The 109,667-nt window shown below is 63.9% G+C and carries 116 protein-coding genes, 2 tRNA genes and 1 other RNA gene (2 of these 119 cut by a window edge); 64 read left to right on the forward strand and 55 right to left on the reverse strand.

Annotation, left to right across the window (positions count from 1 at the left end; translation table 11 throughout):
• The 3 genes in view from pyrF to pmtA are tightly spaced (at most 7 nt apart) and all read right to left on the reverse strand, a layout consistent with a single transcriptional unit that may run on beyond the window.
• Window positions 1–596 carry the 5' portion of an orotidine-5'-phosphate decarboxylase gene (pyrF, locus tag C8J33_RS10935; protein WP_132664185.1) on the reverse strand. It extends 118 nt beyond the left edge of the window, so the window shows 596 of its 714 coding nt (coding positions 1–596); it begins with the start codon at window positions 594–596; its stop codon lies off the left edge, out of view.
• The gene (locus tag C8J33_RS10940; RefSeq protein ID WP_132664187.1) at window positions 589–1,227 is read right to left on the reverse strand and encodes a histidine phosphatase family protein; all 639 of its coding nucleotides are present in this window, start codon (window positions 1,225–1,227) and stop codon (window positions 589–591) included. The genes pyrF and C8J33_RS10940 overlap by 8 nt, the downstream gene beginning before the upstream one ends.
• A gap of 7 nt (window positions 1,228–1,234) precedes the next feature.
• A complete protein-coding gene (pmtA, locus tag C8J33_RS10945; RefSeq protein WP_132664189.1) occupies window positions 1,235–1,831 on the reverse strand; it encodes a phospholipid N-methyltransferase PmtA in 597 nt (198 codons plus the stop codon).
• A 201-nt stretch (window positions 1,832–2,032) separates the two neighbouring features.
• Between pmtA and C8J33_RS10950 the strand changes: the two genes are divergently transcribed.
• On the forward strand, window positions 2,033–2,944 hold the full coding sequence (locus C8J33_RS10950; RefSeq protein ID WP_132664191.1) for an arginase family protein: 912 nt from the start codon (window positions 2,033–2,035) through the stop codon (window positions 2,942–2,944).
• Between the two features lie 47 nt (window positions 2,945–2,991).
• Here the strand turns inward: C8J33_RS10950 and dnaN are convergent, their stop codons facing one another.
• Window positions 2,992–4,110 (reverse strand): DNA polymerase III subunit beta, encoded by a 1,119-nt coding sequence (gene dnaN, locus C8J33_RS10955; RefSeq protein ID WP_092931645.1) that lies wholly within the window; start codon window positions 4,108–4,110, stop codon window positions 2,992–2,994.
• A gap of 231 nt (window positions 4,111–4,341) precedes the next feature.
• On the opposite strand from dnaN, the gene rsmI reads away from it, so the two are divergent.
• Window positions 4,342–5,274, forward strand: a complete 933-nt coding sequence (gene rsmI, locus C8J33_RS10960) for a 16S rRNA (cytidine(1402)-2'-O)-methyltransferase (RefSeq protein ID WP_132664193.1) — start codon at window positions 4,342–4,344, stop codon at window positions 5,272–5,274.
• Entirely contained in the window at window positions 5,271–5,636 is a 366-nt protein-coding gene (locus C8J33_RS10965; RefSeq protein WP_132664195.1) for a YraN family protein, read from the forward strand. The genes rsmI and C8J33_RS10965 overlap by 4 nt, the downstream gene beginning before the upstream one ends.
• 26 nt (window positions 5,637–5,662) lie before the next feature.
• Here the strand turns inward: C8J33_RS10965 and C8J33_RS10970 are convergent, their stop codons facing one another.
• A complete protein-coding gene (locus C8J33_RS10970) occupies window positions 5,663–5,926 on the reverse strand; it encodes a BON domain-containing protein (protein ID WP_245507108.1) in 264 nt (87 codons plus the stop codon).
• A 164-nt stretch (window positions 5,927–6,090) separates the two neighbouring features.
• Complete coding sequence (locus C8J33_RS10975) at window positions 6,091–6,363, reverse strand: DUF982 domain-containing protein (RefSeq protein ID WP_110727393.1); 273 nt, start codon at window positions 6,361–6,363, stop codon at window positions 6,091–6,093.
• Between the two features lie 130 nt (window positions 6,364–6,493).
• Here C8J33_RS10975 and C8J33_RS10980 point away from each other — a divergent pair, with 130 nt between their 5' ends.
• Window positions 6,494–7,438: an AEC family transporter gene (locus C8J33_RS10980; RefSeq protein WP_110733103.1), complete on the forward strand. Its 945-nt coding sequence runs from the start codon at window positions 6,494–6,496 to the stop codon at window positions 7,436–7,438.
• Window positions 7,439–7,524: 86 nt separating this feature from the next.
• Here C8J33_RS10980 and C8J33_RS10985 read toward each other — a convergent pair whose 3' ends face one another.
• Window positions 7,525–8,187: a c-type cytochrome gene (locus C8J33_RS10985; RefSeq protein WP_132664197.1), complete on the reverse strand. Its 663-nt coding sequence runs from the start codon at window positions 8,185–8,187 to the stop codon at window positions 7,525–7,527.
• 180 nt (window positions 8,188–8,367) lie between these two features.
• On the opposite strand from C8J33_RS10985, the gene C8J33_RS10990 reads away from it, so the two are divergent.
• From C8J33_RS10990 to C8J33_RS11000, 3 genes are all read left to right on the forward strand, one after another.
• Window positions 8,368–9,132, forward strand: a complete 765-nt coding sequence (locus tag C8J33_RS10990; protein ID WP_132664199.1) for a 3-deoxy-manno-octulosonate cytidylyltransferase — start codon at window positions 8,368–8,370, stop codon at window positions 9,130–9,132.
• On the forward strand, window positions 9,129–9,983 hold the full coding sequence (locus C8J33_RS10995; RefSeq protein WP_132664201.1) for a prephenate dehydratase: 855 nt from the start codon (window positions 9,129–9,131) through the stop codon (window positions 9,981–9,983). Before C8J33_RS10990 ends, C8J33_RS10995 begins: the two co-directional genes overlap by 4 nt.
• A 174-nt stretch (window positions 9,984–10,157) precedes the next feature.
• Window positions 10,158–11,219: a porin gene (locus tag C8J33_RS11000; protein WP_132664203.1), complete on the forward strand. Its 1,062-nt coding sequence runs from the start codon at window positions 10,158–10,160 to the stop codon at window positions 11,217–11,219.
• A gap of 82 nt (window positions 11,220–11,301) precedes the next feature.
• Here C8J33_RS11000 and nudC read toward each other — a convergent pair whose 3' ends face one another.
• Window positions 11,302–12,270, reverse strand: coding sequence for an NAD(+) diphosphatase (gene nudC / locus C8J33_RS11005; RefSeq protein WP_132664205.1), 969 nt, complete (start codon window positions 12,268–12,270; stop codon window positions 11,302–11,304).
• Entirely contained in the window at window positions 12,267–12,674 is a 408-nt protein-coding gene (locus tag C8J33_RS11010; protein ID WP_207904016.1) for an HIT family protein, read from the reverse strand. The genes nudC and C8J33_RS11010 overlap by 4 nt, the downstream gene beginning before the upstream one ends.
• Window positions 12,675–12,797: 123 nt before the next feature.
• Here C8J33_RS11010 and ffs point away from each other — a divergent pair.
• The 3 genes from ffs (at window position 12,798) to C8J33_RS11025 (ending at window position 15,266) form a co-directional block, all read left to right on the forward strand.
• Window positions 12,798–12,894: signal recognition particle sRNA small type (gene ffs / locus C8J33_RS11015), an RNA gene on the forward strand.
• Window positions 12,895–13,020: 126 nt separating this feature from the next.
• On the forward strand, window positions 13,021–14,919 hold the full coding sequence (locus C8J33_RS11020; protein ID WP_422038108.1) for a DNA polymerase III subunit gamma/tau: 1,899 nt from the start codon (window positions 13,021–13,023) through the stop codon (window positions 14,917–14,919).
• A 23-nt stretch (window positions 14,920–14,942) separates the two neighbouring features.
• The gene (locus tag C8J33_RS11025; RefSeq protein WP_132664211.1) at window positions 14,943–15,266 is read left to right on the forward strand and encodes a YbaB/EbfC family nucleoid-associated protein; all 324 of its coding nucleotides are present in this window, start codon (window positions 14,943–14,945) and stop codon (window positions 15,264–15,266) included.
• An 11-nt stretch (window positions 15,267–15,277) separates the two neighbouring features.
• Here the strand turns inward: C8J33_RS11025 and C8J33_RS11030 are convergent, their stop codons facing one another.
• Window positions 15,278–15,826: a hypothetical protein gene (locus tag C8J33_RS11030; RefSeq protein WP_132664213.1), complete on the reverse strand. Its 549-nt coding sequence runs from the start codon at window positions 15,824–15,826 to the stop codon at window positions 15,278–15,280.
• An 85-nt stretch (window positions 15,827–15,911) separates the two neighbouring features.
• Entirely contained in the window at window positions 15,912–16,532 is a 621-nt protein-coding gene (locus C8J33_RS11035) for an MOSC domain-containing protein (protein WP_207904017.1), read from the reverse strand.
• A gap of 90 nt (window positions 16,533–16,622) precedes the next feature.
• Between C8J33_RS11035 and recR the strand changes: the two genes are divergently transcribed.
• A complete protein-coding gene (recR, locus tag C8J33_RS11040; protein ID WP_110727410.1) occupies window positions 16,623–17,228 on the forward strand; it encodes a recombination mediator RecR in 606 nt (201 codons plus the stop codon).
• A gap of 1 nt (window position 17,229) precedes the next feature.
• Complete coding sequence (locus tag C8J33_RS11045; RefSeq protein WP_132664215.1) at window positions 17,230–18,483, forward strand: lytic murein transglycosylase; 1,254 nt, start codon at window positions 17,230–17,232, stop codon at window positions 18,481–18,483.
• Between the two features lie 9 nt (window positions 18,484–18,492).
• On the opposite strand, the gene C8J33_RS11050 is transcribed toward C8J33_RS11045, so the two are convergent.
• Complete coding sequence (locus tag C8J33_RS11050) at window positions 18,493–20,124, reverse strand: MFS transporter (RefSeq protein WP_245507109.1); 1,632 nt, start codon at window positions 20,122–20,124, stop codon at window positions 18,493–18,495.
• A gap of 304 nt (window positions 20,125–20,428) precedes the next feature.
• Here C8J33_RS11050 and rimP point away from each other — a divergent pair, with 304 nt between their 5' ends.
• From rimP to infB, 4 genes are all read left to right on the forward strand, one after another.
• Window positions 20,429–21,064 carry a ribosome maturation factor RimP gene (gene rimP, locus C8J33_RS11055; protein WP_132664219.1) on the forward strand — a complete coding sequence of 212 codons (636 nt, stop codon included), beginning with the start codon at window positions 20,429–20,431 and terminating at the stop codon, window positions 21,062–21,064.
• 82 nt (window positions 21,065–21,146) lie between these two features.
• Complete coding sequence (nusA, locus tag C8J33_RS11060; RefSeq protein WP_132664220.1) at window positions 21,147–22,769, forward strand: transcription termination factor NusA; 1,623 nt, start codon at window positions 21,147–21,149, stop codon at window positions 22,767–22,769.
• Between the two features lie 6 nt (window positions 22,770–22,775).
• Window positions 22,776–23,489 (forward strand): RNA-binding protein, encoded by a 714-nt coding sequence (locus tag C8J33_RS11065; RefSeq protein ID WP_132445751.1) that lies wholly within the window; start codon window positions 22,776–22,778, stop codon window positions 23,487–23,489.
• 106 nt (window positions 23,490–23,595) lie between these two features.
• The gene (infB, locus tag C8J33_RS11070) at window positions 23,596–26,262 is read left to right on the forward strand and encodes a translation initiation factor IF-2 (protein ID WP_132664221.1); all 2,667 of its coding nucleotides are present in this window, start codon (window positions 23,596–23,598) and stop codon (window positions 26,260–26,262) included.
• Window positions 26,263–26,325: 63 nt separating this feature from the next.
• On the opposite strand, the gene C8J33_RS11075 is transcribed toward infB, so the two are convergent.
• Window positions 26,326–26,775, reverse strand: coding sequence for a DoxX family protein (locus tag C8J33_RS11075; protein ID WP_132664222.1), 450 nt, complete (start codon window positions 26,773–26,775; stop codon window positions 26,326–26,328).
• Between the two features lie 219 nt (window positions 26,776–26,994).
• Between C8J33_RS11075 and C8J33_RS11080 the strand changes: the two genes are divergently transcribed.
• The 6 genes from C8J33_RS11080 (at window position 26,995) to C8J33_RS11105 (ending at window position 30,447) form a co-directional block, all read left to right on the forward strand.
• The gene (locus C8J33_RS11080) at window positions 26,995–27,285 is read left to right on the forward strand and encodes a SelT/SelW/SelH family protein (RefSeq protein ID WP_110727426.1); all 291 of its coding nucleotides are present in this window, start codon (window positions 26,995–26,997) and stop codon (window positions 27,283–27,285) included.
• Window positions 27,286–27,347: 62 nt separating this feature from the next.
• Window positions 27,348–27,707, forward strand: coding sequence for a YqaA family protein (locus tag C8J33_RS11085; protein WP_422038110.1), 360 nt, complete (start codon window positions 27,348–27,350; stop codon window positions 27,705–27,707).
• Window positions 27,708–27,836: 129 nt separating this feature from the next.
• Window positions 27,837–29,306, forward strand: coding sequence for a phosphomannomutase (locus C8J33_RS11090; RefSeq protein ID WP_132664224.1), 1,470 nt, complete (start codon window positions 27,837–27,839; stop codon window positions 29,304–29,306).
• A 95-nt stretch (window positions 29,307–29,401) separates the two neighbouring features.
• Window positions 29,402–29,488, forward strand: a tRNA-Leu gene (locus tag C8J33_RS11095).
• A gap of 356 nt (window positions 29,489–29,844) precedes the next feature.
• The gene (locus C8J33_RS11100) at window positions 29,845–30,048 is read left to right on the forward strand and encodes a hypothetical protein (protein ID WP_110800359.1); all 204 of its coding nucleotides are present in this window, start codon (window positions 29,845–29,847) and stop codon (window positions 30,046–30,048) included.
• Window positions 30,049–30,219: 171 nt separating this feature from the next.
• Window positions 30,220–30,447, forward strand: coding sequence for a hypothetical protein (locus C8J33_RS11105; RefSeq protein ID WP_132664225.1), 228 nt, complete (start codon window positions 30,220–30,222; stop codon window positions 30,445–30,447).
• Between the two features lie 47 nt (window positions 30,448–30,494).
• On the opposite strand, the gene C8J33_RS11110 is transcribed toward C8J33_RS11105, so the two are convergent.
• Together C8J33_RS11110 and C8J33_RS11115 are read right to left on the reverse strand one after the other, a co-directional pair.
• Complete coding sequence (locus C8J33_RS11110; protein WP_132664226.1) at window positions 30,495–31,526, reverse strand: hydroxyacid dehydrogenase; 1,032 nt, start codon at window positions 31,524–31,526, stop codon at window positions 30,495–30,497.
• Window positions 31,527–31,654: 128 nt separating this feature from the next.
• Window positions 31,655–31,972 carry a hypothetical protein gene (locus C8J33_RS11115; protein WP_207904018.1) on the reverse strand — a complete coding sequence of 106 codons (318 nt, stop codon included), beginning with the start codon at window positions 31,970–31,972 and terminating at the stop codon, window positions 31,655–31,657.
• Between the two features lie 196 nt (window positions 31,973–32,168).
• On the opposite strand from C8J33_RS11115, the gene C8J33_RS11120 reads away from it, so the two are divergent.
• Window positions 32,169–32,795 (forward strand): ribonuclease D, encoded by a 627-nt coding sequence (locus tag C8J33_RS11120; protein ID WP_132664538.1) that lies wholly within the window; start codon window positions 32,169–32,171, stop codon window positions 32,793–32,795.
• Window positions 32,796–32,850: 55 nt separating this feature from the next.
• Here the strand turns inward: C8J33_RS11120 and C8J33_RS11125 are convergent, their stop codons facing one another.
• The gene (locus C8J33_RS11125; protein WP_132664228.1) at window positions 32,851–34,233 is read right to left on the reverse strand and encodes a nicotinate phosphoribosyltransferase; all 1,383 of its coding nucleotides are present in this window, start codon (window positions 34,231–34,233) and stop codon (window positions 32,851–32,853) included.
• Between the two features lie 286 nt (window positions 34,234–34,519).
• Here C8J33_RS11125 and C8J33_RS11130 point away from each other — a divergent pair, with 286 nt between their 5' ends.
• Window positions 34,520–36,871, forward strand: coding sequence for a hypothetical protein (locus tag C8J33_RS11130; RefSeq protein ID WP_132664229.1), 2,352 nt, complete (start codon window positions 34,520–34,522; stop codon window positions 36,869–36,871).
• Window positions 36,872–37,007: 136 nt separating this feature from the next.
• Here the strand turns inward: C8J33_RS11130 and rpsA are convergent, their stop codons facing one another.
• From rpsA to C8J33_RS11145, 3 genes are all read right to left on the reverse strand, one after another.
• Window positions 37,008–38,714, reverse strand: a complete 1,707-nt coding sequence (gene rpsA, locus C8J33_RS11135; RefSeq protein WP_092931583.1) for a 30S ribosomal protein S1 — start codon at window positions 38,712–38,714, stop codon at window positions 37,008–37,010.
• Window positions 38,715–38,851: 137 nt separating this feature from the next.
• Window positions 38,852–39,484, reverse strand: a complete 633-nt coding sequence (gene cmk / locus C8J33_RS11140; RefSeq protein ID WP_110733120.1) for a (d)CMP kinase — start codon at window positions 39,482–39,484, stop codon at window positions 38,852–38,854.
• On the reverse strand, window positions 39,481–40,305 hold the full coding sequence (locus C8J33_RS11145) for a hypothetical protein (RefSeq protein ID WP_132664230.1): 825 nt from the start codon (window positions 40,303–40,305) through the stop codon (window positions 39,481–39,483). Before C8J33_RS11145 ends, cmk begins: the two co-directional genes overlap by 4 nt.
• Before the next feature lie 219 nt (window positions 40,306–40,524).
• Here C8J33_RS11145 and C8J33_RS11150 point away from each other — a divergent pair, with 219 nt between their 5' ends.
• Together C8J33_RS11150 and C8J33_RS11155 are read left to right on the forward strand one after the other, a co-directional pair.
• The gene (locus tag C8J33_RS11150; RefSeq protein ID WP_092931577.1) at window positions 40,525–40,917 is read left to right on the forward strand and encodes a TIGR02300 family protein; all 393 of its coding nucleotides are present in this window, start codon (window positions 40,525–40,527) and stop codon (window positions 40,915–40,917) included.
• Window positions 40,918–41,133: 216 nt separating this feature from the next.
• Window positions 41,134–41,209: transfer RNA gene (locus tag C8J33_RS11155), tRNA-Ala, on the forward strand.
• A gap of 50 nt (window positions 41,210–41,259) precedes the next feature.
• On the opposite strand, the gene xth is transcribed toward C8J33_RS11155, so the two are convergent.
• The gene (gene xth, locus C8J33_RS11160) at window positions 41,260–42,033 is read right to left on the reverse strand and encodes an exodeoxyribonuclease III (RefSeq protein WP_132664231.1); all 774 of its coding nucleotides are present in this window, start codon (window positions 42,031–42,033) and stop codon (window positions 41,260–41,262) included.
• A gap of 65 nt (window positions 42,034–42,098) precedes the next feature.
• Complete coding sequence (locus tag C8J33_RS11165) at window positions 42,099–42,278, reverse strand: hypothetical protein (protein ID WP_132664232.1); 180 nt, start codon at window positions 42,276–42,278, stop codon at window positions 42,099–42,101.
• A gap of 789 nt (window positions 42,279–43,067) precedes the next feature.
• Between C8J33_RS11165 and C8J33_RS11170 the strand changes: the two genes are divergently transcribed.
• The 6 genes from C8J33_RS11170 to C8J33_RS11195 all read left to right on the forward strand — a co-directional run bounded on the left by C8J33_RS11170 (window position 43,068) and on the right by C8J33_RS11195 (window position 47,981).
• Window positions 43,068–43,517, forward strand: a complete 450-nt coding sequence (locus C8J33_RS11170) for a helix-turn-helix domain-containing protein (RefSeq protein WP_110727447.1) — start codon at window positions 43,068–43,070, stop codon at window positions 43,515–43,517.
• A complete protein-coding gene (locus C8J33_RS11175; RefSeq protein WP_132664233.1) occupies window positions 43,517–45,403 on the forward strand; it encodes a hypothetical protein in 1,887 nt (628 codons plus the stop codon). The genes C8J33_RS11170 and C8J33_RS11175 overlap by 1 nt, the downstream gene beginning before the upstream one ends.
• A 99-nt stretch (window positions 45,404–45,502) precedes the next feature.
• On the forward strand, window positions 45,503–45,706 hold the full coding sequence (locus C8J33_RS11180) for a hypothetical protein (protein ID WP_092931565.1): 204 nt from the start codon (window positions 45,503–45,505) through the stop codon (window positions 45,704–45,706).
• A 5-nt stretch (window positions 45,707–45,711) separates the two neighbouring features.
• Window positions 45,712–46,881, forward strand: coding sequence for a YcaO-like family protein (locus C8J33_RS11185; protein WP_132664234.1), 1,170 nt, complete (start codon window positions 45,712–45,714; stop codon window positions 46,879–46,881).
• Window positions 46,882–46,894: 13 nt separating this feature from the next.
• Complete coding sequence (locus C8J33_RS11190) at window positions 46,895–47,626, forward strand: TfuA-like protein (RefSeq protein ID WP_132664235.1); 732 nt, start codon at window positions 46,895–46,897, stop codon at window positions 47,624–47,626.
• Window positions 47,627–47,738: 112 nt separating this feature from the next.
• Window positions 47,739–47,981: a hypothetical protein gene (locus tag C8J33_RS11195; RefSeq protein ID WP_110727455.1), complete on the forward strand. Its 243-nt coding sequence runs from the start codon at window positions 47,739–47,741 to the stop codon at window positions 47,979–47,981.
• An 84-nt stretch (window positions 47,982–48,065) separates the two neighbouring features.
• Here C8J33_RS11195 and C8J33_RS11200 read toward each other — a convergent pair whose 3' ends face one another.
• The 11 genes from C8J33_RS11200 to C8J33_RS11250 all read right to left on the reverse strand — a co-directional run bounded on the left by C8J33_RS11200 (window position 48,066) and on the right by C8J33_RS11250 (window position 61,798).
• On the reverse strand, window positions 48,066–48,854 hold the full coding sequence (locus C8J33_RS11200) for an ABC transporter permease (protein ID WP_132664236.1): 789 nt from the start codon (window positions 48,852–48,854) through the stop codon (window positions 48,066–48,068).
• Complete coding sequence (locus C8J33_RS11205; RefSeq protein WP_132664237.1) at window positions 48,851–49,789, reverse strand: ABC transporter ATP-binding protein; 939 nt, start codon at window positions 49,787–49,789, stop codon at window positions 48,851–48,853. Before C8J33_RS11205 ends, C8J33_RS11200 begins: the two co-directional genes overlap by 4 nt.
• Window positions 49,786–50,952, reverse strand: a complete 1,167-nt coding sequence (locus C8J33_RS11210; RefSeq protein WP_132664238.1) for an ABC transporter permease — start codon at window positions 50,950–50,952, stop codon at window positions 49,786–49,788. Before C8J33_RS11210 ends, C8J33_RS11205 begins: the two co-directional genes overlap by 4 nt.
• A 186-nt stretch (window positions 50,953–51,138) precedes the next feature.
• Window positions 51,139–52,008 (reverse strand): glycine betaine ABC transporter substrate-binding protein OsmF, encoded by an 870-nt coding sequence (gene osmF, locus C8J33_RS11215; RefSeq protein WP_132664539.1) that lies wholly within the window; start codon window positions 52,006–52,008, stop codon window positions 51,139–51,141.
• 180 nt (window positions 52,009–52,188) lie between these two features.
• Window positions 52,189–53,811: a ribosomal protection-like ABC-F family protein gene (abc-f, locus tag C8J33_RS11220; protein WP_132664239.1), complete on the reverse strand. Its 1,623-nt coding sequence runs from the start codon at window positions 53,809–53,811 to the stop codon at window positions 52,189–52,191.
• Window positions 53,812–53,897: 86 nt separating this feature from the next.
• Window positions 53,898–55,175, reverse strand: coding sequence for an arsenic transporter (locus C8J33_RS11225; protein ID WP_132664240.1), 1,278 nt, complete (start codon window positions 55,173–55,175; stop codon window positions 53,898–53,900).
• Between the two features lie 63 nt (window positions 55,176–55,238).
• Window positions 55,239–56,456 carry a CHASE3 domain-containing protein gene (locus C8J33_RS11230; protein WP_132664241.1) on the reverse strand — a complete coding sequence of 406 codons (1,218 nt, stop codon included), beginning with the start codon at window positions 56,454–56,456 and terminating at the stop codon, window positions 55,239–55,241.
• Between the two features lie 144 nt (window positions 56,457–56,600).
• Window positions 56,601–57,560, reverse strand: coding sequence for a sugar-binding transcriptional regulator (locus C8J33_RS11235; RefSeq protein WP_132664242.1), 960 nt, complete (start codon window positions 57,558–57,560; stop codon window positions 56,601–56,603).
• A gap of 144 nt (window positions 57,561–57,704) precedes the next feature.
• On the reverse strand, window positions 57,705–58,637 hold the full coding sequence (locus C8J33_RS11240) for a sugar phosphate isomerase/epimerase family protein (protein WP_132664243.1): 933 nt from the start codon (window positions 58,635–58,637) through the stop codon (window positions 57,705–57,707).
• A gap of 10 nt (window positions 58,638–58,647) precedes the next feature.
• Window positions 58,648–60,159: a glycerol-3-phosphate dehydrogenase gene (locus tag C8J33_RS11245; protein ID WP_132664244.1), complete on the reverse strand. Its 1,512-nt coding sequence runs from the start codon at window positions 60,157–60,159 to the stop codon at window positions 58,648–58,650.
• Between the two features lies 1 nt (window position 60,160).
• On the reverse strand, window positions 60,161–61,798 hold the full coding sequence (locus tag C8J33_RS11250; protein WP_132664245.1) for an FGGY-family carbohydrate kinase: 1,638 nt from the start codon (window positions 61,796–61,798) through the stop codon (window positions 60,161–60,163).
• Between the two features lie 880 nt (window positions 61,799–62,678).
• Between C8J33_RS11250 and C8J33_RS11255 the strand changes: the two genes are divergently transcribed.
• The 5 genes from C8J33_RS11255 (at window position 62,679) to C8J33_RS11275 (ending at window position 68,067) form a co-directional block, all read left to right on the forward strand.
• Window positions 62,679–63,335 carry a DUF2291 family protein gene (locus C8J33_RS11255; protein ID WP_132664246.1) on the forward strand — a complete coding sequence of 219 codons (657 nt, stop codon included), beginning with the start codon at window positions 62,679–62,681 and terminating at the stop codon, window positions 63,333–63,335.
• Complete coding sequence (locus C8J33_RS11260; protein ID WP_132664247.1) at window positions 63,332–64,927, forward strand: sugar ABC transporter ATP-binding protein; 1,596 nt, start codon at window positions 63,332–63,334, stop codon at window positions 64,925–64,927. Before C8J33_RS11255 ends, C8J33_RS11260 begins: the two co-directional genes overlap by 4 nt.
• Before the next feature lie 2 nt (window positions 64,928–64,929).
• The gene (locus tag C8J33_RS11265; RefSeq protein WP_110733138.1) at window positions 64,930–65,967 is read left to right on the forward strand and encodes an ABC transporter permease; all 1,038 of its coding nucleotides are present in this window, start codon (window positions 64,930–64,932) and stop codon (window positions 65,965–65,967) included.
• 133 nt (window positions 65,968–66,100) lie between these two features.
• Window positions 66,101–67,048 (forward strand): D-ribose ABC transporter substrate-binding protein, encoded by a 948-nt coding sequence (locus C8J33_RS11270; protein WP_110800384.1) that lies wholly within the window; start codon window positions 66,101–66,103, stop codon window positions 67,046–67,048.
• Between the two features lie 173 nt (window positions 67,049–67,221).
• Window positions 67,222–68,067: a DeoR/GlpR family DNA-binding transcription regulator gene (locus tag C8J33_RS11275; protein WP_132664248.1), complete on the forward strand. Its 846-nt coding sequence runs from the start codon at window positions 67,222–67,224 to the stop codon at window positions 68,065–68,067.
• Window positions 68,068–68,091: 24 nt separating this feature from the next.
• Here C8J33_RS11275 and phnF read toward each other — a convergent pair whose 3' ends face one another.
• Complete coding sequence (gene phnF, locus C8J33_RS11280; protein WP_245507110.1) at window positions 68,092–68,823, reverse strand: phosphonate metabolism transcriptional regulator PhnF; 732 nt, start codon at window positions 68,821–68,823, stop codon at window positions 68,092–68,094.
• A 113-nt stretch (window positions 68,824–68,936) separates the two neighbouring features.
• On the opposite strand from phnF, the gene phnG reads away from it, so the two are divergent.
• From phnG to C8J33_RS11335, 11 genes are all read left to right on the forward strand, one after another.
• Window positions 68,937–69,398 carry a phosphonate C-P lyase system protein PhnG gene (gene phnG / locus C8J33_RS11285; protein WP_132664249.1) on the forward strand — a complete coding sequence of 154 codons (462 nt, stop codon included), beginning with the start codon at window positions 68,937–68,939 and terminating at the stop codon, window positions 69,396–69,398.
• Window positions 69,395–69,985, forward strand: coding sequence for a phosphonate C-P lyase system protein PhnH (gene phnH, locus C8J33_RS11290; RefSeq protein ID WP_132664250.1), 591 nt, complete (start codon window positions 69,395–69,397; stop codon window positions 69,983–69,985). The genes phnG and phnH overlap by 4 nt, the downstream gene beginning before the upstream one ends.
• Before the next feature lie 3 nt (window positions 69,986–69,988).
• Complete coding sequence (locus tag C8J33_RS11295) at window positions 69,989–71,092, forward strand: carbon-phosphorus lyase complex subunit PhnI (RefSeq protein ID WP_132664251.1); 1,104 nt, start codon at window positions 69,989–69,991, stop codon at window positions 71,090–71,092.
• Window positions 71,089–71,988, forward strand: a complete 900-nt coding sequence (locus C8J33_RS11300) for an alpha-D-ribose 1-methylphosphonate 5-phosphate C-P-lyase PhnJ (RefSeq protein ID WP_132664252.1) — start codon at window positions 71,089–71,091, stop codon at window positions 71,986–71,988. Before C8J33_RS11295 ends, C8J33_RS11300 begins: the two co-directional genes overlap by 4 nt.
• A complete protein-coding gene (phnK, locus tag C8J33_RS11305) occupies window positions 71,985–72,758 on the forward strand; it encodes a phosphonate C-P lyase system protein PhnK (protein ID WP_132664253.1) in 774 nt (257 codons plus the stop codon). The genes C8J33_RS11300 and phnK overlap by 4 nt, the downstream gene beginning before the upstream one ends.
• 29 nt (window positions 72,759–72,787) lie before the next feature.
• Window positions 72,788–73,540 carry a phosphonate C-P lyase system protein PhnL gene (gene phnL / locus C8J33_RS11310; RefSeq protein WP_245507111.1) on the forward strand — a complete coding sequence of 251 codons (753 nt, stop codon included), beginning with the start codon at window positions 72,788–72,790 and terminating at the stop codon, window positions 73,538–73,540.
• The gene (locus tag C8J33_RS11315) at window positions 73,540–74,157 is read left to right on the forward strand and encodes a DapH/DapD/GlmU-related protein (RefSeq protein ID WP_132664254.1); all 618 of its coding nucleotides are present in this window, start codon (window positions 73,540–73,542) and stop codon (window positions 74,155–74,157) included. The genes phnL and C8J33_RS11315 overlap by 1 nt, the downstream gene beginning before the upstream one ends.
• 123 nt (window positions 74,158–74,280) lie before the next feature.
• Window positions 74,281–75,147 carry a phosphonate ABC transporter ATP-binding protein gene (phnC, locus tag C8J33_RS11320; RefSeq protein ID WP_110800393.1) on the forward strand — a complete coding sequence of 289 codons (867 nt, stop codon included), beginning with the start codon at window positions 74,281–74,283 and terminating at the stop codon, window positions 75,145–75,147.
• A 30-nt stretch (window positions 75,148–75,177) separates the two neighbouring features.
• Window positions 75,178–76,173, forward strand: coding sequence for a phosphonate ABC transporter substrate-binding protein (gene phnD / locus C8J33_RS11325; RefSeq protein WP_132664255.1), 996 nt, complete (start codon window positions 75,178–75,180; stop codon window positions 76,171–76,173).
• 95 nt (window positions 76,174–76,268) lie between these two features.
• Window positions 76,269–77,099 (forward strand): phosphonate ABC transporter, permease protein PhnE, encoded by an 831-nt coding sequence (gene phnE, locus C8J33_RS11330; RefSeq protein WP_245507112.1) that lies wholly within the window; start codon window positions 76,269–76,271, stop codon window positions 77,097–77,099.
• A 69-nt stretch (window positions 77,100–77,168) separates the two neighbouring features.
• On the forward strand, window positions 77,169–78,308 hold the full coding sequence (locus C8J33_RS11335; protein WP_132664256.1) for an alpha-D-ribose 1-methylphosphonate 5-triphosphate diphosphatase: 1,140 nt from the start codon (window positions 77,169–77,171) through the stop codon (window positions 78,306–78,308).
• A 19-nt stretch (window positions 78,309–78,327) separates the two neighbouring features.
• On the opposite strand, the gene C8J33_RS11340 is transcribed toward C8J33_RS11335, so the two are convergent.
• The 6 genes from C8J33_RS11340 to C8J33_RS11355 all read right to left on the reverse strand — a co-directional run bounded on the left by C8J33_RS11340 (window position 78,328) and on the right by C8J33_RS11355 (window position 82,289).
• The gene (locus C8J33_RS11340; protein ID WP_132445638.1) at window positions 78,328–78,987 is read right to left on the reverse strand and encodes a peroxiredoxin; all 660 of its coding nucleotides are present in this window, start codon (window positions 78,985–78,987) and stop codon (window positions 78,328–78,330) included.
• Between the two features lie 173 nt (window positions 78,988–79,160).
• Entirely contained in the window at window positions 79,161–79,763 is a 603-nt protein-coding gene (locus tag C8J33_RS11345; protein ID WP_245507113.1) for a DUF922 domain-containing Zn-dependent protease, read from the reverse strand.
• Window positions 79,764–79,832: 69 nt separating this feature from the next.
• Window positions 79,833–80,009, reverse strand: a complete 177-nt coding sequence (locus C8J33_RS27035) for a hypothetical protein (protein ID WP_165929776.1) — start codon at window positions 80,007–80,009, stop codon at window positions 79,833–79,835.
• Window positions 80,006–80,173, reverse strand: coding sequence for a hypothetical protein (locus C8J33_RS27040; RefSeq protein ID WP_165910615.1), 168 nt, complete (start codon window positions 80,171–80,173; stop codon window positions 80,006–80,008). Before C8J33_RS27040 ends, C8J33_RS27035 begins: the two co-directional genes overlap by 4 nt.
• 237 nt (window positions 80,174–80,410) lie before the next feature.
• The gene (locus C8J33_RS11350) at window positions 80,411–81,721 is read right to left on the reverse strand and encodes an NAD(P)/FAD-dependent oxidoreductase (protein WP_132664258.1); all 1,311 of its coding nucleotides are present in this window, start codon (window positions 81,719–81,721) and stop codon (window positions 80,411–80,413) included.
• A 385-nt stretch (window positions 81,722–82,106) separates the two neighbouring features.
• Window positions 82,107–82,289: a hypothetical protein gene (locus tag C8J33_RS11355; RefSeq protein WP_132664259.1), complete on the reverse strand. Its 183-nt coding sequence runs from the start codon at window positions 82,287–82,289 to the stop codon at window positions 82,107–82,109.
• A gap of 218 nt (window positions 82,290–82,507) precedes the next feature.
• Between C8J33_RS11355 and C8J33_RS11360 the strand changes: the two genes are divergently transcribed.
• From C8J33_RS11360 to C8J33_RS11370, 3 genes are all read left to right on the forward strand, one after another.
• A complete protein-coding gene (locus tag C8J33_RS11360; protein ID WP_110800399.1) occupies window positions 82,508–82,681 on the forward strand; it encodes a DUF1328 domain-containing protein in 174 nt (57 codons plus the stop codon).
• A gap of 89 nt (window positions 82,682–82,770) precedes the next feature.
• Window positions 82,771–82,929: a YqaE/Pmp3 family membrane protein gene (locus tag C8J33_RS11365; protein ID WP_132664260.1), complete on the forward strand. Its 159-nt coding sequence runs from the start codon at window positions 82,771–82,773 to the stop codon at window positions 82,927–82,929.
• 104 nt (window positions 82,930–83,033) lie between these two features.
• On the forward strand, window positions 83,034–83,222 hold the full coding sequence (locus C8J33_RS11370; protein WP_110727498.1) for a hypothetical protein: 189 nt from the start codon (window positions 83,034–83,036) through the stop codon (window positions 83,220–83,222).
• On the opposite strand, the gene C8J33_RS11375 is transcribed toward C8J33_RS11370, so the two are convergent.
• On the reverse strand, window positions 83,219–84,466 hold the full coding sequence (locus tag C8J33_RS11375) for a TIGR03862 family flavoprotein (RefSeq protein ID WP_132664261.1): 1,248 nt from the start codon (window positions 84,464–84,466) through the stop codon (window positions 83,219–83,221). The genes C8J33_RS11370 and C8J33_RS11375 overlap by 4 nt on opposite strands.
• Window positions 84,467–84,631: 165 nt before the next feature.
• Here C8J33_RS11375 and C8J33_RS11380 point away from each other — a divergent pair, with 165 nt between their 5' ends.
• Together C8J33_RS11380 and C8J33_RS11385 are read left to right on the forward strand one after the other, a co-directional pair.
• A complete protein-coding gene (locus tag C8J33_RS11380; RefSeq protein WP_110800401.1) occupies window positions 84,632–85,432 on the forward strand; it encodes a YdcF family protein in 801 nt (266 codons plus the stop codon).
• Window positions 85,429–86,064 (forward strand): trimeric intracellular cation channel family protein, encoded by a 636-nt coding sequence (locus tag C8J33_RS11385; protein WP_110800402.1) that lies wholly within the window; start codon window positions 85,429–85,431, stop codon window positions 86,062–86,064. Before C8J33_RS11380 ends, C8J33_RS11385 begins: the two co-directional genes overlap by 4 nt.
• Window positions 86,065–86,079: 15 nt before the next feature.
• On the opposite strand, the gene irrA is transcribed toward C8J33_RS11385, so the two are convergent.
• Window positions 86,080–86,499: an iron response transcriptional regulator IrrA gene (irrA, locus tag C8J33_RS11390; RefSeq protein ID WP_092931486.1), complete on the reverse strand. Its 420-nt coding sequence runs from the start codon at window positions 86,497–86,499 to the stop codon at window positions 86,080–86,082.
• Between the two features lie 303 nt (window positions 86,500–86,802).
• On the opposite strand from irrA, the gene fabA reads away from it, so the two are divergent.
• The 4 genes from fabA (at window position 86,803) to C8J33_RS11410 (ending at window position 90,748) form a co-directional block, all read left to right on the forward strand.
• Entirely contained in the window at window positions 86,803–87,318 is a 516-nt protein-coding gene (gene fabA / locus C8J33_RS11395; protein ID WP_132664262.1) for a 3-hydroxyacyl-[acyl-carrier-protein] dehydratase FabA, read from the forward strand.
• 56 nt (window positions 87,319–87,374) lie between these two features.
• On the forward strand, window positions 87,375–88,598 hold the full coding sequence (fabB, locus tag C8J33_RS11400) for a beta-ketoacyl-ACP synthase I (RefSeq protein ID WP_110727503.1): 1,224 nt from the start codon (window positions 87,375–87,377) through the stop codon (window positions 88,596–88,598).
• Window positions 88,599–88,604: 6 nt separating this feature from the next.
• Complete coding sequence (fabI, locus tag C8J33_RS11405) at window positions 88,605–89,411, forward strand: enoyl-ACP reductase FabI (protein WP_132664263.1); 807 nt, start codon at window positions 88,605–88,607, stop codon at window positions 89,409–89,411.
• Window positions 89,412–89,521: 110 nt separating this feature from the next.
• Window positions 89,522–90,748, forward strand: coding sequence for a S8 family peptidase (locus tag C8J33_RS11410; RefSeq protein WP_245507114.1), 1,227 nt, complete (start codon window positions 89,522–89,524; stop codon window positions 90,746–90,748).
• 411 nt (window positions 90,749–91,159) lie between these two features.
• Here the strand turns inward: C8J33_RS11410 and C8J33_RS11415 are convergent, their stop codons facing one another.
• The 6 genes from C8J33_RS11415 to rbfA form a co-directional block, all read right to left on the reverse strand.
• Complete coding sequence (locus tag C8J33_RS11415) at window positions 91,160–92,176, reverse strand: class I SAM-dependent methyltransferase (protein WP_132664264.1); 1,017 nt, start codon at window positions 92,174–92,176, stop codon at window positions 91,160–91,162.
• A 170-nt stretch (window positions 92,177–92,346) separates the two neighbouring features.
• Window positions 92,347–94,479, reverse strand: coding sequence for a polyribonucleotide nucleotidyltransferase (gene pnp / locus C8J33_RS11420; protein WP_132664265.1), 2,133 nt, complete (start codon window positions 94,477–94,479; stop codon window positions 92,347–92,349).
• A gap of 294 nt (window positions 94,480–94,773) precedes the next feature.
• Complete coding sequence (gene rpsO, locus C8J33_RS11425) at window positions 94,774–95,043, reverse strand: 30S ribosomal protein S15 (protein ID WP_062595401.1); 270 nt, start codon at window positions 95,041–95,043, stop codon at window positions 94,774–94,776.
• A 205-nt stretch (window positions 95,044–95,248) separates the two neighbouring features.
• Window positions 95,249–96,958, reverse strand: a complete 1,710-nt coding sequence (locus C8J33_RS11430) for a sensor histidine kinase (protein ID WP_132664266.1) — start codon at window positions 96,956–96,958, stop codon at window positions 95,249–95,251.
• Window positions 96,959–97,240: 282 nt separating this feature from the next.
• Window positions 97,241–98,176 (reverse strand): tRNA pseudouridine(55) synthase TruB, encoded by a 936-nt coding sequence (truB, locus tag C8J33_RS11435; RefSeq protein WP_110727517.1) that lies wholly within the window; start codon window positions 98,174–98,176, stop codon window positions 97,241–97,243.
• Between the two features lie 79 nt (window positions 98,177–98,255).
• Window positions 98,256–98,669 (reverse strand): 30S ribosome-binding factor RbfA, encoded by a 414-nt coding sequence (rbfA, locus tag C8J33_RS11440; RefSeq protein WP_132445614.1) that lies wholly within the window; start codon window positions 98,667–98,669, stop codon window positions 98,256–98,258.
• A gap of 178 nt (window positions 98,670–98,847) precedes the next feature.
• On the opposite strand from rbfA, the gene C8J33_RS11445 reads away from it, so the two are divergent.
• From C8J33_RS11445 to C8J33_RS11455, 3 genes are all read left to right on the forward strand, one after another.
• Window positions 98,848–99,588 carry a type 1 glutamine amidotransferase gene (locus C8J33_RS11445; RefSeq protein WP_132664267.1) on the forward strand — a complete coding sequence of 247 codons (741 nt, stop codon included), beginning with the start codon at window positions 98,848–98,850 and terminating at the stop codon, window positions 99,586–99,588.
• Between the two features lie 243 nt (window positions 99,589–99,831).
• Entirely contained in the window at window positions 99,832–100,497 is a 666-nt protein-coding gene (locus tag C8J33_RS11450) for a pentapeptide repeat-containing protein (protein ID WP_132664543.1), read from the forward strand.
• 10 nt (window positions 100,498–100,507) lie between these two features.
• A complete protein-coding gene (locus C8J33_RS11455) occupies window positions 100,508–100,966 on the forward strand; it encodes a GFA family protein (RefSeq protein ID WP_132664268.1) in 459 nt (152 codons plus the stop codon).
• A 3-nt stretch (window positions 100,967–100,969) separates the two neighbouring features.
• Here the strand turns inward: C8J33_RS11455 and C8J33_RS11460 are convergent, their stop codons facing one another.
• The 4 genes from C8J33_RS11460 to lepA form a co-directional block, all read right to left on the reverse strand.
• Window positions 100,970–101,269 (reverse strand): CcdB family protein, encoded by a 300-nt coding sequence (locus tag C8J33_RS11460; protein ID WP_132664269.1) that lies wholly within the window; start codon window positions 101,267–101,269, stop codon window positions 100,970–100,972.
• Entirely contained in the window at window positions 101,269–101,499 is a 231-nt protein-coding gene (locus C8J33_RS11465; protein WP_132664270.1) for a type II toxin-antitoxin system CcdA family antitoxin, read from the reverse strand. The genes C8J33_RS11460 and C8J33_RS11465 overlap by 1 nt, the downstream gene beginning before the upstream one ends.
• A gap of 249 nt (window positions 101,500–101,748) precedes the next feature.
• Window positions 101,749–102,123 (reverse strand): YegP family protein, encoded by a 375-nt coding sequence (locus C8J33_RS27900; protein ID WP_110800414.1) that lies wholly within the window; start codon window positions 102,121–102,123, stop codon window positions 101,749–101,751.
• Window positions 102,124–102,274: 151 nt separating this feature from the next.
• On the reverse strand, window positions 102,275–104,101 hold the full coding sequence (lepA, locus tag C8J33_RS11475; protein WP_132664271.1) for a translation elongation factor 4: 1,827 nt from the start codon (window positions 104,099–104,101) through the stop codon (window positions 102,275–102,277).
• A 131-nt stretch (window positions 104,102–104,232) separates the two neighbouring features.
• Between lepA and C8J33_RS11480 the strand changes: the two genes are divergently transcribed.
• The 3 genes from C8J33_RS11480 (at window position 104,233) to C8J33_RS11490 (ending at window position 106,136) form a co-directional block, all read left to right on the forward strand.
• Window positions 104,233–104,832, forward strand: coding sequence for a helix-turn-helix domain-containing protein (locus tag C8J33_RS11480; protein ID WP_132664272.1), 600 nt, complete (start codon window positions 104,233–104,235; stop codon window positions 104,830–104,832).
• 20 nt (window positions 104,833–104,852) lie between these two features.
• Window positions 104,853–105,383 (forward strand): GNAT family N-acetyltransferase, encoded by a 531-nt coding sequence (locus tag C8J33_RS11485; protein ID WP_132664544.1) that lies wholly within the window; start codon window positions 104,853–104,855, stop codon window positions 105,381–105,383.
• 87 nt (window positions 105,384–105,470) lie between these two features.
• Window positions 105,471–106,136 (forward strand): OmpA family protein, encoded by a 666-nt coding sequence (locus C8J33_RS11490; RefSeq protein WP_110733162.1) that lies wholly within the window; start codon window positions 105,471–105,473, stop codon window positions 106,134–106,136.
• Between the two features lie 59 nt (window positions 106,137–106,195).
• Here C8J33_RS11490 and C8J33_RS11495 read toward each other — a convergent pair whose 3' ends face one another.
• Together C8J33_RS11495 and epmA are read right to left on the reverse strand one after the other, a co-directional pair.
• A complete protein-coding gene (locus C8J33_RS11495; RefSeq protein ID WP_132664273.1) occupies window positions 106,196–107,260 on the reverse strand; it encodes a lysine-2,3-aminomutase-like protein in 1,065 nt (354 codons plus the stop codon).
• Window positions 107,257–108,321, reverse strand: a complete 1,065-nt coding sequence (gene epmA / locus C8J33_RS11500) for an EF-P lysine aminoacylase EpmA (protein ID WP_132664274.1) — start codon at window positions 108,319–108,321, stop codon at window positions 107,257–107,259. The genes C8J33_RS11495 and epmA overlap by 4 nt, the downstream gene beginning before the upstream one ends.
• Window positions 108,322–108,546: 225 nt before the next feature.
• Between epmA and efp the strand changes: the two genes are divergently transcribed.
• A complete protein-coding gene (efp, locus tag C8J33_RS11505; RefSeq protein ID WP_110800419.1) occupies window positions 108,547–109,116 on the forward strand; it encodes an elongation factor P in 570 nt (189 codons plus the stop codon).
• A gap of 78 nt (window positions 109,117–109,194) precedes the next feature.
• Here the strand turns inward: efp and C8J33_RS11510 are convergent, their stop codons facing one another.
• Window positions 109,195–109,524 (reverse strand): hypothetical protein, encoded by a 330-nt coding sequence (locus tag C8J33_RS11510; RefSeq protein ID WP_132664275.1) that lies wholly within the window; start codon window positions 109,522–109,524, stop codon window positions 109,195–109,197.
• Between the two features lie 55 nt (window positions 109,525–109,579).
• Window positions 109,580–109,667, reverse strand: the end of a protein-coding gene (locus C8J33_RS11515; protein ID WP_062471330.1) for a GlsB/YeaQ/YmgE family stress response membrane protein. 167 nt of this gene lie beyond the right edge of the window; only the last 88 of its 255 coding nucleotides appear in the window; the start codon falls outside the window, past its right edge; the stop codon is at window positions 109,580–109,582.

Genomic DNA, 109,667 nt, shown 5'->3' on the forward strand with positions numbered 1-109,667 from the left:
GAGATCGCATCGAACGGGGTCATCACCCGCTTCTGGTCGCCCTTGTCTGCCCCCGCGGGCCGGATGCCGGGCGTGACCACGGCGAGATCCGGACCCACGACCTCGCGGACGATCGCGGCCTCCTCGGCGGAACAGACGATGCCGCCCATCCCGGCTTCGCGGGCCTGCGCTGCCCGGCGCAGCACGAGCGCGCGGGGATCGTCGGCATAGCCGGCGGCCGTCAGATCGTCCGCATCCATCGAGGTCAGCACGGTCACGCCGAGCAGGCAGAGGCCGGAGCCCTTCGCCGCTTCGACCGCAGCGGCCATGGCTTTCGGATAGGCGTGCAGCGTCAGCATGGTCATGCCCATGCGCGCGATGTTTTCCACGCCCTTGGCGACCGTGTTGTCGATGTCGAGAAGCTTCATGTCGAGGAAGATCTTCTTGCCCGATGCGGCGAGGTCTCGTGCAAAGTCGAGACCGCCGGCAAAGACCAGCTGGTAGCCGATCTTGTAGAACTGGCCGTCGTCGCCGATGGCATCGACGATGCCTTGCGCCTCGGCGACCGTGGGAACGTCGAGGCCGATGATCAACCTGTCGCGCGCTGCCTCAGCCATCCGTCCACCCCTGCCAGTCCTCGATGCGGGTCCACTTGCACACCGGACGCCTGCGGGCAAGGGAAAAAGCCGTGTCGCCGGCATCGCCAAGTCCGGTGCCGAGAGGAAACGCGAAGAGATTGCCGCCGCCACCCGGACCCTGGTCGTGCACCCGCGAAATGGGAGTGCCGGAGAGATGACAGTAGATCAACGTGCCGACGCCGCCATGGCCGATAAAGGCGATCGGGATCGAGGGATCATGCGCGTCGAGCACGGCCGTGACCGTGCGAACGATGCGGGCCTGCGCGTCATCCGCCGTTTCCCAGCCGCGGAAGCTCACGGCCGGCTCGGCAAAGAAGCTGTCCGCTGCCGCCTCGAACTCTGCCGGCGGCAGGAAGCCTGTCGCCGAGCGGTCGTTCTCGCCGGCGTTCGCCAGCACCTCGACCGACACGCCCGACGCTTCGGCAAAAATGGCCGCCGTCTCCAGCGCCTTCGTCTCGTCCGAGGAGACGATGCGACCGATACGGCGTGCCCAGCCGGAGGCGGCGGCAGTCCGAGCACGCTGGCGACCCTTTTCGGAGAGCCCCCAGCGCGGGATCGGCACGTCCGGATCGATCGCGACCTCGGGGTGGCTGATATAGAGACCGAACATGAGGGCCTCAGTGGGTCTTGCGGTAGATCCAGAGCCGTGCCGGCGGGATGTTGCGCATGATGAAGTCGAGCTGTTCGGTGCGGAACCGGTCCGGCATATTGGCGACCGGCGAGCGCGGGCCATAGGAAATCTGCACCACCGGGCGACCGACGGGCACCCGCGTCAGAAGATCCTCGATCAGCGCGACGCGACGATGCATCGGGATGGTGAGGAGCGGCACGGCGCAGATGACGCAATCGAACTGGTCGCTGGCACGGCGGCCGAGCGTCGTTCCGAGATTGAAGGCATCGCCGTTGATGAACTCGACCGTGGGAAAGCGCTTCAGGAGCTGATTGTAGAAATCGCTCGAATATTCGACCGAAACGAGCTGCTCGGGCGCCACGCCATGATCGAGGATCGCCTTGGTGATCACGCCCGTGCCGGGCCCGAGTTCGAGGACCGGAAGACCGGAGCCCGTATCGATGACGCTCGCCATCCGCCGTGCCGCAATCGACGAGGTCGGCGTGATCGCACCGACGGCCTTCATGTTGCTGCGCCAGCCCTTGAAGAACCGGATTTCCTCATCGAATTTCTTGCCGAAACGCTCTTTCAAACGCAAATTCATACTCGTCTCCACTCCGACTCGCTGCTTGAGCGTTCGCTGTCATACCGCATTCAAAAACCCTAGGCGACAAAAACCGTTCTCTTTGCGTCATTTCGTTGTTAACTTTAAGCCTAGCCGACATGCCTGACGCGATCCGAACATTGGCTGCGAGAAGGGTGGCCAGCGTGTAGACTGCTGCTCGAAACAGCACGGAGCTCCAGAATGAACGGTGCATCTTCCTTCCTCAGCTTTCCGGATCGCCTTCCTCAGGACACCAAGCCCATCGCCGCCGTCTTCGGTGCAGGGCACGGAAGCACCTATGCGGGCAAAGACAGCAGCGGATATGCGCTCGCCGCGGACGCCATTCGGGCCGCAAGCCAGGAGGATGCTGGCCTGATCGAACATTGGGATTTCGATCTTGGTAGCCCGCTCTTCGAGGAAGGCGCGCATTGCTGCGTCGATCTCGGGAACGTGCCGACCCGGATGGAGGATAATGCGGGCAACCGGGCACGTATCGAAGCGACGACACGGGAGGTTCTCGCAACGGGTGCCGTTCCGATTCTTCTCGGCGGCGACGATTCCGTGGTGATTCCGTTCCTCTCGGGCTTTGCGGACGCAGGGCCGATATGGATCGTCCAGATCGATGCTCATATTGACTGGCGAGACACCCTGCACGGTGAGCGATACGGCTATTCAAGCCCCATGCGGCGGGCGAGCGAGATGCCTCATGTCGCAGGCATCGTTCAGGTCGGCATGCGGGGTATCGGCAGTGCGCGCCGTGTCGAGGTCGAAGATGCGCTGCGCTTCGGCAGCAACCTCGTTACCGCACGGCAGGTTCACGCCGACGGTGTCGCGGCAGCCCTTCGGCATATCCCGGAGGGAGCAAGGGTCGTCATGACGGTGGATTGCGACGGTCTCGACCCGAGCATGATGCCGGGCGTTGCTGCGCCGTCGCCGGGCGGGCTGACCTATACGCAGGTGATCGACATCATCGCCGGCGTCGGCACGCGTGGCCGGCTCGTCGGGTTCGATCTAGTCGAGCTTTTTCCGCCGGCCGACATTGGGGGCATCTCGGCGTTGACGGCGTCACGCCTGGTCGTCAACGCCATCGGCACGATCATCCGCCAGAGGTAAACGGCCCGGCTTTCGATGGAGATATGGCCTGACGCAGCAGGTGTAGACTACACCCGCATCGGCATCAGCACATACAGCGCATCTTCACCGGCAAGGTCGCGCACGAGGGTGGGCGAACCCGCATCCGCGAGCATGAAGACGGCTTCCGTTCCGGAGAGTTGGGCCGTGATGTCGAGGAGGTATTTGGCGTTGAAGCCAATTTCGAGCGGCTCGTTGTCGTAGCCGACCGGCAGCTCTTCCGTCGCGCTGCCGCTGTCGGGATTGTTGACGGTCAGCGTCAGCTGCCCATCGGCGAGCGCGAGCTTGACGGCGCGGCCGCGCTCGGAGGAGATCGTGGAGACGCGATCGACGGCCTGCGCGAAGGACTGGCAGTCGATCCGCAGTTCCTTCTCATTGTTGGCCGGGATGACCCGCTGGTAATCCGGGAACGTGCCGTCGATCAGCTTCGACGTCATGACGATCGAGCCGATGCTCATCCGGATCTTGGCGTCGGAGATTTCCAGCGTCACGGTTGCGTCGGGCTGATCCACCAGCTTCTGCAGCTCGCCCACCGTTTTGCGGGGAATGATGATGCCCGGCATGCCTTCGGAGCCGGACGGCGCCTCCAGATCGGCGCGCGCGAGGCGGTGACCGTCGGTCGCCACGGCGCGCAGCTTCAGGTCGCCCTTGCTTTCGATCGTGTGGATGTAGATGCCGTTCAGGTAGTAGCGCGTCTCTTCCGTGGAGATTGCGAACTGCGTGCGATCGATCAGCATCTTCAGATCGGTCGCCTTCATCGTGAACTTGTGCGTAAAGGTGCCGGCGTTCAGATCCGGGAAATCCGACTGCGGCAGGCACTGGAGCGAGAATTTCGAGCGGCCGGAGGCAACGGTCATCGCCGTGCCCTCGGCATTGGTCGAAAGCCGCACTTCCGAACCGTCCGACAGCTTGCGCACGATGTCATAGAGAAGGTGGGCCGGCACGGTGGTGGCGCCCGGCTGCTCGACCTGGGCGGGCGTCGCCTCGGTGATTTCGAGATCGAGGTCGGTCGCCTTCATGTCGAGGCTTTCGCCTTCGGCCCGCAGCAGCACGTTCGACAGGATCGGAATGGTGTTCCGGCGCTCGACGACCCGGTGGACATGGTTCAGCGATTTGAGAAGATTGGACCGCTCGATCGTAATGCGCATGTGATGCTGTCGCTTTCCATCAGGACCGGAAGACGCTTCCCGGCATGAACTCTTGAACGCCTCGGCCACCGGGCCGCGGGCGGCCGAAGGGCGGCGTGGATATGGACGCGCAAAATGGCACTACACTGTGGCGAAGTGCAAGAGCCAAGCCGACCCTGAAGCCGAACTACCCACCATTATCGTTCAGCGCACCGGCTTGCAGGCAGGAGCCGGCTCGCCCATAAAGACGGCATGAAGGACAAGACAACAGAACGGGATGCGGCACCGGATGCCGGCACACGGCCGCGCAGCTATCGCGTCCACGACACGATCGTGGAAGCGCGGCCGATCGAGCCGGCGCTGTATCTGGTGGCGACGCCCATCGGCAATCTCGGCGACATCACCTTGCGGGCGCTGGAAACGCTGGCAGGCGCGGATGTGCTGGCCTGTGAAGACACCCGCGTCACCCGCGTTCTGCTGGATCGCTACGGCATTACCAACCGGCCCTATGCCTATCACGAGCACAATGCCAACGAGGCCGGCCCCCGGCTGATCGCCGCGCTCGATGCGGGCCGTTCGGTCGCGCTCGTCTCGGATGCGGGCACGCCGCTGGTTTCCGATCCCGGCTACCGGCTTGCCCAGACGGCCATCGAGGCGGGGCATCGGGTGGTGCCGCTTCCCGGACCCTCCGCGCCGCTGGCCGCCCTGGTCGGCTCCGGCCTTTCCAACGAGGCTTTCCTGTTTGCCGGATTCCTGCCCTCCAAGGACAAGGCGCGCCGCGACAGGCTGGCCGAACTCGCCCGCGTACCGGCGACGCTCATCTTCTTCGAATCGCCGCACCGGATCGGCGCGACACTGGTGGGGGCGGCGGAAACGCTCGGCCGGGAGCGCGCTGCCGTCGTCTGCCGCGAACTGACCAAAACCTACGAGGAATTCCGGCGGGGAACGCTCGGCGCGCTCGCCGATCACTATGGCGGCGATATTGTCGTAAAAGGTGAGATCGTGCTGGTCATCGGCCCGCCACCGGAAGAGGCGGCACCGGACGAGCGGGATGTGGATGCGCTGCTGACCCGTCTGTCGGCTGAACTGCCGGCCGGCAAGGCAGCAACCGAGGCGGCGAAAGTGACGGGCCTCAACCGGCGAACGCTTTACGACCGGCTTCTGGCGCTGAAAGAGCAGCCGTGACGGGAACGGCAGACCGGCGGCGCTTGCAGGCGGTTCGAAAGGGCGCGCTTGCGGAATATTTCGCTGCCTTGGCGCTCATGATGCGCGGCTACCGGATCGTGGCCTTCCGCCACCGCACGAAGCTCGGCGAGATCGATATCATCGCCCGGCGTGGCAATCTCATCGCTTGCGTCGAGGTGAAAGCGCGCGCAACCGTCGATACGGCGATCTTTGCGGTTAGCGAGCAGTCGAAGGCACGCATTCGCGGGGCGAGCGACCTCTGGCTTCAAAAACAGAGAGACGCGGATCGCCTTTCCATTCGCTACGACATCATGGCCATCAGGCCGTGGCGCTGGCCGGTCCATATCCGGGATGCGTTCTAGCCACGCTTTGAGAGCTTGGGGAATGCTCAGTGGCGGCGGACGGTGACGTTGTTCTCGACAAGATGGACACCGATTACGGACGCCGCGGCCTGCTCGACGCAGCCCACTTCCGCCTCGTTGGCGACCGAGCCGGAGAGGATGATGGTTCGTCCAATGGCGATGACGTTGAGGTGGGCCGTATCCACCAGCGCGACATACTGGATGTACCGGGCGACCTTGCCCGCGAGATCGTCGTCCCGCAGGTGGGGCTCGTCGTCGCGTCGGCAATACATTTGCTTGTCCATCGGCATGCCCGCATCCCTCGTTGCTTGCTGGCCGCTTCCCGCTTTTGGCCCCTGCCGGAGCCTATTGCCGATCAGCGTTTTAGTTGATGTGCAAACGCCGAGTATCCTTGGATGTTCCATCATGTGCCGTGTGGTTGGCCGGGTGCCAACACCGGGCGCGACCGCAGGCGTCAAGAGGCTGAAGGACGGCTCTCATCGACATGAATGTAGGCCTCGACCGCGGCGGCGATGAAATCCTCGCGCGCGTAGTCGGCGGGTTGTTCGCCGTTGAGCACATAGCGGCACATCCGGATGGCGGCCTTGTAGGCAACGCCCTCATGGGTCGGCCATCTGTCGAGCAGGACCTCCGCCGCCTCCCGCGTATTGCGAACGGCGCGATAATCTCCGATGCCGTCCAATTCGAGCAAAACGGGTTGTTGCCACCATTTTTCGCTGACCGCCATGTCCAATCCCTCCATTGCGGGTACCGGTCCGTATTATGACAGTCGAAACTTACGCTGGCATTGCGTCGCAAACGGAAAGGTTGCGGAGCGCGTGCGAAGCAGTCTATGCGGTAGAGGCACGGAGAGCCTCATGTCCGACGTCCTGATCAATGTCCTTCCCCTCTTCGTTCTCATCTTTGCCGGCTGGGTGATCGTGCGCACGGGCTATCTGAAGCCGGCCGTGGGCGATGCGCTCGGCGACTTCGTCTTCAAGGTTTCCGTGCCCATCCTGCTGTTTCGCACCATCGCGACGGCGGATTTCACCGGGGGCTCGCCCTGGCCGCTATGGGTCGCCTATTTCTCCGGCGTCGCGGTCGTCTGGACGCTCGGCCATCTCGTCGCCACGCTCGGCTTCGGGCGAGACCGGCGCATCGGCGTCCTTGCCGGTGTCTCCTCGGCCTTCGCCAACACGATCTTCATCGGCCTGCCGCTCGTCTCACGCAATGTGGGCGATGCCGGCGTCGTCGCGCTGTCCATCCTCATCTCGGTTCATCTTCCGGTGATGATGATCGCCGGCACGATCCTCATGGAGCGTGCGGAGCGCAAGACCAATGGCGGCGTGGCGCAGAGCCCGCTGGCGCTCGCCCGCGGCATCCTGCGGAACCTCGTGCGCAACCCTCTGGTGATCGGGCTGGTGTGCGGTGCGCTGATGCATGTGGCGAACCTGCCGCTGTCGGGACCGCTCAAGATCGCCATCGACCAGACCGCGGCGGTCGCCGGCCCCGCCGCGCTGATCTCCATCGGGATGGCGCTCGACAAATACGGCCTCTCGGGCAATCTCGGCCTTGCAGCCTTCACCAGCGCGCTGAAGCTCGTGGTGCTGCCCGCCTGCGTCTTCGGTGCCAGCCATCTGCTCGGCCTCGACCGCGACTGGACGGCAGCGCTGGTGCTGACCTCCGCCGTCCCCACGGGCGTCAATGCCTGGCTGATCGCAAACCACTTCAACGTGGGCCACGGCCTTGCATCCTCGACCATCACGCTGACCACCGCCCTCGGCGTCGTCACCGTCTCCGCCTGGGCCTACGTGCTTCTTTGAACCCCCGCGAAACGTCCGCCATCCAGACATGAAAAAGCCCGGCGCGAGCCGGGCTTAGAAAGGATCTGCCTGGAGAATATTCCGGCTCAGTTCGCGGGAGCAGCAGGCGCCGGAGCAGCCGGTGCGGCACCTTCAACGGGAGCAGCAGGAGCGGCGGGTGCGGCGCCTTCGGCCGGAGCGGCTGCAGGCGCTGCGGACGCCGAAGCCTCGGGAAGGGCGACCGGGGCATCGGCCTGGCCACGCAGCCAGGCGATGAGGTTGGCGCGCTCATCCGGCTTCTTCACGCCGGCAAAGCCCATGGCGGTACCGGGAACATGCTTCTTCGGCGCTTCGACGAAATAGCTCAGGTGGTCGTAGGTCCAAGTCTTGTTGGCTTCGGCGAAGGTCTTCATGCCGGCCGAATAGGCAAAGCCCTCATGCAAGGCGATCGGCCGTTCGACGACACCCCAGAGATTGGGGCCGACCTTGTTCGGCCCGCCCTTCTCGATGGTGTGACAGGCAGCACACTTCTTGAACACGGCTGCGCCGGCGTTCGCATCGGCGCTGGCCAAGAGCGGCTTGATGTCGACCTCGGCTTCGGCGGCAGCACCCGCTCCCGCTTCGCCCGTCGTCTCCTCGGCGATGATGGCGAAGCCCGGCTTTTCTGGTGCTTCGGAATGGAAAATGCCTTCGGAGGCGATCGATACGGACATCAGCACGAAGACCGTTCCGAGAAAGGCTCCCACGGCCATGTTTACATGCGAGTTCATCAACACACCTCCCCTTGCGTCCGGCTTCAAGCATATGCGCGCGCCGCCGATATGAACAATCTGCCCCGGCACCTTGAAATCGTGCGGAAGCTATGTCTTTTGACCAAGCGTTGCAACAGCGATATCCGTGCCGGACGAACCACTTCTGGCACTTTTCGCGTGCGTTTTGAAGGGCTCGGCATGAAAAGCGACAATTTGGCCAGAACACTCGTGCTGATCCCGGCGCGGATGGCCTCCACGCGGCTTCCCGGCAAGCCGCTGGCCGACATCTGCGGGCTGCCGATGATCGTGCAGGTGGCCCTGCGTGCGCGCGATGCCGAGGTCGGACGCATCGTCGTCGCCGTCGATCACCAGGATACGTTCGATGCCGTGACGGCTGCCGGTTTCGAGGCCGTGATGACGCGCACCGACCACCCGTCCGGGTCCGACCGCATCTATGAGGCCCTGACCCTGTGCGACCCGGACGGCGCGATCGAGACCGTCATCAATGTGCAGGGCGACCTGCCGACGATCGAGCCGGAGACCATCCGCGCAGCCCTGCGGCCACTGGAAGATCCGGCCGTGGATATCGCGACGCTGACCGTCGAGATCGTGCACGAGGCGGAAAAGACTAACCCCAATGTCGTGAAGGTCGTCGGCGCGACGCTGTCGGACAGCCGGATGCGGGCGCTGTATTTCACCCGCGCGACCGCACCCCACGGGGCCGGGCCGCTCTATCACCATATCGGCCTCTATGCCTACCGCCGTTCCGCTCTCGAACGGTTCGTCGCCCTGCCGCCCTCGGCGCTCGAAAAGCGCGAATCGCTCGAACAGCTGCGGGCGTTGGAGGCCGGCATGCGCATCGACGTGGAAATCGTCAGCTCCATCCCGCTCGGCGTCGATACGCCTGACGATCTCGAGGCCGCGCGACGGCTGCTTTCGACCAGTACAGGAGCCGCATCATGATGCCCGTCACGAACCGCATCTCGTTCCAGGGCGAATACGGCGCCAACTCCGACATGGCCTCGCGGGACATGTTCCCGACGATGGATCCCCTGCCCTGCCAGACCTTCGAGGACGCGTTTCTCGCCGTCGAGAACGGCGAGGCGGACCTTGCGATGATCCCGATCGAGAACACCATCGCTGGCCGGGTCGCCGATATCCACCACCTCCTGCCGGAATCGCGCCTGCACATCATCGGCGAATATTTCATGCCGATCCGGTTTCAGCTGATGGTGCTGCCGGGCGTGTCGCGCAGCGAGATCCGAACGGTGCATAGCCACATCCATGCGCTCGGCCAATGCCGCAAGATCGTGCGGGCCAATGGCTGGAAGCCGGTCGTGGCCGGGGATACCGCTGGTGCCGCCAAGCTCGTGGCCGAGACCGGCGACCGCTCCATGGCCGCCCTTGCGCCACGGCTCGCGGCAAACCTCTACAAGCTCGACATCGTTGCCGAGAACGTCGAGGACACCGAAAACAACGTGACGCGCTTCGTCGTGCTCTCGCGCGACGAGAAGCCCATCCGGCGCGATGCGGCGAGCGACGTCATCGTCACCACCTTCGTCTTCAATGTGCGCAACATTCCCGCCGCGCTCTACAAGGCACTTGGAGGCTTTGCCACGAACGGCATCAACATGACGAAGCTGGAGAGCTACCAGATCGGCGGAAAATTCATCGCGACGCAGTTCTACGCCGATATCGACGGACATCCGGATGATGCGAACGTGAAGCGGGCGCTGGAGGAGCTGCGGTTCTTCTCCGAGAAGGTCCGGATCCTCGGCTCGTATCCGGCGCACCCGATGCGGCGCGTGTTATAAAAGTCGCGCCGCTGCGAAATCCTTCGCGCACGGGCGGAGCGACCAGATTGTGGGGTAGTGTTTGTCGCGCAAAAGTGATTGCGTACGGCAAAGAGGTGACTGATTTGCGGCTAGGCCGTGCTTGCCTCTCGTTTCGACAGCCGCGGAAATGGCGGCATCCGGAGGACGCCTACCATGATCATCAGAACGCTTTTCCTGGCCTCGACGGCCGCTCTTTCCATCACCGCCGGCGCGCAGGCGGCCGATGCGATCGTTGCAGCAGAACCGGAAGCCATGGAATATGTCCGTGTCTGCGACGCCTTCGGCGAAGGCTTCTTCTACATTCCGGGCACGGAAACCTGCCTGAAAATCGGCGGTTACGTTCGCTTCGACAACAATGTCGGCGACAGCCCCTATGACGGCGAAGATCAGGCCTGGTCGCCCTTCACGCGCGGCACCCTGACGCTCGACGCCCGCAACGATACCGAGTACGGCCAGCTGCGCTCCTTCATCGAAATGCGATCGGAAGCCAGCGGCGGCGAGACGACGAGCTACATCAATTCCGGCTTCATCACGCTCGGCGGCTTCATGGCCGGCGTCAATGATTCGCGCTACGACCTGTTCCTGAATTCGGCCGGCAACATCATCAACGACGACGTCATCGACTATACCGGCAGCCGGACCAATCAGGTCAGCTACCAATGGGGCGGCGACAAGGGCTTTTCGGCGTTCATCGGCCTCGAAGAAGGCGGCGGCACCTACGACACCGGCTTCCTCGGCCGTCCGACCGAAGACTACAAGGGCGCGCATCCCTTGGCTGGCGCCCGCATTCAGGAAGACTGGGGCGGCCTGTTCGTCATCGGCGGCTACGATACGGAAGCCGATGCCTTCGGCGGCAAGATCCGCGCCGACGTCGTCTTCAACGACGTGTTCAAGATCTTCATCATGGCCGGCTACCAGTCCGACTGGGACAACGACAAGGGCCTGGGCAACACCCGTCAGCGCAATTATTACGGGCCCTGGAACGGTGACTGGGCGGCCTGGGGTGGCTTCACGGCAACGGTCAACGACAAGACGTCCATCAACGGCCAGGTCGCCTATGAAGACGACGGCACGCTCGCGACGGCCCTCAACATGGAATATATGATCGTCGATAACTTCAAGGTGCAGCCGGAATTCAACTACACCAAGTTCGACGGCGAGCGCGGCGATGGCGATGCCTTCGGCGGCACGATCCGCTTCCAGCGCGACTTCTGATCACGCGTCTCTTCAAAGCGATATCGACAGATGAGAACCGGCGCCCGCGCCGGTTCCTTCGTTTCCAGCTCTGGCATTTCTGTCAGGCCGGCCAGTCCAGCCAGTCGCGCATCAGCTGGTGGGCGATGGCGCCCTTGGGCGGGGTGGAGTGGCGGCTCGCGTCCTGCCCCGTATTGCGGGCGAGCATGGCGCGCGTTTCCTCACGGGTGAACCAGCGGCAGTCTTCCAGTTCCAGATCGTCCATGCGGATGTCGCTCGACTGTGCTTCCGCGTAGCAGCCGATCATCAGGCTGTGCGGCATTGGCCAGGGTTGCGAGGCATGGTAGCGCACGCGGCCGGTGCGGATGCCGGATTCCTCCAGCGTCTCGCGGCGCACGGCATTTTCAATCGTCTCCCCCGGCTCCAGGAAGCCGGCAAGGCAGGAATACATGCCTTCGGGGAAATGCGGGCTGCGGCCGAGCAGGCAGAGATCGCGCTCGACGTCGATCGTCAGCATGATGACGACGGGGTCGGTGCGCGGGAATGCGAGATGGCCACAGGCCGTGCACACCCGCCGATATCCACCGCCCTTGGCCTCCATCGGCCTGCCGCACTTGCCGCAGAAGCGGTTGGCGGCGTTCCAGGCGATCAGGCTTGCGGCCTGCGCGAACTGACCGAGGAGTTCGTCGGGCAGCATCGCCTGCCGGTAGAGGCTGCGGCCGTCGGCGAGCTTGAAGGGCTCCTCAAGCGTCGCTTCCGTCCGGTTGACCGGCACGGCGATCCGCGGCTCGCCCGATGGCAGCCGGCCGAGAAGGATGGCGGCATCGAGATCGGGCTCAAGAGCGGCGATCTCGTAGGGCGCAAACAGCGGGTCGATGACGTTTTCGTCATGCTTGACCACCAGCTTGCCCTCCGCGAACGCGAAGAGATGCGCGCCTTCGGTCTTCAGCGCCTCTTCCAGGCAATCGTCGCTTCGGTGTTCGCTATCGCGCACGAGATGGTTTTCGGCGAAGGCGACGAGCGAGCTCGGTTCGGGATGGGGTCCCTTGAGGTCGAAAATGGGGTGGGTCATGTCAGGGATTCCGTCAGACGGTTGAGGACATCGTCGCGCTTTGCCGCATCCCAGGCTTCCGCCGTGCCGAAGCCCCAGATCGGGCCCGGCCAGTTCGCATCCCCCTCGGTGCGGGCGACGATATGGACATGGAGCTGCCGGACGATATTGCCCAGCGCGCCGATATTGATCTTTGTCGCCCCCGTCACCTGTTTCAGCGCGGCGGCGACGCGGTTGGTTTCGTGCGACAGCGTCGCCTGTTCCTCGGGCGACAGCTCGAACGTTTCGCTGATGGCGTTCCGCTCGGGGATGAGGATGAGCCAGGGCCAGCGGGCGTCCCGGCTCAGCCGGAGCTGGCAGAGATCGAGATGGGCCACGAGGTCGCTGTCGCGCTTAAGGCGCGGGTCGAGATCGAACGGGGTCACGGTTCCTCCTTCCGGCATGCGTCGTCCCGGCATGCGTCGTCTTTGTCCAAGTTCTGACAGGGATGCCAGATTCTTCCAAGGGCCGACTTGCATTCCGTTTCGATATTGCCGATATGAAGGTCGGGAGGTTGGTGGTGGACGAGCCACTCGCCAACCGGGTCAGGTCCGGAAGGAAGCAGCCCCAACGAGCCCGGCACGGGTCATCGTGCCAGCCTCCCACCCTCAGGGTCTTCACGAGAGACGTTGAACCATCAGACCAGGGCCGCCCGTTCGCAAGCTCGCTGCCGCGTCTAAAGCTTGCCGACTGTCCGGACAGACGGAACCAGCGGCGGGGCGCATGAACGACATCACCATCCCATCTCCTGACGCAGCGCCCGCCCCGGCCGAGAAGCCGGCGGCCTATCGTGTGCTTGCTCGCAAGTACCGGCCGAAAGACTTCTCCGACCTGATGGTGGGGCAGGAGCCAATGGTGCGGACGCTGACCAATGCGTTCGAGACCGGGCGCATCGCCCAGGCCTATATGCTGACCGGCGTGCGCGGCGTCGGCAAGACGACCACCGCCCGTATCCTCGCACGCGCCCTGAACTACAAGACGGACGAGATCGACAAGCCGACGATCGACCTTCGCACGCCCGGCGAACACTGCCAGGCGATCATGGAAGGCCGGCATGTCGATGTGATCGAGATGGATGCCGCGTCCCACACCGGCATCGACGACATCCGCGAGATCATCGAGCAGGTGCGCTACCGGCCCGTTTCCGCCCGCTACAAAGTCTATATCATCGACGAAGTGCACATGCTCTCGACGCAGGCCTTCAACGGGCTGTTGAAGACGCTCGAAGAGCCGCCTGAGCACGTGAAGTTCATCTTCGCGACGACCGAAATCCGCAAGGTCCCGATCACCGTCCTGTCACGGTGCCAGCGGTTCGACCTGCGGCGGATTGCGGCGACCGATCTGGTCGGCCTGTTCTCCACCATTCTCGGCAAGGAAGGCATCACGGCGCAAGCCGAAGCGCTGGCGATGATCGCGCGCGCCGCCGAAGGCTCGGCCCGTGACGGCCTGTCGCTGCTCGACCAAGCCATCGCCCATGGCGGCGGCATCGTTGAAGCCGACGCGGTGCGCAGCATGCTCGGCCTTGCCGATCGCGCCCGTATCGTCGATCTCTTCGGCCATGTGGTGCGCGGCGACGTGAAGGCGGCGCTGGAGGAGTTCGCATGGCAGTACGAAGCGGGCGCCAGCCCGGCGGTCGTGCTGACGGATCTTGCCGATTTCACGCATCTCGTGACCAAGCTGAAGTTTTCGGCAGAAGCTGCCAACGACCAGTCGCTGAGCGAGGTCGAGCGGGTGCGCGGCGCGGAATTCTCCGCAGCTGTTGCCGTCTCCACCCTATCGCGGATCTGGCAAATGCTCTTGAAGGGCATACCGGAGACGGAGAATGCCGCCCGTCCGGCGGGTGCGGCCGAAATGGTGCTGATCCGGCTGACGCATGCGGCCCATCTCCCCTCCCCGGAAGATGCCGCACGCCGGCTGCTGGAAATGTCGGGCAGCGATGCCGGTCGTCCAGCGCCGCGCGGGCCGGCCCCCGGCAATGGCGGTGGCAACGGCACGACGTCGTCCGTGGCGTCGCAGGGCCAGAGCAGCATTCAGGCGCGCGCCGGCGAACCAGTCATGCCCTCGCGGATGACGGCCAATGGCGCTGCCATGCTGCGCGCCGTGCCCGAAGCCGAGCTTCCCGTGCAGGAGCGGGGACAGGTCGATATCAAACCGGAAACGGCACCGGCCGAACCGGTCGTGCCGCTGCGCTCCGTCGCCGATATCGTCGATCTCTGCCAGAAGAACCGCGACATTCTCCTGAAGACGCTGGTGCGCAATTTCGTGCGGCTCGTGCGGATCGAGCCTGGCCGGCTGGAGATGAACGTTCACGACGATGCGCCGAAGACGCTGGTGACCGACCTGCAGCGGCGGCTGGAAGAATGGACCGGCATCCGCTGGATGGTGACGGTGAGCCGCGAGCCCGGCCAGCCGACCATGGTCGAGACCGAAGCGGCGGCGAAGGAGCAGCGCTTCAACGATGCGCGCCAGGACCCCGATGTCGCCGCCATCCTCGCCCGCTTTCCCGGATCGAAAATGGTCGATGTCCGCATCAAGGTGTCGGAGATCGAGCTGGACGAAACGCCCGAGGTCGCTGCCGTGGCCGAGTCCGATGAGGGCGACATCCTTCCCGGCGACGATATCGAACATTAATTGATCAGCAGAGGAGACGGACGATGCGCGACATCATGGGTATGATGGGCAAGGTCAAGGAAATGCAGGCCAAGATGGAGAAACTTCAGGAGGAAATCGCTCTTCTCGAAGTGGACGGCACCTCCGGCGGCGGCCTCGTCACCGTCCGGCTGGATGGTAAGGGTGCTCTGAAGAGCCTTAAGATCGACCCGTCCCTCTTCAAGGAAGACGATGTCGAGATCCTCGAGGATCTCATCGTTGCCGCGCATAAGGACGGCAAGTACAAGGCCGAGGCGATCACCGCGGAAAAGACCCGCGAACTGACCGCCGGCCTGCCGATCCCGCCCGGCATGAAGCTGCCGTTTTAAAGCATTTCCGGTCAGAGCTCCGGCAGAAATGCCGGGCCGACCATGCGCACCTTGCGCGGAAATCTCGGAATATCCGTCTTCGTGCCGCGCAGGCTGACATTCATGAAAAGCCCCGTCGTCGGCTCGTTGTCGAGGACCGCGACAACCGTCGGCTCGATGGCCGGCACCGTCTCGGGGGCCGCTACCGTCATGGCCGGCAGCGGGGCCACGGCTTCGGTCCCGGTCTTGATCGGCTTCCGGACGACGCGTTTCGGCTTCGGCTTGCTCTCTTCACGCACGGTGCGGATGACAGGCTTGCACGCGGACGGCAAGGCGGCAAGTTCGGTGCGTGCCTGCGCGATGCGACCGGCGATTTCCCGGCAGGCAAAGCCGCCGCTTTCGACGGTGCAGGCGTGATTGCGCGCCATAGCCACGTTGGATGCGATCTGGCGCTGAAGCCGCGACGCTTCGCTGCCGGACGGCGTGCAGGTCTTTGCGAGGCTATGGCTTGCGGGCACCGCGACGAGAAGAAGGAGCGCGAGACATGCCGCTTGCCGTCTGATCCTGTCTGCCCAAGCCATCGCATCTCTCCATCGCCAGCCCCATGGGCATGCCGACGACATAGCCGAGAGAAATGCGCGCGCGAAGCGGATCCTTAAGAAATGGTTAAGGCGCGAAGGCATCCAGCTGCGCGCGGACGCGCTCGCTGATCGGGGCCGCACGGTAGCGGGCACGCTCCTCGTCCGACAGGTTTTTGACCGAGGCACCGAGCATGTCCGGCATCGTGATCCTGCATCCTTGGAAAGCCCGATAGGTGACGGCATCGCCCACGCTGAGCATGCCCGGCCGCAGCACGCGACAGTAGAAGCCGGGCCGGGCCACGGCACGGAACCTTCGGGCGAAACCCGGATCGTTCAGCCGCAGCGACAGTGTCGAGCAGGGGATGCGGGTCGAGGTGACCTCCAAGGTCACGCCGTCCGTCTCGAAGCGGTCGCCGACGGCGATTGTCCGGCTATCGATCCCTGAAATGACAATGTTTTCGCCGAACAGGCCGGGCTCGACGGCGTGCCCAAGTTCATCCGCCCAGGCCGCCAGATCCAGAGAGCCGAGACCGTAGACGGCCTGATCCGGTCCGCCATGATGTTTCCGATTGCAGACGGCATCGCCGGCAAGCCCCGCAGCATCGACGATGACGGTGCCGCCCTGCGGATGCTTGACGATGCCGGTCTTCGCCTTCTTGCCGTCGATGACGGTGGCATGGCCGATGCAGACGGCGTCGATCTTCATGGCCACCTCTTTTCCTCCGCCATCGCGGATCATAGCTGTGCGGTTGCAAAGCATTTTCACTCCGACGGCATATGGGATAGAACGCGCCTCATGGCAAAGCGAGTCACCGGCCCCGAAATCGAAAAACTCATTCAGCTTCTGGCGAAGGTGCCGGGGCTCGGGCCGCGCTCGGCGCGCAGGGCCGCGCTGCACTTGGTCAAGAAGAAGGACCAGCTGCTCGGACCGCTCGCCGATGCGATGGTCGAGGCGCACCGGAAGGTCCGGATCTGCTCCTGCTGCGGCAATGTGGATACGAGCGATCCGTGCAGCGTCTGCACCGACGAGCGGCGCGACCACAGCTGCATCATCGTGGTCGAGGATGTCGCCGATCTCTGGGCGCTGGAACGCACCGGCGCCATGAACACGGCCTATCATGTGCTGGGCGGCACGCTGTCGCCGCTCGATGGCGTCGGGCCAGACGATCTCAACATCCGCGGACTGGTCGATCGCGTCGTCAAGGGCGAGGTGCGCGAGCTGATCATCGCCGTCAACGCCACCGTCGAGGGCCAGACGACGGCGCACTACATCACCGACCAGCTCGACGGGCTGGACGTTCGCATCACCCGGCTTGCCCATGGCGTTCCCGTCGGGGGCGAGCTCGATTATCTCGACGACGGTACACTGACCGCGGCTTTGCGGGCGAGAACGGTTATCTGACATGACATTCCTGAGACATCTCCGACGCGCGGCACTCGCCGCCCTCCTCTGCACTTCCGCCGCCATTCCCGCGCTCGCCGCGTCCAAGGTCGAGACCGAAGCGCAATTCCGCCGCTGGCTGCAGACAGATCTCTGGCCGCAGGCGCAGAAGGGGGGAATTTCCAAGGGGGCCTTCGATAAAGCCTTCGCGGACGTGAAGCTCGACTGGGACCTGCCGGACCTCGTGCCGCCGGGCTCCAAGCCGCAGGGCGAGCAGAAGCAGAGCCAGGCGGAGTTCGCCTCACCGGGCGCCTACTTCTCGGAAAAACGCCTGCAGGGGCTTGCCGCGACCGGCCGCAGCCTTGCCTCGACGCATGCCGCCACGCTGCGGCGGATCGAGAAGACCTATGGCGTGCCGGGGCCGATCGTGCTGGCGATCTGGGGTCGCGAATCGGGGTTCGGCCGGGCGAAGATCCCGCATCCGGTTCTCGATGTGCTGGCGACGAAAGCCTTCATGTCGACCCGCGGCGAGCTCTTCACCCGCGAGTTGATCTCCGCCCTTCATATCCTCGAAAGCGGAGACGTTGATGAGGCCGACATGCGCGGCTCCTGGGCCGGCGCCATGGGCCAGCCGCAGTTCCTGCCGTCGAGCTTCCTCTCCTATGCCGTTGATTTCGACGGCGACGGGCGGCGCGATATATGGAATTCCGTGCCGGACGTGCTCGGCTCCATTGCGCATTACCTGTCGGAAAAAGGCTGGCAGCGCGGACGCGACTGGGGTTTCGAGGTCTCGATCCCGCAGACTGTTTCCTGCGCGCAGGAAGGGCCGGACCTTGCAAAGCCCCTCGGTCAGTGGGCCGCGACCGGCATCACCCGTATCTCGGGCCAAGCATTTCCCCGCAGCGAGGCGAAGGCCAGCGGCATGATGCTGGTGCCGGCCGGCCGCCATGGGCCGGAATTCCTGGTGACGCCGAATTTCTACGTGATCAAGGAATACAACAATTCCGACCTCTACGCCCTCTTCATCGGCAATCTCGCCGACCGGATCGGCGCGAATGGCGGGTCCTTCCAAGGTCCCTGGGGCGATGTCGGCAAGATGCTGCGCTCGGACGTGCTGACCATGCAGAAGCGGCTGGAAGCACAGGGCTACGACATCGGCAAGGCCGATGGTCTCGCTGGTTACAAGACCCGGCGCTCGCTCGGGCAGTGGCAGGAGAAGAACGGCCTTGCGGCGACGTGTTTTCCGGATGCGGGGCTGAAAGCAAAACTGCGGTAAATCACAAGCTCAGTGGCCGATATCGACCTGCCGTTTGAACTGCTCGTATTCGTGCGGCAGGATGGTCTGGCGCTCGATCATCCGGTGCACATAGGGCGCGTTTTCGCCGCGATGGAGCGCGCGGAGCTGCTCGTGGATTGCCGCGTCGTCCTGGGTACGCCGCTGGTTGTGGCGGACGTACTCGACCCATGTGGGCACATGATAGGTCTCCGTCCAGATTTCCGGCCGCTCCAGATCGCGCATCAGGGTCCATTGGCCGGCACCGTCGCGAATACGGACCCGACGACGCTCGGTCATGATCGACAGGAACGCCTCGACGTCGGATGGATCGATCTCGTAATCGATCATCACGACGATCGGTCCGCTTCTGGGCTTCAGGTCGAGCTTCAGCATCGGCTCGGTGAAACTGCCGAGAGGATCGAGGTTGAGCGCCTTGAACTCCGGCAAAGCGAAGCGCAGGCCGACGGCCGCCCCGACCAGCATGACGACGGCCGATGCGACGAGGGCCGTCGAGGGACCGTATTCCTCCGCAGCCACACCCCAGACCCAGCTGCCGAGCGCCATACCGCCGAAGGTGGTGGTCTGGTAGAGCGACAGTGCGCGGGCAACCACCCAGCGCGGCGTGGAGAGCTGCACCGTCGTGTTGAACAGCGACAGGGCCAGCACCCAGCCGGCACCGGACATGAGCATGGCAAGGCCCGTCACGATCTCCGACCGGCTGAGCGCAGCCATGACCGCGGACAGGGCAAAGCCGAGGAAGGCGATGCGCACGACCGCTTCGCCGGCCAGACGCTCGCGCAGCCGGGCGCTGAGCAGCGCGCCGCCGATAGCACCGATACCGAAGGCGCCGAGCAGGACGCCATAGGTCAGGGGACCGCCTGCCACGAGATCGCGCGCGACCAGCGGCAGAAGGGCAAGGATGGCGCTGGCGGAGAGGCCGAAGAGAAAGCCGCGCAGCATGACCTTGAGAATGTTCGGCGACATCGCGACGTAGCGCAGGCCCGCCCCGACGGCGCGCGCCAGCGGCTCGCGTGGCAGCGCGTTCAGCGCCGGCGTCCGTTTCCAGCGCAGCAATGCGGTGATGAGCGCGAAATAGGTGAGCGTGTTCACTGCAAACGCCGCCGCCGCACCGGCCGCCGCCACGATAACGCCGCCGATGGCCGGGCCGACGCTGCGCGTCATGTTGAAGCCCATGCTGTTCAGCGACACGGCGCCCGGCAGATCCTCGCGTGGAACCATGTCGCCGACGGAGGCCTGCCAGGCCGGGTTGTTCAGCGCCGTTCCGCAGCCGATGAGAAAGGTGAACATCAGGAGCAGCCAGGGCGTGATCAGCCCGAACCAGGCGAACGCCGTCAGCAGCGCGGACACGGTGAGCATGAAGAACTGCGCGACCAGCATGATCCGCCGCCGGTCGAAACTGTCGGCCAGCGCGCCTGAGATCAGCGAAAACAGCATGATGGGCAACGTCACCGATGCCTGCACCAGAGCGACCATGTTCACCGAGGTCGAGATCGAGGTCATCATCCATGCCGCACCGACGGACTGGATGAGGCCACCGAAATTGGAGGCAAGGCTTGCGATCCAGATGATGCGGAAGGTATCGTGCCTGAAGGGTGCCAAAGGCGATGATCGATCTGGCACGGCAGTCTCCTTCTTCACGCACACGGCCCTCGCGCACCAAACGGCGGAATGACCGCAACGCAGGAAAGGCATCGTCAGGCTGTCTGAGGTCCTCAAGTGCAATGTAGCCCGGTGGTCCCGCGTGGCAACCCGCCGCGACAGGCGAAATTCGCCGTGGAGTACCCATCGGCGCGACGCTTGCAATTGCGGCCGATGCGGCGTATATGACGCTCAAATTCTTGATCGGTTGATGAAGAGTGGGCCCGCAAGGACCCGCTCTTTTTTATTACCATCATGACAGAACATGCATGACGGGAGACATCGCTTGTCCGACATCGACACGGCAGACATCCAGCAGGAACCGCGCCTGATCACCGAGACCGGGATCGATCGCCGCGTTGCCGACATTATCGAACCCGTGCTGATGCCCATGGGCTACCAGCTGGTGCGCGTGCGGCTTTCGGCCCAGAACGGTGCGACGCTGCAGATCATGGCCGAGCGGACCGACGGAACGATGACGGTCGAAGACTGCGAAGCGGTTTCCTCCGCGATCTCGCCAGTTCTCGACGTGGACGATCCGATCGGCAAGGCGTATCATCTCGAAGTGTCTTCGCCGGGTATCGACCGGCCGATGGTGCGCAAGGGCGATTTCGTCCGCTGGATCGGCCATCTCGTCAAGTGCGAGACCTCGGTTCTGGTGGAGAACCGCAAGCGCTTCCGCGGCGTCATTCTGGGTGCGGATGCGGACGGGTTCACCATCGAGCGCGACCAGGCGGGTCCGGACGAGGCGCCGATAGTGGTCGTACCTTTCTCGGCGCTGGCCGAAGCCAAGCTGATCCTGACGGACGAGCTGATCCGCGATGCGCTGACGGCCGACAAGAAGGCCAAGGCCGCCCGCGAGGCGGCAAACGAGAATTTCGAAGAGCTCGAAGGCGACGACGAGACCCCTTCGCAGGAATGACACGCGCCCGGCCGGCGCTTCTCCTCTGGAGCGTGGCCTGAGAGGCACCACCCGGACTATTCGACCTACGGAGACCTACCCCATGGCAGTCAGTGCTAACCGGCTCGAACTTCTGCAGATCGCGGATGCCGTCGCGCGCGAAAAGGTGATCGACCGCGAAATCGTGCTGGCCGCCATGGCCGACGCGATCCAGAAGGCGGCGCGCTCGCGCTACGGCTCGGAAAGCAACATCCGCGCCGACATAAATTCCAAGACCGGCGAGATCCGCCTGCAGCGTCTCCTGGAAGTGGTCGAGGTTGCTGAAGACTACGGCACGCAAATCCCGCTGGAACTGGCGCGCGACCGCAACCCGGACGCCAAGCTCGGCGACTTCATTGCCGATCCGCTGCCGCCGATGGATTTCGGCCGTATCGCCGCACAGTCCGCCAAGCAGGTCATCGTCCAGAAGGTTCGCGAAGCCGAGCGTGACCGCCAGTTCGACGAATACAAGGATCGCATCGGCGAGATCGTCAACGGCACGGTCAAGCGCGTCGAATACGGCAACGTCATCGTGGATCTCGGCCGCGGCGAAGGCATCATCCGCCGTGACGAGATGATCCCGCGGGAAAACATGCGCTACGGCGACCGCGTCCGCTCATACGTCTACGACGTGCGCCGCGAACAGCGCGGTCCGCAGATCTTCCTGTCGCGTACGCATCCGCAGTTCATGGTCAAGCTCTTCACCATGGAAGTGCCAGAAATCTACGACGGCATCATCCAGATCCGCTCGGTTGCCCGTGATCCGGGTTCGCGCGCCAAGATCGCCGTCATCTCCAACGATTCGTCGATCGATCCGGTCGGCGCTTGCGTCGGTATGCGCGGCAGCCGCGTTCAGGCCGTCGTCGGCGAGCTTCAGGGCGAGAAGATCGACATCATTCCGTGGAGCCAGGATCCGGCATCCTTCATCGTCAACGCCCTGCAGCCGGCCGAAGTGTCCAAGGTCGTTCTCGATGAAGACGCAGAGCGCATCGAAGTCGTCGTGCCTGACGAGCAGCTGTCGCTCGCCATCGGCCGTCGCGGCCAGAACGTCCGTCTCGCATCGCAGCTGACCGGCTGGGACATCGACATCATGACGGAAGCCGAAGAGTCCGAGCGCCGCCAGAAGGAATTCAATGAGCGCACGAACCTCTTCATGGAATCGCTCGACGTGGACGAAATGGTCGGCCAGGTCCTGGCATCCGAAGGCTTCGCGCAGGTCGAGGAACTTGCCTATGCCGAGCTCGACGAGATCGCCTCGATCGAAGGCTTCGACGAGGAGACCGCCAGCGAGATCCAGACCCGTGCCCGCGAATATCTCGACAAGCTCGAAGCCGAGATGGACGAGAAGCGCAAGGCGCTCGGCGTCGGCGACGAGCTGCGCACGATCAACGGCATGACCGGTCAGATGCTGGTGGCGCTTGGCCAGGACGGCATCAGGACCATGGAAGACTTCGCAGGCTGCGCCGCCGACGACCTCGTCGGCTGGTCGGAGCGCAAGGACGGCGAGACCAAGCGTTTCGAAGGCCTGTTCTCCAAGCTGGAAGTTTCGCGTACGGAAGCGGAAACCATGATCCTTCAAGCACGCCTGGCTGCGGGCTGGATTACGGAAGAAGACCTTGCACGCGAGACCGAGGCACTCCAAATAGTGGAAGCGAGTGAGGAGGACGAGGCGGAAGCCGCGTCCTGATCCCTCATGAATTCCGTGACCAACCAGCCAGACATGGCACCGGACGATGTGAACGTCCCCGCAGAGGATGACGACTTGCCGCTCAACGGGCGCATGTGCATCGTCACCCGCGCAAGCGGTCCGGCCGATGACGGCCTGATCCGCTTCGTCGCGGGGCCGGACGGCCGGGTGGTTGCAGACCTGAAACGCCAGCTGCCGGGACGCGGCTGCTGGGTCACCGCCGAACGGGCGGTTCTGGAAACGGCGATCAAGCGCAAGCTTTTTGCGCGGGCGCTGAAGACGGCGGAGGCCAAGCCCGGCCCCGAGCTTCTGGACGAGGTCGACAGGCTTCTGGTCCAGCAGCTGATCGGCATGATGAACATGGCGCGCAAGGCCGCGCAGTTCATCACCGGGGCTTCGAAGGTGGAACAGGCGGTTCGCGGAATGGCGGCCATCGCCACGTTCCACGCTTCGACGGCCGCACCCGACGGTGTGCGGAAAATAGACCAGGCGCGCAAGGCCATGAGCTTTGTCGCCGATGACGGCGAGCAGATACCAACCTTCCGCTTCTTCACCGGAGAGGAATTGGATACGCTGCTCGGAAGTAATTCTTTTATCCATGCCGCAGCGCTTGCAGGGCAGGCGGGTGAGGGTGTAGTGAAGCGCGCAAACATGCTGGAAAGATACCGGGGCGAAATGTCCCCCCGTGCCTTCGGCGACGCTTCCCAGCCGACATTATGACGCGGGACACCGGCCACGGCCGTGACGACCGCAATACGGTAAGACGACAATCGAACGACGGGGTCTGGTGATACGCATCCGGCTTCGATCTTAGGAACGGAACGGAATGACCGATAACAACGACGACAAGACCCTGAGCGGAGCCGGCAAGAAGACTCTGACGCTGCGCCCCTCCGGCGTGAGCCAGGGCACAGTCCGCCAGGACATGGGCCGCGGCCGCACGAAGGCTGTCGTGGTCGAAACCCGCAAACGCCGCCCCACTCGGCCCGAAGACGAGAAGCCGGTCGCTCCGATCGCCTCGGTTGCGGCTCCCGTGCGTGCGCCGCAGCCGCGCCCGCCGGAAACACGCCCCATGCAGCAGACCACGGTTCGCCCGCAGCCCCAGGCTCCGCGGCCCGATCCGGCGCGTCCGCGCACCGGCGTCGTTCTGAACCAGCTGTCGGCCGGTGAGATCGATGCGCGCCGCCGCGCACTCGCCGAAGCCCAGATCCGCGATGCCGAGGAAGCCAAGGCACGCGTCATCGCTGAAGAGAAGCGCAAGATCGAGGAAGCCGAGCGCCTGAAGCGCGAAGCCGAGGAAGCCGCCCGCCGCGAGGCGGAAGAGGCTGCCCGTCCTGCCGCAGAGCGCGAAGCCGAGAAGGTTGCGCTTGCCGCTGCCGCCGAAGCCGAAAAGGTCGCGGCCGCCGCAGCCGCTGCCGCTCCTCCCGTCGTCGAGCGCCCGGCCCCCGTCATCACGACGGATGCGAATGGCGTGCGCACGCGCCGCACCAATGAAGCCGAGGACACGCGCCCTGCCCGTCCCGGCGCCGTGCCGGTTCGTGGCAAGCCGGTTCGCCCCGAGCCTGCCAAGGCTCCGGCGCGTCCGAAGACCGAGGAAGAACGCCGCAAGGGCAAGCTGACGCTGACGGCAGCCCTCGACGACGACGGCAATGCCCGTGGTCGCTCGCTCGCCGCCATGCGCCGCCGGCAGGAGAAGTTCCGCCGCAGCCAGATGCAGGAAACGCGCGAAAAGGTCATGCGCGAAGTCGTTCTGCCGGAAACCATCACCATTCAGGAACTGTCGCAGCGCATGTCCGAACGCGCCGTCGACGTCATCAAGTACCTGATGAAGGACGGCCAGATGATGAAGCCCGGCGACGTCATCGACGCCGACCTGGCCGAGATCATCGCTGCCGAATTCGGCCACACGGTCAAGCGCGTATCGGAATCCGACGTTGAAGAAGGCATCTTCAACCAGGCCGACGACGCCGGTGAAATGGTGTCGCGTCCTCCGGTCGTGACAATCATGGGCCACGTCGACCATGGCAAGACCTCGCTGCTCGACGCCATCCGCAAGACGAGCGTCGTCTCGGGCGAAGCCGGCGGCATCACGCAGCACATCGGTGCCTATCAGGTCGAGAAGAACGGCCAGAAGATCACCTTCATCGACACGCCCGGCCACGCCGCCTTTACGGCCATGCGTGCCCGTGGTGCGCAGGCCACCGACATTGCAATCCTCGTGGTTGCGGCCGACGACAGCGTCATGCCGCAGACGATCGAGTCGATCAGCCACGCAAAGGCTGCCAACGTTCCGATCATCGTGGCGATCAACAAGATCGACAAGCACGAAGCCAACCCGGAGAAGGTGCGCCAGCAGCTTCTCCAGCACGAAGTGTTCGTGGAATCGCTCGGCGGTGAAGTTCTCGACGTCGAAGTGTCGGCCAAGAACAAGCTCAACCTCGACAAGTTGCTCGAGGCGATCCTGCTGCAGGCCGAAATCCTCGACCTCAAAGCCGATCCGAGCCGGACGGCCGAAGGTATCGTCATCGAAGCCCAGCTCGACCGCGGTCGTGGCTCGGTTGCGACCGTCCTCGTCCAGAAGGGCACACTGAAGCCCGGCCAGATCATCGTTGCCGGCGACCAGTGGGGCCGTGTGCGCGCGCTCGTCACCGACAAGGGCGACCATGTCAAGGAAGCCGGCCCGGCGACCCCAGTCGAAGTCTTGGGCTTATCGGGAACACCGGCAGCCGGCGATCGCTTCGCCGTCGTCGAGAACGAAGGCCGTGCCCGCGAGATCTCCGAGTATCGCCAGCGCCTGACGCGCGACAAGGCGGTTGCCCGCCAGTCCGGCCAGCGCGGTTCGCTCGAACAGATGATGAGCAAGCTGCAGAACACTGGGTTCAAGGAGTTCCCGCTGGTTATCAAGGGCGACGTGCAGGGTTCGGTCGAAGCCATCATCGGCGCGCTCGATCGTCTGGGCACCGACGAAGTTCGTGCCCGCATCGTTCATTCAGGTGCCGGTGCGATCACCGAGTCCGATATCGCGCTGGCGGAATCGTCGGATGCCGCGATCATCGGCTTCAACGTTCGTGCCAACGTCCAGGCACGCCAGGCGTCCGAGCGTTCGGGCATCGAGATCCGCTACTACAACATCATCTACGACCTGGTGGATGACGTGAAGGCAGCGATGTCAGGCCTGCTTTCGCCGGAGCGTCGCGAAACCTTCCTCGGCAATGCCGAAATCCTGGAGGTGTTCAACATCACCAAGACCGGCAAGGTCGCGGGTTGCCGCGTGGTCGAAGGCAAGGTCGAGCGTGGTGCGGGCGTCCGCCTGCTGCGCGACAACGTCGTCATCCACGAAGGCAAGCTCAAGACCCTCAAGCGCTTCAAGGACGAAGTGTCCGAAGTGCCGGTCGGTCAGGAATGCGGTATGGCCTTCGAGAACTACGAAGACATCCGTTCCGGCGACACGATCGAGTGCTTCCGCGTGGAGCACATCACCCGCACGCTGTAAGGCGACGGTGGATCACAGATTTGAAAATGGCGGCTTCGGCCGCCATTTTTGTGTCTGGTCGGCTCAGATCTGGCGACCGAGCTTTGCATCGACCGACTGGGCATTCGATCCGCGTACGGCGAAGTAGAGGAAGATCGCCGCCCACAGGATCGACTTCTCCGCACCGGCCAGCCCCTCGGCCTTGACGATGCCATGGAAGTAGACGGTGACCAGAAGCACGATCATCGAGGCAAAGGCCGCAGGTCGCGTGAACAGGCCAATGGCAACGAGAATGCCGCCGAAGAACTCGGTGGCGGCCAGCAGCGGCGACCAGAAGACGCCGGGATAGAAGCCCAAACCCTCGACCATGCCGACGGCACCGAAGGGGTTGGTGATCTTGCCGAAGCCGTGGGTGACGAGGAGAGCGCCGGCGACGACGCGCAGGACGGTTTCCGCCGTCGTATCGAACGGGCGATAGAGGCGCTGGAGGGCGGGGAAAATCGGGCGCGGGCGGCCGGTAACGATATCGGTCATGAAGAATGGCTCCTGGGTTCGGGGCAAAAGAATTGCCCTCCCCGTCTTCCCGCAGTTGCCCGCCATCGCAAGACGATCCGTTAAGAAACATGAGGCTTTTTGTTAACATTTACGTGAAAGCTCCCATGAGAAACGAAACCGACGGCCCGCGAACCGTTTCGGTGTCGTCGAGAATGCAGTAAACCTCATCCGCAACCGTCACGCCGAAGGAGCAGGGTCATGAGCCAGGAAAAACCCCGTGTCAGCATTCTCTATTGCACGCAGTGCAACTGGCTTCTGCGCTCCGGCTGGATGGCGCAGGAGTTGCTGCAGACCTTCCCGGACGCTCTTGGCGAAGTCGCGCTGATCCCGGGAACGGGCGGCAATTTCGAGATCCGCGTCGATGAGACGCTGATCTGGGAGCGCAAGCGCGATGGCGGCTTTCCCGGCCCGAAGGAGCTGAAGCAGCGGGTGCGGGACATCATCGCGCCCGAGCGCGATCTCGGACATACGGATCGGCCCGCCTCTTGAGCCTTGCAGCCCTCGCCGGCGTCTTTGCCGCCGCTTTCCTGTCCGCCACGCTTCTCTTCGGCCTGTCCGAAGCGGCTGTCATCGCAGCCCTTCAGGATCCCGCCCTGCCGCGCGGTCTCGTTTTCTTTCTGGCAACCGCCGGCAATGTTCTCGGCGCCGTCGTCAACTTCGTCCTCGGGCGCTTTTTCCTGCGGTTCGAAGGACGGCGCTGGTTTCCGGTCTCGCAGAAAGGTCGTGCGCGAGCTGAGGCGATCTTTCAGAAATACGGCCAGCCGGTGCTGCTGCTCTCCTGGGTGCCCATCATCGGCGACCCGCTGACGCTGGCAGCCGGGCTGTTGCGCATGCCGTGGCTGCCGTTTCTAATCTACGTTACCATCGGCAAGGCTGCGCGCTATGCCGTGCTGGTCTGGGTCTTCGGATGAGACATCTCTAACCGCATCTCCATTTCTCCGCCGCGCACTGCTCCCATGCCTATGATGCGTCATGGGTTTGCGATATTCCTGCCTCCAGCAACGCATCGAAGACACGATAAGCCGCAGGAGAGACGCGACATGAGCCTGAAATTCGGAACCAGCGGGCTTCGTGGCCTGTCCGTCGATCTCGAAGGTCCGGCTGCCGCGCTCTACGCCACGGCCTTTGCGCACTATCTTCTTTCCACAGGCCAGGCAAAGCCCGGCGATACCGTCCTCATCGCCCGGGATTTCCGTGCGTCCAGCCCAGCGGTCTCCGCTATCGCCGCAGGTGCCCTTCTGCGAGCCGGCTTGAGCGTTCTCGACTGCGGCACAGTGCCGACGCCGGCCCTCGCGCTGCATGCGCTGGCCACCCGGTCCGCGGCCCTGATGGTTACCGGCTCGCATATCCCCTCCGACCGCAACGGCATCAAATTCTACCGCCCGGACGGCGAGATCGCCAAGGCGGACGAGCAGGCGATCACGCAAGCCGCGGATGCACTGCGTGCCAGCCAGACCGCGATCGATGCGACGCCAGCCGAGGTGCCGACCATCGAGGCGACGGTGCGCGATCTCTTTTTCGCCCGCAATGTGCGCCTTCTGCCCGAACGCGCGCTCTCCGGCCTCAGGGTCGGCGTCTACCAGCACTCCACGGTCGCGCGCGATCTCTTCGTCGATGTTCTCACGCATTACGCTGCCGATGTCGTGCCGCTCGGGCGCTCGGAAACCTTTATTCCGGTGGATACCGAAGCGGTCTCCCCGGAGACGATCGAGGCCCTGCGGGGCTGGGCCAGCGAACATCGCCTCGATGCGATCGTGTCTGCCGACGGCGACGGCGACCGGCCGCTCGTCAGCAACGAAGCCGGCGAACCGATCCGGGGGGATCTTCTTGGCCTGATCGCAGCCGAGTTCCTCGGCGCTGCCGTCGCCGTGACGCCGGTGACGTCGAATTCCGGCCTGGAGCGCCGCGGTACGACAGACATCCTGCGAACCCGCGTCGGCTCCCCCTTCGTGATCGCCGGCATGCAGGACGCAGCGAAGGCCGGACACGACCGCGTCGTCGGCTTCGAAGCCAATGGCGGAACGCTGACGGGGAGCGCCGTGACGGTGAATGGTACCGTGCTGGCCGCCCTTCCGACCCGCGACTGCTTCCTGCCTGTTCTGGCGGTCCTCCAACAGGCCGCTCAGCGCCGCCAGCCGCTCTCCCTCATCGTGAACAGTTATAACCTCCCCATCGCCCTCAGCGACCGTCTGGAGCGGTTTCCGGTGGAAACGAGCCAGGCCTTGATGGATCACCTTCGGAGCAGCCCCGCCGCACTTGCAGCCTTCGTGGAGCCGCTCGGCGTGCCTACGTCCGTCAGCGATATCGACGGCCTCAGGATAACGCTTGCCGATGATAGCATCGTCCACCTTCGGCCCTCCGGCAACGCGCCGGAAATGCGCTGCTACGTCGAAGCGGAGACGGAAGACAAGGCTATCGCCCTGCTGACAGCCGGTCTTGCCCGCATTCGCGCCTGGGCCGAACAGGCCAGCACCGGACAGGCGACAGACCTCGGTAAAGCGGCAGAATGAAAAGATAACGAATACAATGCCTTGCCCAAGGTGTCGTGAAATCGTCAAAATCACTGTTGACACCAGACGCCCGGCCTTTTACATCCCCGCTCGTCGCCCAGATGGCGGAATTGGTAGACGCGCCAGCTTCAGGTGCTGGTACCCGAAAGGGTGTGGAGGTTCGAGTCCTCTTCTGGGCACCAAATTCCCAAAGACTACCCATAAAGCCCTGCTCATGCAGGGCTTTTGGCGTTCTGGGACACTGTCGGCCGTAGTGTGGCCTTGAGCGATCGACGTGCTGTGCGCGCATCGAGGTCATCCGGGGACGTCGGCCTGAGAGAACGCCTCCGGTCTGCATCGAAAGCCTGCAAAACGTCGTAGGAACGCCGCGTCCGAACTGCCGTCACAAAACTCTTACTTTTCATCGTGCAGAAGTCACGCTTCTCAGGAAGCGAGATTTCGCATCTTCTTGAACATGTTTCCATGATTCGCGGCGCGTCCGTTTTGCACCCCGGAGGGAACGCGTCGAGCTTTATGATCAAGCGAAGGGGGTGTCGTGATGGGGAAGAACGATAACGTTGAAAACTGGGCCGTGCTGCGGGCGCAGCAGATCCTGATGCGGGAAGGCATGGACCTTGCCGTGTCGGCACGCGATGCGAATACGGGGGCGGTTCGCGCGAAAGGCAAGCTTCTGGCCATGGCGATCGCCGCATCGCTGATGGAGGCGTCCGCCGCCTCCGTGCGGGCGGAAGCGGCCTCCTAAAGCGCGGCGCGATCTTTCAGATTCGCTTGGCACGCTTTACGTTTTTGTTTTTCTGCATGTCGTTATCGCAAAATCGCTGCGCACTTTTGCGCGACATGCACGAGATTTAGCGATGTCGAGACCGACATGATGCAGCTACAGTCCGCCCTCCTGCAGAGGAAGGGAGCCTTCATGTCGTTTTTATCGGATATGGCGCTCGAGCAAACGGAGATCGATGTCGTCTATCGGGCGCTTGATCTCTGGTGTCAGGAAATCGGCGCGCCTATCGACAGTGCGGACGGCCGCGATGTCGCGACCGTGCTGCTCGCTCTCTACAAGACAGGCCATACGAGCGAGACGGCGCTGCTGGCGGCGATGCGCAGGATCAATCCCGAGGGACCGATCGCGGCATCTCCTTAAAGCATGTCGGACTCCCGAAGCCGCGGTACAGTTTCGGGCGACATGCTTTAGTTATTGGTGACGGGCTTGGAGCGCATGCGCGACACGGTCTCGCGTTCCGCACGCTTGCAGCGCATGGGCGGCAGTCCGCGATCCATCAGGTCCATATCCTCCAACACCATGTCGCCCATCTTCTTGAACGCGCTGTCGAGGGCCCCTGCCCGGTGCGCGGAGCGCAGGAAGCCAGGCAGGCTGCGGACCTTGTGGTCAAGCGGCAGCGGTTCTTCCGGGAAGACGTCGCTGGCAGCGACGATGTGGCCCCCCTCGACGGCGGCCATCAGATCGTCGAAATCCACCACATTGGCGCGGCTCAGCAGAATGAAGGCGGCGCCCTTCTTCATCTTCGCAAAGGCCTGCGCATCGAGGAAATTCTGGTTCTCGCTGGTCACGGCCGCCACGACGAAGATGAAATCGCTCTCGGACAGCACGGTGTCGAGATCCGCCGGAACGACGCCGTTGTCTTTCAGGATCGAAGCGGGCAGCCAAGGGTCGAACACGCGCGTGACCGTCCGGAAGCCGGTGAGAACGCGGTTCAGCGCCTTGCCGAGATCGCCGAAGCCGATGATGCCGACGTTGGAGCCACTGAGAAGCCTTGCGGTCTGGTTGCCGTCTCCACCCCAGAGCTCACGCCCCTGGCGGAAATCGAGATCGGCATCGACAAGCCCGCGCGCGATCCCGAGTGCCATGGCGAGGCCCATTTCCGCGACCGGCTCGGCAAACACCTGCCCGGTGGTGACGACATGGATGCCGCGCTCGAACAACACATCATAGGGCATGTTGTTGATCAGGTTGCTTTCCACGTTGAGGATGCAGCGCAGCTCCGGCATGCGTGCAAGCGTCGCGGAATCGAGCGGCGGCTGGCCGAGCACGAAGCGCGCCGTCCCCAGAATATCGCCATCGAGACTTGCGACCGTATCGGCCTCTACCTCCACGACCCGGTATCGGTCGTGCAAGACGCCGAGGGCTTCCGGCGTGAAAATGAGATCGAGCGTTCGCGGCTCGGGCGCGCTGATCACCAGCGGCTTTTCGTTTTCGGACATTCGCATTCCTCCCGCATCCATCCAGCCATATCCCACAGAGCGAGACATGGCCCTCTGCTCCAATCTCTCGCGATTGAAGACGGTCTTCAGTACCAGACGGAACGCGTGCAGGACATCCGGAGGTTACGTCAATAATTGAAGCCGCGAAGCTGCCGATAGTTCGATGGCGGCAGGCGGGGAGAGACGAATTCGGGGCCGCCATCGCGGCTGCAGACATTGACCGTGTGGTAGCGCGGCCCACGATTGGGCAGGATATTGCCCTGTGCGCGGTCGATGAGGGCCTGTTCACAGCGCAGATTGCTGGTGGTGCCGATCGGATCCATCGGCACGACGCCGGGCAGGCTGTCGAACGTTGCGACCGGCTGTTGCGGTTGTGCGGCAACCGGCATCGTCATCGCGCCTAGCGCCGCGAAGATGCCGACAAGGACGATCGACCGGTTCCGCATGCTCGTTCGTCCCATGGCTCACGCCCCACTTTCGCCCATCATCTGGCCTTTGAGCGAACGCTATCGCATCGAAGCCGGTTCCGCGTTATACCGCCTGCGCTTTCCAACGGTCGAGGGCAACACTGTCATGACAGCCCTGACCGTCGATATGGGCGGCAGCTTGCCCATCGGGCAGGATGATGATGTGGGGAATATCATGCCGAATACAATACGGTTTCACGAAGGTGATATCGCCGCTGAAGACGCTGCCCGCTACAATGGTGCGATCGCGGTCGATACCGAGACGCTCGGCCTTGTGCCGCGTCGCGATCGGCTCTGCCTCGTGCAGCTTTCGCCGGGCGACGGGACGGCCGATATCGTGCAGATCGCGGCCGGGCAGACGTCGGCGCCCAATCTCGTGAGAATGCTCGCCGATCCGGCGCGGCAGAAGATCTTCCATTACGGCCGTTTCGATATCGCCGTGCTCTTCCACACCTTCGGCGTCACCACGACGCCGGTGTTCTGCACGAAGATCGCCTCGCGCCTCGCCCGCACCTATACGGACCGCCACGGTCTGAAGGACAATTTGAAGGAGATGCTGGAGATCGACATCTCCAAGCAGCAGCAGTCGTCCGATTGGGCCGCACCGACCCTGACGCAGGCACAGCTGGACTACGCCGCCTCTGACGTGCTGCACCTGCATGCGCTGCGCGACACGCTGAACCAGCGGCTGATACGCGACGGGCGGATCGACCACGCGGAAGCATGTTTTGCCTTTCTGCCCACCCGTGCGAAGCTCGACCTGCTCGGCTGGAACGACACGGATATTTTCGCGCACAGCTGAGCGGGTGTCGTCACGTCCGTGGTGGCTTGCCGCCCGGCGCGGCGATGGCTTGACATCACCGTGCTTGCGCACGGACCTCCTCGAACGACCAGTCCTTCAACAGGCGGCCGTCCTGCCAGACGGGCCGCAGAAGGTTTTCCCGGCCGGCAAGCGCGTCGAGCCGCACGGCCTCGAGGCCCGCCATGCCGGAAACGACGGCCTGGCGACCGGCTTTCGAGGCCTTGACGTTCATCGTGGCCGGGCGCTTCCACACATCGTGCCAGCGGCCGCTCGTGTCCTGTCGCGCATTGGCCTTCATGGCGAAGGCATAGGTATCGCGATTGACCTTCTGGAGGATGCCGCCGCCCATGGCGAAGGTCATGTTTTCCGCCGAGTAGCCGAACGCCTCCAGCCGGTTCAGGATCTGGTTCATATCGGCGAGCGTAATGCCGTCGCCCTGGATCACCCGGACGCAACGGTCGAGGACCTTGAAGCCCTTGCGGTTCTGGGCGGCGCCGAAGCGGTAGTCGAGCTGCTGCACCACCTGCACCGGCGTTTCGATCGGGTCGCCGCTATCGGGGCGGATATAGACGGTGGCGCCAGCGGCCTTGACCGTGTCGCGCAGCTGCTTGCCCCAGATGAAGGAAACCGCCTGATTGATGTCGTAGCTGTCGGACACCACGGCGAAGGCGCCGGAGGGTGCGAAGCGGGAGACCATGTTGGCATAGGCATCCGCCTCGCGGTCGCCGCCCCAGGCGGTCATGGTCGAGTGCTCGGAGGCGGGCATGGAGCGCCCGGCCATGGCTGCGCCATAGCATCGACGTGCCGTGAGGACGCCGGACAGCGTGTCGGTGCCCGTGAAGTGGACGAGATGGGCGGCACCGCCGATGCCGGCCTGCTCGAAGGCGCCGACGCCACGGGCGCCGTAATCAAGCAGGCGCGATGGCAGCAGCAGCTCGGGTTCGTCGGCCGTGCGCTCCAGCGCGTCGCGCAGCGCGAGCTTCACCTTGCGGACATTGCTGGCCACCGAGGAGGGATACCAAACGGCGCGCAGCAGGGCCGTCTCGATATGCGATGTCAGCCACCAGCAGGCCGGGTCCGTGTTGACGACCTGAACCAGCGGTACGCCCCGGCGCGTCAGGATGCCCTCCGGCAGCGCCTCGATCCTCAGCGGCAGGTAGCCGCCATGCGCGTTGACGATATGCGTCCAGCCGGCGCGGTCGAACGGCAGGCCGTGCGCCTGCGCCACCTCCTCGGCCTCGGCAACGTCGCTCATGGTCACCGAGCGGCTCAGCACATCCTTCAGGAAGATCTGGAGACCGAAGAACACCACGTCGATGAGATCGCTTCCGCCGCGCGTTTCGATGTAGGAGGAAATCGCGGCTGTTTCCGGCGGATATTGCAGGAAATGGCTGAGCTTGTAGCTGTCGGTGTTGAGGATGAGATTTGCCCAGTTCATGTCGTTCGGCCTTCCGTCCATCGCGCGGCATGTGATCCGCAGTCCGGTAACGATATCGTAACCATGTTGCGCTAATCTGGAGACATTCATGCCAAGCCGGCTCTTTTCCCGGCACGTGCTGCCTCCAGGTGTATCCTGTCGGGCATGCGCATGACGCGCCCATCGACATCATGACGCCGGCATTTCTGCCGCACCTGAACCCGCCGGCCGGCAGGGCACATCCGTTCCCTGCGTCGCTTTTCAGCAACTGCACCCGGCCCCGGCCGGATTATGGACGGAGACTGCCATGCAGACATCGGCCGCCATTTCCCGGAGTGCCGCCGCAGCGTTGACCGATGGCGGTACGGCAAAGGACCGGCACGCGCTGCCGTCTGCCGCAACAAAACGGTTCGATGCCATCCTCCATGTCATCGAGATCGTGCTGCGCGACATGGCGAATGCCGATCCGGCAACCCGGGTCGCGTTGGCCCGCCTGACCGAAGCCCTGGCCCGGATCGTCGATTTTCCACCGCAGCCACAGGAAAGCCTGCGAGACTTCACACGCCGGCTGGCCGCCCATATGGACGTTCTGCCGCCCACTGCCCGTGCGCTGCTCGAAAAGCAGCTCGACCAGCAGCCGCTGCTTGCGGCCCTGAAGATGCTGGTGGAAACGCTGCGGCCGGCACTGACGCTCGATCTGCGGATCGACCTGCCGCTGACGCGCGACGGTCTCTGGCATCCCGATCCCGTCTCCGCCCTCTTCCCGGACGACGATGACCAGCCTGTCTTCCGCCAGCCGACCATCCAGGCACCGCTTCCCACCCGCATGGCCTTCTCGCAGGCGCCCGGCGTGGCACCCGGTGCACCGCATCTGCAGCAGGCACTGGGGCAGGCCTTCTCTCCCGAGACGACAGCGCGGGCGCCGGATGCCCCCTTGTCCAACGCCATCCCGCAGACAGCAGACGAACCCGTGCCGCCATTGCGGGAAGTCGCAGCCTTCCTCGCCTCCGACGCCCATGCGCTCGCGCAGGCCGTGGCCATCGCCAAGGGATATGCCGTCGATGTCCTGCTCGACCGCAGCACGGATCACCCCCCGGCGGAAGTCGATCCGTCCGGTGCGGATATGGCTGCGCCCGAGGTCGAGACGGGGGATACCGGATCGCCACCGAAGATCGGGGATGACGAGACGCCCAACGCGCGCCTGACCGCCGTCTCGATGCCGGAAGAGATGCCTGAACTGCCGGAAACTCTCGTACCCGAGCGCCGTTCTGTGTCACCTGACATCGCAGCCGCTTTGGACACGCAGCCAGCAACGGAAGACCAGCCACCCCGCGCGGGGCCTGCGGCTTCATCGCCCGCCACGTCCCCGACAAGCGATACGATCTCCGAGGCAGAAGCACCCGTTCTCGCAAGGCATGGCATCGCCAATGTCGGCAGCCAGACGCCGACAGGGGCTGAAGCGGCAACCGCCCTCCTGCAACCGGATGAAGCCGTGACGGGCGAGCACATGGTGCCCCTTTCGCCGCGTCCGATATCCCAAGCCGATCCGCTAACGAGAGGCTCCGTGGCGGTGCCGGCCATAGCGACGAGCGGAACAGACGAAGCGCGCGCGGCGGCACAGCGCACCACGCCGTCCGCCCCGCAGGCGTTTTCCGGACCCCAACAAACGCCCCGCAGCACAACGCCAATGCTGATGGATCAGACAGCCGCTGCTTCGCCATCCGCAGCGCAAGACAGTGAATCTGCACCGAAGACGGTGCCGGCTCTCGCGACGGCAGCAAACCGCCTCGCCCCGCAACAGGCAGACGGCCAGCCGCGTCCCTCAGGACTTCGTCCCATCGAGGAGACGATCACCTTTCGGGGGCGCACGATCGTATCCGACATGCCTGCTGCACGCTCGCAACAGGAGGCTGGATCGCCTGCCACGTCGCCATCGGCCGGAGATATTCCGGACCGTTCCGCCGTGCCGGAGCATAACGGGCAACGGGCGCGACGACTCGGTGCCTCCCTCGATGAGGATCGCAGCGTAAATGCGCATCGTTCGACCGAGTCCGATGCCCGAGGGCTCGATCGCCTCCCGCCGAAAGTCGAAATCGCCCTGATGACGACCGGTGTCCGCGAGGTCGCGAATACGATCGGGCAACTCGATGAATGGGAGACGCTGTTCTACATGCTGTCCGGCAGCCTCAGCGAGACCTCAGAGGCGCCCGCACCGCAAGAGCCCCACGTCTCTCCAGAGAAACAGGACGAGGCCACCGTTCCCCGTCCGTCCGCACACCACGGCGTCGAGTCCGACCTGCTGACGGGCATCGACGAGGATCGCGCCACGCAGGCGCCTGCTCCTCAGCACCTGGGCGAGGATGCCTTTCCCGTGCCGCTTCTGCCGCGCGGAATGGAGGCCGTCATCGCCCGTGAAACGGTCGGCTACCCCTTCGTGCCCTACCTCCCCGTCGCCGATGCCGGCAGCGTACAGGTCGAGGACGAAGAGCCTCGTCGCCAGCGCCGGGAGAACGAGGCGGGCTTTGCCGGGGGTGAGGATGGCGAGAGCGGCTCGTCCTCGGAGCATGACGAAACGCCTGCCGCCGAACCGCCCGCGGAAGACGACGGCGAGCGTCATGACGCCTACGATCTCTACCAGCGCCTTTCGGACCTTCCCTGAACGCCTCGGGGCCACCCTGACCGCCGACGTCACGTCCGTTCCGGCACCGACCTCATGCAAAAGGCCCGCGGCGATGTCTCGCCGCGGGCCTTTCTGTTTCAAACCATGTTCGACGGACTGTCGAACCCGGCAACGATTACTCGTTGCCGCCGCGGTTCTTGAGGGCTGCACCCAGAATGTCGCCGAGCGACGCGCCGCTGTCGGACGAACCGAACTGTGCGACGGCTTCCTTCTCTTCGGCGATTTCCAGCGCCTTGATCGAAAGCATGACCTTGCGGTCCTTCTTGGAGAAGTTCGTGACGCGGGCGTCTACGGTCTGGCCGACCGAGAAACGCTCAGGACGCTGCTCGTCACGGTCGCGCGACAGGTCGGCACGACGGATGAACGAGGTGATGTCCTCGTGGTTGACGAGACGAACTTCGAGGCCACCGTCGTTGACGGCAATGACTTCGCACGAAACGACGGCGTTCTTGCGCAGTTCGCCGGACGTGGCGGCTTCGCCGACCGCATCCTTGCCGAGCTGCTTGATGCCGAGCGAGATGCGCTCCTTGTCGACGTCCACATCGAGAACGACGGCCTTGACCATGTCGCCCTTGTTGTATTCCTCGATGACCTGCTCGCCCGGACGGTTCCAGTCGAGATCCGACAGGTGCACCATACCATCGACGTCGCCGTCGAGGCCGATGAACAGGCCGAATTCGGTCTTGTTCTTGACTTCGCCTTCAACTTCCGTGCCAGCCGGATGGCTGTGCGCGAATGCCTGCCACGGATTCTCGAGCGTCTGCTTGAGGCCGAGCGAGATGCGGCGCTTGGTCGGATCGACTTCGAGAACGACAACGTCGACTTCCTGCGTCGTGGACAGGATCTTGCCGGGGTGTACGTTCTTCTTGGTCCAGGACATTTCCGAGATATGGATCAGGCCTTCGATGCCCGGCTCCAGCTCGACGAATGCACCGTAGTCGGTGATGTTGGTGACGGTACCGGAGATCTTCTTGCCGACCGGGTACTTCGCACCGATGCCATCCCACGGATCCGACTCGAGCTGCTTCATGCCGAGCGAGATGCGGTGGGTTTCCTGGTTGATGCGGATGATCTGAACCTTGACCTGCTGGCCGATGTTCAGGATTTCCGACGGATGGTTGACGCGGCGCCATGCCATGTCGGTCACGTGCAGCAGACCATCGATGCCGCCGAGGTCGACGAACGCACCGTAATCGGTGATGTTCTTGACGACGCCGTCGACGACCTGGCCTTCTTCGAGGTTCTGAACGATTTCAGAACGCTGCTCGGCACGGGACTCTTCCAGAACGGTCCGGCGCGAAACCACGATGTTGCCGCGGCGCTTGTCCATCTTGAGGATTTCGAAGGGCTGCGGGTTGTGCATCAGCGGGGTAACGTCGCGGATCGGGCGGATATCGACCTGAGAGCGCGGCAGGAAGGCAACGGCACCATCCAGATCGACGGTGAAACCGCCCTTGACCTGGTTGAAGATGACGCCTTCGACGCGTTCGCCGGCTTCGAACTTCACTTCCAGGCGCATCCAGCTTTCTTCGCGGCGAGCCTTCTCGCGCGACAGAACGGCTTCGCCCAGAGCGTTTTCGATGCGCTCGACATAGACTTCGACTTCATCGCCGACCTTCAGCGTGCCGTCCTTGGCCTTCGCGCCGAATTCCTTCAGAGCGACGCGGCCTTCGACCTTGAGACCGACGTCGACGATGGCGACGTCCTTCTCGATGGCCGTGATCACACCCTTTGTGACGTAGCCTTCGGCCAGATCCTGCTGGGCGAAGGATTCCTGCAGCAACGCTGCGAAATCGTCGCGGGTGGGTTGTGCTTCAGACATGAATACTCCTGGTCGTGCCGCAAGGCACGGGCGCCGGGGGTTTGCGTTGATCATATCCGATGACCCTCCGCTCCCGATTGCCCCATAGGGCATCGTATCGGGAACAATTCCGGCGCGGGGACGGTCGGTTCGGACTGCTAGTGCGCTAACGCGGCGTCGATCACTGACTTCGCCGCTGAAAACGCCGCCTCTATACCCATTTCCGAGGTATCGATCAAGTGCGCGTCTTCGGCGGGGCGCAAGGGGCTGTCGGCGCGTCCCATGTCGCGCTCGTCGCGCTTGATGATATCGGCAAGCACGGCAAGATAATCGGCGGGCACACCGTGTCCCGTCATCTCGTCGAAGCGCCGCCGCGCGCGCACTTCAGGCGAGGCCGTGACGAAGAGTTTCACCTGCGCCTGCGGGCAGACGACGGTCCCGATATCGCGCCCGTCGAGCACCGTGCCGGGGATACGGCCGGAAAATGCCTTCTGCGCCTCGACCAGCGCCCGCCGGACGGCCGGCATGACCGCGATCTTCGACGCGGCTTCGCCGATTTCGTGGGCCGCAAGGACAGAACGGTCGAGCCCAGCCAGATCGACCTTGAACGCCATGGCCTCCGCCACGGCTTCGTCATCGAGCGGCAGGGCGGCATCGAGCAGCGCCTTGGCGGTCGCGCGGTAGGTCAGTCCGGTATCCAGATGGTGAAACCCATAGGTTTCGGCGATCCGGCGCGAAAGCGTGCCCTTGCCCGCCGCAGCCGGTCCATCGATGGCAATAATGAATGTCATGTTTCACCTGAAATGTGGGGTCTCACCTGAAAATGAATATGGTCGTCGTGACGCGCTGCGCGGCATCCCTGAAACCGGACGATCTCGTTCTCCACGCCGAGCGTCCTGGCAAGATGGGGCTCTATGAAGATCTTTTCCACACCGAGATCCTGCCCACGCGTCGAAAGCCAGGAAACGGCGGCAGCGGTTCGGGCCTCGTCGAGCGGCAGACGCTTGAACATCGGCTGCAGCACATCGAGATCCCAGCGAAAGCTCAACAGGTCGTGCCGCCCGGCGCACGGAAGCACGTCGCCGGGCTGCGGCTGTTCGAACGCGAAGTAGCCGAGCGGCGAGCGCGTGACGCCGTTCAGCGGCTCGCCGCCAGACGTCCTGTAATAAAAGGCGACATCGAGCTTTCTGCCGTCATTGTGCGAGAGATGCGGCAGAAGCGGGAAACCGCTGAGAAACGGAAAGTTCGCATCGAGCGCCAGCGTGACGGTGCCGGGATAGGTCGCCTCCATGTGGCGCGCGAGGGCGATGGCAGCGGTTTTCATGGCGGGCGTCACGTAGTTGCGGTTGAGCGCGCAGAAGAGCGGCGACCGGACCGCCAGCGGCATATCCGTCTGCCCGCAGGATAGCGGCACCCGTCCGAAGACCGGCGCGACAGACTGTGTGAGGACTGTCGCCCCGGCATAGACGACAAGAAACACAGAGAAGGTCGCCACGCCCTTGCGCCACCCGGCAAGACGCGCCAGCCCCAGCGAGACGAGATAGGCAAGGCCTCCGATCTGCGTCAGGGCGGTGAGAACAAGAACCAGGAGGAAGCGCCAGAGGAAAATCATCGTGATTCCCTAGTTATGATATCTTGCGTCGCCCGGCGGGCAGTCCGCCGTCCGGCAACGCCTTACAACCCCTTCCCGCACATGGAAACCGTCGCCATTCACGTTTTCGCTTTGACAGTTTCCGCCCTTACGATTAAGGGGACCGGCTAATTCATCTTAGGTTTACCGCCGGCATTCCGGCTGACGCCGGTTCGTCCGGCCGTTCAAGAGGCATCGACAGTGGCAAAAGCGGAACTCGGAACCAAGCGCATCGACCCGGAAACGGGACGCAAGTTCTATGACCTGAACAAGGACCCGATCGTGTCTCCGTACACCGGCAAGTCCTATCCGCTCTCCTTCTTCGAGGAGACATCCGTCGCCAAGGTCATGGAAAAGGCTGCAGCCGAGGAAGAGGACGTCGCCGAAGTCGACACCGAGAACCCGGAGGTCGAACTCGTCTCCCTGGAAGAGGCCGACGAGGGCGCGAACGGCGACGACATCCCGGATCTGGGCGATGACGAAGTCGAGATCGACAATGACGACGACGACACCTTCCTCGAGGAAGACGAAGACGACGACAATGACGGCCTGTCCGACCTGATCGGCGTCAACGACGACGACGACGAAGTCTGATCGTTTCCATCATCGAACGTTTCGAGGCCTGCCTTTCCCCGTGAGAGGCAGGCCTTTCTTTTGGCCCGCGACAGAGCTTTTTCGTCGGGATTTCAACAAAATATCGATGCCACCAATTTTATGGCTTGCCATCTTCCGGAAGCGGAAGTAATAAGCCGCACCTGCCCGGCACGAAGCGCCGGCGGTACCCGGAACCGGCCTTGCCGGACCCTTTATGGGGCTATAGCTCAGCTGGGAGAGCGCTTGCATGGCATGCAAGAGGTCAGCGGTTCGATCCCGCTTAGCTCCACCAAATCTCTTTCGATACGAATTCCTCTCACTCTCCCGCGTTGGCGCGTGCGCTTACAGCGATAACTCGATCCAGACTGGCGCGTGGTCGCTGGTCTTGTCCCATCCCCTGACGTGACGGTCGACGCCGCAGGCGGTGAGGTGGGGTGCGAGATCGGGGCTGAGGAGGCAGTGGTCGATGCGTAGGCCGGCATTGCGGGCGAGCGCGTTGCGGAGATATTTCCAGAAGGTGAAGATCTGCTCGTCGGGGTGCAGCGCGCGGATTGCGTCTGTCCAGCCGGTTTCGACGAGGGCGCGATAGGCCTTGCGGACCTCGGGACGGAAGAGGGCATCGTCCTGCCAACGGGCGGGATTGTAAACGTCGAGATCCGTGGGCATGACGTTGAAATCGCCGATAAGTGCGGCCGGCATGCCGAACTCCAGAAGCGTTTCGCCATAGCGCGTCAGGGATTTCAACCAGTCCAGCTTGCGGGTGAATTTCGGTCCGGGATACGGATTGCCGTTCGGTGCGTAGAGGCAACCGACGATCACACCGCCGGCGATAGCCTCGATGTATCGGCTTTCGTCGTCAGCGGTTCGATCGGGAAGGCCGCGTCGCGTAAGAATAGGCATGGCCTCTCGCGCAAGAATGGCGACGCCGTTCCACGCCTTCTGGCCATGCCAGACGGCACCGTAGCCCGCTTTTTCCAGAGCCTGCTTGGGAAACCTGGCCTGTGGGGCTTTCAGTTCCTGCAAGCAGACGATGTCTGGGCGGCTCTCCTTCAGCCAGCGCAGAAGGATGTCGAGCCGACCATTGATACCGTTGACGTTGTAGGTCGCAATCCGCATGTGCCGTCCTGCTCCCGAGCCGATGCGGCCTGTCCATGAGAAGGCAGGCCATCTGGTCCGAAGCGTCAGCCGCCGTGCCGGTCGCCCTTGTCACCCTCTCCGGGCTTCGCCGTGGTCTTCGCATCATGGCGTGCGTCGGCCGATAGCGAGCGGCTGACGTTGACACTCTCCTTGAAACGGCCTTCCTCGTCGCGGCGGACATAGCGCTTGTCCGTACCCGTATCGATCAATTCCCGCTTGGACATGGTCTTCTCCTTTGGCGAACGATACCGGGGTAACGCAATATCCAGCAAAAGGATGCGTCTCGGGCTCTGGCGCGGGACGCGCATCGCATGGCTCTGCATCAGGAGTGGCGTGATGCCAGACAGGCACGCTTCAGCACCATGGAGGCAAACGGTGCAGGACGAGGAGGGATCAGGCGTGAGGACTGGGAAAATCTCCTCCAGAAACTGAAAAGCCTGCCGCGGGAGGAGGTGCGGCAGGCTTTCCAAAAGAACCGAACAGCGGCTGGGAGGAGGAGTGCCGCTATTCCTACAGGGGTCCGGGGAGGAGGATCGGAGCCCTGAAACTCGAAGGACGCGGGAGGAGGTGCGTGCTTCGATGAGGACCATCATACGGTAAAACCGAAGATCCGAAAGTCGTGATATTGCAGTGCAGCTATGCAGCTGGAACATACCGCTCGAAATGAGCCGCCGATATTGACCAAATCTTCATCGTTTCCAAAGCGGCTCTCGCACCTCCAGATATAGGGGTCCCAATATAAGGGTTTATGTGAGCCCGGAGCAGCGTTGGCGGTGTCTGCATATCGTTAAGCTTTCGACATTCGAGACAATGGCGCGTGTCAATCCTCGAACATGACGATCTGCTTGCTTGCCAAAAAGGGTAGCGGATCGAGGCGGAAAACGTTATCGGTTGCTAACCAGAAGTGCCGTGAGCTCGCAGTCGCAACCCTGCGGGAAATTCATTGCTCTTTCTGAAAAATCATACATTCTCGCGCAAACGAGAATTCAGCCGGTATTTCTGCAGGAGCGACTATGAACGCGAAGGCCCCCCATGCGATCGATATTTACGTCGGAGGTCGTGTTCGTGCGCGCCGGCTTATCCTCGGGATGAGCCAGACGGCGCTGGGCGACCGGCTGGGCATTACCTTCCAGCAGATCCAGAAGTATGAGAAGGGCGTGAACCGGATGGGCGCGAGCCGGCTGCAGGCCGCCGCCGACATTCTGAGCGTGCCGATCAGCTACTTCTTTCAGGACAACCCGAGCGACCAGACCCGGCCGGAGGCCGCGGATTTCGACGCGGTCAATGCGTTTCTGTCCACGCGCGAGGGCCTGTCGCTCAACAAGGCGTTCTCCTCCATCAAGAGCCCCGACATCCGCAAGACGGTCGTTGCCCTCGTGACGTCGCTGGCGCAGGGCGAAGAGGCTGCCGCCCGGCAGCCGGCGGATGCTCCCGCCGTGCAGGCTTCCGCCAACGCCTCCTGATGTCACCGCTGCGGCTGCAGACCTTCGGCAATCTGGCCCTGAAAACGGCGTGCGGCGAAGACCTCGCCTTTCCGCAGAAGGCCCTGTTGCTCGTCTGCATGCTGCGCCTGGGAGACCGTCCCGTCCTGCGACGGGATGAAGTCTCGGCCCTTCTCTGGCCGGAGGCCGACCGGGAGGCGCAGCACATCAACCTGCGCAAGATGGTCTCGCGCATCCGCAAGGCGCAGCTAGCCTATCGCAGCGTGATTCTCGATATCGACGACACATCCATCACGCTGGGTGACGACGGACAGCGCCTGACCATAGACGCCGGCTGCTTCCGGCGAGACGACACGTCGCTCGAAACCATGCTGGCGCTGCTTCGGGAACGCTTCCTCGGCGGCAAGCTGCCGGAAGGGCCCCTGCGCCGCTGGGCCGACCTGCAAGTCGATACGCATTATCACTGCCTGCGCGAGCGGCTGCTTTCCCTCCCCGGCGAGGCCTCTGCCGGCCCGGATACCGCAGCGATGCGGGAAGCAGCCTTTCTGCTCCTCGAGCGCAATGTGCATGACGAGCCGGTGCGGGCCCTTCTCGAAGACAATGCTCCGTCGGCACGACAGGCGATGCTTTCGACCGCCGACGGGCAGGCCTCGATGCCGCCCCTGAGAGCGACGGCCACGCCCGGAAGCACGTCATCGGACACGCGCCTGCCCGTCTACGCCCAGGTCCTGCCGCGCGTGCAACGCGCGCTGACGGTAACGGCATCGCTGCCGAGACTGGCGCTCTTGCCGCCGGCCTTGCGGGTCGGCGCATCGCGGACACTCACCGGAACGGTCGCCGCCCTGATCGACGACATCGCCATCAGCCTCTGCACCCTGCGCAACATCTCGATCGTCGCGCCCCACACCGCCAAGCGGATCCAGGAAAGCAACGACAAGATCACCATGCTGGAAACGCATGCCGTCTCCTATCTCGTGGATACGACACTCTGCGCGGAAGGCCTGCTGGTACAGATCATCTTCGTTCCGCTCGATCGGGTCATCTGGGCGCAGCGCTTCGACCTCGACGTTCCCTTTTCCTCGCACCGCAAGGTGATCGCCACGATCATCGCGGACAGCATCGCGACGGAACTGCAGCGCAATCAGAATCCCCTGGTCGAGTACGAACATCATCCCGATGCCTATCGCGCCTATCTCTCCGGCGCCCGCCAGACGAAGGACCTTTCCCTGCCCTCCATTCGTGGCGCGCGCCGCGGCTTTCGCGAGGCGCTTCAGTATCGGCGGGACTTCGCACCGAGCTTTGTCGGGCTCGCACGCACCTATTCGCTGGAGTGGGTGCTGACGGCGCGCGGTGACAAGGGCCTTCTCCACAAGGCAGAGGACCATGCCCGGCTTGCCATCGAGCAGGACCCCGAAAGTGCTGCCGGCTACAAGGAACTCGGCGTTGCGAAGCTCTATCTCGGCGACCTCGACGAGAGCCTCGAGGCCTTAGCGCGCGCGGAGGCCCTGAGCCCGCATTACGCGGATGCGATCTACAGCTATGCCGACTCGCTCGTTCATGCCTCGCGGCCCGATGAGGGCCTGCGCAAGATAAAACGGGCGATCGAGCTCAATCCGCTGAGCCCGGACGATTATTTCTGGAGTGCGGCGGGTGCGAGCTACTTCGTCGGCCATTATCAGGATGCCATCGACTACATCGGCAGAATGGCCCATCAGTCCTCGGCCGATCGGCTGAGAGCGGCCGCCTTCGCCATGCTCGGAGACATCCCGACGGCGCGTCGATACCGGCGCAAGGATCGCGAAGCCAATCCGCATTTCGACCTCGACCGCTGGCTGTCGGTTCTACCGATACGCGAAACCTGGCAGAAAGAGCTTTACCGTGAAGGTCTTTCAAGGGCAGGATATTAACGGCAGAATCGCCTGTCGATCCTGCCGAGACCGCCTCTGCTGCCCTCAACCTCAGGCCGCAGCCGGTTGTCTTTTCATTCTCGCCATGAAGGAAATCGCATGTCCAAAACTGTTGTTTTCGGCTTTCCCGGGGATAGCCAGCTCTATGTCGCCGATGTCGAGGCGGGCACTGTAAAGCCCCTTGAAGACACGGACGGTCGAGCCGGCGAACTGCGCTCGTCCAGCGCGCCGTTCATCCGCGGCGTGGACTTCGCCGTCGCGCTCGATCCGGCCGACAAGGCCTTCTCCGGCCTCTTCGACTGACGCCATTGCGCCTTCAAAACTTTGCCAGACAGTGCACCGCGGCCGAGACCTTCGACCGCGTTGCACCTTTTCTTGCTGATTTCGGTATTACACGGGTCGCGCGGCATACCTCGCTCGACCGCATCGGCATTCCCGTCTGGTGCGCCTACACGCCCAATGCCAAATCCATCGTCGTGGCGCAGGGTAAGGGTGCGACGGATGCGGATGCACGGACATCCGCCGTCATGGAAGCACTGGAACGGGCGGTCGCCTGCGATCCCGCTGTCGAGGTGCTTAAAGCGAGCATGGCGGACCTGACGCGTCGCGGACAGGCTTTTCATGCGCTGGCGGGATTGGTGGCATCCGGTCATGATCCGCTTTCGGCAGACGAGGAAACGGACTGGGTCGCGGGGGAGGATCTCGTGAGCGGCGAGACGATCTTCGTGCCTTGGCAGGCCGTCGTCCTCGACCGAACGATCCACGACAGCCGCTACTGGCAATCCTCCGATGGGCTTGCCTCCGGCAATACGCTGGAGGAGGCGATCCTTCACGGGCTGATGGAGCGCTTGGAACGCGATGCGCATGCGCTCTGGCAGTTGCGCGCCCAGGCGGCGCGACAGGCGACCTGCGTGGACACTGCCGGTTTCGATTGCCCTGCCATCCACGAACTGGAACGCCAAATCGCGGATGCGGGGCTGACGCTGCGTCTGTTCGACGTGACCGGCGACCTCGACATTCCCTGCTTCGCCGCGTTCCTGGGCCCGGGCGGAACGTCCTTCTCGGGGCGGCTGCGGCATGTGGACGTGACCTTCGGATGCGGCGCGCACCCCCTGCCCCGGCAGGCAGCCCTCCGGGCCATGACGGAAAGCGCCCAGTCGCGGCTGACCTATATCAGCGGTGCGCGGGACGACGTGTTTCCCGCCGACTACGACAGACCCTTGGCGGACAGCACCCGACAGGCCATGATGGCGGTGCCCGGCGCGCGGGACTTCGCCGACCGGCCTGCGTGCACGCCCGAGACACTGATCGACCATCTCCATACGCGGCGTGCCGGCCCGATGATCGCGATGCGGCTCTCCCGTCCCGACCTTCCCTTTGCCGTCGTGAAGGTTCTCGCACCCGCGCTCGAAAATCCCGAGGGAAAGCGCCGGCAGCGATACGGGACGCGCGCGCTCCGCCAGGCACTGACGCAATGATGATGAGGGGTCTATGAAGGTTTTGTTCATCGGACCGACGCTGCCGGATGCCGCGCGGGTCGCGCCCGGCCTCGACATCCGGCCGCCAGCGATCCAGGGAGATCTCTATCGCGCCGTGCGCGATGGTGCCGCCGCGATCGGTCTGGTCGATGGCGGGTTCGAATATACGGCGCCGGTCTGGCACAAGGAGATCCTCTACGCATTGTCCGAGGGCGTCACGGTCTTCGGTGCCGCCAGCATGGGGGCTCTGCGGGCTGCGGAGTGCCGTGCCTTCGGAATGGTCGGCGTCGGCACCATTGCGCAGGCCTATGCCGATGGCACGCTGGTGGACGATGCCGATGTGGCGCAGCTTCACGCGCCCGCGGAGCTGGGATGGGCGAGCCTCACCGAACCTCTGGTCAATATCCTCGCCACGCTGCAGCAGCCCGATCTGCCGGCCGGGCTTACACCGGACCTCTGCAACCGGGTCGAGGCGGCGGCACGACAGCTGCATTTCAAGGAGCGGACATGGCGGGCGATCGCCGATCGCGTCGCGCTGCCGGACATAACGCTTCGCAAGCGGCTCGAAGCGGAATTAAAGGCCTGCGCGCGCAACAGGAAGCGTGAGGACGCCCTGCTTCTGATCGCCGCGATGAAAGCGCACGACGTCGGACGGTCGCACGAAAGGCCTGATTGGGTTTTCCAGGAGACGACACTCTGGCGGGACCTTGTGGACCGCGAAAATGCGAAACGTCTAATGTTTTGAAGAACCTTCACGGGCTTGTGACAGGTCACGCTTTGCATGTCACGGCTGTGTCACGCGCGATTTCCTGCGTCAGTCGCTACAGTCATTCCGGGACAACGGAACGGCTTGGAACATGACACTCAGCAACCCGCACGCGGAACATATCGACGTCGCTCACGCAGAGCGAGACCCTCAGGAAGTCCGGGCCCTCGCCCGACTGATCGTGTTCGCCCGGCAGAATGCGATCGATCTCAATATGGAAAATGCGGTGCATTGCCTCGATCTCGCTTTGCGCTCGGTCCTGCAGGAAGGCGACAGCACCTTCGATGGTCTCGCCTTCCCCGATTCGAGCCTGCAAAGGCTCCGCGCACATTAATTGCCATTATGGCTTTGCCTTCGTCCGGTTACGAACGGACTACGTCGCCTCGGCCTCCGGCCGGGGCTTTCTTGTCTGGGCCCATCAGAGGCCGGCGCGGCGGCGCAGGCGGGCTTCCAGCGCCGAGAGACCATCGTAGATGAGCACGGCGAGCGCGCCGACGATGAGGCCGCCTTGCAGGATGAAGGCAAGGTTGTTGGACTGGAGGCCGGCGATGATGACCTCGCCAAGGGTCCGCGCCGCAACGGTCGAGCCGATCGTCGCCGTAGCGAGGCTGACGGTGATCGACAGCCGGATCCCGGCGAGAATAACGGGTGCTGCCAGTGGAAGCTCGACCCGGAACAGACGCTGCCTGTCCGTCATACCGGCACCTCGTGCCGCTTCCATCACGGCTGGCGGCAGAGTGGTCAGCGCAGTCAGGGTGTTTTCGAAAATCGGCAGCAGACCATAGAGAAAGAGCGCCACCAGCGTCGGCTTCTCCCCGAAGCCGAGGGCGGGCACCGAAAGGGCGAGAACCGCGACCGGGGGAAAGGTCTGCCCGACATTGACGAGGCTGCGCGACAAAGCGAGAAACTCCGCTCCGAACGGCCGCGTCACGAGAATGGCGAGGGTGACCGCAACCAGAATAGCCGCCGTCGTGGCAATGGCAACGATGCGCAGGTGCAGCAGCGTCAGAGTGAAGAGGCTCCCCTGATTGTAGATCGCCGGCGCATTGTCCTGAACCAGTGGCTTCAGGATCGGCTCGAAGATCGTGGGCGCGATGAGGAAGGTGAGAAGCGTGCCAAGCAGCAGCGCCCGCAGGGCGAGCGGTATCCATGCTCTTGCCCGCGGACGTGCCGCTGCACGGTCGGCCGTCGTGGGAGAAACCGTCATCGGCGCCTCGCTGCACGCCGGACCAGCCCATCGAGCGTGATCCGGCCGATCGGCTGACCGTCGGCGCCTATAATAGGTGCGGCGTCCCGGCCGCTCCACAGAAGTTCGGCAAGCGCATCCCGCTGGGTCGTCGCGGCGGCGATGGCGGTGCCTTCAGCGCTGCCGGGTTCGGCAGCGGCGCCCGCCGTCTCTATCGACAGCATGCGGAACGGACGCTCCGTGGCGCCGATCAATGTCTCGACGAAGTCCGTCGCAGGGCGCTCGACCAGCTCGGCCGGCGGCCCGTACTGCACGAGTTCGCCCTTGTCCATGACGGCGATACGGTCCGCGAGGTGGAACGCCTCCTCCATGTCGTGCGTCACGAGAATGATGGTGGTGCAGAGCAGACGCTGGATTGCCAGCAGATCCTCCTGCGCCTTGGCGCGGATGATGGGATCGAGGGCGCCGAAGGGCTCGTCCATGAGGAGCACGTTCGGCTCTGCCGCCAGCGCGCGGGCAACGCCGACACGCTGCTGCTGCCCGCCCGAGAGTTCATGCGGAAAGCGGTCTGCGAAGGTCTCCGGATCGAGCTGGAACAGCGCCAGCAATTCGGCCACCTTGGCCTTGATGCGCACTGTCTCCCAGCCGAGCAGCACCGGCACCGTCGCGATATTTTCGGCCACCGTGCGATGCGGGAACAGGCCATGGCCCTGGATGGCGTAGCCGATGCGGCGGCGCAATTCGAAGCCGGGAACGGCACGGTTGTCCTCACCGTCGAGGCGAATCGTGCCCGAGGTCGGCTCGACGAGGCGGTTGATCATGCGCAGCAACGTCGTCTTGCCGGAGCCGGATGTGCCGACGATCACGGTGACGGTTCGCGGGTTGATGGTCATCGTGACATTGTTGACGACGGTGTTGTCGCCATAGCGCTTGGTGATGCCGTCGATCTCGATCATGCGGTCCTGCCTGCGCGGTTGAGCGGCGCGTTGATTTCGATGAGGGCATCGAGGATGATGGCGGCGGAAAAGGCGAGCAGCACGGTCGGCACCGCACCGAGCAGCACCAGATCCATGGCGGTCTGGCCGATGCCCTGAAAGACGAAGACGCCGAAGCCGCCGCCGCCGATCAGCGCCGCGATGGTCGCAAGGCCGATGTTCTGGACGAGGACGATGCGGATACCGGTGAGGATGACCGGCAGGGCCAGCGGAAACTCGACCCGCAGCAGGCGCTGCGCGCCCGTCATGCCGATGCCGCGCGCCGCCTCGTTTGCCTCGCGGGGCACGCCCGCCAGCCCCACCACCGTGTTGGCGACGACGGGCAGCAGCGAATAGAGAAACAGCGCCACGAAGGCCGGTGCGGCGCCGATGCCGCGCACGCCGATCGCGTAGGCACCCGGCACGTTGACCGCGATCCAGCCGAGCGGCGCGATGAGAATGCCGAAAAGCGCGATCGAGGGGATCGTCTGGATGAGGTTGAGGACGTTCAGCACGCCGGCCCGCAGCGGCCGCACGCGGTGACAGAGGATACCGAGCGGCAGGCCGACGAGGACGGCGGCAACGAGCGAGCCGATGGCAAGCGTCACATGCTTGGCCGCTTCGTTCCAGAAGACATCCGCCCGGCCGGAATATTCCTTGAGGAGCGACAGCGCGTCCCACCGACCGGAGGCGAGGATGGCGGCGAGCGCACCGAGCGTCACGCCAAGCAGGAGCACCCGAACCGTGGGCTTCGGCTTCATGCGCGTAATGGCATCGGCCGCAAGCAGCAGGAAGGCGAAGAGCAGGGTCCAGAAACCGGATGCCGGGGACACCCGCGCATAGGTATTGCCTTCCGGCGTCAGGAAGCTTCCCGCCGTGCCGATCAGCAGCATCAGTGTAAGCAGGCCGAGGGCGGCAACCGCCAGCCTTACTGCCGCCGATGTCTTGAGGATGGCGAGCACGGCCGCCACGCCGAGGGCGATCAACAGAGCCGTTCCCCAGGCGGGCGGCAGGGATTCGAGGATGGAGCGCGGACCACCGGGGACGATCCGGTTGGCGCGGAACGTCGCGAACGGCGCAAGAAGCGTACCGAGGCCAAGGAGGATGGCGATTAGGACGCCGAGCTTGTCGAAGCGGATGCGCATGCCTCTCCTGACGTTTCGGAAGGATTGCCCAGTGCCGCAAGCGGCTACAGGCGCCGGGACTTTTGATTCTGGTGCAGGCTGCATCGTGAGGGCACCGTCCGAGATCGATGCGCTCGCCGTCCGCCGTCATCGTTTGGTTTCAGAGAGAAAGAGGGCCGGGAGACCAACGCCTCCCGGCCCATTCGCTTACTTCAAAAAGCCGTTCTTCTTCAGGAAGTCTTCGGCCACGGCCTTGGCCGGCTCGCCGCCCACCTGCACGCGACCGTTCAGGTCCTGCAGGGTCACGAGATCGAGCTTCTCGAAGACGGGTTTCAGAAGCGTCTCGATCTGAGGGTTTTCCTTCAGCACGGCTTCGCGGATGATCGGAGCAGGCTGGTAGACCGGCTGGACGCCCTTGTCGTCTTCCAGCACCACGAGTCCGGACGGTGCGATGCCGCCGTCGGTACCGTATACCATGGCCGCATTGGCGCCGTTCGTCTGGTTGGCGGCGGCTGCGATGGTGGCTGCGGTGTCGCCGCCCGAAAGCGTGATCAGTTGTTCGGGCTTCAGGGTGAAGCCGTAGGTGGTCTGGAAGGCCGGCAGGGCGGCTGCGGAATTCACGAACTCCGAGGAGGCCGCAAGCTTCACCGTGCCGCCATCCGTGACGTATTTGCCGAAATCGGAGAAGGTCTTGACCTTGGCGCTGTCGGCGACATCCTTGCTGATCGCCACGGCCCAGGTGTTGTTGGCCGGCGACGGTGTCAACCAGACGATCTTGTTGGCATCGTAGTCGAGCTTCTTGGCTTCTTCATAAGCCTTGGCCGCATCCTTCCAGGCGGGGTCTTCAGCCTTCTCGAAGAAGAATGCGGCGTTGCCCGTATATTCCGGATAGATGTCGATCTCGCCTGCGGTGATCGCCTTGCGCACGACCGGCGTCGCGCCGAGCTGCACGCGGTCCGTCGTCTTGATGCCGTTCGCATTCAGGACCGACAGGATGATGTTGCCGAGCACGCCGCCTTCGGTATCGATCTTGGAGGACACGACGACCTGGGCCTGGGCTGCGGCGGTAAACGACATGGCCGCGGCAGCAGCCGCGATGAGTGTAGACTTGAGATGCACGTGAATTCTCCCCTGATGGTAGCCTATCGTCCACGCGATGGCAGCGATCGTCGCGGCATAAGCTGCCATATGTGGCGACATCGGAGGAAAAACAGAGCGGTCCCGGGGCAAAATGCGACCGGTTCGTTTCAACGCAGCCTAAACGTGTATGCCGGGAGCCTCCTGCCCTGTCCGCTCGACATATTCGGTATATCCGCCACCATACTGATGGATGCCGTCCGGCGTCAGCTCCAGCACGCGGTTGGAAAGCGCCGCGAGAAAATGACGGTCGTGGGAGACGAACAGCATCGTGCCCTCATAGGCCGACAGCGCCTTGATCAGCATTTCCTTGGTATCGAGGTCGAGGTGGTTGGTTGGCTCGTCGAGCACGAGGAAATTCGGCGGATCGAACAGCATGGCCGCCATGACGAGGCGCGCCTTCTCGCCGCCCGAGAGAACCCGGCAGCGCTTGTCGACATCGTCGCCGGAAAAGCCGAAGCAGCCCGACAAGGCCCTGAGCGGCGCTTGCCCGGCCTTGGGGAACTGCTCCTCCAGCCACTGCAGAACCGTGCTCTCGCCGTCGAGCAGATCCATCGCATGCTGTGCGAAATAGCCGACCTTAACGCTGGCCCCGACGGTAACAGTGCCCTTGTCGGGTGTCGTCGTTCCCGTCACGAGCTTCAGCAGCGTCGATTTTCCGGCACCGTTGATGCCCATAATGCACCAGCGCTCGCGGCGGCGAACCATGAAGTCGAGCCCGTTATAGATCGTCCTCGAGCCATAGGCCTTGTGGACCTGCTTGATGTTGACGACGTCTTCGCCGGAACGCGGCGCCGGCAGGAAGTCGAAGGCGACCGTCTGGCGGCGCTTGGGCGGCTCGACGCGGTCGATCTTCTCAAGCTTCTTGACGCGGCTCTGCACCTGCGAAGCATGCGAGGCACGCGCCTTGAAGCGCTCGATGAACTTGATTTCCTTGGCGAGCATCGCCTGCTGCCGCTCGAACTGCGCCTGCTGGTGCTTTTCGCTCAGCGCCCGCTGCTGCTCATAGAAGCCGTAATCGCCGGAATAGCTGGTGAGCGAACCGCCTTCGATCTCGATGATCTTGGTAACGATGCGGTTCATGAATTCACGGTCGTGCGACGTCATCAGCAGTGCGCCGTCATAGGTCTTCAGGAAGCTTTCGAGCCAGATCAGGCTTTCGAGATCCAGATGGTTGCTCGGTTCGTCGAGCAGCATGACGTCGGGCCGCATCAGAAGAATGCGGGCGAGCGCCACGCGCATCTTCCAGCCGCCCGAGAGCTTGCCGACATCGCCATCCATCATCTCCTGGCTGAAGGACAGGCCGTCGAGCACTTCGCGGGCCCGGCCTTCCAGCGCATAGCCGTCGAGCTCCTCGTAACGGCCCTGCACCTCGCCGTAGCGCTCGATGATCGCGTCCATCTCGTCCATGCGATCCGGGTCAGACATGGCCGCTTCCAGCTCGCGCAGCTCGGCCGCCACGATGCTCACCGGCCCCGCGCCCTCCATGACCTCGGCGACGGCGCTGCGGCCGGACATCTCGCCGACATCCTGGTTGAAATAGCCGATCGTCACGTTCTTTTCGGTCGCGACCTGCCCCTCGTCGGGCAGTTCCGAGCCGGTGATCATGCGGAACAGGGTGGTCTTGCCCGCGCCGTTCGGGCCGACGAGACCGATCTTCTCGCCCTTGTTGAGGGCGGCCGAGGCCTCGATGAAGAGGAGGCGGTGGCTGTTCTGCTTGGAGATGTTTTCGATGCGGATCATGATCGGTCGGGCCCGGCTGCGTTTCGGGTCGCCTTATGGCACGGGATCACCCCGATGTCCCGGGTTTTTGCTGCAGCGCACGCGCGTCACAACAGGGATACGCCGATCAGGGTGGCGATGGAGAGGAGGAGCGCCGGGATCATCACCACCGTCCCAAGCTTCAGGAAAGCCCACGTGCCGACCTCGATGCCCTCGCGGCGCAGGGCGGTGAGCCAGAGGATGGTGGCGAGCGAGCCGGTGACGGAGAGATTGGGCCCGAGATCGACGCCGATGAGGATGGCGGCAGCAACGAGGCTTGGCGCACCCGCAGCCTGAACGGCGCTGCCGGCAAAGAGCCCGGCGGGGAGATTGTTAACAAGGTTTGCCGCAAAGCCGACACCGATACCGGCGACGCCCGCCGTCCACGCGGGCGAGGTCGCCGCGTTGCGGGCGAGGAGATCACTGAACATGCCGACGAGCCCGGTGCCGCTCAAGGCTTCCACGATGACGAAGAGGCCGGCGACCAGCGGCAGGACACTCCAGGAGATGCCCTTGACGACGTTGATGGGCGGTTCGCGGTTGACGATGACGATCAGAAGCGTCGTGGCGATGCTGGCAACCAAGGTGGGAAGGCCGAGATCGAGATCGAGCACGGAGACGATGACGAGGCCGATGGCCGTCAAGGCAAGGCCGATGCCGGCGACCCGGGCGGCGGGAGACAAAGTGGGCGTCGGCACGTCGGCGGCGACCGTTTCCGAGGCGATGGCGCGGCGCTGGGTGAAGGCGAGCGCTGCATAGGTGACGACGATCGCCACGATGGACGGCAGCGTGAAGGTGCGCAGCCATTCACCGAGCGGCGGCATCTCGCCGCCCCCGAAGATGACGAGGTTGGCCGGGTTGGAGATCGGCAGCACGAAGCTCGCGGCATTGGCGATGAAGGCGCAGATCAGGAGATAGGGCAGCGGATTTGCGACCTTCGCCGCCCGCGTGGCGGCATAGACGGCCGGCGTCAGCACCACGGCCGTGGCATCGTTGGAGAGGAACACGGTGACGAGCACGCCGACCGCATAGATCAGGAAGAACAACCGTTTCGGCGATCCCTTGGCGTGCCGCGTCGCGATGGCGGCCAGCCAGTCGAACAGGCCTTCCTTGCGCGCAAGCTCCGACAACAGCATCATGCCGATCAGGAACAGATAGACGTCGGTGCCTCGGGCAATGCCGTTCCAGACGGCCGACAGCGGCATGAGGCCGAGCGCCGCGATGACCGCAGCACCAGCTACGGCCCATACGGCCTCCGGCAGGCGGAACGGCCGGGTGATGACGCCGGCGACGGCAAGGGCTGAGATGCCCCAGGTGAGCATGACGGGGGAGAGGAACGTCGGCATGGGTTTTCCGGCTGTGTTGACGCTTGAGAGACGGCGGGGAAGCGGGTTGTCTGGACCGGTCTTCTACACGGCCTGAGCCCGCACGCGAAAGGCGCTGATCGGCTGGGCGATGTTCTTCACATGCTGGAATCCCAGGTCGTCGAAGGTCAGGGGACGCTGCTTGCGGACATGGTCGCGCACCACGCGGGAAATGCAGATCGCGCCAGGCTCGGCCAGCGCTTCAAGCCGTGCCGCCACATTCACCGTATCGCCGAAGACATCGCCATCCTGCACGACGACATCGCCGACATTGATGCCGATCCGGAACGTCAGCCGCGCATCGTCATCGAGCTGTGCATTGGCCTGCGCCATCGCCTGCTGGATCTCGATCGCGCAGTCGATGGCCGAGAGTGCGCTGGCGAAGGCGGCGAGAACGCTGTCGCCCGCCGTGTTGACGATCGAGCCACTGTGATGCTCGATGATCGGATCGATGCGGTCGCGCACGATCTTCAGGCTTGCCAGCGTCCGGGTTTCGTCGCCCTCCATCAGCCGGGAATAACCGACGACATCGGCCGCCATGATCGCAAGAAGCCGCCGGTCGAGCCGCGAGAGCAGCTCGTCGCGCGTCAGCTCGGCGGAGCGGGCGCGGCGGGCGGTGGCGCGGACCGCCACCAGCGCGAAGACGGCCGTCAGAAGCGCTAGGGCGAAGACCACCATCTCCATGCGCGCGCCGGCCTGCTGCGCTTCGGCCACGCGCGCCATCCGCTGGTTGCTCTCCTCCGCTCGCATGGTCTTCAGCGCATTGCGCACGCCGTCCATCAGCATTTTGCCCTGGCCGGTTCTCATGATGGCCAGCGCCCCTGCTGCATCGCCCTCGCGCTGGCGGTCGATGCTCTGGCGCAGCTCCGACAGTTTTTGGACGATCAGCGAGCGGAGGACGGCGACGTTGGCATCCTGACGCGCATTGTCGGAAAGCCCTGTGGCAAGCTCTTCCATCATGCGGCCGATCTCTTCGATCGAGGCTTCATAGGGCTCCAGATAGGTCCGGTCCTGCGTGATGAGGTAGCCGCGCTGGCCGATCTCGGCATCCTGCAGCAGCGATTGCAGGGTCGAGATCCGCCGCTCGTTGCCGATCGTATGGGCGATCGCCTCCTGCGCCTCGCGCTCGCGCTGGGACAGGAGGACCGAGGCGCCGATGGAGGCGAAGGCGACGAAAAGCATGGCGACGATAATCATCCCCGCGCTCTGGCGCACCTCGTTGCGCGCCTGCAGCAGGAACTTGTTCACCGTCGGTCTGACCATGGTCCCTCGCGCAGCAGCGTCACGGGCGTGCCGTGCGGCCCCGCGTGACTGATACATGTGTTCGTCACGTCGAATGGAAAGCGTCGTCCGCGCATTTATGATGCACGGCTTTTCCACCGTTTCCTTACGTTACAACAGATAGGGTCATTCCACGTCGAGCAGGGCCTGCGCGGTGCGCTCGTCGGTGATGAGGCCGGACAGGCGGCGGCTGGTGAGCACGGCGCGGATGGCCTCCACCTTGCCCGGACCGCCGGCGATGGCGACGATGCGATCGGCCTTCGCGGAGTGGAACGAAACCGAAAGCGTGCGGGCGGTCAGCATGGTTTCGAGCAGGCGGCCGCGGGCATCGAAGAAATGTCCGAGCAGTTCGCCGACGGCGCCGTTGCCGGAGATCTCGCGGATCTCGCGCGGCTCGATCATGCCGGAGGCGACGAGCTGGGCTGCGGGCTCCACGGTGCCAATACCGACGAATTTGAGGTCGGCGCCTTCGGCAAGCGCGAAGACCTCGCCGACGCCACGTTGGGAAAGGAGAACTTCGCGGTCCTCCGCCGTGTTGGCAAAGAAGGGAACCGGCATGACATAGGCCGTCGCCCCGGTCTTCTCCGCGATCTGGTGCATCACGTCATGCGGGTTGATGGCGTAGTTGCGGGTAACGCCGCCCAAGAGGGACACAAAGGAAACCGTGCTTGCGCTGAGGCGCGGCATGTGGCGCACGGCGGCCGCCAGCGTGCGGCCATGGCCGAGGCCGATCATGCGGTGCTCACCGCGCTCGATCTCCCGCCGGAGATAGGCGGCACCCGCATAGGCGAGCGCGCGCAGCGGCAGGCCGTCCTCGCGCATGTCGGGCGCGACTTCGCAATATTCGAGGCCGTAGCGCTCGGCGAGGCGCGCCTCCAGATCGACGCATTCGACGATATCGCCGTCGATGGTCACCTTGACCATGCCGTCCGCCACGGCACGGGCGATCATCCGGTGGGTCTTGACGGAGGGCAGGCCGAGCATCTTGGCGACGGCCGCCTGGGTCATGCCGCCGACGTAATGCAGCCAGGCGGCGCGGGTCGCAAGCGACTCTTCGGGATCGATGGGGCGTCGGGTTCCTGCCATGCGTCCTGTCATGCGTCCTATATTGGCCTCTCGCTGCGGCCAACCTGCCACAGACCGATCCGTTTCGCCCTGACCTTCAGGCATACACCCCGCGCCGTAGGCTGGCACCTCTTTTTCCGCTGCCGCCACGATGACAGCAGCATGTCAGATGTTCAGGTCGGCCGCGCCCGTGTCGATATGCGGCGCCCAGAAAGCGACGCTCTCGGCGATCTGTTCGATCACCTGCCGGTCGTTCGGGTCGCGTTCCTTGAAGGACAGCTCGAGGCAGATCTCGTTGTCCTCGGCACCGCCCTCTGCGAGCGCCGTCAACAACGGCTCGGGATGCACCCGGCCGCGGGCGTTGAATTCGGCAGTGAACGGGCGGTGGCCGCCCTTGTCCATCAGGCTCTGTTTGATGTGGATGATCGGCGAGAGTTTCGGCACCGCCCGCGCCCAGGCATAGGGATCGACATCGTCGGGATTGGGCGAGGTCACGTCGCCATGGTCGATATCGGCCATCATCCACATAGGGATGGCCATGTCGGCCGCCGTCAGCCGGTCCTGCAGGCGGATACATTCGGCAATGGTCTCGCCGAACTCGCGCCCGACGCTCATCGGCTCCCAGAAGATGTAGTCGAGACCGGCCGCCTTGCCATGCTCGGCAACCTCCGCCCAGCAGTCGATGGCGATCTTGATGAGATCTTCGCGCCGGACGGGATCGTCGAAATCCTTATAGGTGAAGATGGCGAACTGGGTGCCGACGGAGACGCCGCCGAGATCGGCGGTGATATCCGCAAAGGTCTTGAACCAGTCGACATAATAGCGCCGGACGTCGCGGTCGGGATGGCCGAAATGGTTGAGTCGGCCGTAAGGGCCCGTCATGCCGGAGGTGACGCGCACGCCGGTGCGCGTAAGGGCCGCCTGCATATCCCGCGTCAGGCGGCGGATAACGGGCGCAGGCCAGCTCGGATTGATGAACTCGTGCGTCAGCTGCAGATCGCGGATCTTCAACTCGTGCGCCACGGTATCGATCAGGTCGTCCGGCTCAGCGAAGCGGTTGACCAGCGGATTGGTGTTGAGCGACAGGGTCAGGTTCATGATCGCTTCCTCAGGCGGCCCGTGTGACATGCGCGCCGAACCAGTCCGCAAACGCGGCCCGCTCGGTCTCCGTCAGGTGCAGGTTCTGCTTGGTACGGCGCACGAGCACGTCCTCGGCCGTCTCCGCCCATTCGTTGGCCACGAGATAACGCACCTCCGCCTCGTAGAGCTGCCCGCCGAAGTGCCGGCCGAGCCCGTCGAGCGAGGTCACGCCCTTGACGATGCGGTTGACGCGGGCGCCGTAGAGGCGGCCATAGTGATTGACCAGTGCGCGCGGCATCCAGGGATAGTCGCTGCGCATGCGCTCTGCGAACTGCACGTAGTCGGCATTAGGGATCTCGCCGCCGGGTAGCGTTGCGCCGCGCGTCCAGTCACCCTTCATGTTCGGGAAGAAGCTGGCGATCTTTTGGATCGCGTGCTCGGACAGCTTGCGGAACGTCGTGATCTTGCCGCCATAGATGTTGAGCATCGGGGCGCCGCCTGTCTCGTCGAGGTCGAAGACGTAGTCGCGCGTGACGGCAGACGGATTGCCCTTGCCGTCGTCGAACAGCGGGCGGACGCCGGAGAAGCTGTGCAGCACATCGCTGCGGCGCAGCTTTTCCTTGAAGTAGCGGTTCACGGCGGCGAGCAGGTAATCGATTTCCTTCTCCTCGGCCTGCACCTCTTCCGGGCGGCCTTCATAGGGGATGTCGGTGGTGCCGATCAGCGCCTTGTCGCCCTCGTAAGGGTTGATGAAGATCACCCGCTTGTCGTGGTTCTGCACCAGATAAGCCTGCTGGCCGTCCCAGAACTTCGGCACGATGATGTGGCTGCCCTTGACGAGGCGCACGTTGCGGCTGCTGTTAGAGCCGGCGACCCGGCCGACGATGTCGTTGACCCAGGGGCCGCCCGCATTGACGAGCACCTTCGCGCGGAACGACGTGATTTCGCCGGTGCGCTCGTTGCGCGTCTCCACCCGCCAGCCGCCGTCTTCGCGGCGCGCGCTGACACAGGCGGTGCGCGTCAGCACCGTTGCGCCGCGCTCACGGGCGTCGAGCGCGTTCAACACCACGAGGCGGGCATCGTCCACCCAACAGTCGGAATACTCGAAGCCCTTCGTGTACTTGTCGAGAATGGGCGCACCCTCTGGATCGCGGTGCAGATCGAGCGAGCGGGTGCCGGGCAGACGCTTGCGGCCGCCGAGGTGGTCGTAGAGGAAGAGGCCGAGCCGGACGAGCCAGGCGGGGCGGTCGTCCGGGCTGTGGGGCAGCACGAAGCGCATGGGCCAGATGATGTGGCTTGCGGAATTCAAGAGAACCTCACGCTCGATCAGCGCCTCGCGCACCAGGCGGAACTCGTAATATTCGAGGTAGCGCAAGCCGCCATGGACGAGCTTGCCGGAGCGCGACGAGGTGCCTTCGGCCAGATCGCCTTTTTCGCAGAGGATGACCGAAAGGCCACGGCCTGCGGCATCCCGCGCGATGCCGGCGCCGTTGATGCCGCCGCCGATCACGAACAGATCGACCGTCTTTGTTTCTGTCATGTCAGGCTCCTGAAAGGTGGGATGCGTCGTCGCGCGTCGTCGTGTCGGCAAGGCCCAAAGCGGCCGTCGTCTCGTCTTTCTCGGGGCTCGCATGCCCATGCTCGTCGGCCAGCGTTTCCCAAACGGGCATAAGCGACTGGCGGGCCTCGACATAGGCCGGGTACAGCCGGTCGTAGTGGCGGGCGAGATCGGGATCGGGCGCTTCGGCCTGCCCCAAAAGCGGGCTCACCCATTCATCGATGCAGGCATCCATGGTGGGGTAGACGCCGAGGGCCACGGCCGCCATCATCGCGGCACCGGCAGCCCCTGCCTCCTCGCGGTCGGAGATGCGAACCGGGGCATCGACCGAGGCGGCAAGCACGCCGCGCAGCGCGCGCGAGCGGGCAGCACCACCGGTCAGGCGCAGCTCGTCCGGCATGGCTCCCATCGCCGCGTAGCAATCGCGCGTCGCCATGCCCAGACCCTCGACCACGGCCCGCAGCATGTCGGGAAAGCCATGGCGGGTGGAGAGGCCGATGAAGCCGGCGCGGGCATTGGCATTGACGAACGGCCCGCGTTCGCCGGCTTCGGAAATATAGGGATGATAGAGCAGCGCGCCGGGCCGCGTCGTTTCCAGCCAGTGCTCAATCCGCCCGACCAGATCGGAAAACGCGACCTGCCGGCCCGCATCCGCCATCAGGTCGGCGGCCAGGCGCAGGATCCAGTCGATGTTCAGCGTCGCGCCCATGTTCGTCTGAACCTGAGTGACGATGCCGGGTACGGGCAGCGCGATGACATAGCCCGTCCCCTCGGCGTTCAGATGCACCGCGTCCACGGGCTTGGCGCGCATATGGACACCGGTGGAGCCGACGGTGGAGCAGGCGGCATTCGTCGAGCGCGTGCGCACGCCTGCACCGAGCGCGGTCATGACCATATCGACATAGCCGAGCGACACCGGCGTTCCCGCCAGCAGCCCGGTCGCCCGGGCAGCCTCCGTGGAAAGCGGATGCATGACCTCAGTGCCGTCGATGATCTCCGGCAGGAGGTTGCGGCGATGCGCAAGGCCGAGGCTGTCGATGGCCACGTCGTCGTAGAGTCGGGTGCGGAAATTGCCGAAGGTGAAGCTTGCCTCCGATGGGTCCGTGGCGCGGATGCCGGTGAGGTTCAGGTAGAGCCAGTCCTTGCAGTGCAGGGCGACATCGGCGCCGTCCAGAAGCTCGGGGCGGTGCCGGTCCATATGCGCCATCTGCGCGCCCTGCTGGCAGGTATTGAGCCCGGTGCCCGTCGCCTCGAACCGGGCGCGGTCCTCGCTGCGGCCGGCAATGCGGCGCACGGTCGGCGCGGCGCGGGCATCGAGCCACAGCCAGGCGTCGCCGACAGGACGGTTGTCCGCTCCGACGAGCCAGGTTCCGTCCCCTTGCGCGGTTACGGCCAGGGCCGCGGTTCTTGCCGCAAGGCCGTCGATCTTTTCGGAAAGGCCCTTCAGCGCGGAGACGCAATCCGTCCAGGTCTGCGTCAGGGATTGGGTGGCCGAGCCATCGTCGCCGGTGACATAGACATTGCGCACCGAGGAGCAGGCAAGCTGTCGTCCGCCGAGATCGAAGGCCACCGCCTTGATGACCGACGTTCCCGCGTCGATGCCGATGATGATGTCACGCATGACGCCGGCTCCAGCGCGCTAAAACGGGTCGCGGCCGCGCTCCTGCCCATGGCGTCATCGAAACTCCTCCCATCCTCGCAAAACTCCTCCTCCGAAGAGTGTCCGGCGCCGGCGCCTTCAGAGAGGCAAACCGGGAAAGCAGAACCCTGAAACGTTCGGCCAGCCGAAACGATCGATATCTCACAAACATAACACTGTCATCGAAATATCTTTCTGCACTCGTATTTTTTTTCACAAAAATTGCAATTTGTCAAGATTGCCCGGAGGCAATCCCAGCTGGTCACCTTTGTGATTCCATCGACCATCTCTCCTATGATGACACCTGCAAGCGCTGCTCCGGGAAGCGTTGCCGATCATCTCGATATCACTGATTCTCGAATTATTTTATAATATATTCAATATGATAAATCTTCGTTTGCGCCGGTTAGACGCTGCATTCGCTGCCGATAACCCCTCCTGATGTTGGATTCTGACAATCATGCCCTCCCCCGACATCCGAGCACGCCATGCGTCCGCGACCCGAGACTTACACATTTACGAACGTGCCCTTCCGAAAGCCGTAGCCGTTGACACCTCAAAATTTTTCTATCATTGTTTGCCTCATTGATAACACAGACCTACCATATGTTATCACCGAGCATGAAGGCCGACGGGAGGAGATCGTCGGCGGATGCGTGAAGGAGGAGACGCCATGACCAGCACCGCAATCCCGTTCCGCCGATCGGCCCTGCTCCCGCGGCAGGCGCTGCCATCGGGCACGCGTATCCCCTCCATCCTTCTCCAGAGCTGACACCCGACCCGTCCGTCGCGGGAAGTCTGCGGCGTCCATTCGACCCTTGCGCCTCTTTCGAGAGGCGGTTCCAGATTTGAGGCTTTCGTCATGAGCACCGTTGCCGACACGAAATCGCTGAATACCCCTCTCCTGACCCGCGGACGCGTGATCGCGGCAGCACTTGCCATGATCCTCGTCGGCGCGATGGTCTATGACACGAGAGTGGTGCGGATCGGCTCTGAGCATGACGTGCGCGCCGATGTGTTCTCGCCCGAGGCCTTCGGGACGGAGAATTTCCCTAAAGTCCGCGACAGCGTGGTCAGCCGCGCGGTGGATGCGGCCGAACTCGGGGGCGCGATCGCCGCCGACAAGGCTGCGGCCGGCACGAAATACGGCGTCGCCACCAGCACCGGCCCGGTCATCCCGGTCAAGTTCACCGGCACGGTCGGCGAGCGGAAGTCGAGCACCAACACCATCGCCGTTCCGGGCCTGCCCGAGGGCACCGTGGTGCGGGTGCAGACCGGCCCGGCCATTAATGGCACGGACCTGCGCGACGCGACCGGCGAGATCGAGTTCGGCCAGTTCACCAACCAGATCGAGTACCAGAACGCCGGCTCGGCGCTGAACAACGCCATGAAGAAAGAGACGCTCGCGAGCATCGACCCGGCAGCGCTCGACGGAAAGACGGTCGAGATCACCGGTGTCTTCAAACTGATCAACCCCAAAAACTGGCTGGTGACGCCCGTGTCGGTGACCGTGAAATGAGTGCCGTCGCCGACAACGCAAATCGCAAGATTTCCGACGACCATGGCGCCGTCGTCATGGAAGCGCGCAATATCGCCAAGTCCTATGGCAGCATCCATGCGCTGAAAGGCGTGAATTTCGAGATTCGCCGCGGCCAAGTTACGACGCTGTTTGGTGAGAACGGGGCCGGCAAATCGACGCTGATGAAGATCCTGTCGGGCGTGGTGCAGCCGACCTCCGGCGAGATCCTGCTGGATGGCGCGCCCGTCACATTCTCCTCCTCGTCGCATGCCCGCGACAGCGGCGTCTCGATCATCCACCAGGAACTGTCGCTGGCGCTGAACATGAACGTTCGCGACAACATCTTCATGGGCCGCGAGATCATGGGGCCGACCGGCGTCAACTATGCCGAGGAAGAACGGCAGACGCGGCTGCTGATGGAGGAACTGGAAGAAGAGATCGACCCGCTGACGCCGGTCGAGGCGCTTCGCCTCGGCCAGCAGCAGATCGTGGAAATCGCCCGCGCGCTGTCGGTCAACTCCCGCATCCTCATCATGGACGAGCCGACATCGGCGCTGAGCGCCTCCGAGGTCGAGGTACTGTTCAAGGTCATCCGCGACCTCACGGCGCGCGGCGTCTCGATCGTCTATATCTCGCACCATCTCGAGGAAGCGCTGCAGATCACCCACCACGCCGTGGTGCTGCGCGACGGCACGATGACGGCCTATGCGGCACGTGGCGATATCGATCTCGAATGGATCGTGCGCAACATGGTCGGCGAGAATTTCGATCTAGGAGCGCCGCCGACGGGTTATGCCTTCGGCCCGGTCGCCCTGTCGATCGAGAACCTGTCGGTGCCGGATGCGTCGGGTGCCGGCTATTCCGTGGTCGACAACCTCTCGCTCGACGTTCACGCCGGCGAGGTCGTCTGCATCTACGGGCTGATGGGGGCCGGGCGCACCGAGCTTCTGGAATGCGTCGCCGGCCGGCTGCAGCCGTCTGCCGGCCGCGTCATGCTGCACGGGCAGGACGTCTCCAGGCTCTCCATCGCGCAGCGCATCGACAACGGTCTCGTCCTCGTGCCGGAAGACCGGCAGCGCGACGGGCTGGTGCAGACGATGACGGTCGGCAGCAACCTGTCGCTCGCCAGCATCGGCGCCTTTACCAAAGGCATCTTCACCTCGCGGCGCCGCGAAGCCGGCCTCGTCACCGATGCGATCTCCAAGGTTCACATCAAGACGAATGGCGGCGCGGCACCGATCGGCTCGCTGTCGGGCGGCAACCAGCAGAAGGTGGTCATCGGCAAGATGCTGGCGACCAACCCTGAAGTCATGCTGCTCGACGAGCCCAGCCGGGGCATCGATATCGGCGCGAAGTCCGAGGTGTTCAAGCTGCTCGCCGAGCGGGCTCGCCAGGGCCTCGCCGTCATCTATTCCACATCGGAAGTGGGCGAGTGCCTCAGCATCGCGCACCGCATCGTCGTCATGCGCCGCGGCCGGATCTCCGCCGAATTCGGCTCCGACGTCACCAAGGAACGCATCATGGCGGCATCCGGCGAAAAGGCCGGCGGCCATGGATCAGATGGGCACGAGCCCGAAACGAGGACGCAGTGATCATGTCGGCAACCAACTCATCCGCGCGCCCGACCCCGCAGAAGAAGACGATGAATATCGGTCAGCTCCTGCTCGAGGGCCGCGCCTTCTTCGCATTGATCGCGATCATCGTCGTGTTCTCGCTGTTGTCGCCCTATTATTTCTCGGTCGCCAACTTCCTGATCATGGCGTCGCATGTGGCGATCTTCGGGCTGCTCGCCATCGGCATGCTGCTCGTCATCCTCAATGGCGGTATCGACCTGTCCGTCGGCTCGACGCTCGGCCTGTCGGGCGTGGTTGCCGGCTACCTCATGCAAGGGGTCACACTCACCCAGTTCGGCGTGGTGCTCTACCCGCCGGTTTGGGTCGTGGTCATCCTCACCTGCGCGCTCGGCGCCTTCGTCGGTGCGGTCAATGGTGTGCTGATCGCCTATTTCCGCGTTCCCGCCTTCGTGGCGACGCTCGGCGTGCTCTATGTCGCGCGCGGCGTGGCGCTGCTGATGACCAATGGCCTGACTTTCAACAATCTCGGCGGACGGCCGGAGCTCGGCAATACCGGCTTCGACTGGCTGGGCTTCAACCGGCTGTTCGGCGTGCCGATCGGCGTTCTCGTGCTCGCCCTGCTCGCCATCCTCTGCTTCGTCATGCTCAGCCGTTCGGCCTTCGGCCGCTGGCTCTATGCGTCGGGCGGCAATGAGCGTGCGGCCGAGCTTTCCGGCGTGCCGGTCAAGCGGGTCAAGATCATCGTCTACGTGCTTTCGGGCGTCTGCGCGGCCATTGCCGGCCTCGTCCTCTCGTCGCAGCTGACCTCCGCCGGCCCGACGGCCGGCACGACCTACGAGCTGACGGCGATTGCCGCCGTCGTCATCGGCGGGGCGGCGCTGACCGGCGGACGCGGCACGATCGGCGGCACCATGCTCGGCGCCTTCGTCATCGGCTTCCTGTCGGACGGCCTCGTCATCATCGGCGTGTCATCCTACTGGCAGACCGTCTTTACCGGCGCGGTCATCGTGCTCGCCGTTCTGCTCAACAGCATCCAGTACGGCCGCCGCCCGAAGTAAGGGGGCGACCGACACACGACCTTCTCCGCATCACCGGCCCCTGTCTTTCGAGGAAAGGCAGCGCCGGCCACGGACAAGCACCGCCGGGTGACCGGCACAACCGAACCGCATTTTCAAAACCGGGAGAGAGACCATGATGAAAAACGCAACCCGCCTGCTGATGGCGGCCGCCGCTGCCGCGACCATGTTTGCCAGCACCGCCTATGCCGAGGGCCTGATGACGGTGATCGTCAACGATCCGTCCAACCCCTACTGGCTGACCGAAGGCAATGTCGCCAAGGCCACGGCCGAAAAGCTCGGCTACACCGCGACCGTCGGCGCGCACAAGGGCGACACCAACACCGAAAGCAACCTGATCGACACCGCGATCACCAACAAGTCGGTCGCGATCATCCTCGATCCGGCCAATGCCGACGGCTCCGTCGGTGCGGTGAAGAAGGCCGTTGCCGCCGGCATCCCGGTCATTCTCGTCAATGCCGAGATCAACCAGGAAGGCCTTGCCAAGGCACAGCTCGTTTCCAACAATGCGCAGGGTGCAGCTCTCGGTGCCACCCAGTGGGTGGAAGCCGTCGGCGACAAGGGCAAGTATGTCGAACTCTTCGGCGCGCCCTCCGACAACAATGCGGCAACCCGCTCCAACGGCTACGAGACCGTGCTGACGCAGTATCCGGACCTCGAAAAGGCCGCTTCCGAAGTGGCCGACTGGGACCGCACCAAGGGCCACGACAAGATGCAGTCCATGCTGCAGGCCAATCCGGATATCAACGGCGTGATCTCGGGCAATGACGAAATGGCGCTCGGTGCCATCGCCGCGCTCAAGGAAGCCGGCAAGATCGCCAACGTCAAGGTCGGCGGCTTCGACGGCTCGCCGGATGCGGTCGCCGCCATCAAGGCCGGCGAACTGCAGTACACCGTGCTCCAGCCCGTTGCCGTCTTCTCGGAAGAAGCCGTGAAGCAGGCCGACAGCTTCATCAAGACGGGCGCGACCGGTGCCAAGTCCGAAAAGCAGCTGTTCGATTGCCTGCTCATCACCAAGGACAATGTCGACAAGTATTCGGCACCCTTCGTCCTCGACAAGTAAGCCTTCGCCACCAGGGAGGGTGCCGCCCGCGGCGCCCTCTTTTTCTTGACAGTCCCTCCCTGCGCCACGTCTTAAGGTCGCATTCTCGCGAACGGATTTCCGTTAGAGGTTTTATGCGCTAGGACGCATGCAGAGCAGCACGGTACTGCGAGGCGAACAGAGGAGGCCAAGGGATGACGAACAAGACAACCGTCGGTCAGTTCATGTCCGAGCTTCCCAGCGACAGCCGCCACGCCCGCCAGATCGTGCGCCGCCAGTTGATTGCCGAGGCCGTGATGGCCGAAGGTTCGATGCGGATCGAGGACCTGACCGACCGTTTCGGCATCAGCCTGATGACGGCGCACCGCGACGTCGACGAACTCGTCAGCCGCGGCCTCTTCCGCAAGACACGCGGCATCGTGACCGCCGCCCCGACAAGCCTTATCGAATCCAGCGACGTCTACCGCTCGAGCCGTCAGGCCCGGGAGAAAGCTGCCATCGCCCGGGCGGCGATGACCTTCATCGAGCCGGGACAGGCGATCTTCTTCGACGATAGCACGACCGTGCTGCAAATGGCCCGTCACCTGCCGGAAAAAGTGCCGCTGACGGTCATCACCAATTCGCTCAACCTCATGAACGAGCTGAAGGCCGTGCCGGACGTGACGCTGCTCGGGCTCGGCGGGCAGTTCTACAACTGGTGCAACGCCTTCATGGGGCGCATGACCATCCGCGAGATCGAGAAGCTGAGGGCCGATACCGTCTTCATGTCGATGTCGGCCATTCTCGACGACGTCGCCTTCCACCAGTCGCCGGAGATGGTGGAGACCAAGCGGGCGATGTTCGACAGCGCCGCAATGCGCATTCTTCTCGCCGACCACACGAAATTCGAGCGCCGGGCGCTCTATTCCTTCGCCGCGCTCACCGAATTCGACCTCGTCATCGTGGACGACAATATCGCGCCGGAGCATCTGGAGCGCATGCGCTCCAAGGGCATCAACCTGATGGTTGCGCCGGTGGATCGGCCCAAGGCCGGACGATAGACCGTCCGCTCAGGCTTTTTCGGCTCAGGCGCTTTCCGGATTGACGAAGACCAGTTCCATCCGATCGGCAAGGAAGCGGGTACGGATCGCCTGCACCGGCCGGTCCTCGAGATCCACATCCACGGCATTGGTGACCAGCACGATCGCATCCCCGGCGCAGGAGAGCGCATCGGCATCGCCCGGCGAAACGCGTTCCGCCGTCAGCCGCGTCTCGCGCCTGCGATAATCGGCAAGGCCGCAACGGCGGAGCGCCTGGGTGATCGAGCCTTCCTGCGCATAGGCAGCGATGATGCCGGGGAAGCGTTCGGCTGAGAAATGCGAGGTGGAGCGGGACAAAGGCACACCGTCCACCACGGCCATATGGTCCAGCCGGTGAAGCGGGGCTCCGAGCGCAAGACCGAGCAGCCGCGCCATGCCCATGTCGGCCGATACCTTCTGCGATCCGACGAGACGGCCCGAGGGCTCCAGCGACTGGCGCATCATGTTTTCGGAAAAGCGCGCCCGCGTGCCGATCGGGTAGGAAATGCGCGGCTCGACCGGATTGACGAAGGTGCCGCGTCCCCGCTCCGCCCTGACGATCCCCTCGGCCGCGAGAGCCGCGATCGCGCGGCGCACCGTATGGCGGTTGACGCCGTAGTCGGCCGCAAGATCGGTTTCCGGAGGCAGCCGATCGGTGATGACTGCGTCCATGATCGAGGCGCGGATGCCATCGGCGACGCGCCGCCAGCGTGAGATGCCGTCATCCTGTCCGTCCAATGTCAGCTCCTTCTCACCGTATCGCACCGCCGTGTCATAGCGACGTCATGATTTCCAGGTTATAAATCGGATCAAGATTAGTTGTCTATACAAATAGACAAATAGGATCCGAAATGACCAGAGAATATGAGACATCGGGCCGCAAGCGCGCCCTCGACGCCATGGCGTCCATGCCGGCCAATCTTCTTGGCGAACGCTATGGCGCGATCGTGAAGACGGCACCGCAGGCCATTCCCGTGCGCGGGCCGGAGATCGGCGCAGTGATTGTGCGCGGCCGGATCGGCGGCGGCGGGGCTCCGTTCAATTTGGGCGAGACGAGCGTGACGCGGGCGACCGTGAAGCTCGACAGCGGCGAGGTCGGCCATTCGATCATTCTCGGCCGCGACACCGAAAAGGCCCGCATGGTCGCGCATCTCGATGCGCTCGGACAGCTCGCCGCCTGGCAGGCCTTGATCGAGATAGATGTCGTGGCACCGGCGCTGGCGCTCGACGCCGAGGCGCGTCGCCAGCGCGCGGAAGAAACGGAAGCGACGCGTGTCGACTTCTTCACGCTGGTCCGGGGAGAAGACCGATGAGCCTCACAACCGTCGATGGCGGTTTCGCCGAACCCGTCTTCGGATCGCAGCGCGCTTTTCGCGCCTTGATGGATGCCTTCGCGCGACCGGGCAGCGTTGCCGATCTCTCGGACCTTGCCTCACCCCCGGCGCCGATGTCGCCTGCTGCGGGCGCGATCCTTCTGGCGCTTGCCGATGCGGACACGCCGGTCTTCTTCGAGACGGACATGCCAGGCGCGAAGGCCTGGGTCGGCTTTCACACCGGTGCTGCGGCAACCACCGATGCGCCATCCGCCCGCTTCGTCCACCTCGCGGATGGCAGCGATTGCACCGGCTGGAGCCGCTTTGCGGTGGGCACGGCGGAATATCCGGATCGCTCGGCCACGCTGCTCCTGCCTGTCACAGCCCTTCGTGGCGGCCAACGCCTCACCCTCAGCGGACCGGGCATCGAGACCACGACCGACATTGTTCCGCAGGGTCTGCCGGCAGGCTTTGCCGATGTCATGGCCGCCAACCGTGCGGGCTTTCCGCTCGGCTTCGATCTCGTCCTCGTCTCAGGGGACGAGGCGCTGGCGCTGCCCCGCACCACACGCATTCAGGAGGCCTGAGCCATGTATGTAGCCGTCAAAGGCGGGGAAGCCGCCATCGAGAAGGCGCACCGGCTGCTGGCTGACCGCCGCCGCGGCGACCGCTCCGTTCCCGCTCTATCGCTCGAACAGATCGCCGGCCAGCTCTCGCTCGCGGTGGACCGGGTCATGGCTGAGGGATCGCTCTACGATCCCGAGCTTGCCGCCATGGCCGTGCGCCAGTCGCGCGGCGACATGATCGAGGCGATCTTCCTCATCCGCGCCTATCGCACGACGCTGCCACGCTTCGGCGCGACGCGACCGGTGGAGACGGCGGCGATGCGGATCGAGCGGCGCGTATCGGCCACCTACAAGGACATTCCCGGCGGACAGTTGCTCGGGCCGACCTTCGACTATACCCACCGCCTGATCGACCCCGCTATGGCCGGCGATCATCCCGTCGAGCCCGGCGCAAGGCGGGACGTCGCCGAAGATGCGGCCTATCCCCGCGTGACGGACATCCTCAACGGCGAAGGCCTGATCGAGCCGGATATCGCCTCCGACGCCGAGCCCGGCGACCTCACCCGCGACCCGACCGGTTTTCCCGCAGGCCGCGACCTCCGGCTGCAGGCGCTGGCACGCGGCGACGAAGGTTTCCTTCTGTCGCTCGGCTATTCGACCCAGCGCGGCTACGGCCGCACGCATCCCTTCGTCGGCGAAGTGCGCATCGGCCTCGTCGATCTCGAAATCGACCTGCCGGAACTCGGCTTTGCCGTGAATATAGGCGCGATCCGTGTCACCGAGTGCCAGATGGTGTCGCAGTTCAAGGGCGGCGGCGAGGATGGTCCGCGCTTCACCCGCGGCTACGGCCTCGTCTTCGGCCAGTCGGAACGCAAGGCCATGTCGATGAGCCTTGTCGATCGGGCGCTGCGCGCGGACGAGTTCGACGAGAACCGCGCGGCACCGGCGCAGGACGAGGAATTCGTCCTCTCCCACTGCGACAATGTCGAGGCGACCGGCTTCGTCGAACATCTAAAGCTGCCGCATTACGTGGATTTTCAGGCCGAACTCGACCTGCTGCGCATGCTGCGGCGGGAGCACGCGGCGGAAAAGACCGCTGGGACGGACCGACAGGAGGCCGCGGAATGACCTTGCCCGCCTATAACTTCGCCTATCTCGACGAACAGACCAAGCGCATGATCCGCCGCGCGATCCTCAAGGGCATCGCCATTCCCGGCTATCAGGTGCCGTTCGCCTCCCGCGAGATGCCGATGCCCTATGGCTGGGGCACCGGCGGCGTGCAGGTGACCGCCGCCATTCTCGGGCCCGACGACGTTCTGAAGGTGATCGACCAGGGGGCCGACGACACGACCAACGCCGTCTCGATCCGCGCCTTCTTCGCCAAGACCGCCAATGTGGCGACGACGACCAAGACGGCGGAGGCGACGATCATCCAGACCCGCCACCGCATTCCGGAAGAAAAGCTGCAGGCGCACCAGACGATCGTCTTCCAGGTGCCGATCCCCGAGCCGCTGCGCTTTCTCGAGCCGCGCGAGACCGAGACGCGGGTGATGCACGGGCTGGAAGAATACGGCCTCGTGCATGTGAAGCTCTACGAGGACATCGCCCAGCACGGCCACATCGCCACCACCTATGCCTATCCGGTGAAGGTGGAGGGCCGCTATGTCATGGATCCCTCGCCCATTCCGAAATTCGACAATCCGAAGCTCGATCGCTCCCCAGCCTTGCAGCTCTTCGGCGCCGGCCGCGAGAAGCGCATCTATGCGCTGCCGCCGTTCACACAGGTCACGAGCCTCGATTTCGAGGATCATCCCTTCACCGTCCAGACGTTCAGCCGCCCCTGCGCGCTCTGCAATGCGACCGGCGTCTACATGGACGAGGTGGTCACCGACGATCGGGGCGGGCGGATGTTCGTCTGCTCCGACACCGACCATTGCGAGACGCGGCAAGCGGACGGCCACACGGGTCCGGGCCTGCCGCAGCTCGGGGAACACGCGTTGAGCGAGCAGGAGACCACGCGATGACCGATCCCATCCTCTCCGTCCGCGGGCTCGAAAAGCGCTACGGCTCCTTCATCGGCTGCACGGATGTCTCCTTCGACGTCTGGCCGGGCGAGGTTGTCGCCATCGTCGGCGAGTCCGGCTCCGGCAAGACGACGCTGCTCAACTGCATCTCCGGCCGGCTGGAGCGCTCGGCCGGCGAGATCCGCTACAGGATGCGCGACGGGCGTTTTCCCGATCTCGGCCATCTTTCCGAGGCGGAACGCCGCTTCCTGATGCGCACCGACTGGGGCTTCGTGCACCAGAACCCGGCCGACGGACTGCGCATGCGCGTTTCCGCCGGCGCCAATGTCGGCGAGCGGCTGATGGCTGTCGGCGAGCGCCACTATGGCGACATCCGCCGCACGGCCGGCGACTGGCTGTCGCGCGTGGAGATCGCCGCCGAGCGGATCGACGACCAGCCGATCACCTTTTCCGGCGGCATGCGCCAGCGCCTGCAGATCGCCCGCAACCTCGTCACCCATCCCAGGCTGATCTTCATGGACGAGCCGACGGGTGGCCTCGACGTTTCCGTGCAGGCCCGCGTGCTCGATCTGCTGCGGGGCCTCGTCACCGACCTGTCGCTGGCCGTCGTCATCGTCACCCATGATCTGGCCGTCGCGCGGCTCCTGTCGCAGCGCATGATCGTCATGAAGGGCGGGCATATCGTCGAGGCCGGGCTGACGGATCGGGTGCTGGACGATCCGCGCCACGCCTATACCCAGCTTCTCGTCGCCTCCATTCCCGAATCCTGAGCCCCAAAATCCTGAGCCGGAGTCCGCCGATGACCCTCTCTTCCATCCCGCCGACCCACAAAGCCATGTCGGAAGGCGCGCTGCTCAGCGTGCGCGATGTCGCCAAATCCTTCGTCATGCACCTGCGCGATGGCGTCGTGCTGCCTGTGGTCGCCAATGTCCGCTTCGATCTCTTCCCCGGCGAATGCGTCGTTCTCGGCGGCCCCTCGGGCGTCGGCAAGTCGTCCATCCTGCGGATGGTCTATGGCAACTACGCCATCGATGAGGGCTCCGTTCTGGTGCGGGCCCCTGAAAGCGGCGAGGTTCGCGATCTCGGTGCAGGCGATCCGCGGCTTGTTCTGGCCATTCGGCATAACGGCATCGGCTATGTCAGCCAGTTCCTGCGCGCCGTGCCGCGCGTCTCCGCGGTCGAGATCGTCGCCGAACCCCTCGTTTCCCGCGGCATCGACCGCACGGAGGCGACCGCGCGTGCCCGCGACATGCTCTCCCGGCTTAACCTGCCGGAAACTCTGCACGGGCTTCCCCCCGCCACCTTCTCGGGCGGCGAGAAGCAGCGCGTCAACATCGCCCGCGGCTTCATCACCGATCATCCCGTCCTCCTCCTCGATGAGCCGACCGCCTCGCTCGATGCGGAGAACCGGGACGTGGTAACCGCGATGATCGGCGAGAAGCTTGCACGCGGCACCGCCATTCTCGGCATCTTCCACGACCAGCCGGTGCGCGAAGCCGTGGCGACCCGCACCATCGACGTTTCCGCGTTTTCCGCCCGAAAGGCTGCGTGATGGCCAAGATTTCCGAATTTAATCCCACCATCCACGAGACGGCGAAGGTGACCGACTGCCGGCTTGGCCGCTATGTCGAGATCGCCGAGAGATCGCGCCTCGGCGAGGTCGAGCTCGACGACTACTCCTATGTCATGGAAGATTGCGCCCTCTGGTGCGCGACCGTCGGCAAGTTCGTCAACATCGCATCGATGGTGCGCCTCAACGCCACCAACCACCCGATGGACCGCGCCAGCCTGCACCATTTTACCTACAGGGCCGGCGACTATTTCGACGGGGCCGGGGATGAGGCGGACTTCTTTGCCGCGCGGCGGGCCCGCCGCGTCACCATCGGTCACGATGTCTGGATCGGTCATGGCGCGACGGTTCTGCCGGGCGTGACGGTGGGCAATGGCGCCGTCGTCGGCGCGGGCGCCGTGGTGTCGCACGATGTCGCGCCCTACACGATCGTCGGCGGCGTGCCGGCCCGGCTGATCCGCGAGCGCTTCTCGAGCACAACCGCCAAGGTCATGGAGCGGCTCGCCTGGTGGGACTGGCCGCATGACAGACTGTTCGCGGCGCTCGAGGATTTCCGTACGCTCACGGGCGAGGCGTTCGTCGAGCGCTACGGCGCCTAATGTCAGCGGTTGACGCAAAAGTTTCATGCAACCGTCACGCAACCATCATCGCTTGCCGCTCACAGTCCTTGGACGTGCAGCCGGCATGAGGTCGGCTTTCGCGCCGCTGTCCGGGATACCATCATGACCGAGATTACCCCCATCGCGCTGTCCGTGACCAACCTTTCCAAACGCTATGGCGAGACGCGGGCGCTGAACGGTGTCAGTCTGATGCTGGAGCAGGGCGAGATGGTGGCGCTGATCGGCGCGTCCGGTTCCGGCAAGAGCACGCTCATCCGCCACATCGCCGGCCTCGAAATCGGCGATGGCGATAGCGGGCGCGTGGAGATCCTCGGCGCGGTGTCGCAGGCCGGCGGACGGATGAACCGGGAAGCGGCGCGTGGCCGCGTCGCCGTGATCTTCCAGCAGTTCAATCTCGTCGGGCGGCTTTCCGTGCTGACCAATGTGCTGATCGGCCATCTCGGCCGCATACCGCGTTGGCGGGGCACGCTCGGCCTGTTCAACCGACACGAGAAGGACAAGGCGCAGGCGGCGCTCGCCCGTGTCGGCATTCCGCAAGTGGCCGCACAGCGCGCCTCGACGCTTTCGGGCGGCCAGCAGCAGCGGGCAGCCATCGCCCGCACGCTCGTGCAGGAAGCGCGCATTCTGATTGCCGACGAGCCGATCTCGGCGCTCGATCCGTCGGCCGCCCGCCGGGTGATGGACGTGCTGGCCGCCATCTCCCGCGAGGACGGCATCACCGTCCTCGTATCGCTCCATCAGGTCGAATATGCGCGGCGCTATTGCCGCCGCACGATCGCCATGCGCGACGGCGCCATCGTCTATGACGGCCCGTCCACCGCCCTTTCCAACGATTTCCTGGCCGAACTCTACGGAGCGGCATCGGAAGAACTCGTCCTGCCGGATGCTGCCCCGAGCGGCCCGGCCGACCCCATGGCGCCATCCGGCGTCGAGCTTCAAAAACGTCAGACGGCGCTCGCCACCGTCTGATCGCACGATAACTGCCAACCGGAGACCACCATGAACGCGATCTTCAAGAGCATTGCGGCGCTTTCGCTCGCCGCCTCCCTCAGCCAGCAGGCGCTGGCCGCCGAGACCATCAACTTCGGCATCATCTCGACCGAATCCCAGCAGAACCTGAAGACGGCCTGGGAGCCGCTTCTGGCCGACCTCAAGACCAAAACCGGTCTTGATGTGAAGCCCTTCTTCGCCTCCGATTACGCCGGCATCATCGAAGGCATGCGCTTCAACAAGGTGCAGGTTGCCTGGTACGGCAACAAGTCGGCCATGGAAGCCGTCGACCGCGCCGATGGCGAAGTCTTCGTGCAGAGCGTCGCCAAGAACGGCGATCCGGGCTACTGGTCGGTCGTCATCGTTCCCAAGGACAGCCCGATCCAAACGATCGACGAACTGCTGACCTGCGATAAGTCCAAGAGCTTCGGCCTCGGCGATCCGAACTCCACCTCCGGCTACCTCGTGCCCATGACCTTCGTGTTCGGCGCCCGTGGCATCGATCCGAAGGATTGCTTCAAGACGGTGACCAACGCCAACCACGAGACCAATGCCATGGCGGTTGCCATGAAACAGGTCGATGCGGCGGCCAACAACACCGAGAACATGGCGCTGATCCAGCAGAACAAGCCGGATGCCTTTGCCAACATCCGCGAAATCTGGCGCTCGCCGCTGATCCCGTCCGACCCGATCGTCTGGCGCAAGGACCTGCCGGAAGAGGCCAAGACCAAGCTGCGCGACTTCTTCCTCGCCTACGGCACCGCCAACTCCACGGGCGACGTCGCACATGAGAAGGAGGTTCTCGCCGGCCTGAAATGGGCGCCGTTCAAGGCCTCGACCGACAAGCAGCTCCTGCCGATCCGTGTGATGGAACTGTCGAAGTCGATCGCCAAGATCGAAGCCGACGCCTCGCTGTCGGCTGACGCCAAGGCCGAAAAGGTCAAGCCGCTGACCGAGCAGAAGGCGAAGTTCGAAGCCGAACTCGGCACGGCTTCCAACGGTTGATGCAAAGAGCCGGAGCGGGCGGCATCGCCCGTTCCGGTTTCCTTATCGCTTCTCATTGCCCAATCTTACCGCCTGATCCATCAAGGACGACGCCCATGACCGACGTCATCGCCTCCACAGGCGCAACACATGCCCGCCCGATGACCAGCCCCGCGGTCGTAAAGCCTGCGCGGACCGGCATGCGCGGCTGGCTCGTCACGCTCGTCTTGGTGGGTGCGCTTGCCGCCAGCTGGGGACCGGCCGAAATAGGGCGTTGGACCTACCTCTTTTCGGACGCCGGTAACATGGCGACCTATGCCCAGGATTTCCTGAAGCCTGATTTCAAGGAATGGGCCTCCTACCTTCGCGAGATGATCGTCACGATCCAGATCGCGCTCTGGGGCACCTTCCTCGCCGTGCTTCTCTCCATTCCCTTCGGCATTCTCTCGGCCCACAACATGGCGCCCTGGTGGGTGCTGCACCCCGTTCGCCGGCTGATGGACCTGTTCCGTGCGATCCATGAGATCGTTTTTGCCGTGCTCTTCGTCGTCGCCGTCGGCCTCGGGCCGTTTGCCGGCGTCATGGCGCTGTTCGTGCATACGACGGGTATTCTGGCCAAACTTTTCTCCGAGGCCGTCGAGGCGATCGATCCGCGGCCGGTCGAGGCGATCCGCACCACCGGCGCTTCCCGTCTTCAGCAGGTCATTTTCGGCGTCATCCCGCAGGTGCTGCCGCTCTGGATCTCCTTCTCGCTCTACCGGCTCGAATCCAACATCCGCTCCGCCACCGTGCTCGGCCTCATCGGTGCCGGCGGCATCGGGCAGATCCTGTTCGAGAGCATTCGCGGCTTCTACTATCCGCAGGCCTCCGCTATCCTCCTTATCATCGTCGCAACCGTGACATTGATGGACATCCTCTCCCAGCAACTGCGCAAGCTCGTCATATAAGGCGGCCCTCCCGCCCATTTTCACCTCTCACCTGAAAAGCTGCAGCCCGGCGCTGCGGAACGGCAGACCATGACCCGCGAACAGATCTTCACCCACTGCGCCATCATCCTCCCCACCGAGATCGTCGAGGGTACCGTCGTCGTGCGCGACGGCGTGATCGCCGACATCTCCCCGGGCACGACAGCGCAGGGCACCGACCTGCAAGGCGATTACCTGATGCCGGGCTGCGTCGAGCTGCACACCGACCATCTGGAAACCCACATCCAGCCGCGGCCGAAGGTCCGCTGGAACCTTGCCGCGGCGCTTCAGGCGCATGACGGGCAGATCGCCACCGCCGGCATCACGACCGTGTTCGATGCGCTTCGGGTCGGGCTGGATGGCGATACGGATCTCGGGACCGGGGATATGGCCGACATGGCGGCAACCATCTCCGCTGCGACGGCGGCGAACCGCCTGCGGGCCGAGCACTTCATCCACCTGCGCTGCGAAGTCTCCATGCCCGATGTGGTCGAGCAGTTCGATGCGATGAAGCGCAACGACCGGGTGCGGCTGGCGTCCCTCATGGATCACGCGCCCGGGCAGCGCCAGTTCGTGAGCCTCGAGGCCTACCGCATCTATTATCAGGGCAAGAAGAAGATTTCGGATACGGATTTCGAAGCGTTCAGCGCCCGGCGCATCGCCCAGTCCGTGGAAAATGCCGACCGCAACCGCCTGGCCCTCGCGACGCGTTGCCGTGAAGCCGGTATCCCCATGGCCTCGCATGACGATGCGACGGCCGCCCATGTGCGCGAGAGCGTCGATCTCGGCATTGCGCTCGCCGAATTCCCGACCACGATCGAGGCTGCGACGCTCTCCAAGGCGTCTAACCTGCAGGTGTTGATGGGTGCGCCGAATGTCGTGCGCGGCGGCTCGCACTCCGGCAATGTCTCGGCGCTCGATCTTCTGGAGCGCGATGCGCTCGACATTCTCTCGTCGGATTATGTCCCGTTCAGCCTGCTGCAGGCCGCATTCCTGCTGGCCGAGCGCGGGCAGACGGATTTGCCGCATGCGGTGCGCATGATCACCACCAATCCGGCACGGGCCGCAGGCCTTGCCGATCGCGGCCGGATCGAGATCGGCCTTCGGGCCGATCTCGTTCGCGTGCGGGCCGAAGCCGGGGCGCCGCCTCTGGTGGCCGGCGTCTGGCGGGCCGGCGAACGGGTCGCCTGACGCGCCGCCAGCTTTGACCTCAGGCGGTCGGCTGCTTCGTCTTGCGCAGATAGGGCAGCACCGTGTCGAAGCTGCCGAAGCGCGTGATGGCGTCCTCGTTGGAAACGGCGGCGGTGATGATGACGTCCTCGCCCTGCTTCCAGTTGGCGGGTGTTGCCACCTGATGCTTGGCGGTCAGCTGGATCGAATCGATCGCGCGCAGGATCTCGTCGAAGTTGCGGCCGGTCGTCATGGGATAGGTGAGGATCAGCTTGATCTTCTTGTCCGGCCCGACCACGAAGACCGAGCGAACCGTGGCGTTGTCGGCGGGCGTGCGGCCTTCCGAGCTTTCGCCGGCACCGGCCGGCAGCATGTCGTAGAGCTTGGCGACGGCGAGGTCCTTGTCGCCGATCAGCGGGTATTCGACCTCGAAGCCGGTGGCCGTGCGGATGTCGTTCTTCCAGCGCTCATGGCTTTCAACCGGATCGACAGAGATGCCGATGACCTTGACGCCGCGCTTGGCGAACTCGTCCTGAAGGCCGGCCATGGCGCCGAGTTCCGTCGTGCAGACGGGCGTGAAATTCTTCGGATGCGAAAACAGGACGCCCCAGCCGCTGCCGATCCAGTCATGGAACGAGATCGTTCCCTGGCTGGTTTCCGCGGTAAAATCAGGGGCGATGTCGTTGATGCGCAGGCTCATGGATCGGTCCTCTTTTCAGCTTGCCGGAAAGTGGCATCATCGCGGCTCCGGTTCAAGGCTGCGCCGGCCGGCACGCTATGGAGCCGGCCATCAATTTTTCTCCACGGACCGCCGGAAAAACGAATGCAATGCCTTGACGGACGACCCGCGGTCCGTTGCAGGCCGGCCGGCTCTCAAGGGCCGTTGACCAGCGCCAGAATAAGCGTGTGGACCGCACCGCCCTCGGTGAACTCCGCTTGATCGAAGGCGCGGTCGAGATCGCGCCGTTCATCCGAGATCGCACCGAGGCGGCGGTTCATTTCCGTCTTGATCTTCGTGCAGCCGGGATCGTCAGCCTGCCGGAGCCCAATGGTCGCCGTCTCGATCTTTGTCACGAGGTCGCGGACATAGTGTCCATGCACAGCCTCGTGCCGGCGAACGCCGTCGATGAAGGTCGTCCAGCTGGCGCGGACGGGCGCCGACAGCTTGCCCATCGGCTTCGGCAGGGTGGTGATAATGGTCAGCCGTGGGATCGCCGTTGCGAGAAGGCAGTCATTGCCCTGCCTCTGATAATCCCGCCGCCAGGTCAGCTTGAAACGCGTATGGGCAACGACGCGGTTTGCGCCGAGGAGCGGCCCGCGCTCGCCGATCGATGCGTAGAGTTCCGCACCCGTCTTGCCCGAGATCGCATAGGTCTCGACCGTCTCCGTCGCCTTCACCTCGGCGGTCGCCGACAACGGCATGGCAAGCGTCATGATCGCTGCCGTGAAACCCCAGATCGTCTTTATCAGCGTCACCGTCATCTGCCCTTGCTTGCGGGTCGGACCCTAGGCGGAATGTCGGTGCGTTGCAATTCGCCTCGGGGATCAGACCCGCACGGTGCTCGCATAGATCAGGATGCCCAGATACAGCAGGAAGGCGCAGATGGCGAAAGCTGCGATGAAAATCACAATGCCTTTGCCGGCTTTCGCCTTGCGCGCTGTCTGTTCCGGCGAGTCGGCCGAGGGGGCGATATAGGGCTCGCGGCTTCGATCCCCGGTCAAGACGTTCTCCCTCGTTCAAGCGTTGTCTCGCGGCGATCCCGACGACCGGACAAGGCCATCGCGGCATTGCGCCGCCGGCTGCGCAGCGTCCAGACGCCGACGGCGCCACAAACGATCACGAGCACGACCGCCATGACGATCAGGGATGTCAAATTTTCAGGCATATCGACCTCACACTTGGCGCGGGGCGCGCCTTTAATGCGCCTGTCGCGGCAGAACCGGCGACAGGGGGAGCCGGCGCGGCCGCGACAGGCATGCCGGCACGAGGCCGGATGAAAGGATGGCAGGGTGTTCCCGCGCATCGACTGTCGGGGATCGAACCAGTCGGGACGCCAAAGGTTCCGCAATCGGCGGTGGGAAAGCCCGTGCGTGTCATGCGCCGTACGCCGGCACCGCCGATATCAACGGATGGTAGCGGGTGCCACGTCTTCCTTGTCGTTCTCGTCGATCAGCCGCGCGCCACGCTGGCGGGTCAGGTATCGCCAGATCCACTGGACGGTCACCAGCATCCGTTTTTCGAAGTTGACGAGAAGATAGACGTGGACGATCGCCCAGAGGATCCAGGCGAAATAGCCCTTCAGCGTCCAGCGGCCGAAATCGAAGATCGCGGCATTGCGGCCGATGACCGCTGTGTTGCCGCGGTTGGCGAAGTGAAACGGCTTGGCCGTCTCGATCGCACCGGGACGGGCCAGAAGCTTGCCGAGATAGCGGCCCTGCTGTTTTGCCACCTGGGCCAGGGCCGGCAGCGGCGCACCGTTCTTGTCCGGCTGGAACGAGGTATCGCCCAACGAAAAGATATCCTTGAAGCCTTCGACACGAAGCTTGGCATCGACCGGGATGCGGCCGCTTGCCTTGCCCTCGATGCCGAGCCAACGGAACGCCGGCGACGCCTTGACGCCCGCCCCCCAGACGACGCTGCCGGCGGGAACCATATGTCCGGCAATGACAGCACCTTCCGCGGTGATATCCGACACCTGCGCGCCCAGACGCACCTCGACGCCCATCTTTTCGAGATGGCGGACGGCATAGGCCTGCAGGTGTTCCGGAAAAGCGGCGAGGATGCGCGGGCCGGCCTCCACCAGGATAACCCTGAGATCGCTTGCCGGAATGGAGCGGAAGTCACGTTGCGCCATGGAGCGGCCGAGTTCGGAAATGGCACCCGCCATCTCGACGCCGGTCGGCCCGCCTCCGACGACGATGCTGGTGAGCAGAGCCTTCCGCTCCGCCGGATCCTTCGTCCGCTCGGCCTTTTCGAACGACAGAAGCAGGCGGTGACGGATGCGACGAGCTTCGTGAAGGGTCTTCAGGCCGGGCGCGAAGTGCTGCCATTCGTCATGGCCGAAGTAATTGTAGTCCGAGCCGGTGGCGATCACCAACTGGTCGTAGAAGACCGTACCGCCATCCTTGAGCTTCACCTGCTTCGTCTCGACGTCGATGCCATCGGCCTCGGCCAGCATGATGTGGACGTTGCGGTAGCGCCCGAGCGTGCGGCGAATCGGCTCTGCGATATCGGCCGGAGACAGGGCCGCGGTTGCGACCTGATAGAGCAACGGCTGGAACAGATTGTGGTTGCGGCGGTCGATGACGATCACGTCGACATCCGTGTCTCCAAGCGCGCCGGCACAGGCAAGACCGCCAAAGCCGGCTCCGATGATGACGACACGGCGGCGTGGCGTTGTGACGATGGGGTCTGCAGGTTCCAGATCATTCATCACCGTGAGCTCCTTGCAGATTATTCAGAGACGTCTATGCGCAGTCCTGCACATGAAGCATGAACGGGGTGTGTAAAACAAGAAGAACAGGCTGAGGGATGCAAACCGCTTTGGGTCCCTCATGGGCGGAATCATGTCGCTGCCGTCTATTGAAAAATCGTCCGTCGGCCGGAACCAAGCATCGGTCACATACTTCCTCAAGCAGATCGCAGGCCGTGTCAGGCGGACGCGATGGGGATGAAGAACATAGGGATTTTTCCGCTTTCTTCCTATGGCCAACGAAACGGCAGACGAGCTTCCCACCCATCCGGCCAGCGATCGCCTTACTGCAACATGCGACGACGCTACCGCGGAAAAGCGGCGTGTTTCGGTCCGGGGAGGCCGCTCAACGAGCAGCCTCGTCCTGCTGGGCTTCCCGCTGCTGACGAAGGCGTTTCAAGCGTTCCGTTTTCTCACGGGCATCCTTCAGCTGCGTGTCGATGATGGCTTGGGCCACCACCTTGGTTTCATCGATATTCCCGAGCGCCGGCCCCGCTTTCGGACGACGCTTTTTCTTCTCTTCAATCATAGAGGGTCTCCGTCTTTATCAAGACGAGCGTTTTCCCCCTCGATGCGCGTCGCGTCATTCAACTATTTTAATGCGGGCCCCACCTTACGGAATTGGACAATTTCAATCCGCTTGAAGGCACAGGCCCAAACACGCGAATAGCTTGAGGACAGGCCTCCATCAGGAACAAATATCAGACGAACGCGTTTGCAGGCGAACCCGTTCGTAAAGGAATTACCATGCTCAAGTGGGCGCTGATCTTCTTCGTCGTTTCCCTCATCACCGGCTTTCTGGGCTTCTCGGGCGTTTCCGCTGCGACAGCAACGATTGCGCGCGTGCTGTTTGCCATTGCCGTTGTCGTCTTCCTGATCTTCGTGGTCCTCGCCTTCATGGCGGGTAGCGCCGTTCTCTAAACCTCGGCGCTGACGCCGGGTCGGCTGGACATTGAACCTTCCGGCCGCCCGTTCGTTTGATGACCACAGTTTTCAAGAAAGAGACCTTCATGGACGTTGTCCGCATTCTGCTCGCCATTCTCGTGCCGCCCGTCGGCGTGTTTCTTCAGGTCGGTATCGGCGTACATTTCTGGCTGAACATCCTGCTCACGATCTTCGGCTACATCCCCGGCATCATCCACGCCATCTGGGTCATCCTGAAGAAGTAAGACAAGCGACCGCTCTCCCCCGATCTAAGCGACAAAAATGCATCCGTGATGGAACCATTTCCATCGCGGATTGTTTGCTATCCGCCAGTCGAGGGGGACAGATCGTGAGCGAGCATATCGATGTTGCCAAAGTGGAAAACAGCCCATTGCGCCGGGTGCGCAGCGTGGAGGATTTCTGCCGGCGCTATCGGCTTGGCGATGACGAAAAGATTCGTCTGACGCGGCTTTTCGGGCAGTTCGCCACGGAGCAGGAATTGCTGACGAACGCCACACGGGCGCCGGTTTTCCGTTAGACGCTGCCCCTGCCGGCAAGCCAATCCAACAGACCTGACGCTGCAAACCGGCCTGTTGCGAGACAGGCCGTCAACAGATATCCGCCGGTCGGCGCTTCCCAATCCATCATTTCGCCCGCGACGAAAACACCGGGCATCTGCCGGATCATTGCCGCGGCGTCGATCGAAGCGAGCGGCATGCCGCCGGCAGACGAGATCGCCTCCGCGATCGGCCTTGGTCGATCCAGGGGGATACGCAGCCTTTTCAAAGCTGAAGCCAAATCTTTCGCCGGCAAACGATCTGCATCGCGAACGATTTCCCGCAGCAATGCCAGCTTCACGCCGTCGATTCTTGCAGCCTTGCGCAGACGATTGCTGAAGCTCGCCTTCCGGGGTGCTGCCTCCAGCGCCGATGTCAAAGCCTCCAGCGAGCGGCCCGGCAGAAGATCGAGACCGAAGTCTGCCTGCCCCTCCCCCTCCAGCCTGTCTCTCAGCGCCGCCGAGTGGCTATAGACGAGACTTCCCTCGATCCCGTGACGCGTGATGACGAACTCACCTTGTGTGCGGCCACCTTCCGACGTCGCCACGACCGACTTCACCGGGGCCCCTGCAAACCGCGTCGCAAAATCCTCGCTCCAGGCGACATCGAAGCCGCAATTGGCCGGACGGAACGGCGCAACGCTAATCCCCCTCGCCTCCAGCATCGGTACCCACCGCGCGTCGGACCCGAGCCGAGGCCAGCTTGCCCCGCCCAGCGCCAGCACGGTCGCATCGCTGGCAATGGTCCGGATACCCTCCGGCGTTTCGAACACGAGCTCCTCGTTATCACCACCCTCGCCGAAGCCGATCCAGCGCCAGCGGGTCTGGATGGCGACACCGCGCGTCTCCAGTCGCTGGCGCCATGCGCGCAGCAGGGGCGATGCCTTCATGGCTTTGGGAAACACGCGCCCGGACGAGCCGACGAAGGTCTCGACATCAAGACCTTCTGCCCAGCGCCGCACGTCTTCCGGGGCGAAGGCATCGAGAGCCGGACGGAGGCTGGCATTGGCGGCACCGAAGCGGTTTGCGAAACTGTCATAGGGCTCGGCATGCGTCAGGTTGAGGCCCGACTTGCCGGCCAGCAGGAACTTCCGGCCGATCGTCGGCATGGCGTCATAGACCGTGACGCGATGATGCGTTTCCGACAGGACTTCGGCAGCCGCCAGTCCCGCCGGTCCGCCGCCGATGATCACGATCGTCTTTGCTATGGTGTCCGCTGTCGTCATGGTTCGTTTCATGCGGCAAAGGCTAGGTGTGTGCAAGACGAGGGTGCAAGAGGGCGATCACGCCGCGGTCACAAACGCACCTCTCACCCCGCAGCCGGTTGCTTCCGGCCAAGCCTGACGTCTATGGTCGCCCATCGATATCCGAACCGCGCGTGCCCCACATCCATGTTTCTCGTCTCCAAGATCTTCTGGCTGCTCGCCCAGCCTTTGTCGCTTGCCTTCGCGCTCGTGCTCTCCGGCTTCATCTCCGTCGTCGCCGGCTATCAGCGGCTCGGGCTCCTTCTGTCGGGCTTCGCAGCACTCCTCCTCTTCGTGGCCCTGTTCACGACCACGGGCAGCGTGCTCCTGCAGCGGCTGGAAGACCGGTTTCCGCGTCCACCGGCCCTCCCCGCCGATCTCTCCTGCATGATCATCCTCGGCGGCGCTTTCGAGAACGAGGTGATGGCATCGCGCGGCGGGATCGAGTTCAACCAGGCGGCCGACCGTTTCGTCGAGGCGCTGCGCATCGCTCGCCTCGTGCCCACGGCGCGCATCCTCGTGTCGGGCGGCGACGGCTCGCTCAGCGGCACCTATGAGGGCGATGCCGATGCCGCCGAGCGGTTCTTTCCGATGTTCGGCGTGCCCGTCGAGCGCCTGATCCGCGAGGACGCCTCGCGCACGACATTCGAGAACGCAGCAAATACGCAGGCGATCCTGTCGCAGAACGGATTGTCGAACTGCCTGCTGATCACCTCGGCCTTTCACATGCCGCGCGCCATCGGGCTCTTCCGCAAGCTCGGGATCGCTGTCACGCCCTGGCCGACGGATTACCGGACGACCGGCAAGGCGCGCGCCGGCTTCGACTTCAGCCAGCCGGCGCTGAACGCTCAGCTGACGACGACGGCCGTGCGCGAGTGGATCGGCCTTGCCGCCTATTCCTTCACGGGTCGCACCTCCGCCCTCTTCCCCTCGGTGGAAAGCCCATGAGCGTTCTCGATCTTCTCGATTATGCCGGCGTCGCCGTCTTCGCCGCCACCGGCGCGCTGTCGGCCTCGCGCAAGCAACTCGATATCATCGGCTACATTTTCCTCGCCTCCATCACCGGCATCGGCGGCGGCACGCTGCGAGACGTCATCCTCGGGGCGACGCCGGTCTTCTGGGTGAAGAACCCGCTCTACCTCGTCATCTGCGCGAGCGTCGGCGTCATCCTGTTCCTCTCCTCGCACCGGCTCGATTCCCGCTATCGTGCGCTCGTCTGGCTCGATGCGATCGGGCTGTCCGCCTATTGCGTCATGGGGGCCGCCAAGGGCCTTTCGGCCACGGGTTCGCCCGTCGTCGCCCTGGTCACGGGCATGCTGACCGCCACCTTCGGCGGCATCCTGCGCGATCTTCTCGCGGGGGAACCCTCGGTGCTCCTGCGTCCGGAAATCTATGTGACGGCGGCGCTGACGGGCTCCGCCGTCTTCACGCTCGCAACGCTTGCCGGCCTGCCGCTGATCGCCGCATCCGCGCTCGGCATCGTCTGCGCCTTCATCGTGCGGGGCGGGGCGCTCAAATTCGGCTGGACGCTGCCCACGGGCAAGGCTGGCCCGGGCCGGAACCCTGACGACGTCCTCTGACGATGAGACGCTAAATCAGCGCTGCTTCGGCTTCAGCCGGATCACCACGTCGACATGGGAAATCTCCATGCCTTCGGGCGGCTCGGGAAGATTACCGATGGTGATGTTGTTGACCGGGATGTCGAGCACCTCGTTTGCACCTTCCACGAAGAAGTGGTGGTGATCGGAGACGTTGGTGTCGAAATAGGTCCGTGCGCCCTCCACCGAGAGAACGCGGATCATGCCGGCCTCGGTGAACTGGTGCAGCGTGTTGTAAACGGTCGCCAGCGACACGGGCACGCCGACGGTCACGGCTTCCTCGTGCAGTTCCTCCACCGTCAGGTGACGGTCGCCCTTTGCAAACAGGAGATCGGCCAGCGCCATTCGCTGACGCGTCGGCCTGAGGCCGAAGCGGCGCAAACGGTCGTCGGGCCTCATCTCTGTTTCCATCGTCATGCAGACTTGTCCAGGCGGCTCTTGTTAAGTGGAGTCATCGTGTCGATATAACTTTGGTGAGCTTGGCTTTCAATACACATAACGGTGCCGGACCGGTCCATCGGGATAAAACGGCCCGAAAAGTTGCAGATATGGCAATTGCTACTGGTTGTTTCCGGTATCATGCGCTATGCGACTGCGGATATGGGCCAGAGCCGGCACCTCCCGGGCGGCATCGAACGACGGGCGGAACGGCTCAGCAAAGACAAGACCCGGTGCGCGATCGGGCTCACGACGATACCTAGGCGGAGACACCAGACGTTCATGACGACCAGACAATCCAGCTACGGCTACGACGACATCCTGCGTTGCGCGCGGGGCGAACTGTTCGGCCCCGGCAATGCGCAGTTGCCGCTTCCGCCGATGCTGATGGTCCATCGCATAACGGACATTTCCGAAACCGGCGGCACCTTCGACAAGGGCTATGTCCGGGCCGCGTATGACGTGAAGCCGGACGACTGGTATTTTCCCTGCCACTTCCCCGGCAATCCCATCATGCCCGGCTGCCTCGGCCTCGATGGCATGTGGCAGCTGACGGGCTTCTTCCTCGGCTGGCTCGGCGAGCCCGGCCGCGGCATGGCGCTGTCCACCGGCGAGGTGAAGTTCAAGGGCATGGTTCTTCCCGATACCAAGCTGCTCGAATACGGCATCGACTTCAAGCGCGTGATGCGCGGACGGCTGGTGCTCGGCATTGCGGACGGCTGGCTGAAGGCCGATGGCGAAACCATCTACCAGGCAACGGACCTTCGCGTCGGCCTGTCGAAGGAGAAGGCCGCCTGATCCTTGACGGGGTCAAAGGCGCTTTCTCCAGTTCACTTCAAGAAAAGGTCATCGAGATGAGACGGGTTGTTGTCACGGGTCTTGGTATCGTTTCCTCCATCGGGAACGACGCCGAAGCAGTTACGGCTTCGCTGCGCGATGCGCGCTCCGGTATCAGCTTTTCCAACGATTTCGCTGAACACGGATTCCGCTGCCAGGTCTGGGGCTCGCCCGATCTGGATACGACCGACCTCGTCGATCGCCGCGCGGCGCGCTTCCTGTCGCAGGGCGGCGCCTGGAACCACGTGGCGATGAAGCAGGCGATCGCGGACTCGGGCCTGGAAGAAAGCGACATCTCCGGCAACGAGCGCACCGGCATCATCATGGGTTCGGGCGGACCGTCCACCAAGACGCTGATCGAAGCCGCCGACATCACCCGCAAGAACAACAGCCCGAAGCGCATCGGTCCGTTTGCCGTGCCGAAGGCCATGTCCTCGACCGCCTCGGCGACGCTCGCCACCTGGTTCAAGATCCACGGCGTCAACTACTCGATCTCGTCGGCCTGTTCGACGTCTGCGCATTGCATCGGCAATGCCGCGGAAATGATCCAGTGGGGCAAGCAGGACATCATGTTCGCCGGCGGCCACGAAGATCTCGACTGGACGATGTCGAATCTGTTCGACGCGATGGGTGCCATGTCCTCGAAGTTCAACGACACGCCCTCCACGGCCTCGCGCGCCTATGACGTTTCCCGCGACGGCTTCGTTATCGCCGGCGGCGCCGGCGTGCTGGTGCTCGAAGAGCTGGAACATGCCAAGGCTCGCGGCGCCAAGATCTACGCCGAATTGACCGGCTACGGCGCGACCTCGGACGGCTACGATATGGTCGCGCCCTCCGGCGAAGGCGCCATCCGCTGCATGCGGCAGGCGCTGGCGACCGTGAAGACGGAAATCGATTACATCAACACGCACGGCACCTCGACGCCGGTCGGCGACAGCAAGGAGATCGGCGCGATCCGCGAGGTCTTCGGCAACAAGATCCCGCCGGTCCAGTCGACCAAATCGCTGACGGGCCATTCGCTCGGTGCCGCCGGCGTACAGGAATCGATCTACGCGCTGCTCATGATGCAGGAGCGCTTCATCGGCGAAAGCGCGCATATCACCGAGATGGACCCGGAATTCGATGGCGTGCCGATCGTTCGCAAGCGCATCGACGATGCGAAGATCGACACCGTGCTCTCGAACTCGTTCGGCTTCGGCGGCACCAATGCCACGCTCGTTTTCCAGCGCCATAACGGGTAAGTCGCCATGACCGGTCTCATGTCGGGTAAGCGCGGGCTCATCATGGGCGTCGCCAACAGCCATTCGATTGCCTGGGGCATTTCCCAGGCGCTTTCGCGCGAAGGGGCCGAGCTTGCCTTCACCTATCAGGGCGAAGCACTCGGCAAGCGCGTGAAGCCGCTGGCAGCACAGCTGAATTCGGACCTGCTGCTGCCCTGCGACGTCGAGGATCTTGCCTCCGTCGATACCGTCATCGAGACCTTGAGGGAACGCTGGGGCAGCCTGGATTTCATCGTCCACGCCATTGGCTTTTCGGACAAGAACGAGCTGAAGGGCCTCTACGCCGATACGAGCCGCGACAATTTCAGCCGGACCATGGTCATCTCCTGCTTCTCCTTCACCGAGATCGCGCGCCGCGCGGCCGAGATGATGACGGACGGCGGCTCGATGCTGACCCTGACCTATGGCGGCTCCGTGCGCGTCATGCCGAACTATAACGTCATGGGCGTCGCCAAGGCGGCCCTTGAAGCCTCCGTGCGCTATCTCGCCGCCGATTACGGCCCGCGCGGCATCCGCGTCAACGCGATCTCCGCCGGCCCCATCCGCACGCTTGCCGGCGCCGGCATCTCCGACGCGCGCGCCATGCTCTCCTGGAACCAGAAGAACGCGCCATTGCGCCGCACCGTCACCATCGACGACGTCGGCAACGCCGCCCTCTACCTCCTCTCCGACCTCGCCTCCGGCGTGACCGGCGAGATCCACTACGTGGATTCCGGCTACAACATCACCTCGATGCCGGTGCTGGAGACGTTGCGGAATGCGGATGGGGAGTGATTGCTGCGCGCGTGGCGCACAACCTAACGCAGCTATAAGGTTGTGTAATTAAATTAATTGCACTCTAAAATAGCAGTGCTATGTTCTGGCTCCCTACGTTGGAGACAGGCATGCAAAACTACGAGTTCGCGCCCGAATACGACCCTATCCTTGACCACTTGCGTCCCCGCATGACCGGCAACATTATTGTCACCTTACATGAAGGTGCAACGCCTTCCATGGCCATAGACGCGCTATCGAACATGGGCGGCGATGTCGCGGTGACAACGCTAGGTGACAATGCACAGTTGCGTCTTCGCGCTGACATCAATACGACCGTCTTTTTCGAGGACATCGGTGTCGCCTTCCTCAAACCGGCAAAGGTTGAGGGTGCCGCCTCGATCATGGCGAGTCTCGAACAGGACGAGGCCGTTCTGGACGCACGACCAGAATTCTATTTCTTTGCGCTGCAGGAGTTCCGTGACACGAGCGATTCGACATGGGGCGTGGGTGCCACGGGTGCTTTACAGAGTCCCTACACAGGCAAGGGCGTTCGTATTGCGATCCTCGATACAGGAATCGACCTCAATCACCCAGACTTTCAAGGTAAGAGAATCGTGGCCCAATCCTTCGTCTACGGTGAAACCGTGGACGACCTTCAAGGCCATGGCACTCACTGCGCCGGCACGGCAGCTGCACGGTCCAACTCACCCGGCGTACCGCGGTATGGTGTTGCACCAAATGCCGATCTCTACGTTGGTAAAGTTCTAAACAATTCCGGCTACGGCACCGAAGAGGACATTCTCGCCGGGATGGAATGGGCGATTGCGGAAAGATGCGACGTCATCTCCATGTCCCTCGGCAGCCCAGTGCAGCCGCGCATGCACTTCAGCGAGGTATATGAGCGTGTTGCACGAGAAGGACTTGAGAAAGGTACGCTCATTCTGGCCGCAGCAGGTAATGACAGTCGTCGTGCTTTCGGCGCCATTGCGCCCGTGTCCTCTCCGGCGAACACGCCGTCCATCATATCGGTTGGCGCGGTGGATCCAATGTATGGCCCTGCACCCTTCTCGAATGGAGGGATCAACCCTGGAGGCGGGGAACTCGATATCGTCGCACCAGGCGTAGGCGTTTTCTCATCCGCCCCATATCCTCAGCATTATCGGATTATGGACGGGACAAGCATGGCCTGCCCACATGCAGCGGGCGTTGCAGCTCTCTGGGCGGAAACCGATCCGAAGCTGCGCGGTACAAAACTGCGAGACACGTTGATAAAGAATTTACGCGCTCTGCCTTACAATGTTCGTGACGTGGGGCGTGGCCTCGTTCGCGCACCCCTCGGCCGGCGAAGTGTATGAGCTGTTGAATAGTGGAGCAAGCTCCCTTACATTCTTCCGTCTAGCACCTGAACAAAAGGCAATAACGATGACCAAGCGTAGCTATGCCGTAGTTCTGGACAATGATCACCGGTCGACCGCAAATTCGGTTGCCGACGAGTTGACCAAACAAGGTTTTGACGTCCGACGTGTCATTACCTCCGCAGGAGCCATTTATGGCACGGCGGACGAGCCTACGGCTGTCAGAATTCGTCGTATGGATGGGATCGAGGAAGTACGGCCGACATCAAACGTCCAACTTCCAGCTTTCCGTGAGGGTATTCCCCAATAGCGCGGGGTTGGGGTTTCACCTATCTCGGTACGTCAGCATCAAACAAAAAGCGCTACGGGCAACCGCAGCGCTTTTTCAGTTTCCCAACGTCGAAACTGCACCTACTTCCGGCCCCACAGAATCTTGAACCGCGCATTCCGGCAGGTTTCGCCCCATTCCTTGAAGGTCGCATTCATCGTCGGCTCGTAGGGGAGGCCGCGGTTGGCGACCAGCATGAGGCGGCCGCCGGCTTTCAGCGATTTGGCGGCCATGGCGATCATGGCGGCGCCGAGAGCCGGATCGGCAGCCTGGGTCTCGTGGAAGGGCGGGTTCATGATCACGAGGTCGTAGTGATCGCGCGGTACTTCCTGCGTCAGGTCCTGCCAGTGGAAGCGGGTGGGCACCTTCGGTGCATTGGCCTTCAGGTTGCCGCGGGCGGCCTCCAGCGCGTGGTAGTCGGCCTCGAACAGGTCGATGCCTTTGACGCCCGGCGCGCGTTCGGCGAGCATCACCGAGAGGTAGCCCCAGCCGGCGCCGAAGTCGGCGGCGTGGCCGGAAAAGTCCATCGGCAGGCGCGAAGCCAGCAGTTCCGAGCCGCCGTCGATCCGGTCATGCGAGAACATGCCGGGGGCTGCATCGAACCGGCCTTCGACGCGAACCGGGCTGGATGCGAAGCGTTCGATTTCGGCTGCCGGGTCCTCCGGACGCGCGAACCAGAAGGCGACGCCGTGATATTTCGGCATACTGTCGCCGCCCCACTCCAGCGCACCGATGCGCTTGCGCAGCGACTGGATGCCGTCTTCCTTGGTACCGGCCACGACAATGACGCCGCCGATGCGGGTGCGCTTCAGCGCCTCGGCAATGCGGTTCTCGTTTTCGCCGCGGTGCTTGCCGCAGAGGATCAGCGTCGCAGCATAGTCGTCTCCCTCGACGAAGGGCGTGACGGTGGCGCCGGCGGATACCAGCGCGCGGTAGGCTGGGCGGTTCGGTTGGACGCAGACGATCTCCGCATCGAAGCCTTCCGGCAGCCTGTAGCCGGTTTCGGCGGCCAGGAAGAGGACGCGTTCGCCTTCGCCCGGCGGCGACAGCACGCCGCTGTCGAAGGGATGAAACAGGGTCTTGACCTTGTCGCTCGTCATTGCGTCTTGCCTCTTCGGCGGCCTCTTGCGGCTGCCCGTCATGCCGTGTCCCTTGCGAAACCGGCGGTGTTCGTCCCGACGCTGCCTCGTGGCAGCGTGCCTGATCATGCAAGAAGGGCGCGGAGCGATCAACGCCCCGCGCCCTTCCTGTCTAAGTTCGGCGGTTCGCCTTACTCGGCGGCTTCGCCACCCTTTTCGCTGACTTCCTTGCCGGTGGCCTGATCGACGACCTTCATGGACAGGCGGACCTTGCCGCGCTCGTCGAAGCCCATCAGCTTGACCCAGACCTTGTCGCCTTCCTTGACGACGTCGGAGGTCTTGGCGACGCGGTCGGACGCCAGCTGCGAGATGTGCACGAGGCCGTCACGCGGGCCGAAGAAGTTGACGAAGGCGCCGAAATCGGCGGTCTTCACAACGGTGCCTTCGTAGATCTGGCCGACTTCCGGTTCTGCAACGATCGAGTGGATCCACTTGCGGGCCGCTTCGATTTCCTTGCCGGAAGACGATGCGATCTTGATCGTGCCGTCGTCCTCGATGTTGACCTTGGCGCCGGTCTTCTCAACGATTTCGCGGATGACCTTGCCGCCGGAGCCGATGACTTCCCGGATCTTGTCGACCGGGATCTGCATGACTTCGATGCGCGGTGCGAATTCACCGAGCTGGCTGCGGCCTTCGGTGATGGCGTTGGCCATTTCCTGCAGGATGTGCTTGCGGCCACCCTGTGCCTGGCTGAGCGCGACCTTCATGATCTCTTCGGTGATACCAGCGATCTTGATGTCCATCTGCAGCGAGGTGATGCCGGCGTCCGTGCCTGCAACCTTGAAGTCCATGTCGCCGAGGTGGTCTTCGTCACCCAGGATGTCGGAGAGAACCGCAAAGCGCTCGCCTTCGAGGATCAGGCCCATGGCGATGCCGGCAACCGGCTTGGCCAGGGGAACGCCTGCATCCATCAGCGCCAGCGAGGTGCCGCAAACGGTTGCCATCGAGGACGAGCCGTTCGACTCAGTGATCTCGGAGACGACGCGCAGCGTGTAGGGGAACTGGTCCGGGCTCGGGAGCATCGGACGGATGGCGCGCCATGCGAGCTTGCCGTGGCCGATTTCGCGGCGGCCCGGGGAGCCCATGCGACCGGTTTCGCCGACCGAGTAGGGCGGGAAGTTGTAATGGAGCAGGAAGCGCTCCTTGTACATGCCCGTCAGGCTGTCGACGTACTGTTCGTCTTCGCCGGTGCCGAGCGTGGCGACGACGATCGCCTGCGTTTCGCCACGGGTGAAGAGGGCCGAGCCGTGGGTGCGCGGCAGGATGCCGACTTCCGAGACGATCTTGCGGACCGTTTCGAGATCGCGGCCGTCGATACGGCTCTTGGTGTCGAGGATGTTCCAGCGAACGATCTTGGCCTGCAGGTGCTTGAAGACGGCACCGATGACTTCGTTCGTGTACTTGGGCTCAGCGCCTTCCGGGAAGAAGTGTGCCTTCACCTTGGCCTTGACGGCGTCGACAGCTGCATAGCGCTCTGCCTTCTGGGTGTTCTTGTAGGCGGTGCGCAGCTCGGCTTCGAAATGCTGAAGCATTTCGGCTTCGAGGGCGGAATGATCTTCCGGCGTGAAATCGCGCGGCTCCTTGGCAGCGACTTCGGCGAGCTTGATGATCGCGTCGATCACCGGCTGGAAGCCCTTGTGGCCGAACATGACGGCGCCGAGCATGATCTCTTCGTTCAGTTCCTTGGCTTCGGACTCGACCATCAGGACGGCGTCCTGCGTGCCGGCGACGACGAGGTCGAGAACCGATTCGTCCATCTCGTCGAGATGCGGGTTCAGGACGTATTCGCCGTTGATGTAGCCGACGCGCGCGCCGCCGACCGGGCCCATGAAGGGGATGCCGGAGAGCGTCAGCGCAGCGGAGGCTGCAACCATCGACAGCACGTCCGGATCGTTCTCAAGGTCGTGCTGGACGACGGTGACGACGACCTGGGTGTCGTTCTTGTAGCCTTCCGGGAAGAGCGGGCGGATCGGACGGTCGATCAGGCGGGAAACCAGCGTTTCCTTTTCGCTTGGGCGACCTTCGCGCTTGAAGTAGCCACCCGGGATCTTGCCGGCGGCATAGGTCTTTTCCTGGTAGTTGACGGTCAGCGGGAAGAAGTCCTGGCCGGGCTTGGGCGACTTGGCCGAAACGACGGTGGCGAGAACGACGGTTTCGCCGTAGGTGGCGAGAACGGCGCCGTCAGCCTGGCGGGCGATCTTGCCCGTTTCAAGCTTCAGCGGGCGGCCTGCCCATTCGATTTCGACGCTATGGGTATCGAACATATCTTGTCCTAACATTTGTGCGGCAAGGCCGCGCCGCAGGCCTTTGTAAAGAACGGCGCGGGCGGCCCTGCATGGTCGACGCATCACGGGCAAGACAACGGGAGGCTTCCGGGTTCACGAAGCCTGAAGAGGCTCCGAAGCATCCTGCAATCCTGCCCCATGACAGGTCATCTGTTGCTCTGCAGTCCGGCACGTCCGGCCTGCTCGTGGACTTTCAGTCGAGATGCGGAAACCGCATCCGTAAAAAGAGGCCGGCGGGCGAGCGTCTGAAGACGCCGCCCGCCGGGAACGATCTTAACGGCGGATGCCGAGGGAAGTGATCAGCTTGGTGTAGCGGGCCTCTTCCTTCTTCTTGAGGTAGTCAAGAAGCGAACGACGGCTCGAAACCATGGCAAGAAGGCCACGACGCGAGTGGTTGTCCTTCTTGTGGCCCTTGAAGTGTTCGGTCAGGTTGTTGATCCGCTCGGTCAGGATGGCCACCTGGACTTCCGGAGAACCGGTGTCGCCTTCGACGGTTGCGTATTCCTTGATCAGCTGGGTCTTGCGTTCTGCAGTGATCGACATCGTGTGATCCTTTCGATTTTAAGGATTGCGGGTCGCCGGCAGCCGGGATGTCGTCTAGCTGCGGCCTTGAAGGCAGAAGGAGACAGGCACGTTAAAGCCCATCCTTATGCTGGCGGTGCCTATAAAGCATTCGTGACAGAAAGGAAAGAGCCGCATTCCCGAGGACAGCCGGCCCAAGGCGAGCCGGGCAGGGCGTGCCCCTGCCCTACCCTGCCGCCGCGCCCGTCCCGCCGTCGGGTGCGGGCGTGTTCAGCCGGGCGCTGTCGATCTCCACCTGCCACTCGATACCGTCCTCGTGCATCAGCCGCTGCAGCCGCGCGTCGAGCGACATGCCGAGCATGCGCTCCAGCACGAGCGTGCCGAAGCCCTTGCGGCCGGGCGCCCGCATCTCCGGCGTCAGGTCGGCGCGGCTCTCGCGCCAGACGAGGCGGAACGTCCCCTCGTCGAGGGTCCAGGAGAGATCGACCCGGCCGTTCGCATTGGCGAGTGCGCCGTATTTGGTGGCGTTGGTGGCGAGCTCGTGCAGCGCCATGCCCAGCGTCTGCGACACCTGCGTATCGAGCCGCACCGGCGGGCCGGAGATGTGGAAGCGATCGCCATCATCGGGGATGAAGGGCTGCAGCTGGTTATGCGCCAGCTCGTCCATGTCGATGCCCTGCGCCGCATTCGCGATCATCAGGTCCGTGGAACGTGCAAGGCCGGCGACCCGGCGGCGGAAGCTTTCCACGAAATCCTGCCGGCTTTCCGGCGATGCGCCGGACTGGCTGGGCATGGACTGGCTGAGCATGGACTGGATGACGCTCAGCTGGTTCTTGGAACGGTGCGCCACCTCGCGCATCAGGAAGCGGATTTCCGCCTCGGCCCGCACCCGCTCTTCCGCGGCTTCCGAAAGGGCAGTCGAGACGATGGCCACCTCCTCCACCATATGAGGGCGCAAGACAACCGGCTTGCCCTGCCCGAGCCGGCGGGCATCGTCCGCCAGCAGGCGCACGCCCCGGCTCATCATGCGCGCGATGGCGAGCGAAATGCCAAGAGCGATGGCGGCGAACACCAGCGCACCGCCCGCCAGCCACGCATAGGAGCGACGCGCGGCCGCTTCGACATCGGAGGCTTTGGCCCAGGCGACGATCTTCCAGCCGCTGAGCACGGAGAACTCCGTGACGGTGCGGTAGCGGGTGCCACCCTCGTCCGCTTCGCCCACGCCGACACGCAAGGAAGGCACGATGGACATGAAGAACGGCTTGCCGGGTTCGACCTTCGGGTCCGATGCGGCCACGACATCGCCGGCACCGTCGATGATCGCGGCGTTCCAGCCCGGCGACAGCACATCACGACCGATCGAGCGCTCCAGCGACACCGCATCGCGCGTCAGGGTCATCAGATAGTCCCCATGCCGGTTGGCCGACAAGACGGGGAGGTAGACGTTGAACACCCACGTCTGCGCCGTGCGCCCGAAGAACACCGTGGAGACCAGAGGTGCGCCGCTTCGAAATGCCTGATCGACGGAGACCGGATCCGACGCCCGGCCGAGCGGCTGGCCCAGGGGAATGCGCGTATTGACCAGCTGCTGGTAACTGCGGTCGATGATCAGAAGGTTCATGCCCGTGCCGGCAAGTGCCGAGGAGGCGCGCTGGTAGAAGACGCCGAGATCTTCGTTTTCCAGCGTCCGTGACGAGGCGAGCACGCGCAGCGTCGTGAGCATGCCGTCCACCTCGCGCTCCACGGCCCGCGTCACCGAGCCGGTCGAGGCTTTCAGAAGCGCTGTGACCACACGCTCCTGATCGTCCATGCTACGTTTCAGCACCACCATGGAAAAGAGGAAGGACGGAATGATCGCCACCAGCAGCAAGGCGGCAAGGTAGAACGCCAGAGGCCGGCGCAGGCGTTTGCGCAGGCCGGAAAGCCTGCTGATCATTCGTTGGCGCAAGCCTCTGTTCAGCCCAACACCCAAGATCCCTCGCCCCCGCAGCGCCGCGCGTCCGTCTGGACACGCTGGAGGCGCTGCCTTTCGACCCCGTCCCGGACGATCAACGCCGGCTCGCTCCCTCGACCGGAACAGATTTCGTCCGGCCGAAAAGGCCGACGCCCCGAATCACGGCAATAGACCACGCCCGGACCCTGTTTGAAAGGACACGGGTTCGTGTGCGCGCAAGTGAACGGCTTGCCCAGTCAGCGGGGCCCAGTCAGCGAGGCTAGATCAGTCCGTGTTGAAGACGCGCTTCGGGCGGAATTCGCCTTCGCCGATCTCGCCGATGGCAACCAGCCGGCCGCGAACGGTGGCATAGGCCTCGTCTTCGGCCAGCGGCGCATCGCGACCGCGCAGGATGATCGGGTTGCCCATGCGGATGCGGTGCGCCTGATCCTCGGTGATGGCGATATGCGGCAGGTTCGACAGGGCCTCGCCCGTATCGATCAGAAACGCATCGAGCGCCGCCAGCCGGTCCTCGTCGCTCTCGATGGATTCGAGCGCCGTCAGTTGCGACAGCGGCACCATCTTGTCCTCGGCAAAAGGCGCGACGAAGGAGCGGCGCAGCGAGGCGATATGGCCGAAGCAGCCGAGATCGCGACCGAAATCGCGGGCGAGCGAGCGGACATAGGTGCCCTTGCCGCACTCGATCTCGAAATGTGCCAGATGGGGCGTGCAGCCGAGCAGCGACAGGCGGAAGATCTCGACCTCGCGCGGGGGAATGTCGAGCACCTCGCCGCCACGCGCCAGATCGTAGGCGCGTTCGCCGGCGATCTTGATGGCGGAAAATTGCGGGGGGACCTGCTCGATGACGCCGGTATAGTTCGGCAGGAGGGCGCGGACGTCCTCCTCGCTCGGGCGCTCGTCGGAAGACTGGACAACAGCGCCTTCCAGGTCGTCGGTCGTGCGCTCCTCGCCCCAGGCGACGGTGAATTCGTAGATCTTGCGCCCGTCCATCACGTAAGGAACGGTCTTCGTGGCATCGCCCAGCGCGATCGGCAGCATGCCGGAGGCCAGCGGATCGAGCGTGCCGGCATGGCCGGCCTTCTGGGCCTTGAAGAGCCACTTGATCTTGGAGACGGCTTCCGTCGATCCGAAATCCAGCGGCTTGTCGAGGATCAGCCAGCCGGAGACCGGCCGCCCTTTTGGTTTGCGCGGTTTACCCATCGTCTTGTCGTTCCAATGTTCGTGTCGGTTTTGTCGAACCTCAGGGGTTCGCTTCACTGTGCAGGCTCGTCCTGCCGCCCTAGCGGTCTTCGGCCTCGTCGTCGCTCGGGCCAAGGTCGCGGGCGACATCGGGCGAACGCAGGAGGTCATCGATCTTCTTGTAGTTGTCGAAGCTCGTATCGTCCTCGAAGCGCACTTCCGGCATGTACTTCATCTGGCGCAGATGCGGCGACAGGCGGCCCCGCAGGAATTTGGCATGCCGGTTCAGCGCTTCAACGATGCCGGCATGATCGGCGACGCCGAGCGGCGTCACATAGGCCGTGGCCACCTTGAGGTCGGTCGACATGCGGACTTCCGAGATCGATATAACAGTGCTTTCGATCAGCGCATCGCGCACCTCTCCCCGCTGCAGAACCTGAACCAGGGCTGCGCGGACTTGTTCGCCGACCCGCAGCATGCGCTGGGTGCGGCCCGAAGAGGTGGATTTGGCCATGGTGTATCCAATATCGAGCGCCGATCTCGGCGCGATTGAGGCGGTGCAATGCCTCTTTCGCGGCTGAAGGTCAAGGCTCGGCACGCAAAAGTCCCGCAAATGCGGGCTTGCACCACCCTCTTGAACGTATCCGCCGCGCATGATCTCTATCCGGTAACCCCAAGCCTGCGGAGCTGCCATGCACGTCCTCGTCGTCGAAAACATGCCTCATTCGGATCTCGGTCTTGTCGGTATCGCGCTCGCGGAAGCGGGCGCGCGTCTCGATATCCGCAAGGCCTATGCCGGCGATGGCCTGCCGGCAGAGCCGGAGCCTTACGATGCCCTGGTGGTGCTGGGCGGGGAGCAGAGCGCGCGCGACGATGCGCTTCATCCCTATCTGCCGACGCTTTGCCATCTGATGCGCCGTTTCACGGAAATGGATCGGGCGGTGCTCGGCATCTGCCTTGGCAGCCAGCTTCTCGCCCGGGCGCATGGCGGCGACAATCGTCTCGGCGCAGCGCGCGAGTTTGGCTGGCAGGAGATAGGGCTGACGGCGGCGGGACAGGCGGACCCGGTTCTGTCTGCGGCCGGCCCACGCTTTCCGGCCTTCGAGTGGCATTCCGACACCTTCACCCTGCCGCAGGCAGCGGAGGTTCTGGCGGGCAACGACGCGGTTCCGCTACAAGCCTTCCGCATCGGCCGGGCGAGCTACGGGATTCAGTTCCACTTCGAGGCCGGAACGGCCGTCATCGCCAGATGGAAGAAGATCTACAAGGACCAGATCGACCGGATCGATCCCGACTGGCTGTCCCGCTCCGCAGATCTCGAAGCGCAGCACGGTGCCGCGTCGGACACGGCGGGCCTGGCGCTCGCACGCGCCTGGGTCCGCAGGATCGTTGTAGCGCAGGATAGGGCGGCAGCACGGGTGGATGCGGCTTGAGGCGCCCGGTCATCGAGCGTTTGTCAGCGGTGACGAAACCCGGCTTCACCATTGCAGCCTAGGTTTCTTCCACCTATGTTCGTCATCATGAACAGGTGGAGGACACGCCGGTTTCCGGCGTGCAATGCAATGATGACGAACCACACCGGCCGGGCCCAGACCCCTTCCTATCGTGACCGGGTTACCGCCCGCGTCAAGGCCGCCCGACATGCCAGCGTGCCGCTCGCAGGCCTGTTCGCCGGCATGATCCTCGCCAGCCTTTATGGTGCATCCGGCCCGGTGGCGGCTGCGGATTGCGAGGCGACGCCCAATGCCGGGATCGATTGGAGCGGCTGCAGCAAGGCCAACCTGATGCTGCCCTCCAGCACCCTGACCAAGGCAGTTCTCTCAGGCGCCAACCTGTCGGCCACCGATCTCGGGAGCTCGGATCTGACCGAGGCGAACCTTGAAAAGGCCACGCTGATCCGCGCGTCGCTGAGCGGCGCCACGGCCGAGAAGGCGAATTTCTCGCGGATCGAAGCCTATCGCTCCAATTTTTCCGGCATCAAGGCGGCCGGGGCGTCCTTCGCCGGTGCCGAATTGCAGCGCACCAACCTGACGGAAGCGGACCTGACCGGGGCGGATTTCAGTAAGGCTGAGCTTTCCAGGGTCAACTTCTCGAAATCGACCATTACCGGCACACGCTTCTCGCTGGCGAACCTTGCCCGCGCCAAGCTGACCGGTGCGACATTCAAGGGCCCCATCGCATTCGACGAGGCGTTCCTGTTCCTTACCCGCGTCGAGGGGCTGGACCTGTCGGCGGCGACCGGCCTGAAACAGGAACAGATCGCACTCGCCTGCGGCGATGGGCAGACGAAACTTCCGACCGGACTGACGCCGCCACCGAACTGGCCCTGCAAGCACGATTGAGGAAATTGGAATGGCGGTTTCACCATCCCTGCCTCTGACGGGCGCCTGCCGTTGTGGCAAAGTCCGCCTGCGCATCACGGCCGAGCCGATCCTGACCATGGCGTGTCATTGTACCGGATGCCAGAAAATGACATCGGGGCCTTATTCCCTCAGCGTGGCCGTTCCGGCGACAGGCTTTTCCGTCACGCAGGGCGAGCCGGTGATCGGCGGTCTCCATGGCGAGATGCTGCATCACTTCTGCTGCCCGCATTGCATGAGCTGGATGTTCACGCGGATCGAGGGCATGCCGGATATGGTGAATGTCCGCGCGACCATGCTGGACGATATTGCCTGGTATCGCCCGTTCATCGAGACCTATACCTGCGAGAAACTTGGCTTCGCCGAAACGGGTGCCGCCCACAGCTACGAGCGTTTCCCGCCGATGGAGGATTTCGCCGGGCTGATCTCTGCCTATCATGCCGCAGCGTGACGATCAGAAGCCCTGAAAGAGGAAGTCGAGAGCGGCTGTGATCTCGTCGGAACGGGAGGACAGGTTCGCAACCTCACGCCCGATGTCTCGCTGATCCACAGCCGACATCCTTTGCGTTGCCATGGAATAGGTTTGCCCGTCGATCACAAAGCGAGGGTTCAAGCGACTGAACGCCCAGGTCATCGTTGTCAGTGGATAGAGCGGCGCCATGACCCGTGTCGGCAAAAGCTCCACGAGATCCGCCTGCAGATCCAGCGCGAAAATCTCAGAAGACTTCAGTTCATAGACACGGAAGCGTGCCATCAGAATTGGCGATACTTCGCCAACGGCAGACCGTGCGTTTCGATATACGCTCTCTCGGCTCGGAAAGCCTCGGCGTTCTCAATCAACCAAAGACGCTCCCGCTCCGCCTTGACCGCCTTGGCGACGCCGTCGGCTGCTGCGCTCGATATATCGATGTTCAGCTCCAGCGCGTCAGCGACGAGTTTGTCGTCGAGCGAGACGTCGGGCCGTATCCGGGCTCTTTGCGACATGCGAGTATCCTCGATGGGAAACCCTGACGCGTCCTGCCGATCGTTTTGCAAAGCTGCAGGCCGCTTCCGGGCGGGAGACATCAGGATAGACCATCCCGCCCAGAAGAAAAGAGGCTCGGCTATTCGTCGCTCATCTTCAGGGCGGCGATGAAGGCATCCTGCGGGATGTCAACCTTGCCAGCCTTGAGCTTGTCGAGCATCTTGCGGCTGGCGTTGCCGCAGGACCAACGAGGCTGGATAACCTGCGGTTCAAACCGTGACCGTCTCGTCCTCGACGGGTGCGCCCGGCGCGTTTTTCTTGACGGAGTCGATGCAGTTCTTGGCGCTTGCCTTCGAGGCGTAGGCCTCGGACTGCACCATGGGCTCGCCGTTTGCCGCCTTGAAGCGGACGAAGTGTTCGCCACCCTTGTTCTCGACGATTTCGAAACGATACCCGGAGCCGGTTTCATCCTTGGTCAGATCGACCGTTGACGCGCCCGGGGCATTCGTCTTGATGGAGTCGATGCAGTTCTTGGCGCTGGCTTTGGAAGCGTAGTTCTCAGACCAGACCATAACTTCCGCATTGTAGAGGAACTGAACGCGGAACTGGCCGCTGGCTGCTTTCAGGATCTTGAACTTATGCATGTCATGTCCCCCCTTCGGTCACGGCCGGGCACCGTCCGCCTTCAGCGAGATCTACAACAAAATTCACTTTTCCGAAATGCCGATGAGAAAAACGACATCGTCCGATGCGCCGCTGATACGCCGGCAACGCACTGGACGACGTCTCGAGTCTCTATTCGTCGCTCATCTTCAGGGCGGCGATGAAGGCTTCCTGCGGGATATCGACCTTGCCGAACTGGCGCATGCGCTTCTTGCCGGCCTTCTGCTTGTCGAGCAGCTTGCGCTTGCGGCTGGCGTCGCCGCCGTAGCACTTGGCCGTCACGTCCTTGCGCATGGCCGAGATCGTCTCGCGCGCGATGACGTTGCCGCCGATGGCCGCCTGGATCGGGATCTTGAACATGTGCCGCGGGATCAGGTCCTTCAGCTTCTCGCACATGTCGCGTCCGCGCTTTTCGGCGGCCGAGCGGTGCACGAGCATCGAGAGCGCATCGACCGGCTCGCCATTGACCATGATCGACATCTTCACGAGGTTGCCCTCCTTGTAGCCGTCGAGATGGTAGTCGAACGAGGCATAGCCCTTGGAGATCGACTTCAGCCGGTCGTAGAAGTCGAACACGACTTCGTTGAGCGGCAGCTCATAGGTGAGCATGGCGCGCTTGCCGACATATGTGAGTTCCGTCTGCACGCCACGCCGGTCCTGGCAGAGCTTCAGAATGCCGCCGAGATAATCGTCGGGCGTGAGGATCGTCGCCTTGATCCACGGTTCGTGGATTTCGGAAATCCGCACCGGATCCGGCATGTCGGCCGGGTTGTGCAGCTCTTTCTCGGAGCCATCCGTCATGGTCAGCTTGTAGACCACCGAGGGAGCCGTTGCGATCAGGTCGAGGTCGAACTCGCGCTCGAGGCGTTCCTGAATGATTTCGAGATGCAGCAGGCCGAGGAAGCCGCAGCGGAAGCCGAAACCGAGCGCGGCCGAGCTTTCCATTTCGAAGGAGAAGGACGCATCGTTGAGGCGCAGCTTGCCCATGGCCGAGCGCAGATCCTCGAAATCGGCGGCATCGACCGGGAAGAGGCCGCAGAACACGACCGGCTGGGCCGGCTTGAAGCCCGGCAGCGCCTGCGCCGTCGGCTTCTTATCCTCGGTGATCGTATCGCCGACACGGGTGTCGGCCACTTCCTTGATGGAGCCGGTGAAGAAGCCGATCTCGCCCGGGCCGAGGCTATCGACGGCCAGCATCTTCGGCGTGAGCACGCCGACGCGCTCCACCTGGTACTTCGCGTCCGTGCCCATCATGCGGATCGTCTGACCCTTGGTGAGCACGCCGTCGATGACGCGCACGAGCACCATGACGCCGAGATAGGTGTCGTACCAGCTATCGACCAGCAGCGCCTTCAGGGGCGCCTTTTCGCCGCCCGGGCTTTTCGGCGCAGGCAGCTGGTGGACGATGGCTTCGAGAACGTCGGGAATCCCGAGGCCGGTCTTGGCCGAAATCAGCACCGCCTGGCTCGCATCGATGCCGATGACCTCTTCGATCTGCTCGCGGATGCGGTCGGGCTCGGCCGCCGGCAGGTCGATCTTGTTGAGGACCGTGACGATCTCGTGGTTGTTGTCGATCGCCTGATAGACGTTGGCCAGCGTCTGCGCCTCGACGCCCTGGCTGGCATCCACTACCAGCAGCGAGCCTTCGCAGGCCGACAGCGAGCGGGAGACTTCATAGGCGAAGTCGACGTGGCCGGGGGTGTCGATCAGGTTCAGGATATAGGTTTCGCCATTGTTGGCCTTGTAGTGCAGACGCACCGTCTGGGCCTTGATGGTGATGCCGCGCTCGCGCTCGATATCCATCGAGTCCAGCACCTGCTCGGACATGTCGCGCTCGGCAAGGCCGCCCGTCGACTGGATCAACCGGTCGGCAAGCGTCGACTTGCCATGGTCGATGTGGGCGACGATGGAGAAGTTGCGGATATGATCCAGCGGCGTCTTGGAGGATGGTGTGCTCATGCGCCCGCATATAGCAGCGCTCCCGACGCCCGCAAAGCGGGAAATGCAGGGCGTTCAGCTTTCGGATACCATAAGGTCCGACCGCTTCGGCGTCGCTTGACTCCATTATAGAAGATTGCAATTCTTTTTTAATGGAATCAGACATCACCCCGTCCGACGCGGATATCGGCGAGAGACTCCGATCGCTGCGCCAAAACCAAGCAATCACGCTCGATGCGCTGGCGCAGCGTGCCAGCGTCAGCCGCGCCATGATCTCGCGGATCGAGCGCGGCGAGGCCAATCCGACCGCGCAGCTTCTGGCGCGCCTCTGCCACGCGCTCGGCACGACCCTGTCGCGGTTCTTCGCCGACGATGCGCCACGGACAAGCCCTTTGCGGCGGGCGGAGGACCAGCATGTCTGGCGGGATCCGGAGACCGGCTATATCCGGCGGGCCGTGTCGCCGGAAGCCACCGGGTCGCCGGTCGATATCGTCGATGTCAACTTCCCCCCGGGCGGGCGGGTCGTGTTCGAGCCGCAGGCGTTCGACAGCGGCACGACGCAGCATCTCTGGCTGCTCGAGGGCCGCATGACGATGACGGCGGGCGACGAGACCTACCATCTCCACCCCGGCGACTGCCTGTTCATGCGGCTGAGCGAGATGATTGTGTTCTCGAACCCCCATGCAGACATGGCCCGCTACACCATCATCCTCCATCGCGGTCATCCGCAAACCAGCAAGGGACGCCCATGACGATGGCCGTGAACACCACATTGCCGGCGATTCGCCGCCTGACCGGCGAGGAAACCCGCACAGCGATTTCAGCACTTTCGGCGATCCTGATCGACTGCATTGACGGCGGCGCATCGGTCGGCTTTCTCTCGCCGTTCGGCGATGAGGATGCGGCGACCTACTGGACCGGCGTCGCGGATGCCGTGACATCAGGACACACCGTGCTGCTGGTGGCGGAAGCCGATGGCGAGATCTTGGGAACCGTGCAGCTCGGCATCGGATTGCCGCCGAACCAGCCGCACCGGGCCGACCTGAAGAAGCTTCTCGTCCACCGGCGCGGTCGCGGCCGGGGACTTGCGCGCCTGCTGATGACGGCAGCGGAGAGCCAGTCGCTGGCGCTCGGGCGGCATCTTCTCGTGCTGGATACGGCAACCGGCAGTCCGGCCGAGGCGATCTATGCCCGGCTCGGCTGGAGCCGTGCCGGTGTCATTCCGGATTATGCGCTTTTTCCGGATGGGAGCTTCTGCGGCTCGACGTTCTTCTACAAGTCGCTCACCCCATCCGACACCTGAGCGCATCCGGCCGAAACCCGATTTCCATCATAAGGCCGCAATCAATGCTATGAGAAACAGGGAGCAATTTTGGGGACCCTTGATTCGATGATGAAGAAACTCGCCATCGTGGCCGTCTCGGCCATCTACCTTTCCGGCTGCACGACGACCGACCCGTATACGGGCGAACAGAAGATGTCGAACACGGCAGGCGGCGCACTGATCGGTGCCGGCCTCGGTGCCGCAACCGGCCTTCTCGTCGGCGGCAGTGCCCGCGGACGGCGTGATTCCGCGCTGGTCGGCGCCGGCATCGGCGCGCTCGGCGGTGGCCTCATCGGCAACTACATGGACAGCCAGGAAAACGAGCTGCGTGCGCAGCTTCAGGGCACCGGCGTCTCCGTCACCCGCCAGGGCGACCGCATCATCCTGAACATGCCGTCGAACATCACGTTCGCGACCGACCAGGATCAGGTCATGCCCGGCTTCTACTCGACGCTGAACTCGGTGGCGATCGTGCTGCGCAAGTTCAACAAGACGCTCGTCGATGTCGATGGCCACACGGACTCCACCGGCAGCGCCGGCCACAATCAGGCCTTGTCGGAACGCCGCGCCGCCTCCGTCGCCAATTATTTGGGGTCGCAGGGCGTGGACCAGCGCCGCATGTCGGCCATGGGCTATGGCGCCGAACGTCCTGTCGCATCCAACTCCAGCGAAGCCGGCCGCGCCCAGAACCGTCGCGTGGAAATCTCCATCGCGCCGATCAAGGAACAGTAAGCGTCCTTTTCCCTCGGGAACGACGAGAGCCGGTGCCGAAAGGCGCCGGCTTTTCTCGTTCAGCGGGGTGGATAATCGTGAATGCCGCCGCGGAAATCCTCGACCCTGTGGCCCTGATCGGTCCGCTCGATACTGGGGGCTGCAATGACCGCTTTGCCATGCCCCCCGGGGATGTCGAGCACGTAGGTCGGCTGGCAGAGGCCGGAAATCGTGCCGCGCAGGGCGGCGACCAGCGCCTGCCCTTCCTCCACCGACAGGCGGAAATGGGCCGTTCCCGGCGCAAGGTCGGGGTGGTGCAGGTAATAGGGCTTGATGCGCGTCTCTACGAACGCCCGCATCAGGGCCGACAGCGTAGCGACATCGTTGTTCACGCCCTTCAGCAGCACCGTCTGGCTGATCATGACGATGCCGGCATCCACCAGCCGGGCGCAGGCGTCGCGTGCCTCCGGCGTCAGCTCCCGCGGATGGTTGGCATGCAGCGCGACATAGACCGTCTTGAGGCTCGCCCTGAGGGCGGCGATCAGCGCCGCATCGATCCGCGAGGGATCGACGGCGGGAACGCGGCTGTGCAGACGGACGATCTTCACATGGTCGATGGCAGCGAGCCGCCCCATGATGTCGGCGAGCCTTCGGGGCGAGAGCACCAGCGGATCGCCACCGGTCAGAATGACCTCCCAGATCTCGGCATGGTTGGCGATATAGGCGATCGCCGCATCCAGCGCGTCCGCCGTTAGCGTGCCCAGCCCGTCCGGGCCGACCATCTCGCGGCGGAAGCAGAAGCGGCAATAGACCGGACACACATGCACGACCTTCAGCAGCACCCGATCCGGATAGCGATGGACGATGCCTTCGACAGGACTATGGGCGGCATCGCCGATCGGATCGGCACGCTCCTCGGGCCTGTGGTCGAGTTCGGCGATATCGGGAATGAACTGGAGCGCGATCGGATCGCGGGGATCATCGGGATCGATGAGCGCCGCCATGGCCGGCGTGACGGCGACGGCATAGCGGCGCGCGACCGCCTCGACATCGCCGGCCTGCTCGCCCAAGAGCCCGGCATCGCGCAGTTGAGAGATGCTTTTCAGCGCCACACTGCTCCCCGGGCCTGCCCTCGGACCGCTCATCGTCCCGCTTCCGTGCCTGCCACCGGCGCCCAGAGCACCTGCTCGATCCGGGATGCGTCCGTCGCCAGCATCACGAGACGGTCGAAACCCAGCGCGCTGCCGCTCGCTTCCGGCATGATCGCAAGGGCTGCGAGAAAATCCTCGTCCAGCGGATAGCGCTCGCCATAGATGCGGCTCTTCTCCGCCATCTCCAGCTCGAACCGCCGCCGCTGCTCGCCGGCGTCCGTCAGTTCGCCGAAGGCATTGGCCAGCTCGACGCCGCAGGCATAGAGCTCGAACCGCTCCGCCACGCGCGCATCTCCAGGCGACGGGCGGGCAAGTGCGGCCTCGGCCACTGGATACTCCATAAGGATCGTCGCCCGGCCAAGGCCCAGATGCGGCTCGATCTTCTCCACGAGAACCCGGCTGAAAAGGTCGGACCAGCTGTCATCCCCCGCCATCCTTATCCCGGCGCTGCCGACGGCCGCAGCCAGCGCATCGCGGTCCGTCTCGCCCGTAGGGCCGACCGTCGCGAGGAGATCGATGCCTGCATATCGGGTAAAGGCGTCCGCCAGCGTCAGGCGCTTGGGCTCAAGCGCGGGATCGCAGAACCGGCCGCGATGCCCGAGCATCCGCGTTCCCGCAGCCTCCGTCGCGCGCATCAGAATCTCGTGGCAATCCGTCATCAGCGACTGGTAGGTCTCGCCGGCGCGGTACCATTCGAGCATGGTGAATTCTGGATGGTGCAGCGGCCCGCGCTCGCGATTGCGGTAGACCGGCGCGAAGCAGGCGATGCGCTGTTCGCCCGCCGCCAGCAGCTTCTTGCAGGCGAACTCCGGCGAGGTGTGGAGATAGAGCGGCGTCCGCGTGCCGTCAGGATCGATCGCGGCCGTCTCGAAGGCATGGAGATGGGCTTCGTTGCCGGGCGAGACCTGAAGAGCGGACGTCTCCACCTCGATGAAATCCTCGCGCGCGAGATAATCGCGCAGCGCCGCCTTGATCCGGTTTCGGGCCAGCAGAAAGGGACGGCGGTCGGCGTGAACATGCTGGGTCCACCAGGGGGAGGCTGCGGCTGGCGTCATGGCAGGGTCGGTCACTCGTTCGATGTTTGGGGTTCGGGGTCGGGCATCGCTCGAGCGGGAAGCAGCCCTTCATGTTCAGGCATTCTTGGCGTCCGCCGCGCGGCCCGCACTGGCTATTTGCCCTGATATGCGCTAGGTGCGGCCCAAATCCGGTTTTACCCGCATCGCAGATGGGCAGGTTTTCAACGCTCTACGATGCATCTTTATCAGTTACAAGGAAGACTTATGGTCAAGGTGATCGCCTCCTCCGTTCGCAAGGGCAATGTGCTCGACGTCGACGGCAAGCTCTATGTCGTTCTCACAGCCTCCAACTTCCATCCCGGCAAGGGCACGCCGGTGACGCAGGTGGACATGCGCCGCATCTCCGACGGCGTGAAGGTTTCCGAGCGCTACCGCACGACCGAACAGGTCGAGCGCGCCTATGTCGAGGATAGCGATCACACCTTCCTCTATGAAGACGGCGAAGGCTTCCACTTCATGAACCCGGCAAACTACGACCAGCTGGTGATGACGTCCGACGACATCGGTGACCAGAAGGTCTTCTTGCAGGACGGCATGACCGTGACGCTGTCGATCCACGAAGGCCTCGCCATCGCGATCCAGCTGCCGCGCCACGTGACGCTGGAGATCGTCGAGACCGAGCCGGTCACCAAGGGCCAGACGGCGTCGTCGTCCTACAAACCCGCCATCCTGTCGAACGGCGTCCGCACGCTCGTTCCCCCGCATATCGTCGCGAACACCCGCGTCGTCATCGCGACCGAAGACAATTCCTATGTCGAGCGCGCGAAGGACTGATCGTCCCGCAAACGACACATACAAAAAGGGCGCCGTGATGAACGGCGCCCTTTTCTAATTTCGGCCATGCGGTTGAAATCAGTGCTTCAGCTCGGGATAGGCCGCATCCACATCGGACGCGTCGCTTCGGGTATCGTCATAGCCTTCGAGCGTCACCGAGACGGCATCGTCCACATCCAACCCACCTTCGCGGCGGACGGGAATGCGGTCGCCATTGGCGCGCACAAGGATTGCCTCACCCTTGAAGCCCTGGTTTAGCAGCCAGTCGCGCGGTGCATTGAGGCGGATGCGCACCTGACGCGATTCGTCCTCTTCCCGGGCGACGACAAGTTCGTACGTCACGGGCGCCGTCTGCCCGTTGATTTCCAGCTTGCCCTGACCGTTGCCTTCGGCAGCGAATGTCAGCATGTTGATCTCCTAGAAAAGGTCGCGGTTCGTTACGCCTGCCGCCCTGTTACGCCGCTTAGCGACGCACCATGCGCCCGATGGCGATGAGGATGCAGGCACCGATGAAGCCGGTGATCAGGTATGCGATCCAGCCCGCACCGAGC

Origin of the sequence: Rhizobium sp. PP-CC-3G-465 (assembly GCF_004343445.1) — a bacterium.
Lineage (GTDB): Bacteria > Pseudomonadota > Alphaproteobacteria > Rhizobiales > Rhizobiaceae > Ferranicluibacter > Ferranicluibacter rubi.

Excerpts from the sequence above, each read along its gene's own strand:
- cmk (WP_110733120.1), bottom strand. The coding sequence starts at position 39,484 with ATGACATTCATTATTGCCATCGATGGACCGGCTGCGGCGGGCAAGGGC.
- C8J33_RS11250 (WP_132664245.1), bottom strand. The coding sequence starts at position 61,798 with ATGCGTGACATCATCATCGGCATCGACGCGGGAACGTCGGTCATCAAG.
- infB (WP_132664221.1), top strand. The coding sequence starts at position 23,596 with ATGACCGATAACAACGACGACAAGACCCTGAGCGGAGCCGGCAAGAAG.
- C8J33_RS11000 (WP_132664203.1), top strand. The coding sequence starts at position 10,158 with ATGATCATCAGAACGCTTTTCCTGGCCTCGACGGCCGCTCTTTCCATC.
- C8J33_RS11350 (WP_132664258.1), bottom strand. The coding sequence starts at position 81,721 with ATGAATGATCTGGAACCTGCAGACCCCATCGTCACAACGCCACGCCGC.
- pmtA (WP_132664189.1), bottom strand. The coding sequence starts at position 1,831 with ATGAATTTGCGTTTGAAAGAGCGTTTCGGCAAGAAATTCGATGAGGAA.
- C8J33_RS11340 (WP_132445638.1), bottom strand. The coding sequence starts at position 78,987 with ATGAGCCTGCGCATCAACGACATCGCCCCTGATTTTACCGCGGAAACC.
- C8J33_RS11465 (WP_132664270.1), bottom strand. The coding sequence starts at position 101,499 with ATGTCGCAAAGAGCCCGGATACGGCCCGACGTCTCGCTCGACGACAAA.
- C8J33_RS11080 (WP_110727426.1), top strand. The coding sequence starts at position 26,995 with ATGAGCCAGGAAAAACCCCGTGTCAGCATTCTCTATTGCACGCAGTGC.
- C8J33_RS11105 (WP_132664225.1), top strand. The coding sequence starts at position 30,220 with ATGTCGTTTTTATCGGATATGGCGCTCGAGCAAACGGAGATCGATGTC.
- C8J33_RS11210 (WP_132664238.1), bottom strand. The coding sequence starts at position 50,952 with ATGCGCATCCGCTTCGACAAGCTCGGCGTCCTAATCGCCATCCTCCTT.
- C8J33_RS11360 (WP_110800399.1), top strand. The coding sequence starts at position 82,508 with ATGCTCAAGTGGGCGCTGATCTTCTTCGTCGTTTCCCTCATCACCGGC.
- C8J33_RS11235 (WP_132664242.1), bottom strand. The coding sequence starts at position 57,560 with ATGGCAGGAACCCGACGCCCCATCGATCCCGAAGAGTCGCTTGCGACC.
- rbfA (WP_132445614.1), bottom strand. The coding sequence starts at position 98,669 with ATGGCCAAATCCACCTCTTCGGGCCGCACCCAGCGCATGCTGCGGGTC.
- C8J33_RS11230 (WP_132664241.1), bottom strand. The coding sequence starts at position 56,456 with ATGGTCAGACCGACGGTGAACAAGTTCCTGCTGCAGGCGCGCAACGAG.
- C8J33_RS11165 (WP_132664232.1), bottom strand. The coding sequence starts at position 42,278 with ATGTCCAAGCGGGAATTGATCGATACGGGTACGGACAAGCGCTATGTC.
- C8J33_RS11385 (WP_110800402.1), top strand. The coding sequence starts at position 85,429 with ATGAGCGTTCTCGATCTTCTCGATTATGCCGGCGTCGCCGTCTTCGCC.
- C8J33_RS11195 (WP_110727455.1), top strand. The coding sequence starts at position 47,739 with ATGACACTCAGCAACCCGCACGCGGAACATATCGACGTCGCTCACGCA.
- fabA (WP_132664262.1), top strand. The coding sequence starts at position 86,803 with ATGACGACCAGACAATCCAGCTACGGCTACGACGACATCCTGCGTTGC.
- C8J33_RS11170 (WP_110727447.1), top strand. The coding sequence starts at position 43,068 with ATGAACGCGAAGGCCCCCCATGCGATCGATATTTACGTCGGAGGTCGT.
- C8J33_RS11180 (WP_092931565.1), top strand. The coding sequence starts at position 45,503 with ATGTCCAAAACTGTTGTTTTCGGCTTTCCCGGGGATAGCCAGCTCTAT.
- C8J33_RS11125 (WP_132664228.1), bottom strand. The coding sequence starts at position 34,233 with ATGAACTGGGCAAATCTCATCCTCAACACCGACAGCTACAAGCTCAGC.
- C8J33_RS27040 (WP_165910615.1), bottom strand. The coding sequence starts at position 80,173 with ATGCCTGAAAATTTGACATCCCTGATCGTCATGGCGGTCGTGCTCGTG.
- irrA (WP_092931486.1), bottom strand. The coding sequence starts at position 86,499 with ATGACGATGGAAACAGAGATGAGGCCCGACGACCGTTTGCGCCGCTTC.
- C8J33_RS11265 (WP_110733138.1), top strand. The coding sequence starts at position 64,930 with ATGTCGGCAACCAACTCATCCGCGCGCCCGACCCCGCAGAAGAAGACG.
- C8J33_RS10980 (WP_110733103.1), top strand. The coding sequence starts at position 6,494 with ATGTCCGACGTCCTGATCAATGTCCTTCCCCTCTTCGTTCTCATCTTT.
- C8J33_RS11115 (WP_207904018.1), bottom strand. The coding sequence starts at position 31,972 with ATGCGGAACCGGTCGATCGTCCTTGTCGGCATCTTCGCGGCGCTAGGC.
- C8J33_RS11450 (WP_132664543.1), top strand. The coding sequence starts at position 99,832 with ATGATCCTCGCCAGCCTTTATGGTGCATCCGGCCCGGTGGCGGCTGCG.
- phnD (WP_132664255.1), top strand. The coding sequence starts at position 75,178 with ATGAACGCGATCTTCAAGAGCATTGCGGCGCTTTCGCTCGCCGCCTCC.
- C8J33_RS11355 (WP_132664259.1), bottom strand. The coding sequence starts at position 82,289 with ATGATTGAAGAGAAGAAAAAGCGTCGTCCGAAAGCGGGGCCGGCGCTC.
- C8J33_RS11025 (WP_132664211.1), top strand. The coding sequence starts at position 14,943 with ATGCGCGACATCATGGGTATGATGGGCAAGGTCAAGGAAATGCAGGCC.
- dnaN (WP_092931645.1), bottom strand. The coding sequence starts at position 4,110 with ATGCGCATTACGATCGAGCGGTCCAATCTTCTCAAATCGCTGAACCAT.
- C8J33_RS11365 (WP_132664260.1), top strand. The coding sequence starts at position 82,771 with ATGGACGTTGTCCGCATTCTGCTCGCCATTCTCGTGCCGCCCGTCGGC.
- C8J33_RS11075 (WP_132664222.1), bottom strand. The coding sequence starts at position 26,775 with ATGACCGATATCGTTACCGGCCGCCCGCGCCCGATTTTCCCCGCCCTC.
- C8J33_RS11120 (WP_132664538.1), top strand. The coding sequence starts at position 32,169 with ATGCCGAATACAATACGGTTTCACGAAGGTGATATCGCCGCTGAAGAC.
- C8J33_RS11270 (WP_110800384.1), top strand. The coding sequence starts at position 66,101 with ATGATGAAAAACGCAACCCGCCTGCTGATGGCGGCCGCCGCTGCCGCG.
- C8J33_RS11375 (WP_132664261.1), bottom strand. The coding sequence starts at position 84,466 with ATGACGACAGCGGACACCATAGCAAAGACGATCGTGATCATCGGCGGC.
- phnG (WP_132664249.1), top strand. The coding sequence starts at position 68,937 with ATGACCAGAGAATATGAGACATCGGGCCGCAAGCGCGCCCTCGACGCC.
- C8J33_RS11240 (WP_132664243.1), bottom strand. The coding sequence starts at position 58,637 with ATGAACCTGACCCTGTCGCTCAACACCAATCCGCTGGTCAACCGCTTC.
- C8J33_RS11275 (WP_132664248.1), top strand. The coding sequence starts at position 67,222 with ATGACGAACAAGACAACCGTCGGTCAGTTCATGTCCGAGCTTCCCAGC.
- rsmI (WP_132664193.1), top strand. The coding sequence starts at position 4,342 with ATGAAGGACAAGACAACAGAACGGGATGCGGCACCGGATGCCGGCACA.
- C8J33_RS10985 (WP_132664197.1), bottom strand. The coding sequence starts at position 8,187 with ATGAACTCGCATGTAAACATGGCCGTGGGAGCCTTTCTCGGAACGGTC.
- recR (WP_110727410.1), top strand. The coding sequence starts at position 16,623 with ATGGCAAAGCGAGTCACCGGCCCCGAAATCGAAAAACTCATTCAGCTT.
- phnL (WP_245507111.1), top strand. The coding sequence starts at position 72,788 with ATGACCCTCTCTTCCATCCCGCCGACCCACAAAGCCATGTCGGAAGGC.
- fabI (WP_132664263.1), top strand. The coding sequence starts at position 88,605 with ATGACCGGTCTCATGTCGGGTAAGCGCGGGCTCATCATGGGCGTCGCC.
- C8J33_RS11225 (WP_132664240.1), bottom strand. The coding sequence starts at position 55,175 with ATGCCGACGTTCCTCTCCCCCGTCATGCTCACCTGGGGCATCTCAGCC.
- C8J33_RS11245 (WP_132664244.1), bottom strand. The coding sequence starts at position 60,159 with ATGACAGAAACAAAGACGGTCGATCTGTTCGTGATCGGCGGCGGCATC.
- C8J33_RS11460 (WP_132664269.1), bottom strand. The coding sequence starts at position 101,269 with ATGGCACGCTTCCGTGTCTATGAACTGAAGTCTTCTGAGATTTTCGCG.
- C8J33_RS10940 (WP_132664187.1), bottom strand. The coding sequence starts at position 1,227 with ATGTTCGGTCTCTATATCAGCCACCCCGAGGTCGCGATCGATCCGGAC.
- C8J33_RS11145 (WP_132664230.1), bottom strand. The coding sequence starts at position 40,305 with ATGATTTTCCTCTGGCGCTTCCTCCTGGTTCTTGTTCTCACCGCCCTG.
- lepA (WP_132664271.1), bottom strand. The coding sequence starts at position 104,101 with ATGAGCACACCATCCTCCAAGACGCCGCTGGATCATATCCGCAACTTC.
- C8J33_RS10995 (WP_132664201.1), top strand. The coding sequence starts at position 9,129 with ATGATGCCCGTCACGAACCGCATCTCGTTCCAGGGCGAATACGGCGCC.
- phnH (WP_132664250.1), top strand. The coding sequence starts at position 69,395 with ATGAGCCTCACAACCGTCGATGGCGGTTTCGCCGAACCCGTCTTCGGA.
- C8J33_RS11255 (WP_132664246.1), top strand. The coding sequence starts at position 62,679 with ATGAGCACCGTTGCCGACACGAAATCGCTGAATACCCCTCTCCTGACC.
- C8J33_RS11430 (WP_132664266.1), bottom strand. The coding sequence starts at position 96,958 with ATGATCAGCAGGCTTTCCGGCCTGCGCAAACGCCTGCGCCGGCCTCTG.
- C8J33_RS11260 (WP_132664247.1), top strand. The coding sequence starts at position 63,332 with ATGAGTGCCGTCGCCGACAACGCAAATCGCAAGATTTCCGACGACCAT.
- C8J33_RS11510 (WP_132664275.1), bottom strand. The coding sequence starts at position 109,524 with ATGCTGACATTCGCTGCCGAAGGCAACGGTCAGGGCAAGCTGGAAATC.
- osmF (WP_132664539.1), bottom strand. The coding sequence starts at position 52,008 with ATGTCGTTTACCGCCGCAGCCCAGGCCCAGGTCGTCGTGTCCTCCAAG.
- C8J33_RS11335 (WP_132664256.1), top strand. The coding sequence starts at position 77,169 with ATGACCCGCGAACAGATCTTCACCCACTGCGCCATCATCCTCCCCACC.
- C8J33_RS11090 (WP_132664224.1), top strand. The coding sequence starts at position 27,837 with ATGAGCCTGAAATTCGGAACCAGCGGGCTTCGTGGCCTGTCCGTCGAT.
- xth (WP_132664231.1), bottom strand. The coding sequence starts at position 42,033 with ATGCGGATTGCGACCTACAACGTCAACGGTATCAATGGTCGGCTCGAC.
- C8J33_RS10950 (WP_132664191.1), top strand. The coding sequence starts at position 2,033 with ATGAACGGTGCATCTTCCTTCCTCAGCTTTCCGGATCGCCTTCCTCAG.
- C8J33_RS10990 (WP_132664199.1), top strand. The coding sequence starts at position 8,368 with ATGAAAAGCGACAATTTGGCCAGAACACTCGTGCTGATCCCGGCGCGG.
- abc-f (WP_132664239.1), bottom strand. The coding sequence starts at position 53,811 with ATGATCCGCATCGAAAACATCTCCAAGCAGAACAGCCACCGCCTCCTC.
- phnK (WP_132664253.1), top strand. The coding sequence starts at position 71,985 with ATGACCGATCCCATCCTCTCCGTCCGCGGGCTCGAAAAGCGCTACGGC.
- C8J33_RS11295 (WP_132664251.1), top strand. The coding sequence starts at position 69,989 with ATGTATGTAGCCGTCAAAGGCGGGGAAGCCGCCATCGAGAAGGCGCAC.
- C8J33_RS11205 (WP_132664237.1), bottom strand. The coding sequence starts at position 49,789 with ATGATCGAGATCGACGGCATCACCAAGCGCTATGGCGACAACACCGTC.
- C8J33_RS11480 (WP_132664272.1), top strand. The coding sequence starts at position 104,233 with ATGGAATCAGACATCACCCCGTCCGACGCGGATATCGGCGAGAGACTC.
- C8J33_RS11495 (WP_132664273.1), bottom strand. The coding sequence starts at position 107,260 with ATGAGCGGTCCGAGGGCAGGCCCGGGGAGCAGTGTGGCGCTGAAAAGC.
- C8J33_RS11455 (WP_132664268.1), top strand. The coding sequence starts at position 100,508 with ATGGCGGTTTCACCATCCCTGCCTCTGACGGGCGCCTGCCGTTGTGGC.
- rpsO (WP_062595401.1), bottom strand. The coding sequence starts at position 95,043 with ATGTCGATCACTGCAGAACGCAAGACCCAGCTGATCAAGGAATACGCA.
- C8J33_RS11045 (WP_132664215.1), top strand. The coding sequence starts at position 17,230 with ATGACATTCCTGAGACATCTCCGACGCGCGGCACTCGCCGCCCTCCTC.
- C8J33_RS11035 (WP_207904017.1), bottom strand. The coding sequence starts at position 16,532 with ATGAAGATCGACGCCGTCTGCATCGGCCATGCCACCGTCATCGACGGC.
- C8J33_RS11130 (WP_132664229.1), top strand. The coding sequence starts at position 34,520 with ATGCAGACATCGGCCGCCATTTCCCGGAGTGCCGCCGCAGCGTTGACC.
- C8J33_RS11315 (WP_132664254.1), top strand. The coding sequence starts at position 73,540 with ATGGCCAAGATTTCCGAATTTAATCCCACCATCCACGAGACGGCGAAG.
- C8J33_RS10970 (WP_245507108.1), bottom strand. The coding sequence starts at position 5,926 with ATGCCGATGGACAAGCAAATGTATTGCCGACGCGACGACGAGCCCCAC.
- truB (WP_110727517.1), bottom strand. The coding sequence starts at position 98,176 with ATGGGTAAACCGCGCAAACCAAAAGGGCGGCCGGTCTCCGGCTGGCTG.
- C8J33_RS11445 (WP_132664267.1), top strand. The coding sequence starts at position 98,848 with ATGCACGTCCTCGTCGTCGAAAACATGCCTCATTCGGATCTCGGTCTT.
- C8J33_RS10975 (WP_110727393.1), bottom strand. The coding sequence starts at position 6,363 with ATGGCGGTCAGCGAAAAATGGTGGCAACAACCCGTTTTGCTCGAATTG.
- nusA (WP_132664220.1), top strand. The coding sequence starts at position 21,147 with ATGGCAGTCAGTGCTAACCGGCTCGAACTTCTGCAGATCGCGGATGCC.
- C8J33_RS11300 (WP_132664252.1), top strand. The coding sequence starts at position 71,089 with ATGACCTTGCCCGCCTATAACTTCGCCTATCTCGACGAACAGACCAAG.
- C8J33_RS11415 (WP_132664264.1), bottom strand. The coding sequence starts at position 92,176 with ATGACGAGCGACAAGGTCAAGACCCTGTTTCATCCCTTCGACAGCGGC.
- C8J33_RS11190 (WP_132664235.1), top strand. The coding sequence starts at position 46,895 with ATGAAGGTTTTGTTCATCGGACCGACGCTGCCGGATGCCGCGCGGGTC.
- C8J33_RS11065 (WP_132445751.1), top strand. The coding sequence starts at position 22,776 with ATGAATTCCGTGACCAACCAGCCAGACATGGCACCGGACGATGTGAAC.
- C8J33_RS11030 (WP_132664213.1), bottom strand. The coding sequence starts at position 15,826 with ATGGCTTGGGCAGACAGGATCAGACGGCAAGCGGCATGTCTCGCGCTC.
- phnC (WP_110800393.1), top strand. The coding sequence starts at position 74,281 with ATGACCGAGATTACCCCCATCGCGCTGTCCGTGACCAACCTTTCCAAA.
- C8J33_RS11175 (WP_132664233.1), top strand. The coding sequence starts at position 43,517 with ATGTCACCGCTGCGGCTGCAGACCTTCGGCAATCTGGCCCTGAAAACG.
- C8J33_RS11100 (WP_110800359.1), top strand. The coding sequence starts at position 29,845 with ATGGGGAAGAACGATAACGTTGAAAACTGGGCCGTGCTGCGGGCGCAG.
- C8J33_RS11490 (WP_110733162.1), top strand. The coding sequence starts at position 105,471 with ATGATGAAGAAACTCGCCATCGTGGCCGTCTCGGCCATCTACCTTTCC.
- pnp (WP_132664265.1), bottom strand. The coding sequence starts at position 94,479 with ATGTTCGATACCCATAGCGTCGAAATCGAATGGGCAGGCCGCCCGCTG.
- nudC (WP_132664205.1), bottom strand. The coding sequence starts at position 12,270 with ATGACCCACCCCATTTTCGACCTCAAGGGACCCCATCCCGAACCGAGC.
- epmA (WP_132664274.1), bottom strand. The coding sequence starts at position 108,321 with ATGACGCCAGCCGCAGCCTCCCCCTGGTGGACCCAGCATGTTCACGCC.
- efp (WP_110800419.1), top strand. The coding sequence starts at position 108,547 with ATGGTCAAGGTGATCGCCTCCTCCGTTCGCAAGGGCAATGTGCTCGAC.
- fabB (WP_110727503.1), top strand. The coding sequence starts at position 87,375 with ATGAGACGGGTTGTTGTCACGGGTCTTGGTATCGTTTCCTCCATCGGG.
- C8J33_RS11110 (WP_132664226.1), bottom strand. The coding sequence starts at position 31,526 with ATGTCCGAAAACGAAAAGCCGCTGGTGATCAGCGCGCCCGAGCCGCGA.
- C8J33_RS11410 (WP_245507114.1), top strand. The coding sequence starts at position 89,522 with ATGCAAAACTACGAGTTCGCGCCCGAATACGACCCTATCCTTGACCAC.
- rpsA (WP_092931583.1), bottom strand. The coding sequence starts at position 38,714 with ATGTCTGAAGCACAACCCACCCGCGACGATTTCGCAGCGTTGCTGCAG.
- C8J33_RS11380 (WP_110800401.1), top strand. The coding sequence starts at position 84,632 with ATGTTTCTCGTCTCCAAGATCTTCTGGCTGCTCGCCCAGCCTTTGTCG.
- C8J33_RS11200 (WP_132664236.1), bottom strand. The coding sequence starts at position 48,854 with ATGACGGTTTCTCCCACGACGGCCGACCGTGCAGCGGCACGTCCGCGG.
- phnE (WP_245507112.1), top strand. The coding sequence starts at position 76,269 with ATGACCGACGTCATCGCCTCCACAGGCGCAACACATGCCCGCCCGATG.
- C8J33_RS27900 (WP_110800414.1), bottom strand. The coding sequence starts at position 102,123 with ATGCATAAGTTCAAGATCCTGAAAGCAGCCAGCGGCCAGTTCCGCGTT.